Annotated in this window: 115 protein-coding genes and 1 pseudogene (1 of these 116 cut by a window edge); 61 read left to right on the top strand and 55 right to left on the bottom strand. The window is 68.1% G+C overall.

Features of this window, described 5'->3' with window-relative positions; translation table 11 throughout:
* The 3 genes from J2754_RS06835 to J2754_RS06825 all read left to right on the top strand — a co-directional run.
* Window positions 1-665, top strand: the 3' portion of a protein-coding gene (locus J2754_RS06835) for a sulfite exporter TauE/SafE family protein (protein WP_229772867.1). It extends 121 nt beyond the left edge of the window; the window shows 665 of its 786 coding nt (coding positions 122-786); the start codon falls outside the window, past its left edge; the stop codon is at window positions 663-665.
* A gap of 422 nt (window positions 666-1087) precedes the next feature.
* Complete coding sequence (locus J2754_RS06830) at window positions 1088-2494, top strand: APC family permease (protein ID WP_229772866.1); 1407 nt, start codon at window positions 1088-1090, stop codon at window positions 2492-2494.
* 442 nt (window positions 2495-2936) lie between these two features.
* Window positions 2937-4469, top strand: a complete 1533-nt coding sequence (locus J2754_RS06825; RefSeq protein ID WP_188879268.1) for a GMC family oxidoreductase — start codon at window positions 2937-2939, stop codon at window positions 4467-4469.
* A 162-nt stretch (window positions 4470-4631) separates the two neighbouring features.
* Here J2754_RS06825 and J2754_RS06820 read toward each other — a convergent pair whose 3' ends face one another.
* Window positions 4632-5456 carry a MoaF C-terminal domain-containing protein gene (locus tag J2754_RS06820; protein ID WP_229772865.1) on the bottom strand — a complete coding sequence of 275 codons (825 nt, stop codon included), beginning with the start codon at window positions 5454-5456 and terminating at the stop codon, window positions 4632-4634.
* Between the two features lie 337 nt (window positions 5457-5793).
* Between J2754_RS06820 and J2754_RS06815 the strand changes: the two genes are divergently transcribed.
* The 5 genes from J2754_RS06815 to J2754_RS06795 all read left to right on the top strand — a co-directional run bounded on the left by J2754_RS06815 (window position 5794) and on the right by J2754_RS06795 (window position 11463).
* The gene (locus tag J2754_RS06815; protein WP_211086997.1) at window positions 5794-7326 is read left to right on the top strand and encodes an aldehyde dehydrogenase family protein; all 1533 of its coding nucleotides are present in this window, start codon (window positions 5794-5796) and stop codon (window positions 7324-7326) included.
* 112 nt (window positions 7327-7438) lie between these two features.
* Window positions 7439-8929, top strand: a complete 1491-nt coding sequence (locus J2754_RS06810; RefSeq protein WP_211086996.1) for an aldehyde dehydrogenase family protein — start codon at window positions 7439-7441, stop codon at window positions 8927-8929.
* Between the two features lie 78 nt (window positions 8930-9007).
* Complete coding sequence (locus J2754_RS06805) at window positions 9008-9754, top strand: IclR family transcriptional regulator (protein WP_188879265.1); 747 nt, start codon at window positions 9008-9010, stop codon at window positions 9752-9754.
* A gap of 213 nt (window positions 9755-9967) precedes the next feature.
* Entirely contained in the window at window positions 9968-11086 is a 1119-nt protein-coding gene (locus J2754_RS06800) for an amidohydrolase family protein (protein WP_188879264.1), read from the top strand.
* A complete protein-coding gene (locus tag J2754_RS06795) occupies window positions 11083-11463 on the top strand; it encodes a Rieske (2Fe-2S) protein (RefSeq protein ID WP_188879263.1) in 381 nt (126 codons plus the stop codon). Before J2754_RS06800 ends, J2754_RS06795 begins: the two co-directional genes overlap by 4 nt.
* A gap of 408 nt (window positions 11464-11871) precedes the next feature.
* Here J2754_RS06795 and J2754_RS06790 read toward each other — a convergent pair whose 3' ends face one another.
* The 9 genes from J2754_RS06790 to J2754_RS06750 all read right to left on the bottom strand — a co-directional run bounded on the left by J2754_RS06790 (window position 11872) and on the right by J2754_RS06750 (window position 22505).
* On the bottom strand, window positions 11872-12507 hold the full coding sequence (locus J2754_RS06790) for an IS6 family transposase (protein WP_188879262.1): 636 nt from the start codon (window positions 12505-12507) through the stop codon (window positions 11872-11874).
* 860 nt (window positions 12508-13367) lie between these two features.
* Window positions 13368-14330: a homoserine dehydrogenase gene (locus J2754_RS06785; RefSeq protein ID WP_188879261.1), complete on the bottom strand. Its 963-nt coding sequence runs from the start codon at window positions 14328-14330 to the stop codon at window positions 13368-13370.
* Complete coding sequence (locus J2754_RS06780) at window positions 14327-14854, bottom strand: amino acid-binding protein (protein ID WP_188879260.1); 528 nt, start codon at window positions 14852-14854, stop codon at window positions 14327-14329. Before J2754_RS06780 ends, J2754_RS06785 begins: the two co-directional genes overlap by 4 nt.
* Before the next feature lie 154 nt (window positions 14855-15008).
* Window positions 15009-15743, bottom strand: coding sequence for a type I 3-dehydroquinate dehydratase (locus J2754_RS06775; RefSeq protein ID WP_188879259.1), 735 nt, complete (start codon window positions 15741-15743; stop codon window positions 15009-15011).
* 157 nt (window positions 15744-15900) lie between these two features.
* Window positions 15901-18354: a heavy metal translocating P-type ATPase gene (locus J2754_RS06770; protein ID WP_188879258.1), complete on the bottom strand. Its 2454-nt coding sequence runs from the start codon at window positions 18352-18354 to the stop codon at window positions 15901-15903.
* Window positions 18355-18360: 6 nt separating this feature from the next.
* Window positions 18361-18912: a hypothetical protein gene (locus J2754_RS06765; RefSeq protein ID WP_188879257.1), complete on the bottom strand. Its 552-nt coding sequence runs from the start codon at window positions 18910-18912 to the stop codon at window positions 18361-18363.
* A 3-nt stretch (window positions 18913-18915) separates the two neighbouring features.
* Complete coding sequence (locus tag J2754_RS06760) at window positions 18916-20595, bottom strand: b(o/a)3-type cytochrome-c oxidase subunit 1 (RefSeq protein WP_188879256.1); 1680 nt, start codon at window positions 20593-20595, stop codon at window positions 18916-18918.
* 52 nt (window positions 20596-20647) lie between these two features.
* Window positions 20648-21241: a cytochrome c oxidase subunit II gene (locus J2754_RS06755; protein ID WP_188879255.1), complete on the bottom strand. Its 594-nt coding sequence runs from the start codon at window positions 21239-21241 to the stop codon at window positions 20648-20650.
* A 4-nt stretch (window positions 21242-21245) separates the two neighbouring features.
* On the bottom strand, window positions 21246-22505 hold the full coding sequence (locus J2754_RS06750; RefSeq protein ID WP_188879254.1) for a halocyanin domain-containing protein: 1260 nt from the start codon (window positions 22503-22505) through the stop codon (window positions 21246-21248).
* 163 nt (window positions 22506-22668) lie between these two features.
* Here J2754_RS06750 and J2754_RS06745 point away from each other — a divergent pair, with 163 nt between their 5' ends.
* Window positions 22669-22854 carry a DUF8131 family protein gene (locus J2754_RS06745; RefSeq protein ID WP_188879253.1) on the top strand — a complete coding sequence of 62 codons (186 nt, stop codon included), beginning with the start codon at window positions 22669-22671 and terminating at the stop codon, window positions 22852-22854.
* Between the two features lie 21 nt (window positions 22855-22875).
* Here J2754_RS06745 and J2754_RS06740 read toward each other — a convergent pair whose 3' ends face one another.
* Window positions 22876-23283, bottom strand: a complete 408-nt coding sequence (locus J2754_RS06740; RefSeq protein WP_211086995.1) for a winged helix-turn-helix domain-containing protein — start codon at window positions 23281-23283, stop codon at window positions 22876-22878.
* A 152-nt stretch (window positions 23284-23435) separates the two neighbouring features.
* Between J2754_RS06740 and J2754_RS06735 the strand changes: the two genes are divergently transcribed.
* The 7 genes from J2754_RS06735 (at window position 23436) to J2754_RS06705 (ending at window position 29905) form a co-directional block, all read left to right on the top strand.
* Window positions 23436-23582: a DUF7560 family zinc ribbon protein gene (locus tag J2754_RS06735; protein ID WP_188879250.1), complete on the top strand. Its 147-nt coding sequence runs from the start codon at window positions 23436-23438 to the stop codon at window positions 23580-23582.
* 106 nt (window positions 23583-23688) lie between these two features.
* Window positions 23689-24141 carry a pyridoxamine 5'-phosphate oxidase family protein gene (locus J2754_RS06730; protein WP_188879249.1) on the top strand — a complete coding sequence of 151 codons (453 nt, stop codon included), beginning with the start codon at window positions 23689-23691 and terminating at the stop codon, window positions 24139-24141.
* Between the two features lie 76 nt (window positions 24142-24217).
* The gene (locus J2754_RS06725; protein ID WP_188879248.1) at window positions 24218-24892 is read left to right on the top strand and encodes a helix-turn-helix domain-containing protein; all 675 of its coding nucleotides are present in this window, start codon (window positions 24218-24220) and stop codon (window positions 24890-24892) included.
* A gap of 122 nt (window positions 24893-25014) precedes the next feature.
* A complete protein-coding gene (locus J2754_RS06720; protein WP_211086994.1) occupies window positions 25015-26223 on the top strand; it encodes an outer membrane protein assembly factor BamB family protein in 1209 nt (402 codons plus the stop codon).
* A 236-nt stretch (window positions 26224-26459) separates the two neighbouring features.
* Complete coding sequence (locus J2754_RS06715) at window positions 26460-27839, top strand: hypothetical protein (protein WP_211086993.1); 1380 nt, start codon at window positions 26460-26462, stop codon at window positions 27837-27839.
* A gap of 171 nt (window positions 27840-28010) precedes the next feature.
* Window positions 28011-28520, top strand: coding sequence for a metal-dependent hydrolase (locus J2754_RS06710; protein ID WP_188879245.1), 510 nt, complete (start codon window positions 28011-28013; stop codon window positions 28518-28520).
* Window positions 28521-28597: 77 nt separating this feature from the next.
* Window positions 28598-29905 carry an acetamidase/formamidase family protein gene (locus J2754_RS06705; RefSeq protein WP_188879244.1) on the top strand — a complete coding sequence of 436 codons (1308 nt, stop codon included), beginning with the start codon at window positions 28598-28600 and terminating at the stop codon, window positions 29903-29905.
* Window positions 29906-29947: 42 nt separating this feature from the next.
* Here J2754_RS06705 and queC read toward each other — a convergent pair whose 3' ends face one another.
* Genes queC through J2754_RS06685 form a run of 4 tightly spaced genes read right to left on the bottom strand, consistent with a single transcriptional unit; the run spans window position 29948 to window position 32481 of the window.
* Window positions 29948-30646 carry a 7-cyano-7-deazaguanine synthase QueC gene (gene queC, locus J2754_RS06700; RefSeq protein ID WP_211086992.1) on the bottom strand — a complete coding sequence of 233 codons (699 nt, stop codon included), beginning with the start codon at window positions 30644-30646 and terminating at the stop codon, window positions 29948-29950.
* Window positions 30643-31245: a GTP cyclohydrolase I gene (gene folE, locus J2754_RS06695; protein WP_211086991.1), complete on the bottom strand. Its 603-nt coding sequence runs from the start codon at window positions 31243-31245 to the stop codon at window positions 30643-30645. Before folE ends, queC begins: the two co-directional genes overlap by 4 nt.
* A 4-nt stretch (window positions 31246-31249) precedes the next feature.
* Entirely contained in the window at window positions 31250-32029 is a 780-nt protein-coding gene (locus J2754_RS06690; RefSeq protein WP_211086990.1) for a 7-carboxy-7-deazaguanine synthase QueE, read from the bottom strand.
* Complete coding sequence (locus J2754_RS06685) at window positions 32029-32481, bottom strand: 6-pyruvoyl trahydropterin synthase family protein (RefSeq protein WP_211086989.1); 453 nt, start codon at window positions 32479-32481, stop codon at window positions 32029-32031. Before J2754_RS06685 ends, J2754_RS06690 begins: the two co-directional genes overlap by 1 nt.
* Before the next feature lie 264 nt (window positions 32482-32745).
* Here J2754_RS06685 and J2754_RS06680 point away from each other — a divergent pair, with 264 nt between their 5' ends.
* On the top strand, window positions 32746-33111 hold the full coding sequence (locus J2754_RS06680; protein WP_211086988.1) for an HNH endonuclease: 366 nt from the start codon (window positions 32746-32748) through the stop codon (window positions 33109-33111).
* 88 nt (window positions 33112-33199) lie between these two features.
* On the opposite strand, the gene glgP is transcribed toward J2754_RS06680, so the two are convergent.
* Entirely contained in the window at window positions 33200-34906 is a 1707-nt protein-coding gene (glgP, locus tag J2754_RS06675; protein ID WP_211086987.1) for an alpha-glucan family phosphorylase, read from the bottom strand.
* A gap of 178 nt (window positions 34907-35084) precedes the next feature.
* Window positions 35085-36002, bottom strand: a complete 918-nt coding sequence (gene cysK, locus J2754_RS06670; RefSeq protein ID WP_211086986.1) for a cysteine synthase A — start codon at window positions 36000-36002, stop codon at window positions 35085-35087.
* A gap of 130 nt (window positions 36003-36132) precedes the next feature.
* Between cysK and J2754_RS06665 the strand changes: the two genes are divergently transcribed.
* The 12 genes from J2754_RS06665 to J2754_RS06610 all read left to right on the top strand — a co-directional run bounded on the left by J2754_RS06665 (window position 36133) and on the right by J2754_RS06610 (window position 48206).
* Window positions 36133-36297: a DUF7560 family zinc ribbon protein gene (locus J2754_RS06665; protein WP_188879237.1), complete on the top strand. Its 165-nt coding sequence runs from the start codon at window positions 36133-36135 to the stop codon at window positions 36295-36297.
* Between the two features lie 124 nt (window positions 36298-36421).
* Complete coding sequence (locus J2754_RS06660) at window positions 36422-37006, top strand: hypothetical protein (protein ID WP_188879236.1); 585 nt, start codon at window positions 36422-36424, stop codon at window positions 37004-37006.
* On the top strand, window positions 37003-37674 hold the full coding sequence (locus J2754_RS06655) for a QcrA and Rieske domain-containing protein (RefSeq protein WP_188879235.1): 672 nt from the start codon (window positions 37003-37005) through the stop codon (window positions 37672-37674). Before J2754_RS06660 ends, J2754_RS06655 begins: the two co-directional genes overlap by 4 nt.
* 2 nt (window positions 37675-37676) lie before the next feature.
* The gene (locus tag J2754_RS06650; RefSeq protein ID WP_211086985.1) at window positions 37677-39017 is read left to right on the top strand and encodes a cytochrome b; all 1341 of its coding nucleotides are present in this window, start codon (window positions 37677-37679) and stop codon (window positions 39015-39017) included.
* 7 nt (window positions 39018-39024) lie between these two features.
* Window positions 39025-41874, top strand: a complete 2850-nt coding sequence (narG, locus tag J2754_RS06645; protein ID WP_211086984.1) for a nitrate reductase subunit alpha — start codon at window positions 39025-39027, stop codon at window positions 41872-41874.
* Entirely contained in the window at window positions 41871-42953 is a 1083-nt protein-coding gene (narH, locus tag J2754_RS06640) for a nitrate reductase subunit beta (protein WP_188879231.1), read from the top strand. The genes narG and narH overlap by 4 nt, the downstream gene beginning before the upstream one ends.
* A 49-nt stretch (window positions 42954-43002) precedes the next feature.
* The gene (locus J2754_RS06635; protein ID WP_211087024.1) at window positions 43003-43776 is read left to right on the top strand and encodes an ethylbenzene dehydrogenase-related protein; all 774 of its coding nucleotides are present in this window, start codon (window positions 43003-43005) and stop codon (window positions 43774-43776) included.
* 5 nt (window positions 43777-43781) lie between these two features.
* Window positions 43782-44498, top strand: coding sequence for a molecular chaperone TorD family protein (locus J2754_RS06630; RefSeq protein ID WP_188879230.1), 717 nt, complete (start codon window positions 43782-43784; stop codon window positions 44496-44498).
* A complete protein-coding gene (locus J2754_RS06625; RefSeq protein ID WP_188879229.1) occupies window positions 44495-45364 on the top strand; it encodes a DUF8068 family protein in 870 nt (289 codons plus the stop codon). The genes J2754_RS06630 and J2754_RS06625 overlap by 4 nt, the downstream gene beginning before the upstream one ends.
* On the top strand, window positions 45361-46251 hold the full coding sequence (locus J2754_RS06620; protein WP_188879228.1) for a HEAT repeat domain-containing protein: 891 nt from the start codon (window positions 45361-45363) through the stop codon (window positions 46249-46251). Before J2754_RS06625 ends, J2754_RS06620 begins: the two co-directional genes overlap by 4 nt.
* Window positions 46248-47510 carry a P-loop NTPase gene (locus tag J2754_RS06615; protein WP_188879227.1) on the top strand — a complete coding sequence of 421 codons (1263 nt, stop codon included), beginning with the start codon at window positions 46248-46250 and terminating at the stop codon, window positions 47508-47510. Before J2754_RS06620 ends, J2754_RS06615 begins: the two co-directional genes overlap by 4 nt.
* 60 nt (window positions 47511-47570) lie before the next feature.
* Complete coding sequence (locus J2754_RS06610; protein WP_211086983.1) at window positions 47571-48206, top strand: helix-turn-helix domain-containing protein; 636 nt, start codon at window positions 47571-47573, stop codon at window positions 48204-48206.
* A gap of 55 nt (window positions 48207-48261) precedes the next feature.
* Here the strand turns inward: J2754_RS06610 and J2754_RS06605 are convergent, their stop codons facing one another.
* Window positions 48262-48495 carry a DUF2249 domain-containing protein gene (locus J2754_RS06605; RefSeq protein ID WP_188879225.1) on the bottom strand — a complete coding sequence of 78 codons (234 nt, stop codon included), beginning with the start codon at window positions 48493-48495 and terminating at the stop codon, window positions 48262-48264.
* A 54-nt stretch (window positions 48496-48549) separates the two neighbouring features.
* Window positions 48550-48774 carry a DUF2249 domain-containing protein gene (locus J2754_RS06600; RefSeq protein ID WP_188879224.1) on the bottom strand — a complete coding sequence of 75 codons (225 nt, stop codon included), beginning with the start codon at window positions 48772-48774 and terminating at the stop codon, window positions 48550-48552.
* A gap of 92 nt (window positions 48775-48866) precedes the next feature.
* On the opposite strand from J2754_RS06600, the gene J2754_RS06595 reads away from it, so the two are divergent.
* From J2754_RS06595 to J2754_RS06585, 3 genes are all read left to right on the top strand, one after another.
* Window positions 48867-51179: a nitric-oxide reductase large subunit gene (locus tag J2754_RS06595; protein WP_188879223.1), complete on the top strand. Its 2313-nt coding sequence runs from the start codon at window positions 48867-48869 to the stop codon at window positions 51177-51179.
* Between the two features lie 58 nt (window positions 51180-51237).
* Window positions 51238-51537, top strand: coding sequence for a CGCGG family putative rSAM-modified RiPP protein (locus J2754_RS06590; RefSeq protein WP_188879222.1), 300 nt, complete (start codon window positions 51238-51240; stop codon window positions 51535-51537).
* Between the two features lie 141 nt (window positions 51538-51678).
* The gene (locus J2754_RS06585) at window positions 51679-52344 is read left to right on the top strand and encodes an HD domain-containing protein (RefSeq protein ID WP_188879221.1); all 666 of its coding nucleotides are present in this window, start codon (window positions 51679-51681) and stop codon (window positions 52342-52344) included.
* Window positions 52345-52409: 65 nt separating this feature from the next.
* Here the strand turns inward: J2754_RS06585 and J2754_RS06580 are convergent, their stop codons facing one another.
* The 3 genes from J2754_RS06580 to J2754_RS06570 all read right to left on the bottom strand — a co-directional run bounded on the left by J2754_RS06580 (window position 52410) and on the right by J2754_RS06570 (window position 53630).
* Window positions 52410-52946, bottom strand: a complete 537-nt coding sequence (locus tag J2754_RS06580) for a DUF7998 family protein (RefSeq protein WP_188879220.1) — start codon at window positions 52944-52946, stop codon at window positions 52410-52412.
* Window positions 52939-53253: a cupin domain-containing protein gene (locus J2754_RS06575; protein ID WP_188879219.1), complete on the bottom strand. Its 315-nt coding sequence runs from the start codon at window positions 53251-53253 to the stop codon at window positions 52939-52941. Before J2754_RS06575 ends, J2754_RS06580 begins: the two co-directional genes overlap by 8 nt.
* Before the next feature lie 104 nt (window positions 53254-53357).
* Entirely contained in the window at window positions 53358-53630 is a 273-nt protein-coding gene (locus tag J2754_RS06570) for a DUF2249 domain-containing protein (protein WP_188879218.1), read from the bottom strand.
* An 88-nt stretch (window positions 53631-53718) separates the two neighbouring features.
* Between J2754_RS06570 and J2754_RS06565 the strand changes: the two genes are divergently transcribed.
* The gene (locus J2754_RS06565) at window positions 53719-54825 is read left to right on the top strand and encodes a TIGR04053 family radical SAM/SPASM domain-containing protein (protein WP_188879216.1); all 1107 of its coding nucleotides are present in this window, start codon (window positions 53719-53721) and stop codon (window positions 54823-54825) included.
* On the top strand, window positions 54822-55112 hold the full coding sequence (locus J2754_RS06560; RefSeq protein WP_188879214.1) for a hypothetical protein: 291 nt from the start codon (window positions 54822-54824) through the stop codon (window positions 55110-55112). The genes J2754_RS06565 and J2754_RS06560 overlap by 4 nt, the downstream gene beginning before the upstream one ends.
* 137 nt (window positions 55113-55249) lie before the next feature.
* Here the strand turns inward: J2754_RS06560 and J2754_RS06555 are convergent, their stop codons facing one another.
* The 3 genes from J2754_RS06555 to J2754_RS06545 all read right to left on the bottom strand — a co-directional run bounded on the left by J2754_RS06555 (window position 55250) and on the right by J2754_RS06545 (window position 58647).
* Complete coding sequence (locus J2754_RS06555; RefSeq protein WP_211086982.1) at window positions 55250-56581, bottom strand: APC family permease; 1332 nt, start codon at window positions 56579-56581, stop codon at window positions 55250-55252.
* A gap of 211 nt (window positions 56582-56792) precedes the next feature.
* Window positions 56793-57077 carry a hypothetical protein gene (locus J2754_RS06550; RefSeq protein ID WP_188879211.1) on the bottom strand — a complete coding sequence of 95 codons (285 nt, stop codon included), beginning with the start codon at window positions 57075-57077 and terminating at the stop codon, window positions 56793-56795.
* Between the two features lie 247 nt (window positions 57078-57324).
* Complete coding sequence (locus J2754_RS06545) at window positions 57325-58647, bottom strand: hypothetical protein (RefSeq protein ID WP_188879325.1); 1323 nt, start codon at window positions 58645-58647, stop codon at window positions 57325-57327.
* 89 nt (window positions 58648-58736) lie between these two features.
* On the opposite strand from J2754_RS06545, the gene J2754_RS06540 reads away from it, so the two are divergent.
* Window positions 58737-58919 (top strand): hypothetical protein, encoded by a 183-nt coding sequence (locus J2754_RS06540; RefSeq protein ID WP_188879210.1) that lies wholly within the window; start codon window positions 58737-58739, stop codon window positions 58917-58919.
* Window positions 58920-58980: 61 nt separating this feature from the next.
* Window positions 58981-59628 (top strand): helix-turn-helix domain-containing protein, encoded by a 648-nt coding sequence (locus J2754_RS06535; RefSeq protein ID WP_188879209.1) that lies wholly within the window; start codon window positions 58981-58983, stop codon window positions 59626-59628.
* Between the two features lie 50 nt (window positions 59629-59678).
* Here J2754_RS06535 and J2754_RS06530 read toward each other — a convergent pair whose 3' ends face one another.
* Window positions 59679-60086, bottom strand: a complete 408-nt coding sequence (locus J2754_RS06530; RefSeq protein ID WP_211086981.1) for an SRPBCC family protein — start codon at window positions 60084-60086, stop codon at window positions 59679-59681.
* A 254-nt stretch (window positions 60087-60340) separates the two neighbouring features.
* Here J2754_RS06530 and J2754_RS06525 point away from each other — a divergent pair, with 254 nt between their 5' ends.
* From J2754_RS06525 to J2754_RS06515, 3 genes are all read left to right on the top strand, one after another.
* Window positions 60341-62941 (top strand): heavy metal translocating P-type ATPase, encoded by a 2601-nt coding sequence (locus tag J2754_RS06525; protein WP_281063865.1) that lies wholly within the window; start codon window positions 60341-60343, stop codon window positions 62939-62941.
* A 153-nt stretch (window positions 62942-63094) separates the two neighbouring features.
* Window positions 63095-65665 carry a PAS domain S-box protein gene (locus J2754_RS06520; RefSeq protein ID WP_211086980.1) on the top strand — a complete coding sequence of 857 codons (2571 nt, stop codon included), beginning with the start codon at window positions 63095-63097 and terminating at the stop codon, window positions 65663-65665.
* A gap of 600 nt (window positions 65666-66265) precedes the next feature.
* Complete coding sequence (locus tag J2754_RS06515) at window positions 66266-67171, top strand: hypothetical protein (RefSeq protein WP_211086979.1); 906 nt, start codon at window positions 66266-66268, stop codon at window positions 67169-67171.
* Window positions 67172-67358: 187 nt separating this feature from the next.
* On the opposite strand, the gene J2754_RS06510 is transcribed toward J2754_RS06515, so the two are convergent.
* From J2754_RS06510 to J2754_RS06500, 3 genes are all read right to left on the bottom strand, one after another.
* Complete coding sequence (locus tag J2754_RS06510; RefSeq protein ID WP_188879204.1) at window positions 67359-67523, bottom strand: hypothetical protein; 165 nt, start codon at window positions 67521-67523, stop codon at window positions 67359-67361.
* 325 nt (window positions 67524-67848) lie between these two features.
* Window positions 67849-69141, bottom strand: coding sequence for a hypothetical protein (locus J2754_RS06505; protein WP_211086978.1), 1293 nt, complete (start codon window positions 69139-69141; stop codon window positions 67849-67851).
* A complete protein-coding gene (locus J2754_RS06500) occupies window positions 69138-69692 on the bottom strand; it encodes a hypothetical protein (protein WP_211086977.1) in 555 nt (184 codons plus the stop codon). Before J2754_RS06500 ends, J2754_RS06505 begins: the two co-directional genes overlap by 4 nt.
* 348 nt (window positions 69693-70040) lie before the next feature.
* Here J2754_RS06500 and J2754_RS06495 point away from each other — a divergent pair, with 348 nt between their 5' ends.
* Entirely contained in the window at window positions 70041-71024 is a 984-nt protein-coding gene (locus J2754_RS06495) for a CPBP family intramembrane glutamic endopeptidase (RefSeq protein WP_342590109.1), read from the top strand.
* 364 nt (window positions 71025-71388) lie between these two features.
* Here J2754_RS06495 and J2754_RS06490 read toward each other — a convergent pair whose 3' ends face one another.
* From J2754_RS06490 to J2754_RS06465, 6 genes are all read right to left on the bottom strand, one after another.
* Complete coding sequence (locus tag J2754_RS06490) at window positions 71389-71967, bottom strand: hypothetical protein (protein ID WP_211086976.1); 579 nt, start codon at window positions 71965-71967, stop codon at window positions 71389-71391.
* A 352-nt stretch (window positions 71968-72319) separates the two neighbouring features.
* Complete coding sequence (locus tag J2754_RS06485) at window positions 72320-72634, bottom strand: DUF7521 family protein (RefSeq protein ID WP_342590108.1); 315 nt, start codon at window positions 72632-72634, stop codon at window positions 72320-72322.
* Window positions 72631-72960: a hypothetical protein gene (locus J2754_RS06480; RefSeq protein ID WP_211086975.1), complete on the bottom strand. Its 330-nt coding sequence runs from the start codon at window positions 72958-72960 to the stop codon at window positions 72631-72633. Before J2754_RS06480 ends, J2754_RS06485 begins: the two co-directional genes overlap by 4 nt.
* Window position 72961: 1 nt before the next feature.
* Window positions 72962-73303: an ArsR/SmtB family transcription factor gene (locus J2754_RS06475; protein WP_211086974.1), complete on the bottom strand. Its 342-nt coding sequence runs from the start codon at window positions 73301-73303 to the stop codon at window positions 72962-72964.
* A gap of 598 nt (window positions 73304-73901) precedes the next feature.
* Complete coding sequence (locus tag J2754_RS06470) at window positions 73902-75098, bottom strand: iron-containing alcohol dehydrogenase (protein WP_211086973.1); 1197 nt, start codon at window positions 75096-75098, stop codon at window positions 73902-73904.
* 159 nt (window positions 75099-75257) lie between these two features.
* Complete coding sequence (locus J2754_RS06465; RefSeq protein WP_188879196.1) at window positions 75258-76265, bottom strand: phosphate uptake regulator PhoU; 1008 nt, start codon at window positions 76263-76265, stop codon at window positions 75258-75260.
* Between the two features lie 194 nt (window positions 76266-76459).
* Between J2754_RS06465 and J2754_RS06460 the strand changes: the two genes are divergently transcribed.
* Window positions 76460-77374 carry a MarR family transcriptional regulator gene (locus J2754_RS06460; protein ID WP_188879195.1) on the top strand — a complete coding sequence of 305 codons (915 nt, stop codon included), beginning with the start codon at window positions 76460-76462 and terminating at the stop codon, window positions 77372-77374.
* A 96-nt stretch (window positions 77375-77470) separates the two neighbouring features.
* Here the strand turns inward: J2754_RS06460 and J2754_RS06455 are convergent, their stop codons facing one another.
* The 4 genes from J2754_RS06455 to J2754_RS06440 are packed head-to-tail and all read right to left on the bottom strand — an operon-like array spanning window position 77471 to window position 80911.
* The gene (locus J2754_RS06455) at window positions 77471-78115 is read right to left on the bottom strand and encodes a DapH/DapD/GlmU-related protein (protein ID WP_188879193.1); all 645 of its coding nucleotides are present in this window, start codon (window positions 78113-78115) and stop codon (window positions 77471-77473) included.
* Window positions 78116-79108 (bottom strand): phosphonate ABC transporter, permease protein PhnE, encoded by a 993-nt coding sequence (gene phnE / locus J2754_RS06450; RefSeq protein ID WP_188879192.1) that lies wholly within the window; start codon window positions 79106-79108, stop codon window positions 78116-78118. It lies immediately after the preceding gene.
* A complete protein-coding gene (locus J2754_RS06445) occupies window positions 79105-79914 on the bottom strand; it encodes a phosphonate ABC transporter ATP-binding protein (RefSeq protein WP_188879191.1) in 810 nt (269 codons plus the stop codon). The genes phnE and J2754_RS06445 overlap by 4 nt, the downstream gene beginning before the upstream one ends.
* 22 nt (window positions 79915-79936) lie before the next feature.
* Window positions 79937-80911, bottom strand: a complete 975-nt coding sequence (locus J2754_RS06440; protein ID WP_229772860.1) for a PhnD/SsuA/transferrin family substrate-binding protein — start codon at window positions 80909-80911, stop codon at window positions 79937-79939.
* A 285-nt stretch (window positions 80912-81196) separates the two neighbouring features.
* Between J2754_RS06440 and phnG the strand changes: the two genes are divergently transcribed.
* From phnG to J2754_RS06390, 10 genes are all read left to right on the top strand, one after another.
* Window positions 81197-81640: a phosphonate C-P lyase system protein PhnG gene (phnG, locus tag J2754_RS06435; protein WP_188879189.1), complete on the top strand. Its 444-nt coding sequence runs from the start codon at window positions 81197-81199 to the stop codon at window positions 81638-81640.
* Complete coding sequence (phnH, locus tag J2754_RS06430; protein WP_326838240.1) at window positions 81583-82182, top strand: phosphonate C-P lyase system protein PhnH; 600 nt, start codon at window positions 81583-81585, stop codon at window positions 82180-82182. The genes phnG and phnH overlap by 58 nt, the downstream gene beginning before the upstream one ends.
* A gap of 1 nt (window position 82183) precedes the next feature.
* Window positions 82184-83314: a carbon-phosphorus lyase complex subunit PhnI gene (locus tag J2754_RS06425; protein WP_211086972.1), complete on the top strand. Its 1131-nt coding sequence runs from the start codon at window positions 82184-82186 to the stop codon at window positions 83312-83314.
* Window positions 83307-84311: an alpha-D-ribose 1-methylphosphonate 5-phosphate C-P-lyase PhnJ gene (locus J2754_RS06420; RefSeq protein ID WP_211086971.1), complete on the top strand. Its 1005-nt coding sequence runs from the start codon at window positions 83307-83309 to the stop codon at window positions 84309-84311. Before J2754_RS06425 ends, J2754_RS06420 begins: the two co-directional genes overlap by 8 nt.
* A complete protein-coding gene (locus J2754_RS06415; RefSeq protein ID WP_211086970.1) occupies window positions 84308-85138 on the top strand; it encodes an ATP-binding cassette domain-containing protein in 831 nt (276 codons plus the stop codon). The genes J2754_RS06420 and J2754_RS06415 overlap by 4 nt, the downstream gene beginning before the upstream one ends.
* Window positions 85135-85872 carry a phosphonate C-P lyase system protein PhnL gene (locus J2754_RS06410; RefSeq protein ID WP_188879183.1) on the top strand — a complete coding sequence of 246 codons (738 nt, stop codon included), beginning with the start codon at window positions 85135-85137 and terminating at the stop codon, window positions 85870-85872. The genes J2754_RS06415 and J2754_RS06410 overlap by 4 nt, the downstream gene beginning before the upstream one ends.
* Window positions 85869-87032, top strand: coding sequence for an alpha-D-ribose 1-methylphosphonate 5-triphosphate diphosphatase (locus J2754_RS06405; protein ID WP_188879182.1), 1164 nt, complete (start codon window positions 85869-85871; stop codon window positions 87030-87032). Before J2754_RS06410 ends, J2754_RS06405 begins: the two co-directional genes overlap by 4 nt.
* On the top strand, window positions 87029-87835 hold the full coding sequence (locus J2754_RS06400; RefSeq protein ID WP_211086969.1) for a sugar phosphate isomerase/epimerase family protein: 807 nt from the start codon (window positions 87029-87031) through the stop codon (window positions 87833-87835). The genes J2754_RS06405 and J2754_RS06400 overlap by 4 nt, the downstream gene beginning before the upstream one ends.
* Window positions 87828-88484: an HAD family hydrolase gene (locus J2754_RS06395; RefSeq protein WP_211086968.1), complete on the top strand. Its 657-nt coding sequence runs from the start codon at window positions 87828-87830 to the stop codon at window positions 88482-88484. The genes J2754_RS06400 and J2754_RS06395 overlap by 8 nt, the downstream gene beginning before the upstream one ends.
* A 309-nt stretch (window positions 88485-88793) precedes the next feature.
* Window positions 88794-89054: a hypothetical protein gene (locus J2754_RS06390; RefSeq protein ID WP_188879178.1), complete on the top strand. Its 261-nt coding sequence runs from the start codon at window positions 88794-88796 to the stop codon at window positions 89052-89054.
* A 137-nt stretch (window positions 89055-89191) separates the two neighbouring features.
* On the opposite strand, the gene J2754_RS06385 is transcribed toward J2754_RS06390, so the two are convergent.
* Genes J2754_RS06385 through J2754_RS06370 form a run of 4 tightly spaced genes read right to left on the bottom strand, consistent with a single transcriptional unit; the run spans window position 89192 to window position 92850 of the window.
* A complete protein-coding gene (locus J2754_RS06385; RefSeq protein ID WP_188879176.1) occupies window positions 89192-89932 on the bottom strand; it encodes an ABC transporter ATP-binding protein in 741 nt (246 codons plus the stop codon).
* Window positions 89933-89936: 4 nt separating this feature from the next.
* The gene (locus tag J2754_RS06380; RefSeq protein ID WP_188879175.1) at window positions 89937-90812 is read right to left on the bottom strand and encodes an ABC transporter permease; all 876 of its coding nucleotides are present in this window, start codon (window positions 90810-90812) and stop codon (window positions 89937-89939) included.
* Window positions 90812-91750, bottom strand: a complete 939-nt coding sequence (locus J2754_RS06375) for an ABC transporter permease (RefSeq protein ID WP_188879174.1) — start codon at window positions 91748-91750, stop codon at window positions 90812-90814. The genes J2754_RS06380 and J2754_RS06375 overlap by 1 nt, the downstream gene beginning before the upstream one ends.
* Window positions 91751-91752: 2 nt before the next feature.
* Complete coding sequence (locus J2754_RS06370) at window positions 91753-92850, bottom strand: extracellular solute-binding protein (protein WP_188879323.1); 1098 nt, start codon at window positions 92848-92850, stop codon at window positions 91753-91755.
* Window positions 92851-93222: 372 nt separating this feature from the next.
* Here J2754_RS06370 and J2754_RS06365 point away from each other — a divergent pair, with 372 nt between their 5' ends.
* The gene (locus tag J2754_RS06365) at window positions 93223-93429 is read left to right on the top strand and encodes a cold-shock protein (RefSeq protein WP_188879173.1); all 207 of its coding nucleotides are present in this window, start codon (window positions 93223-93225) and stop codon (window positions 93427-93429) included.
* 93 nt (window positions 93430-93522) lie between these two features.
* Here the strand turns inward: J2754_RS06365 and J2754_RS06360 are convergent, their stop codons facing one another.
* A complete protein-coding gene (locus J2754_RS06360) occupies window positions 93523-94497 on the bottom strand; it encodes an aldo/keto reductase (RefSeq protein WP_188879172.1) in 975 nt (324 codons plus the stop codon).
* 267 nt (window positions 94498-94764) lie between these two features.
* Here J2754_RS06360 and J2754_RS06355 point away from each other — a divergent pair, with 267 nt between their 5' ends.
* The gene (locus J2754_RS06355) at window positions 94765-96654 is read left to right on the top strand and encodes a sensor histidine kinase (protein WP_211086966.1); all 1890 of its coding nucleotides are present in this window, start codon (window positions 94765-94767) and stop codon (window positions 96652-96654) included.
* Between the two features lie 76 nt (window positions 96655-96730).
* Here the strand turns inward: J2754_RS06355 and J2754_RS06350 are convergent, their stop codons facing one another.
* The 5 genes from J2754_RS06350 to J2754_RS06330 all read right to left on the bottom strand — a co-directional run bounded on the left by J2754_RS06350 (window position 96731) and on the right by J2754_RS06330 (window position 100615).
* The gene (locus J2754_RS06350; protein ID WP_188879170.1) at window positions 96731-97114 is read right to left on the bottom strand and encodes a hypothetical protein; all 384 of its coding nucleotides are present in this window, start codon (window positions 97112-97114) and stop codon (window positions 96731-96733) included.
* A 111-nt stretch (window positions 97115-97225) separates the two neighbouring features.
* Window positions 97226-98206, bottom strand: coding sequence for a beta-ribofuranosylaminobenzene 5'-phosphate synthase family protein (locus J2754_RS06345; RefSeq protein WP_211086965.1), 981 nt, complete (start codon window positions 98204-98206; stop codon window positions 97226-97228).
* Window positions 98206-98772 (bottom strand): DUF447 domain-containing protein, encoded by a 567-nt coding sequence (locus J2754_RS06340; protein ID WP_211086964.1) that lies wholly within the window; start codon window positions 98770-98772, stop codon window positions 98206-98208. The genes J2754_RS06345 and J2754_RS06340 overlap by 1 nt, the downstream gene beginning before the upstream one ends.
* Window positions 98769-99611 (bottom strand): triphosphoribosyl-dephospho-CoA synthase, encoded by an 843-nt coding sequence (locus tag J2754_RS06335; protein WP_211086963.1) that lies wholly within the window; start codon window positions 99609-99611, stop codon window positions 98769-98771. The genes J2754_RS06340 and J2754_RS06335 overlap by 4 nt, the downstream gene beginning before the upstream one ends.
* A complete protein-coding gene (locus tag J2754_RS06330) occupies window positions 99608-100615 on the bottom strand; it encodes a 5,10-methylenetetrahydromethanopterin reductase (RefSeq protein WP_425350968.1) in 1008 nt (335 codons plus the stop codon). The genes J2754_RS06335 and J2754_RS06330 overlap by 4 nt, the downstream gene beginning before the upstream one ends.
* Before the next feature lie 162 nt (window positions 100616-100777).
* On the opposite strand from J2754_RS06330, the gene J2754_RS06325 reads away from it, so the two are divergent.
* Both J2754_RS06325 and J2754_RS06320 read left to right on the top strand, forming a co-directional pair.
* On the top strand, window positions 100778-101761 hold the full coding sequence (locus tag J2754_RS06325) for a 5-methyltetrahydropteroyltriglutamate--homocysteine methyltransferase (protein WP_211086961.1): 984 nt from the start codon (window positions 100778-100780) through the stop codon (window positions 101759-101761).
* On the top strand, window positions 101758-102813 hold the full coding sequence (locus J2754_RS06320; protein WP_211086960.1) for a methionine synthase: 1056 nt from the start codon (window positions 101758-101760) through the stop codon (window positions 102811-102813). Before J2754_RS06325 ends, J2754_RS06320 begins: the two co-directional genes overlap by 4 nt.
* Before the next feature lie 108 nt (window positions 102814-102921).
* Here J2754_RS06320 and J2754_RS06315 read toward each other — a convergent pair whose 3' ends face one another.
* Entirely contained in the window at window positions 102922-103119 is a 198-nt protein-coding gene (locus J2754_RS06315) for a hypothetical protein (RefSeq protein WP_188879162.1), read from the bottom strand.
* 565 nt (window positions 103120-103684) lie between these two features.
* On the opposite strand from J2754_RS06315, the gene J2754_RS06310 reads away from it, so the two are divergent.
* Window positions 103685-104104: a DUF2178 domain-containing protein gene (locus J2754_RS06310; protein ID WP_188879161.1), complete on the top strand. Its 420-nt coding sequence runs from the start codon at window positions 103685-103687 to the stop codon at window positions 104102-104104.
* 5 nt (window positions 104105-104109) lie between these two features.
* Window positions 104110-104313, top strand: coding sequence for a helix-turn-helix transcriptional regulator (locus J2754_RS06305; protein ID WP_188879160.1), 204 nt, complete (start codon window positions 104110-104112; stop codon window positions 104311-104313).
* On the opposite strand, the gene J2754_RS06300 is transcribed toward J2754_RS06305, so the two are convergent.
* Window positions 104259-106451, bottom strand: a complete 2193-nt coding sequence (locus J2754_RS06300) for an acetate--CoA ligase family protein (protein ID WP_188879321.1) — start codon at window positions 106449-106451, stop codon at window positions 104259-104261. The two genes, J2754_RS06305 and J2754_RS06300, sit on opposite strands and share 55 nt — an antisense overlap.
* 254 nt (window positions 106452-106705) lie before the next feature.
* Between J2754_RS06300 and J2754_RS16695 the strand changes: the two are divergent.
* A pseudogene (locus tag J2754_RS16695) lies at window positions 106706-107100 on the top strand (DUF302 domain-containing protein).
* 23 nt (window positions 107101-107123) lie between these two features.
* On the opposite strand, the gene J2754_RS06290 reads toward J2754_RS16695, so the two are convergent.
* The 4 genes from J2754_RS06290 to J2754_RS06275 form a co-directional block, all read right to left on the bottom strand.
* Window positions 107124-107525 (bottom strand): helix-turn-helix domain-containing protein, encoded by a 402-nt coding sequence (locus J2754_RS06290; RefSeq protein WP_188879159.1) that lies wholly within the window; start codon window positions 107523-107525, stop codon window positions 107124-107126.
* An 81-nt stretch (window positions 107526-107606) separates the two neighbouring features.
* Entirely contained in the window at window positions 107607-108068 is a 462-nt protein-coding gene (locus J2754_RS06285) for a DUF6691 family protein (RefSeq protein WP_211086959.1), read from the bottom strand.
* Window positions 108068-108559 (bottom strand): YeeE/YedE family protein, encoded by a 492-nt coding sequence (locus tag J2754_RS06280; RefSeq protein ID WP_211087020.1) that lies wholly within the window; start codon window positions 108557-108559, stop codon window positions 108068-108070. Before J2754_RS06280 ends, J2754_RS06285 begins: the two co-directional genes overlap by 1 nt.
* Window positions 108560-108626: 67 nt before the next feature.
* Window positions 108627-109898, bottom strand: coding sequence for an MBL fold metallo-hydrolase (locus tag J2754_RS06275; protein ID WP_188879157.1), 1272 nt, complete (start codon window positions 109896-109898; stop codon window positions 108627-108629).
* 203 nt (window positions 109899-110101) lie between these two features.
* Between J2754_RS06275 and J2754_RS06270 the strand changes: the two genes are divergently transcribed.
* From J2754_RS06270 to J2754_RS06260, 3 genes are read left to right on the top strand one after another with little or no spacing between them, the layout of a single operon-like run.
* Window positions 110102-110350, top strand: coding sequence for a sulfurtransferase TusA family protein (locus J2754_RS06270; RefSeq protein ID WP_188879156.1), 249 nt, complete (start codon window positions 110102-110104; stop codon window positions 110348-110350).
* On the top strand, window positions 110347-110931 hold the full coding sequence (locus tag J2754_RS06265) for a DsrE/DsrF/DrsH-like family protein (RefSeq protein ID WP_211086958.1): 585 nt from the start codon (window positions 110347-110349) through the stop codon (window positions 110929-110931). Before J2754_RS06270 ends, J2754_RS06265 begins: the two co-directional genes overlap by 4 nt.
* Window positions 110932-110944: 13 nt before the next feature.
* Window positions 110945-111643, top strand: coding sequence for a DUF2270 domain-containing protein (locus tag J2754_RS06260; RefSeq protein WP_188879153.1), 699 nt, complete (start codon window positions 110945-110947; stop codon window positions 111641-111643).
* Window positions 111644-111985: the final 342 nt, after the last annotated feature.

Genomic DNA, 111985 nt, shown 5'->3' with positions numbered 1-111985 from the left:
ACGACGACCGGCGGGGCGGCATCGAACGCTCGACACTCGTCCGCCAGCAGCTCACGTTCAATCTCGGACGAACGGCCGGATACATCGCGCTCGGCTTCACGTTCGGTCTGTTAGGGACGGTCCTCTACGGCGCAGCGGCCGTGAGTCGATATGGGACGCTCGTTCGGGCCCTATTCGGTGTCGTCGTCGGCACGTTCATCGTTAGCGTTGGTCTCTATCGGCTGTCCGGTCGGATGGGGAGCGTACTGGACCGCGTTCCCGGTGGACGGCTCGGCGGACGAGCGTTCGGTCGGCTCCATCGGTCGGTCTCGTCGGCGCTGGACGGTTGGGTCGTCCCGCCGCGCGTGCTCGTGCTCGGCGCGACGCACAGCGTGCTCCCGTGTCCGCTGCTCTTCCCCGCGTACCTCTACGCGTTCACGCAAGCAGATCCGGTGTCAGGAGCCGTCGCGCTCGGCGTGCTCGGGATCTCGACGACGCCGACGATGCTCGCGGTCGGCACGACGGCCGGGTCACTCAACGGTCGCCACGGCATGCTTTCGAGACGCGCGCTCGGGGCGGTGTTTCTCGTAATGGGCTACATCCCGCTCTCGCACGGCCTCTCGATGCTCGGTATCGCCGTTCCAACCGTCCATCTACCGTTCTACCATCCCCTTCTTTTGCCATGAGCGGCTGCACGCACTGCGGTGCGTCGCTATCGGGGTCGCCTGTGACGGCATCGGACGTCGAGGGAACGTTCTGCTGCCGGGGATGTCTGGAAGCGTACCGCCTCTTGGGGGGGAGCTAGCGGGCGGGCACCGGTATCGGTGGACGAGTTCCGTCGCCGGTGTCGCGATCGGTCCCCCACAACGCTGCTACCGGCCGATAGGTCGTGATCTCCTCCGACATCGGATAGCCGGTGTCGGCGATCCGCCCGTCGGAATCTGAGTAGTCCTCGGGTGCTGACGGAGGACGCACCTCGGGGGGGAGTCTCGACGGCACGGTGACCGGCGAGAGAAGTCACTGAGATAACAGTCCTCCGCCGGCGACCGGGTTCTCGAAATCACCGGGATGACGACGTCCATCGGTCGAACTGCCAACACGGGGTAACATGTTCGCCGAAAAGGTTGACTTCATCCAAAATTTTATGCTTGCCTGGTGGCTGGTGGCTATTGTCATACCTATGGGAGGCAAGAATACGGAGCTTAAAACCGGCCAGCTAGGGTATTGGACCGCGGTCGCGATCGGCTTCGGTCTCGTCACCTCTTCGACGACGCTGTACGTCGCAGGGAGCGCAGTCAGCCAGATCGGCTCTGGGTTGATTATCAGCATGGCCATCGCGTTCGTACTGATGATTCTCACGGCATTTGGACTCTCCGAGGTCGCCACGATGTTTCCCGTCGCGGGAAGCTTCACGACGTACGCGAAACGGAGTTTCGGATCGAGCGCGGGCGTCGTTATCGGGCTCGTCTACTGGCTGGTGTTCATTGCGCTGGCCTCGGAGGCGAACATCGTCGGCCACATTTTAAACTTCGTGTTCCCAAACGTACTCTCGTGGCAGATTTGGGGAACGATACTGGTGGTCGGGTTCGTCGGAATCAACATCCTCGGCATCGACTGGGTCGGCAAAACCGCCGCCGTTCTCTTGATCGCACTCGCGGGTGCCATCGTAGTCATGTCGCTGCTCCAGATCGGCGGGTTCGGTGTCTCGCCGTTTGAACCGTCGCAGCTCTCGTGGTCGCCCGGTGGGTGGACGCCCATCCTGGCGTACATTCCGTTCGCTATCTGGTTGCTCGTCGGCTGGGAGGTCCTCGGGCCGCTCGCCGAGGAGGTCGAAGACGCGAAGAACGTCCTCCCGAAGGCGATGTTCACCGTGCTCGCGCTCGTCTTCGTCGTTCGCATCCCGTTCATCATCGCAATGGACGGATCGGTCGCCTCGCAGGCGCTCGCCTCCTCGCCGTTCCCGCAGGTGACCGCGTTCGAGGTGTTCTTCGGCGCCACCGGCAAGTGGATCATGGCGATCATCAGCTTCGTTGCGACGGGCGCGACGTTCAACGCCGTACTCGCCGGGACATCCCGGCAGCTCTGGAACCTCGGCCGCGAGGGCTACCTACCGGCGGTCCTCGGCCACATCAACCCTCGCTTCCAGACGCCGGATGCTGCACTCGTACTCACGGGCGGTATTATTCTCGTCCTCCTGTGGGTCGTGTCCGTCCCGACTGTCCTTGTCAACGCCGCGGCCGACCTGTTCATCGTGGTCTACATCACGATTCTGGCGAGCGTCATCGCGCTCCGCTACAAGTATCCGGACGCCGAGCGCCCGTTCTACGCGGGCGGCCCCGACTCGACGCCGATCGTCGCGGTGGTCGGCATCGTCGGTCTCTTGATCGCGTTGTTCTACTCGGGGAACTCGGTCCTGGTGACGACGCTCGGAATCCTGGTCGCGCTCTCCGTGGTCGCCGTGGGCCTCACGCAACTCAAGGCGAGACGGGACGCGAAGGCCACGCCGAGCGACTGAACTCCGAGTCGACTCGCCGCCCGAAACAAGAATCAACGGAACAGACATTCTACCGGTTCCCGGGGCGTTTCGTCGCGGCGGGCCGCGGTTCAGCGTCGACGTCCGCCACGCCGTCCCGACTGGCGGAACAGACGTTCCGCGTGCCGACATGGCGCGCACCCGATTCCCCGGGGACAGCCGCGCCGTCACCTGGCCGCGAGTCGGAGTCCCGCGAGAGCGAACGAACTCCGGACGCGTCCCGGCCTCGCATCGAATCACCATGGCCGCCCCCCGCTGGAAAACGTCAAAAAACTATTCGGGTGGGGGTGGCGCGTCCAGCGCGTCGGCTATTCGATTCGAAACCGCTATTTGAGCCGGCGAAACCTCCTCTCACTCGGTTTTCGAGAGACGCCGCATATTGTCGGGAGATAGATTTATAATATTTTATCGTAATAATAGGGATATGGGTGACTCCACCTACGACTACGTCGTCGTCGGCGCTGGTTCGGCGGGCTGCGTGCTCGCGAACCGCCTGTCGAGCGGAGACGCTGACGTCCTCCTCTTGGAGGCCGGCGCGCCCGACGACGACGACGCGATTCACACGCCCGCGCGGTTCCCGGAGCTCTTCGAGACGGACGCCGACTGGAACTATCGGAGCGTCCCACAACCGGAGCTGAACGACCGACAGCTCTACCACCCGCGCGGCCGCACGCTCGGCGGGTCGAGTTCCATGAACGCCATGATCTACGTCCGCGGCCACCCGTACGACTACGACCGGTGGGCGGAGCGCGGCGGCGACGCCTGGAGCTACGACGCGATGCTCGAACAGTTCAAGTGCTCCGAGAACCACGAGCGCGGCGCGGACGACTACCACGCCACCGGCGGCCCGCTGAACGTCGCGGAACCGCTGGACCCGCACCCGGTCTCCGAGGCGTTCGTCGACGCGATGGACGCGGCCGGTGTCAAACACAACCCGGACTTCAACGGCCCGACGCAGGCTGGATCCGGATTCTACGACCTCACGCAGTCGGACGGCGAACGCTGTAGCTCCGCGGCGGCGTTCGTGAAGCCGGCGCTCGACCGGTCGACTCTCGCCGTCGAAACGAACGCGCAGGCGACCCGCGTCACCTTCGACGGCGACCGCGCGACCGGCGTCGCGTACGAGCGCGACGGGACCGCTCACGAGGCTCGCGCCGAGCGCGAGGTGCTGCTGTCGGCGGGCGCGATCAACTCGCCACAGCTCCTGATGCTCTCCGGCATCGGGCCGGCCGAGCACCTCTCCAAGCACGGAATCGATGTACGCGTCGACCTCCCGCAGGTCGGTCGGAACCTCCAGGACCACCTCAAACTCGGCGTCGTGTACGAGCGGACCGCCGGGCCGGCGAACCCCGCGCCCTCCTCGAACGTGATCGAGACCGGCGCGTTCGTTCGGACCGACCCCGACGCCCCGGCACCCGACTTGCAGTTGCACAACGCCCCGGTCTACCTCCTCGAGCACGGCCTCGATGCCCCGGACGACGGTCGGAAGTACTTCACGATGATGCCGACCCAGATCCGTCCGGAGAGCACTGGGACCGTGCGCCTCGCGTCAAACGACCCGCACGAGTCCCCCGTCATCGACCCGCAGTACCTCACCGAGGACGGCGACATCGAGCCCCTCGTCGAAGGGGTCAAACTGGTCCGAGAGATCGTCGAGACCTCGCCGCTCGACGACTATCGCGGCGCGGAGGTGCATCCGGGTGAGTCGGTCACGTCCGACGAGGAGATCGAGGCGTTCGTCCGGGAGCACGCGACGACCGTCTACCACCCAGTGGGAACGTGCCGGATGGGGGCCGAGGGCGACGGCGTCGTCGACGACCGACTTCGCGTCCACGGCGTCGAAGGGCTACGCGTCACTGATGCCTCGATCATGCCCGAGATCGTCGGCGGGAACACGAACGCCCCCACGATCGCGATAGCGGAGCGCGCCGCGTCCTTTATCGAGGATGCGCGATGACGCCGGAAGAGTGACACTGATCTGACCATCGGTCGTGCTACTCTGCGGGATCGCTGGACGGCAGTGCGTCGGCTGCGTCGTCCCGGTGGGGCGTGCGGACATCGTATGCCCGTTCATGGGCCAGTAGCGTGTCGGGCGGCTTCGACGGTTGTCGCGTGGTGGTCAGTCGAGGGTAGGGGTTACGTTGAGTTGCTCCGCGTGGGCGCCCATCGGGATGTTAACGACGCCCTCGAAGTCGTTCTTGTCGTCGCAAAGCATCTTCCCGGTGGTCTTCATCGCGTGGAAGTCGATCAGGACGACGCCGATGACGGGAAGGACGACCTCCTCCCAGACGATCATGTAGAGACCATCCGCGATTTCGTAGTAACTGCACGGAGACGCTTCCGCGAGGCCGCGTTCTTCGCCACGCAAGCAGTGCCAGACGTAGCGCTCTTCGTTCAGGTAGATGTGCTCGTAGACGCTGTTATCGCTGTAGGTGTACCGCATACGCTTTCCCGTAAGGTCGTCCGTGCGTTCGTGTACCGCCGACCCTTCGGTAAACGGCTGACCAATCGTCGCGCAGTCGAACGCCACGTCACCGGCGGACAGCGATTTGCCCTCGTTCGCGTTCTCGAGTAGCAACTGGGGCATCTCCGATTTGGACGCGGGAATGCTTGCGGTGACGGACGTGGCGATTCCCCGGTTGAGGTCGAGGACCAGCGACGTGGAGGTTCGAGGCGCGTCGTCTCGCATGTGATCCACGAAGTAGATGTCGTCGCGTGGCTTCGTCGCAGTGTAGGCCGCTTGACCGCCCACGCCCTCGTCCGATCCGGCCGTTACCGTCCACTCGAGCGTTTCGGGATCGCGGAGCTCGTACTCCACGACGCGCCCGTCCTTGAAGTTGAGCGTGTACGACGACCCGGACAGCGAGTCGGTCGCCGGCATCTGGTTCTTCTCGTACTCGTCGGCGATGTCGCCCATCGGCACCCACTCGGAGCTTCCAGTCATGCTAGCATAGGTCCATTGCGGAACATCGGATGATAAAGCTATCTCCTGGAGGAATGGGCGCGATAGTCGGACAGTCGTCCCAGACGGAGGAGTCCGAGTGTCCGCGGCGTGATCCGTGGGACCAGGGGCGGCTATTCCGCGTTGTTGGCGGTCACCCACGCGCGACTCCTCACCGTCTCGGTCCCCCTGTGGTGCACGAAACCACGCGAACCCCGCGGACGAGTCGGCCTGACCGTCGGCGACGCGTCAGCGGTCCACGACCGCACGCGCACCGATCCGGCAGAGCGCAATAATCAATAATTTTAAATCAGTAGGGTTCGATAGCTTCGTTCGAACTATGAGCGCAGGATCGGAACCGACCAGTGGAGAGAGTGACGAGATCAAGCGACGCCACCGCGACGTCGCCGCGGACGTCCTTCCCGAACACCATCGGCTCTACGTCGGCGGTGAGTGGGTGGAGAGCGCGTCGGGCGAGACGTTCGCGACGCGGGACCCGACCACGGGCGAGGTGCTAGCGGACGTCCCCGCCGGCACGGCCGCCGACATCGACCGCGCCGTCAAGGCCGCCCGGAACGCCTATGAGGAGGTGTGGTCGGGCTACTCGCCGGGTGATCGCCAGCGCGTACTCGCCGATATCGCGCGCCGGGTGGAGGAGAACCAGGAGACGCTCGCGAAACTGGAGACGCTCGACACCGGCAAGACCGTCACGGAGGCGATGGGCGACATGGGCCTCGTCGTCGACCACCTCACGTACAACGCAGCGTTGGCGCGGTCCGTGACCGGCGAGACAGTCCCGACCGACGACCTCTTCGACCGCGACAAGCAGGTGTTCACGCTCCGCGAACCGTACGGCGTCGTTGGCGGTATCGTCCCGTGGAACTTCCCCCTCCTCATCGCCATCTGGAAGCTCGGACCCGCGCTCGCCGCCGGCAACACCATCGTCCTCAAACCCTCCGAGGAGACCCCGCTCTCCATTCTGAAGCTCATGGAACTCGTGGACGACGTGGCGCCGGACGGCGTCGTCAACGTCGTCACGGGCTACGGCGAGGACGCGGGCGCACCGCTGTCCAGCCACGACGACGTGGACAAGATCTCGTTCACGGGCTCGACCGACGTCGGCAAGGAGATCATGCGGACGGCCGTCGAGGACGTGAAGAAGACGACGCTGGAGCTCGGCGGGAAGAGCCCGCTCATCGTCTATCCGGACGCGGACGTCGAGATGGCCGTCGAAACGGCGATGATGGCGATCTTCTTCAACAAGGGCGAGTGCTGTGCGGCCGGCTCGCGGCTCTTCGTCCACGAGGACATCGAGGAGGAGTTCCTCGGCGCGTTCGCGGAGGCCGCGAGCGGGATGCAGATCGGCGACCCGCTTCTGGAGGAGACGGATCTCGGGCCGAAGGTCTCGCAGGGGCAGGTAGAGCGGACGGCGTCGTACGTTGAAGCGGCGCGCGAGAGCGGCGCGACGGTCCTCGCTGGCGGGGAACGTCCCGACGAGGACGCACTTGCGGACGGCGCGTTCTACGAGCCGACGATCATCGACGGCCTCGACCACGATCACCGTTCGGTCCAGGAGGAGATCTTCGGCCCGGTTGAGGAGACGTTCTCGTGGAGCGACGAGGACAAGGTCGTCGCGCGGGCGAACGACGTCGAGTACGGGCTCGCGGCGGGCATCATCACGGACGACATCACGCGCGCGCTGCGCACGGCGCGCGACCTGGACGCGGGCGTCGTCTGGATCAACCACTACAACGACGTGTCGGCCGGCCAGCCGTTCGGCGGCTACAAGCAGTCCGGCCTCGGCCGAGAGAACGGCCGGGAGGCACTCGACGAGTACACGCAGATGAAAGCCATCAACGTCAACCTCGGCTGAACGGGCCAGGTCGGACAGCGGCGTTTGCTCGTGAACAGCGACGCGTCGAGATATGTCACCTTCATATTATCTCCTATCATTTTATATTTCACGAGCCGAGTGAGGATGGTGTATGACAGCAGACCTCTCACCAAGCGTGGACTGGAACGCGCTCTACGTGGACGGGGAGTGGCGGGAGAGCGAGAGCGGAGAGACGATCGACGTCGAGGACCCCTCGACGCGCGAGGTGATCACGCAGGTCCCCGCCGGGACCGAGGCCGACGTCAACGCCGCCTACGAGGCCGCCGCCGACGCCCGGCAGGCGTGGGCCGCCCACCCACCCGCCGCGCGCGAGCAGGTCGTCCAGCAGGTCCTCCGGACACTCCAGGACTATCGCGAGGATGTCATCGACCTGCTCGTCGCGGAGGCGGGCGGGACGCGCGTGATGGCGGAGACGTCCGTCCAACTCGCCTCGGATCAGGCGAGCGAGGCAGCGACGCTCCCCCGTCGCATGAAGGGCGAGCATGCCGAGTCGAACATCCCCGACAAGGAACACCTGGTCCGACGAACGCCCACGGGCGTGGTGACGGTGATTTCGCCGTGGAACTTCCCGCTGAACCTCTCAATGCGCGCCGTCGCCCCCGCCATCGCCGCCGGCAACAGCGTCGTCCTCAAACCCGCCACCAACACGCCGATCACGGGCGGACTGTTGTTCGCGAAGCTCTTCGAGGAAACCGACCTGCCGCCGGGCGTCCTCAACGTCGTCACCGGGCGCGGGTCCGAGATCGGTGACCGCGTCGCCGGCCATCCCGAGAGCGACGTCGTCGCGTTCACCGGCTCCACCGAGGTCGGTCGGCGGGTGGGTGCGGCCGCGGGTAAGAACCTCGCGGAGGCCGCCCTCGAACTCGGCGGGAACAACGCGCACGTCGTCACTGACGGCGCCGACCTCGACGCAGCGATCGACGCGGGCGTCTTCGGGTCGTTCGTCCATCAGGGACAGGTCTGTATCAGCATCAACCGCCACATCGTCCACGAGGCCGTCTACGACGAGTACGTCGAACGCCTTACCGAGCGCGCCGAGGACCTCCCGCGGGGGAGCGCGCACGACCCCTCGACGGTGGTCGGGCCGATCATCGACGAGCGCCAGCGCGGGAAGATGCTCTCCTACGTCGAGGACACGGTCGACGCTGGCGCGACCCTCGAAACCGGCGGCGGCATCCACGAACTCGACGGCGTCGAGGATTCGCTGGTCGTGGAGCCGACCATCCTCTCCGGGGTGACGAACGAGATGCCGACGGCGTGTAACGAGCACTTCGGCCCGATCGCGCCCGTCATCCCGTTCTCCGACGTCGACGAAGCGATCGAGATGGCGAACGACACCGAGTACGGGCTCTCCGGGAGCGTCCACGCCGGCGACGTGGGGGCCGGTGCGCGCATCGCGCGGCGGATGGAGACGGGGCACGTCCACGTGAACGACCAGCCGGTGAACGACGAGGCGCACGTCCCGTTCGGTGGCATCGGGGCGTCCGGCGTCGGGACGTACAACGGCGAGGCGTTCCTCCGTGAGATAACCGAGAAGCAGTGGCTCTCTCTCCAGCACGAGCCCCGCGACTTCCCGTTCTAACCGCGGGAGACGATTCGCATGGGCGCCGACGCGCCCGTGCGGCACGAATTTTTAACCCAGGAGTGCGAGGTGTGGCGTATGAGCGAACGGCGCGTGGGGTCGGACGAGACGCTCTTTCGAATCGTGGAGGGGCTGGACGCAGCCGGTGACGCGGGCGTGACCGAGTTGGCGGAGCAGCTATCCCTGAGCAAGAGCACGGTGCATCGGCACCTCCAGACGCTCGCCGCGTGCGGGTTCGCGGTGAACGAGGACGGCCGGTATCGCCTCTCGCACGCGTGGTTCCGACTCGGGACGCGCGTTCGCTTTCGGGGGGCGTTCTATCGGGCGGCGCGAGACGAGATCCGCACGCTCTCGGCGGAGACCGGCCACACCACGTGGAGCGCGATCGAGGAGGACGGGCGGCTGATGTTCGTAGACGGCGCGGGGTCGAATCCGACGCCGAGCCCGGAGTTGCTCGTGGGTGACTGGGCTGACCTCGACGAGACGGCAGCCGGGAAGGCGATACTCGCGCACCTCCCGGAGCCGCGAATCGAGCGATTCGTCGAGACGCGGGCAGCAGAGAGCGGCGACGCGGTTCGGAAGACGATACGCGCGAGCGTCACGACCACTCGCGACCGCGGGTACGCGGTCAATCGCGAGGGCCATATCTCGGGAATCTACGCGCTCGGGATGCCGGTTATCGTGGACAGGAGCGTTCGCGGGGGGCTGTCGCTCGCGAGCGCGTCCCCGTCTATTCTGAACGCGGAGCATGACGAACTCGTTGACGCGCTCGCGGCGGCGGTCAGGCGAGTCGAACGCGCGCTCACCGATCAAGACGACGGATAAGACGACTCCCGAACTTCGTTCCGCGTAGCGGGATGGACGGGTGGCAGCCGTCTCCGTATTTACGGACATATCGACGTAAAACGACAGCTGAGGTCCGAATCCGGCCCGCTATCGTCTATCCCGTGATGGCGAACGTCCCGGCTAATCGGCCGGTATATGCTCTTTCGGCCGGTAATACGAGGTTTTATTATCTACAATGATAGATGACTGGGTATGTCACAGGTAGACAGCGAGTCGAGGCGCCTGGACGAACTCGCGGAGTACCACGTGGTCGACTGCGACTGTCACTACATGGAGTCCTTCGAGAACGTCGCCGAGTACTTCGAAGAGCCGTGGAAGACGCGCTTCGAGGGCTCGAACTTCGACGAGAAGGGCGCGAAGCAGAACCTCAGCTCCTTCTTCCCGTTCTCCACGGGCGACCGGCAAGCCTACGGGAAGATCACGCGCGAACACTCCTCCTACCCCGACGACCCGGAGACGCCGGAGCGCATCCGCGAGGGGATGGCGTCCATCGGCGTCGACGACACCCTCCTCATCTCCCACCTCATCCTCGCCGGCGCCGGCACCACCGCCGACGACGAGCGACAGGCCGCCTTCGCGAAGGCGTACGTCGAGTACATGAGCGAGGAAGTCCTCGACCCTGACGACGGGATTCACGGCCTCGCCCCCATTCCGTACTACGACGTCGACGCCTCGCTCGAAATCTTCGACATGATCGAGGACCGCGAGGAGTACGTCGGCGCGTGCTTCGTCACCGCGGGCGCGACCCCGCCGCTCGGCAACCGCAAGTACGATCCGCTCTACGAGCGCTGCGAGGACATGGATCTCGCCGCCGTCTTCCACACGGGCGGCGCCGGCCTCGACGAGTACGTGCGTGGAGGCTACGAGGAGATGATCGAAACGCACACGCTCGGCTTCCTCGAATCGAATATGTCCCAGATCGTCAGCCTCGTCTGTCAGGGTGTTCCCGAAAAGTTTCCCGACCTCGATATCACGTTTATGGAATCCGGCGTCACCTACCTCCCGGGGCTCATCACTCGCCTCGACGAGGAGTACCTCAAGCGCCCGGAGGAGGCGCCACTCCTCGAGAAGAAGCCTGGCGAGTACATCACGGACTTCTACTACGGCACCCAGCCCCTCGAGGTCTCGGCTGATCCCGAATACCTCGGGAAGTGCGTGGAGATGGTGGGCGCGGACAGCCTGATGTTCGCCTCGGACTACCCGCACTGGGACTACGACCGACCGACCACCGTGCTCGACCTGCCGTTCCTGGACGAGGACGAGAAAAAGCAGATCCTCTCCGGGAACGCGGTGGAGGTGTTCGGCCTGTGAGCAGCGACTTGGTGGAAGTCGGCTCCGCAGACGAGTTCGAGGACGGAGACCGAGCGTTCGTCGATGTGGACGGTGTCGAGGTCGGTGTGCTCCACGTCGAGGGCGAGTACTACGCGCTCCGGAACTACTGCATGCACGACGGCGGACCGGTCTGCGAAGGCGAGACGCAACGTAAACTCGTCGGTGAGTTCGAGGAACCCGGCAAGCGCGTTGACAAATCCTATACCGATGAGGAGTGCATCGTCTCGTGCCCGTGGCACGGATGGTCGTACGACCTCGACAGCGGTGAGCACCTCGCGGATAGTGACATCATCCTCCCCACGTGGAACACCGTTGTTGAGGATGGGACGGTCTACGTCGGCGACCGAAAGACCTGATAGTGTGGTATAATAACGAAATCAAGAAAAAGTCATAAATGGGAGCTTTAATATATTTCTGGGGAATTATGGTACTATGTAGTCATATAGGGTTCGAGACAGACATAGTGTAGTTCTCAGTGTTGGTCCTAACTATCGACGGCGGCTGACCATAGACCGCTTAAGTGCTCTATCTTGGTGCGATACTACAAAGCCGTTCCGCCAGTGCAGATACCCTGTCTTCCGTGGCGTAGCCGCCTTATCGTCCGTATCACCATGACACATCGCTATGCTCGGAGCGTAGAACATAGCTATTCCGGGGACTACTCGTTTAGCGTCTCCTTGATGAGTGTGGTTTTATCAATCTATTGGTCAGATGTTCGGTTATTATAGTAATGTTAAAGCTATTCAATATTGTTGGCATCGTGTTTAGTTAAGCGAATTCCACCAGACGGCGAAGGCTTGCAACCACGTTTCGGCGGTCTCCGGATCGACGTGGCTGAAACTATTGCTAAACGATGAAGTACGTCGTTTTATTTCTCGAAATATACGTTCGATGGCGTTCCGATTTCCATGACGAACGGTTTGAAATCGGAGTTCAGCTCGATGCAGTGCAGCCGCTAGATGCTGGGCGTGATCGACGAGAAATACGGTGTCGGAGACGTCGTGTTTCTCACGAACCTCCCGAAGGAACTGCTGCGTTAATGCCGTCGTAGTCGTCGTAAACAGCCGTATATGCAGGAATCTGTTTGTTTCGGGATCGACAGCGGCGTACAGCCAGAACTGCTGGCCGTTGATTCGGATCACCGTCTCGTCGAGCGCGACGTGATCCGGACTCGCGTCGCTGGCGGGCTGTAGATCGGCCTTCTGCACCCAGTCGTGCACGGCCTTCCGTGACCGTTCGACACCGAACTTCTCAAGTTCTGAGACGGTATTCGAAAGTGAGAGTCCCGACAGATGGAGTCGAATACTGAGCTCCATCAGCTCACTCGGTGTCCGCTCTCGCTCCACAAAATCCAACTCGATCCAGTCGCTACGACCGCTGAGGCGGGTGATTTCTGCCATAGACCAGCACAAAATCACCACGCCTCACTTTTCAGCCTTAACTAAACACCGCCCCCCCAGTTGCCCCGTAATCGCGTTTATCGCCGTATCTCACGGAATCAAGCCGTCAGATCGGTGCCATCGTGTCTGGACAACACACCGATACGACTCAGCTACACACCAAAGTATATTGTTGTATTCTCACAATATTCATCACTGTTAAGATTCTGTCAACGGCGCCAAACGGCACTGTCTGGCTAAGCCAATTTGAGAAATGAGCAGGTCGTTAGTTTTGATGTCTAGGCGAAGCCGTCAAAGATCGCGGTTGACGAGACCGTTATCAAGATCAATGGCGGGTAGAGGGCAGCTCTGTCGAATGCCTATATGTATGCTCACTTAATCCGTTCCCAAGAGGGGTGTGTATCGAGGGTTCGAACGGCGGATTGGAGCTCCGACTGAAGTGCACCGTAAAATTGTTCGCGGCCGACCGGTGTCTGGACGCGGATCAGTGAGGTCTCGCTCGTAACCTCGAAGATCGACAACCGCCACTGCTCATCTTGAGAGCGCCATCTGCCGAGACGCGTCGCTTGCTCATCTCGAATGGAGGACGTGCCCAACTCCCAACTCTGTCGGGTCAGATGAGACAGTTCAAATGGGACGACATCGGGAAGCGTGGCGGAACATCCGCTCTTTCCTCGATTGTTATGAACTGCCATGTGTCTACGTGTGAATTAATCAGTAAAAAGTGTTTATTTCGATGACTAGTCCATGGTGCCGGTTGGCGCCCCGTCCGCAACGGACGTCTATCACGGCTCCCAGCTGAGTAGCGAAAACCCTCCGCTGCGGGCTCGACGTGGCGTCGACGCCCCTCGCGTGGAGCGTCAGTCGCGGGCGGTCGACTCGAGTCGGCGAACGTCGGCGAGCACTGCGGACGCGGTCTCCGGGCCGCCGGTGCCGCGACCCGAGACGTTCAGTCGGCCGGCGTCCGTCGTCCCGATCTGGACGACGTTCTCGGTGCCCGAGACGGCGAGCGGGGAGTTCGTCGGGACGGTCCGCGGGGCGACGCGGACCGACCCGTCCACGACCTCGCCGATGAGGCGCACCGTCCGACCGTCTCCGCTCGCCAGCCGAAGCGCGTTACTCGATACGTCGACGATTCCCTCCACGTCCGCGTCCGCGAGCGTGTACTCGCGTTCGCCCCGCGCGAGTACGTTCGCGACGATGACGCACTTCAGCGCCGCGTCGGTCCCCTCCACGTCGAAGGACGGGTCTGCCTCCGCGACGCCGAGGTCCTGCGCCTCCGCGAGGACGTGCTCGTAGTCGAGGCCCTCGACGGCCATCCGCGAGAGCACGAAGTTCGCCGTCCCGTTCAGCACGCCCCGGATGCCGGTCACGTGCGCCGGGCCGCAGTCCTCGATCGTCGAGAGGACCGGCATCGCACCGCCGACCGTGGCCTCGAAGCGGAGGCGCCCCTCGCTCTCGCGCTCCAGCGCCCGGACGTCCGCGTAGCGTTCCGCGACCGGTCCCTTGTTCGCGAGGACGACGTCCCGGTCGCGCTCGAAGGCGGCGCGAACGTGGTCGTACGCGGGTCGCGCGTCGCCGAGCGTCGTCGGCGTCGCCTCCACGAGACAGTCGTACGCTCCGTTCAGGGCGTCCTCCGGATCGCCGCTCCCGACGCGTCCCTCGTCGCGCTTGCGGGCGAGGGCGGACTCGACGTCGATACCGGCGGCGTCCGTGACCGCGCTGCGCGAATCCGCCAGCGCGGTGACGGTGTGGCCGTACTCGGCGGCCAGCTCCGCGACCGACGCACCGACCGCGCCGGTGCCGACGATCGCGAGCCTCATACGCCGCCCTCGTAGAGCGGCTCGACGACTTGCAGGTCCTTCTCGTCCGCGATCTCCCGGATCACCGAGAGCGTGTGCCCCGTCTCGCCCTCCTCGATCCCGAGGCGGAGGCGGCCGCTGGAGATGTCGCTCGATCCCTGCGGGGCGGAGAGTTCGAAGTCGGAGATGGTGCTGTTCGTGTTCTCGCGGATCCGCGTGAGCGTCTCCGAGAGACCGGTGTCGACCAAGTCGCCGGAGAGGAGAACGGTGAGGGACTCGCTGTAGCGTTCCGTCCCGGCCTGGATGACGTTGATGCCCTCGGTTCGGAGTTCGTCGACGATCGCCTCGTAGCGCTCGGGCGTGGCTTCGAGGTCGACCTCGACGGGGATGTGCCCGCGCGGGGTCTTGTCGCCGCGCTCGTGGAAGATCGAGAGGAGGTTCCCACCCTTCTCGCCGATGGGCCGGAGCGCCCGGAGGAGCTCGCCGGGTTCGTCGACCAGTTCGAGCCGGATCGTGTACGTGGTCGGCTCGCGGGTCTCACTCATCGGCGCTCACCGTCTGGCAGAGGCGATCAGGCATTGTGGGCTGATACGGAGGGACTGGCTTAAGCGCCCCGGTGTCCGATGCGGATCTATCGGCGTCGACAGGCCGGCTCGCGGCGTTTCCTGACGCCGAGCGGTTACCGCTTCGGGAGAGCGGTCACGCGGGCGTCTCCCGTTCGGCGAGCTTCTCGGTGAGCGAGTCCAGTTCCGTGACGTCCTCGCGTGCGATCTGGAGCGCCTCGATGAGGGCCGCGAGTTTCCGAACGGGGATCTGTCCCGGTGCGTACTCGCTCGTGTCCTCCGCGAGCGGCGCGTAGCCGAGTTTCGAGCCGTAGAGCGGGGCGACGACGCGACTGTGACTGCCCAGTCCGCCCATCGAGATGCCAGCGACGTCTCGCCCGTCGTTCGACGCGTCGTTGATCGCCTTCAGGAGACGCAGGACGTCGTCGTTACGCTGCGGGTACGTCGCGACCTTGGCGATGTCCCCGTACTGCGCGCACTGTTCGATGATCGCGTCGAGGACGTCCTGCTCCGGCGTCGCATCGAAGTCGTGGTGTGAGACGACGAGGTCGACGTCGTTCTCCCTGAACTCGTCGAGGACCCAGCCCGTTCCGCGCGCGGTCTCCAACTCGATGTCGACGAGCTCGACGGACTCGAATCGGGACGCCGCCGACAGCCGATCGAGTCGGCCCGTGTCGGTCGCTTCGCCGCCGAACCACTTCGCCCGGTTCGTCGCGAGGATCGGGAGGTCGCCGTCGTAATCGGACAGTTGGCCGATCGGGTCCTCGGCGCTGTCCATTCGGAACTCGAGTACGTCCGCTACCGCCCGCGCGTCGGCCTCCCGACTGAGGTCGTTCGTTGTTGCAGCGAGAGCGAACCCATCCAGATTCATGACACACTGTACCACTCCCTGCCGTATAAACCTTCTCAGGATGACTCGGGCGTGTTTCCGACGCTCCAGACGGCACAGTTCGATTCGCCACGATGCGGGTGACGGGAGCAGCGGGCGAGGCGAGTGTACCGTCCGTAGCCGCGAGCGAGACGAAGCGTCAGGACGGGGGCGTCGTCGCCCCGCCGACGCGGGCGAGTGCCGCCTTCACGCGGCCGCGCAGCGTGTCGCCCACGCTCCTGGACTCCGTGGAGAGGGCGCGCGCGCTGTTTGCGACGACGAGGAGGCTGCTCGTTCCCATCGCGGCCGCGGCGACGAGCGGATTGAGCAGTCCGACGAGCGCGAGCGGCACCGCGAGCGCGTTGTAGCAGAACGCCCACGCGAGGTTTTCGCGGGTCCGCCGGCGCGTCGCGCGCGCCACGCCGAAGAGGGCGGGGAGGGCGTCGAGGCTGTCGCTCGTGATGACGGCGTCCGCGGCGTCGACGGCCATCGCGGTGCCGTCCCCGATCGCCACGCCGAGGTCGGCGGCGGCGAGCGCGGGCGCGTCGTTCGTCCCGTCGCCGACCATCGCCACCGTCCCGTCCGTTCGCAGGCGATCGACGACCGAGGTCTTCCCCTCCGGGGGGACGCCAGCGAACACCTCGTCGACTCCCGGATGGTCGCGGAACCGATCCGCGGCGGCGCTCTCGTCGCCCGTGAGGACGATGACGCGGTGCGTCGCCGCGAGGTCGTCGACGACCGCCGTCCACTCCGTTCGGGGCTCGTCGCCCGCGACGGCGATGGCGCGTGCGACGCCCCCCGTCCCGACGACGATCGGCACGAGTCCGTTCGCGTCACCGCGGGTCGCGCGGGCGGCGAGGGCGTTCGGAAGCGTCCACCCCTCGGACTCGAAGAGCGCCGGTCGGCCGACGAGGACGCGCTCGCCGTCGACCGTCCCGCTGACCCCCGTTGCGTGGCGTTCGACGTCCGCGACGGTGTGGTCGTCCGCCGTGTCCGCGTACGCGCAGACGGCGCCGGCGACCGGGTGGTCGGCGTACCGTTCGAGCGCCGCCGCCGCGTCGAGGGCCTCCTCGTCACCGACGACGTCGCGAACGCGCATGTCCCCGGTAGTGAGCGTCCCCGTCTTGTCGAAGGCGACGACGTCGACGTCGCCGCCCCGCTCGAACACCGTGGGGCCCGTGACGACCACGCCGCGCGCGAGGGCGCTTCGGATCCCGTTGGAGACGGCGAGCGGCGTCGCGAGCCCGAGCGCGCACGGACAGGAGACGACGAGGACGGTGAGCGCGGTGAGGACGGCGGTGTCGACGGCGGAGCCGAGGACGAGGTACGCGACGAACGCGAGGCCGGCGAGCGCGAGGACCGCGGGCACGAAGACGCCCGCGATTCGGTCGGCGAGGTGTTGAACGCCGCCGTGCGTGCTCTGTGCCTCCCAGAGGGTCGCGACGATGCGGTCCATCGTGCTCTCCGTCTCCGTGACCGCGACGGTCACCCCACCGGCGACGAGGACGCTCCCGCCGACGACGTCGTCACCGGGGTCGACCTCGCGGGGGTTCGACTCCCCGGTGAGGAGCGACTCGTCGACCGCGCCGTCGCCGTCCGCGATCGTCCCGTCGAGCGGCACTCGCTCGCCCGTCGACACGACGACGCGGTCGCCGACTTCGACGTCGTCGAGCGCGCGCTCCTCGGTCCCGTCCGCGGTGACGACCGTGGCGGTGTCGACGCTGTCGGCCGTCAGCTCGGCGAGGCCCGCGCTCGCCCGCGATTTCACCTTCGTCTCCCAGTGTTCGCCCGCGGTGACGGCGAGGGTGATGACCACCGGGATGTCGAAGTACACCTCGACGCCGCCGAGGACGAGCACCGCGAGGCTGTAGACGAAGGCGGCGCCCGCGGCGAGGGCGACGAGGAGGTCCATGTTCGGACGGCGTGCGCGCAGGCTGACGAGCGCCCCGCGGAAGATGGGATAGCCCGCGAACGCCGTCGCGGCACCCGAGAGGACGGCGACGTTCCAGAAGAGGTACTGGCCGCCGACGCCGCGCGGGTCGAAGAACGGAACGAGCGGGTCGCCGCCGAGGTAGAGCGGGTAGAGGAAGACGACGTACCAGAGCATCACCATCATGCCGAAGAAGCCGCCGGCGAGCAGGCGCACGCCCGTGGTGAGCGTCTCCGTCCGCTCGGCGTCGGCGTCGGGATCGGCGACCCGGTACCCGTAACCCGAGAACGCGTCCGCGATCTCCTCGCGCTCGCTCGCCTCGGGGTCGTAGACGACCTTCAGCGCGTCGTTCGCGTAGCTCGCGGCGGCCTCGTGGACGCCGTCGGCGTCGGCCGCGCGGCTTTCGAGGAACGCCTCGCACGTCGCGCAGTGCATGCCCTCAACCGAGAAATAGGCCGTCTCGGCGCCGTCGGGGACCTCGCTCGCCGCGTCGTCGTCGTTCGCGCTCTCGCGGACCGCCGCGCGGACGTCCTCGGGATCCGCGTCCGCGACGGCCGCGTCGTCGAGAGTGCGCGCGACTTCGAGGCAGCCCCGACAACAGAACGCACCCTCGACGCCGTCGGCGGTGACGGGGGGGTCGGGCGTCGGGAGGTCGCAGAGCGTGCAGTGCGTCTGGTCGGACATCGGGGATTACTGGGTCGGGACGGGCGCGAGCTGGACGGTCTTCCGCGAGGGCTGGTTGCCGATCGTGACGGTGGTCTCGACGCTCGCGGGCGACGCGTCCGCCGGGAGGGCGTACTCTGCGGTGAAGGTCGCCGTCTCGTCCGGTGCGACGGGGTCGGTGGTGTAGCCGCCCTCGACGGTGTCGCCGCCCTCGGTGGTGACGGCGCCGAGTTCGAGGCGGTAGGGCGCGTCGGCGGTGTTGCGGACGGCGACCACGAGCCGGAGGCGGCGGCCGTCTTCGACCGATTCGAGCACCGCGTTCTGCAGCTTCTGCCGCGTGTCGAGGTCGGGGCGGAGGTCGCCGCCGATACCCACCGAGACGCCGGTCGGTTGCGTCCACGAGCTGTCCTCGCCGAAGTCGTTCTGCAGGAGACCGACGAGGGTCTCCGTCTCGACGACGATCGGGATGGCGATGCTGATCGGTGCGAAGTAGCGGACGAACGAGCGGCGACTCCAGACGTCGCTCTCCGTCTCGGCGTCGTCCGCGTCGTCGCTCGGGGTGGATGCGTGTTCCGTCATGGGTTAGGCTGGGATGGGGGCGCTTCCGGGTGCGAACAGGCCGTTCTGTACCATCGCCGCGAGCGGCGGGCCGTACGCGATGAGCAACAGCAGGAACGTGAGGACGACCCAGACGCGGAAGTTATCGAGGATGCTCGGGCCGTGCTCCGGGCCGGAGAGGGCCTCGGGAATGTGCCCGTTGACGGCGAGGGGTTCGGCGCCGCGGTCGCCGAGCCACGTCGAGACGACGACCGCGAGGAAACACAGCAGCGAGGCGAACAGGAGGAAGGCCCCGCCGACGGTCTGCAAGTGGAGCTCGCCGATGGTCGCGATCGGCGTGTTGAAGATCACCTGCTCGTACTGTGGTTCGGAGGTGCGCCGCGGGACGCCCGCGAGGCCGACGCGGTGCATCGCGTTCGACATGAACACCATGCCGACGAACCAGAGGTAGGGCTGGACGGCGGCGAGCGTCCGCAGCCGCAGACGCTTGCCGCTGAGCTGCGGGAGCAGCCAGTAGGTGATCGCCATGAACGTCAGCGCGACGGCGGTCCCGACGGTGAGGTGGAAGTGGCCGGGCACCCACATCGTGTTGTGGACGAGGGCGTTCACGTTCAGCCCGGCGTTCACCATCCCCCCGAACCCGCTCGCGGCGAACGCGAGGCCGGCGAGCGCGATGCCCGAGAAGGACGGCTTCTCCCACGGGAGCGCGCGCAGCCACTTGACGAGGCCTTTGCCGCCGCGCTGGCGGGCGCCGTGCTCCATGCTCGCGACGACCGTGAACGCGGTGAGGAGGCTCGGCAGGAGGATGAAGTACGTGCTCGTCATCTGCACGAACTTCAGGCCCTGCGAGAGGCCGGGGTCACCGTACTGGTGGTGGACGCCGACCGGCGTGCTCAACACGAGGAAGAGCACGAAGACGACGCGCGCGAGCGGGTCACTGAAGAGCCGGCCGCCCGAGAGCTTCGGGAAGATGGTGTACCAGACGAAGTACGCGGGCAGCAGCCAGAAGTAGACGACGGCGTGCCCGAAGTACCAGAAGAGCGTCCGCGTCAGGAGCGGGTCGACGCGGGGGATGAGCCCGAGCGACCACGGCAGGAGGAAGACGACGACCTCGACGGCGACGCCGAGCGTGCAGACGAACCAGAGCAGCATCGTCGCCACCGCCATGAACGTCTGTAAGGGGATGCGCTCGTCGGGGTTGTCCGCGCGCCACTCGCGGAGTGCGAGGACGTAGTCGACGCCCGCGCCCCACGAGCCGACGATGAGGAGCGCGAGGCCGAGGTAGAACGTCGGGCTCGCCTCCAGGGGCGCGTAGAACGTGTAGAGGACGGCGGCGTGCGTCGGGATCCAGCCGACGATCCCGCCGAGGACCGAGACGAACGCCAGCACGGTGCCGAGCGTCATGAGGCCGAGCCAGCCCCACGTGAAGCGCAGATCGCGAAAGCCCGTATCGAGGCTGCGCGTGACGCCCCACGTGAAGAGTCCGACGATGAAGAACGTCGTGAAGACGAGAGCCATCAACACCCCGTGTGCGGTGAGGATGGAGTAGTAGTCGACCGCCGAGAAGAGCGAGCGACTGTAGCCCGTGCGGAAGAGCGCCTGCAGGACGCCGAGCGCCCCGCCGAGCCCGATGGAGGCGAAGGCGATGGCGAACGCCGCGCGGACGACGCGCGCCTCACCGGGGAAGTCGTCGATGTACGTCACGCGCGCTCACCCCCCGAGCGCACGCGACTCTGCCGGGCGGCGCGGACGGCGTTCATGCCGACACCTCCGGTGCCGCGACGGCCGCGCTCGCGTTCGCCGCGTCGGCGGTCGCGTTGGTCGCCGTGGCGTTCCCCGACGCGGCGCTCCCGTTCTTCGGGAGCTCGTCGGCCGGGACGACGATGAGCTGGCCGGCCATGCTCTGGTGGCCGGCGCCGCAGTACTCGTGACAGACGATCCCGTACGACTTCGGCTCGTCGAACTCGGTGGTGAGTTTGGTTTCCTGTCCGGGGATGACCATGGCGTTCAGATGCGTGCCGACGACGTCGAACCCGTGGACGACGTCGGGGCTCGTGACGTAGAACGTCACGGTGGTGTTCGCGGGCACCATGATCGGCTCCTGGGTGCCCGGCTGGAAGAGGAACTGGCGGGCGACGACGTTCACGACGTAGTGATCGTCGTCCACCCAGTGGCCGCCGGGGTCGGCGAACCGCGTCTGATCGAGCCCGTTCGGGTCGAGTTGCTGTCCGGTGTCGCCGACGGTGCCGACGCCCATGCCGGCGACGCCGTAGACGATAGAGGCGACGAGCGCGACGATGAACACGAGCGATACGGCGAGCCAGATCTTTTCGAGGCGGTGTATCTCCATTGTGTTAGCCGAAGATGTGTGGGCCGTTTCCGAGGAATTCGACGAAGTACATCAGCGCCCACGCGACCGAGATGATGACGAAGTAGACGCCGAGCAACGTCGCCGTCCCCCACGGATCGTACTCGTCGTGATCGAGCTCGCGCTCGGGCGACGCCGGCGGTGCCTCCGTGGTCTCCGGGGGCGCTTCCGACGGTCCGCGATCGAGGACGCCGTCGAACGCGCCGGCGCGGTGGTAGTCCCAGAGGAGGTACGCGACGATGGACGGGATCGCGACGGCCGAGGGACCGGCGATCCACGCGATGTTCCACCAGTTGAGGTCCGGGATGACGCCGCCGCCACCACCGCCACCGCCGCCACCGCTGTTGCCGGTGACGAAGATCCCACCCTTCATCCCCATCGAGAGGTGGGGCGTACAGTAGTACGTGTACGTCCCGCTCGTCTCGAAGGTGTGCGAGTGAGTGTACCCCTCGTTCTTGATGGAGTCGACGCCCTCCCAGCTCGCCCCCGAGGGGGCCGACTCGATCTGGATGTCGTGGGTGTTCGACACCCACTCGAAGGTTACCTCGGTGCCCGGCGATATCTTCAGCGCCGGCGGGGCGTAAGCGTAGGAGCCCCCGTTGCCCTGTGCGCCGACTTCGACCGTAACCGAATCCTGACCGGTCTTGTCGACCGTCGTCCCGTCGTAGTTCCCGACGGCGCCGCCCCTCGCGGAGTCGGTGAACCAGTCGCCCCAATCCGCGCTCGCGTTGCGACCGCCGCTACTGCCACCGCCGCCGCTCCCACCGACGACGATGGCACCCTTCATCCCGAGCGAGAGGTGAGGCGTGCAGTAGTACTTGTAGACGCCGGCGGTCTCGAAGGTGTGCGAGTGGGTGTACCCCTCGTTCTCGATGGAGTCGACGCCCTCCCAGCTCGCCCCCGAGGGGGCCGACTCGATCTGGATGTCGTGGGTGTTCGACACCCACTCGAAGGTCACTTCAGTGCCCGGCGAGATCCGGACGGCGGGCGGAGCGTAGGCGTAGGAGCCGCCGTTGCCCTGTGCGCCGACCTCGATCGTGACCGAATCCTGACCGGTCTTGTCGACCGTCGTTCCGTCGTAGTTTTTCGTTTCGGCGCCTCTCGCGTCGCCCGTGAACCATCCGTCGTAGCTCGGGCTGGACGCGGCCGCCGAAACCCCGGTGCTCGCGCTCAGGGCCGCGGCGACGGCGGTCGTGTCGCGGAGGAACCGCCGCCGGCTGTACCGTCGGTCAGACACCGTGCTCACGGGTCGGTGGCGACCCCTGTCTCGGTGACGTCGCCGTCGCGGCGAGCGGTCGTGACGCTCCCATGTGTGCGAGTCAGATGACCGCCCACTTATCCCATCGGGAGTTTCTATCCTGATTGGAACACCCGACAGCCCTTACCCGATCGGCGAGGGACTGACGTCTATGGCCGACGTTCCGCTCCACTGGCTGACCGCACTGGTGCTGTTGGCGTTCGTCCCCACCGCGGTCTATCTCGCGAAAAACCCTGATCCGGTCGTCGTGCTCACGTTCCTCAACGTCGCCCTCATCGCGGGGCTCCTCTACCGGTGTTTCATCCCCGAGAAGCGCGCTTCGACCGGCCACGCCTGAGCCCGCCGTATCCGACGCGCGTCAGCGCGGCACCGGTTCGACGGGTGCCCCGCCCTCCGAGCGCTCACGGTGTGAGACGCGAACCCGGATCTCCCCGTCCGCTCCGATGTCGAGTTCGATGTCGTCCACTAACCGCCGGTATTCGTTGACCGGCTTGCGTCCGCATCGCGCCCGAGTCCGCTCCTCCAGCAGTCCGGCCTCCGTGAAGAGACTGAGCTTCCGATAGGTCGTCGAGAGCGGGATGTCGCACGCCTCCGAGATCTCGCTCGCCGAGCGAGCGCGCTCGTCGGTCGCGTCGAGGATCGCGTGCCCGTCGTCGGCGTTGAGCGCCGCGAGGAGTGATTGCACCGTCTCCGGGCAGTCGACGACCGTCGCGCCGTCGTCGGATTCCCCACCCGCGCGCGACACCGTCTCCGAGAGCTGAATCATACTCAGACGTATCGACGGGAGGAGAAACAATTGACAGTCCCAATAGTGGGGTGGTTTATATACGGCGCCGGACCCGCCCCGTCGCGCGCCGTTCTCGCGCTGTCGAAATAAGAGGGGGATATTTATTGTGATACGACGATCCACTCTCTACGATGGGTAGCGAAGAGGAAGCCGAATACACCTTCGTCTGTCCCGAGTGCGGCGAGTCGCTCGACGTGAACGCCTCGATGAAGGACGCGCTCCTCGACAGAGGGTGTGTTATCTGCGGTGCGTCCGTCTCTCGCTCGGCGTTCGCATAGTCTCCCCTGTACCGTCGGGACGCGCCCTGTCACCGTTCGGCGCGTGCCGAGACGGATGGACAGAGTAATATTCATTGCACCTCGTGCTTTGACCGGATACGAGCCGATGGCCCTGAACACGCAGACCGAACTATCACCCGACGAGACGGACGCGATATTGGGGCGTCACGAGACCGGCGTGATCTCCCTCGCCCGCGACGACGATCCCTACGCGATCCCGATCTCGTACGGCTACGACCCGGACGAGCGAACCTTCTACCTCCGCTTGGTCTCCTCTCCGGAGAGCGAGAAGCGTCAGTTCCTCGCGTCCGCCCCGGCGGCACGCCTCGTCGTCTACGAGGAGGAGGCGGATACGTACCGGAGCGTCGTCGCACAGGGCCAGCTTCAGGAGATCGATCGAGACGACCTCTCCGTCGAGCACATCGAACAGTACGGCGAGGCCAAACGCCCGCTCTTCGAGATCTGGGGCGAGGAGAAGCGCGATCTCGACATCAACCTCTACCGACTCGTCGCGGAGACCCTCTCCGGCCGCGAGATCATCGTCGAGCGCGATCACTGAGCGCCGTCGACCCCGCCCGCGCCGGGTCGGGTGCTTCACGTTCAAGTACCCCCGCGTCGAAGGGTCGCCCACGGCTATGCCGTCCGGGATCCGGACTACCGTCTCGTTCCTCGACGCGGACGTCTGTCCGCTCGGCACGCTCTCGAATCGAGCCGCGGCGACCCTCTCCTCGATCGCGGTGGCCGAGCGGCGAGCCGACACCGATCCCCCGTCTCGCGTACGCGTGCTCGAGTTCTCTACGGGAACGGCGCCGGACTCGCTCGCTGACGCCCCAAACGCGGACCCGGACCCGGTGCCGGTGCCGATCTTCGAACACGGTGAGACGATTCGCTACCGGCTCGACGTCGACGCCGACGTGGACTGTCCCCGGCGGCGGCTCTGCGAACTCGGCTGCCCGGTCGTCCGCCACGAGGTCCGCGCGGGCGTGCCGAGACTCACGTTCTACGCCGAGGATTACGACCGGCTCCGGGACGTCGTCGCCGACCTCCGCGAGCGGTTCCCCAGCATGGACATCGAGCGGTTCGTCCGCTCGCCCGCCGAGAGCACGTCCGGCGACGACGTCTTCGTCGACGCGGGTCGGCTGACCGACCGGCAACTCGAAGTCCTCGAAACCGCCTACGAGATGGGGTATTTCGAGCGGCCGCGGCGCGCGAACGCGACCGAGGTCGCGGCGGCGCTCGGAATCGGACCGACGACGTTCAGCGAGCATCTCGTCGCGGCGCAGTCGAAGATACTCGACGACCTCCTCTAAGTCGAACCGCGCGCTCGATCGCCCCGTGCGGCGGTCGTCGGGGCGGACACGTGACGTGGTCCGCGGATCGAACGCGCCGCGCTCCCGACAGCGTTTAACGGTGTTCGATCGAAGTGCCAGTGATGCGAACTCGGACGGCCGTCGCCGCCGTCGTGGTGTTACTCGCCCTCGGTGGCGTCGTCGGCGTCGGCCTCTTCACGGGCTCTTCCGGCGGGCTGTCCGTCGACTGGGTCTCGGATACGCCGCGGTCGAATCAGGTGAACCACCATCCGGTCACCGCCGCCGCGGCCGACGACCGCGTCGACGTCGTCGCACCGGTGAGTTCCGTCGCGGGGGAGGACGCGCGCTGTGCGGTGACGATGCTGAACGCGAGCGGCGGGATCCGCTGGCAGCGCGCGATCGATCCGGATCGGTGCGCGATCCACGGGATCGGCGATCCGGTGGTCGCCGACGCGACCGGCGACGGGCGCGCGGACGTGCTCGTGCCGACGACCGAGGAACGCCTGTACGTCTACGACGCCGACACCGGGGAGACCCAGTGGACGCAGAACCTCACGTCGTTCGGGTACGCCGGCCCCGTCGTCCTCACCGAACCGCGGCGTCTCGTCGTCCAGCCCGACTTCCGGGGGTCGGTGTTCGCGACCACCGCGAACGGGAGCGTCGCGTGGCGATACGACATCGACGAGACCGTTCTCGCCACGCCGAAGCGGATCGACGTCCCGAGCGTCTCCGGGCCGACTATCGCCGTCGGATCGAACGAGAACCTCACCGTCTTCGACGCGACCGGTCGCGTCGTCTGGCAGCGACCGACCCGCGGGACGTGGCTCGCCGCCGGCCGCCTCGACGGACAGAGCGTCGTCGTCGCGTCCGGCGGGTCGACGATCACCGCGTTCGACGCGGACGGCGCTCGACGCTGGCAGCGCACGAACTGGACGCGGCCGTCACTCGGTCACGTCGAGGACGGGGACGGCGACGGAACGCCCGAAGTCTACGTCGGCGGCGGCGGCGACGTCGTCGCCGCGTTGAACGTCAGCACGGGTGCGACCGAGTGGCGAACGACGCTCTCGACGGACGCGGACGTGCTGCCGCCGCCCGTCGCGGGCGACGTGGACGGCGACGGCGCATCGGAGATCGTCGCCGTCACCAACGACGGCACCGTCTACGTGCTGTCCCCGCGAACGGGGGACGTACAAGCGTCGTACAGCCGGGACGTCGCCGTCTGGGCGGAGCCGACGCTCTTCGACATCGACGGCGACGGCCGCGACGAGATCCTCGTGATGTACGGTGACGGTCGCGTCGTCGCGCTCTCCGACGACACCGACACCTCGTAGCTCGCCCGCACGACGAGCGCCGCGAGCACGCCGCCGTCGACGGCACACGGACGGTCGGGCGGACCACGGTCGATGATGAGACCACATTAGTAGACGATCCCCGAACGGGGGAGTGAGATGACGGTGCACACTCTGGGGGGATCCGCGATGACTGACCAACGCGCCCGGATCACGTCGCGCGTCGCCGACCGACGCGGCGGCCGCTTCGCCCGACTCGCCGAGGACGCCTTCGACGTATGAGGGGACGCGCACTCCGCCGGGCCGTCTGGGCGGTCGTGTCCCTCCTCGTGACTGCCGGGACGGTGAGCGCGCACCAGATCCAGGCGTCGCGGTTCGCAGCGCCGATCCCGCTCGGCTATCTCTACGCGGGTGCGGGCGTGACGGTCCTCGTGACCGCCGCGGCGTCCGCGCGCCTCGTCTCGGATCCGACCGCGGACGAGCGGACGCACGCCGTGCTCGGGCGGCGGGCGACGCGTGCGCTCGTCGCGGGCGTCCAACTGCTCGCGGTCGCGGGGTTCGCGGTCGTGCTCTATCGGGGGTTCGTCGGCCGCCAGATCCGCGCCGCGAACGTCGCCACGCTCATGACGTGGGTGCTCGCCGTCCACGGGCTCGCGCTCGTCGCGGCGCTCGTCGGCTCGCCGTGGCGCGTCCTCGCGCCGTGGAACGCCCTCTACGACTGGCTCTGCCGGCTCGAAGGGCGAGCGGTGGCGCTCCGTGAGCGGGACGTCGCGTGGCTCGGCGGCTGGCCCGCGCTCGCCGGATTCCTCCTGCTCGTCGGCGTGCTGGAGAACCTCACCGTGGTCCCGGAGTCGCCGTCGAAGACGGCGGCGCTCCTCGCGGCCTACACCCTCTGGATGCTCGCCGGCCTCCTCGTCGTCGGTCCGACGTGGCGCGAGCACGCCGACCCGGTCGGGGTCTTCCTCGCCCTCCTCGGTCGCGTCGCACCGATCGCCGTGCACCGACGCGACTCCCGACTCGGGGCGACGCTCCGCGCGCCGTGGGCGGCCTGCGCGCGGCCGGTGGCATCGGTCGGCCGCGTCGCGTTCGTCGTCGCCACCGTCTACACGATCAGCTTCGACGGCTTCACCAGCACCCCGCAGTTCCAAGCGCTGCTCGTCGGAGCGCACGGACTGCTCGGCATCTCGTACACGGCCACCGAGATCGCACTCTACCTCGCCGGCTTCACTGGCTTCCTCGCGGCGTTCGCGCTCACCGCCGTCCTCGTCGACCGACTCGGCGGCGGTCACGACGTCGTCGCGACCGCGCGACACATCGCGCCGAGCGTCCTCCCGATCGCCGTCGTCTACGAGGTCGCACACTACAGCACGGCCGTCGTCACGTCGGCGGCGCGCGTCGCCGAGTTGGCGCTCGCCGGGATCGGCCTCGATGTCGCCTTCGCGCCGCTCGCGTGGCTCTCCGTCCCGACCTACTGGGGGTTCGAGGTCGTCGTCATCGTCGCCGGCCACGTCGTCGCGGTCGTCGCCGCCCACTACGCGACGCTGCGCCGCTACGACGACCGAACGCGAGCGTGGCGGGCACACGGCCCGCTCGTCGCGCTGATGGTCGCCTACACCGTCCTCTCGCTCTGGATCGTCTCCCGCCCCGTCGTGTCGTGACAGGGGCGCTGGCGGCCGGATCGGGGTGCTTCGAGCACCGGCGGGTCGAATCGACGCCGAGAGCACCGGGTGCGTCGGATGCGGAGTCATCGATCGCACACCGCCGTCGCGTCCTCGGCGAGCGGCCCGGCCCGGACCGTTATCCGGCGGTAGCGCGTTGATCGAACCACCGTGTACCGGTACGGTCACTACGGCGCCGCGCTCCTCGCGTACGCGCCGATCGCGTTCGCCGTGGCGGCGCTCGGGTTCGAGACGCTCGTGTTCGTCGGCGCGCTCGCCACGCTCGCCCTGACGACGGTCCCGGATTACGATCAGCGGATCCCCACCGTCACGCATCGTGGGCCGACGCACACCGTCTGGTTTGCCGCCGTCGTCGGGAGCGTCGGCCTCCTCGTCGGGGTCGTCGTCGGAGCCCGGTGGAGTGTGCCGGCCGCGGTCGGCCTCGGGAGCTTCGGGTTCGTCGTCGCCGCGAGTTCGATCTTCGCACACATCGCCGCCGACGCGCTCACGCCCGCCGGCGTTCGCCCCTTCGCCCCGTGGAACGGTCGGCGCTACACGTACGATATCGTGACGGCCGCGAACCCGATCGCGAACTACGCGCTCCTCAGCCTCGGCCTCCTCGCCGTCCTCTCGGCGTTCGGTGCCGGTACGGCGCTCGCCGACGCCGCTACGGGCGTGTGACGGACGTCGCGGAGAGCGAGTTCTCGCTCACGGCGGGCGGCGTCTTTATGCGAAACTGCGACAAAGGTTGGTATGAGATGTCTCAGCACGAGCCGCGCGAAGAGCTCTACGTCGATCAGTACACGCTGGGTCTCGTCGGACCGGATCAGGAGTGGGCGGGGACGGTCACCGACGGCGGGACGATCACCACGTACACGCCGCCGGGCTGTTGGGGCCCGATGATCACGCCCTCCTTTCGCGGCGGCCACGAGGTGACGCGTCCGATCCGCGTCGAGGGTGCCGAAGTCGGCGACGCCGTCGCGGTCCACGTCCGCGACGTCGAGGTGACGAGCATGGCGACGAGCACGGGTTCGATGGCCGAGCGCGCGGGCGCGTTCCAGGACGACCCGTTCGTCGACCACCGCTGTCCGGAGTGTGGCACCGCGTGGCCCGACTCGATCGTCGAGGGGACGGGTGAGGACGCGATCCGGTGTGCGGAGTGCGGCGCCAACGCCTCCTCGTTCGGCTTCGAGTACGGCTACACCGTCGCGTTCGACCACGAGAACGCCGTCGGCATCACGCTCGACGCGGACGGGGCTCACGAGCTCGCGTTGAACGCCGCGGAGGTGATGGACATCCCCGAGAACGCCCGACAGCATCCGATCCTGTTGTACGAACCGGACGGGATGCCGGGGACGCTAGGGCGCCTCCGACCGTTTATCGGCAACATCGGTACGACGCCGTCGGTCACGATGCCCGACTCGCACAACGCTGGCGACTTCGGACAGAACCTCATCGGGGCGGAGCACGACTACGGCGTGAACACCGAGGCGGATCTCGAGGAGCGCACCGATGGTCACATGGACATCCCGGAAGTCCGTGCGGGAGCGACGCTCATCTGCCCGGTGGACGTCGACGGTGCGGGGCTCTACGTCGGCGACCTGCACGCGAACCAGGGTGACGGCGAGCTCTCGTTGCACACGACCGACGTCAGCGGGACCGTCACGATGGACGTGGAGGTAATCGAGGGGCTCGAACTCGACGGGCCGATCGTCCTCCCCAACGAGGCGGACCTCCCCTTCATCAGTAAGCCGTACGGCGACGCGGAGCGCGAGGCGGGACTCGATCTCGGCGCCGAGCACGATGTCGACGTGACGACCGAGATGGGGCCGCTTCAGGTGGTCGGCTCCGGCGCGACGGTGAACGCCGCCACGCAGAACGCCTTCGACCGCGCGTCCACGCTGCTCGACATGAGAGAGGGCGAGATCCGCGCCCGATGTACGTTCACCGGCGGCGTTCAGATCGGCCGCCTCCCCGGCGTCGTCCAACTCGACATGCTCGTCCCGATGGAACTCCTCGCCGACCGCGGGATCGATGGGCTCGTGCGCGAGCAGTACGGCCTGTAAGTACTCCCTCGCCGGTCACACCGGCCGTCAAGGGCGTTACCGTTACCCCTCTGTGTAATCCGGTCGCTCGGCGTACTCGATTGGGTCACGGACGCCGATGTGCTGGAAGGCCTGGAGGCGGAAGGCGCAGGCATCGCAGGTGCCACACGCGGGTTCGTCGTCGCGGTAGCAACTCCACGTGAGTTCGTAGGGGACGTCGAGTTCGGTTCCCTTCCGGGCGATATCGGTCTTCGACCACTCGGTAAAGGGAGCCTCGACGTTGATCCGGGTGTCGTCCTTGGTGCCGACATCGACGACCTGCTGGAAGGCGTCGAAGAATTCGGGCCGGCAGTCCGGATACCCCGAGAAGTCCTCGGAGTGCGCGCCCATGAAGACGGCGTCGCAGTCGTTCGCTTCGGCGTAGGAAGTCGCCATCGCGAGGAGGTTCGCGTTCCGGAAGGGGACGTACGAGGTCGGAACTTCGTCGCTCTCCAAGTCCGCTTCCTCGACGTCCATCTCGGCGTCCGTGAGCGAGGAGCCGCCGATCTTCGAGAGATGGTCGGTGGTGAGGTGAAGGAAGTCCGCCGCGTCGAAGTGTTCCGCCTGCGCTGTCGCACACTCGTACTCCGTGTCCTCCGTTCGCTGCCCGTAGCTCGTGTGGAGCATGTAGAGCTCGTAGCCTCGTTCTCGGGCGACGGCAGCGGCGGTCGCCGAGTCCATGCCTCCAGAGGCGAGGACGACGGCGCGCTTCGCGTCGCTCATTGCTGGCCCTCCGCGCGAGCGACCGCCGCGTAGAACTGTTCGCGCTCGACGTCGGTCGGGTCGCCGACCGTCGTCCGGGTCGTGGTCGTGCTCTCGGTCTCGATACCGCGCATCGCTTCACAGAGGTGGGTTGCGTTCATCTCGACAAGTACCGTGGGCGCATCCAGTTCGCCTGCGAGGCCGGACGCGATGTCGTTGGTGAGGCGTTCCTGCATGGTGAGTTGGCGGGACTGCCAGCGGACGTACCGCGCGAGCTTCGAGAGGCCAACGATCTCCTCGCCGGGCCGGTAGGCGATGTGGGCCGTCCCGTGGAAGGGGAGGAGATGGTGTTCGCAGAGCGAGTAGAACGGAATGCCGGTCTTCACGACGAGGTCCTCGGAGTCGGCGTCGAAGGTGCGCATCGTCGGTTTCGCCTCGGCGCGATTGCCGTCGGTGAGCGTCGCAAAGGCGTCGGGAACGCGACGCTCCCAGGTGTCTTCGAGGCCGGGCCGGTCGGGGTCCTCGCCGAGCGCTTCGAGGAGGAGGCGCGTCGCGCGCCGGGCCTTCTCCCGGTCGATACTCTCGCGTTCGGACTGCGTGAGCTGTGAGTGGTCGGTCATCGTCTCAGGTACCGGGGGCGTCGTTCCAGAGGTCGACGTGGAGGCGGGGCGTGTAGCGGTAGCCGTACTCCATCGCGAGCTCGGCGACCGCGTTCCGCGAGACGTCTAACTGCTCGCGCGTCACTCCCTCGGGCATCAGGAGGACGTCCGAGTCGCGAACCGTCGTCGAAGTGGCGTTCCGGACGCGATCGAGCAGATTCTCGATCTCCGGGAGGTCGTCTTCGCCGGTGACGACGAACTTCAATTGCGAGTCGTAGGCGTCGACGAGATCCGCGAGCGTATCGATATCGATCCGACGTTCGTCGTGGCGCTCGGCCCACTCGCCGTCGCCCTTCGGGTCTTTCTCCTCGGTGGGTGTGCTGGAGGCGAGTTTCGGGCTGATGCTCGCGAGGTCGATGGGTGCATCGCGATAGATGGTTCCGTTCGTCTCGACGGTCGTGTGGTAGCCCAACTCGTCGAGGCGTTCGAGGAGGTCGACCGACTGCTCGTGGATAAGCGGTTCACCACCGGTGAGAACGACGTGGTCGGCCTCCTCGTGAGACTCGACTTCCGCGACGATGTCGTCAATGCTCAGCTGGCCGTGCGTGGGCTCCCACGAGGTGTGGTAGGAGTCGCAGAACCAACACCGGAGGTTGCACCCGCTCGTGCGCACGAAGACGCTCGGAACGCCCGCGAGTGTGCCTTCCCCCTGGAGCGAGTAGAAGCACTCGTTGATCGGGAGCGTCGCGCCGTCAGACGTCTCCGCGCTCGACGGTTCGGAGTCGGCGGTCGAGTTGACCGGCATCAGTACCCCCCGGCGCAGAGCTCAGCCGTTTCCCGGACGGAAACAGAAATATCGGAGACGCGATCCGGGAGGGCGTCGTAGAGCTTCTCCTCCAACAGAATGCCCATCACTTCGGCCGTCGGCGGGTGTTCGAGGACGACGAGACCATCGGCGTCGTCGCTGGCCTCGAAGGCCTCGACGAGCGGGTCGCCGGCCTCGACGAGGAAGCGATGATCCCACTCGTCGATGACGTCCGTGACGTCGCCCTTGTCGACGACCCAGCCGTCCGAGGAGAGCGTACCGGTCACCTCAATGGAGATCTCGTAGTTGTGGCCGTGGGGCCGACTGCACTTCCCGTCGTGATGGAGGAGTCGATGGCCGGTGCTGATCCGGATGGGCCGCTCGCCGCCGATGTGGAGGGTTCGTTCCCCGGCGTCGGCGAGTGATGACGCGGGTTGCTGTTCGAGAGACACGATGTCGTGTTCTCTGAGGGCACCCAAAGTAATATCGATAGAATATCTATCCGGTGGCCGACTACGTGACCGTCGTCCGCGACGACCACACCGGCATCCGTCCCGGTCACGTGGCTGCACGAGCGCGCCCGGCAGAACGACGACAGCCGCGCACCGGACGTCTGGCGACGCTGGGTCCAGACCGGCGAACTCGCACAGTGGCCGACCGGCGACCCCCTCGACGCGCAGGGGCGGGTCCGTCGCTACGAGACGAGGGACACCGTGGTGAGCGACGCGTTCCGCGACGCGACGTTCGAACGGTACGGTGGCGCGTGTGCGATCACCGGGATCCGCGAGGCGTCGCTCCTCGATCTCGCACACGTCCTCCCGCGGGGCCAACGCCCCGCCCTCGCCGAACACCCCGAGAACGTCCGCGTGTTGAACGCGCTCCACCACCGCGCGTTCGACGCCGCGCTCTTCACCATCGACAGCGACTATCGGATCCGGACGAGTCCCTCGTTCGACCCCGCACACCCCTTCCTCGTGGAGACCATCGGCGAACGAGCGGGCGAACGCGTCGCACTCCCCGCGGATGCGCGCGTCCGAGACGCGTTCCTCGACCAACTCAACGCCGGTCTCTCGTGGCTGTGATCGGAGGCGGCGAGCGCTCCGCTCGACGGCTCCTCCCCCCGATAGCACCCCGTCGCTCTCCGAGCGCTTCGTCGGACGACATTGCGGGTCACGCCGATGACGAACTCGCGTAGGCGCTCGCGCAGTACTCACCGACCATGCGCCGCGCGTGGTAGTGAGCGCCGTTGAGCGCGATGCAGTTCCGCATGATGTCGAGCCAGCGGTCGCGGTCCGCGTAGTAGGCCGGAAGGACGTCGTCGGCGAGGCGATCGTAGAGCGCGGTCGCGTCGACGGCGTCCTCCTCGTCGTCGGAGAGCGCCTGCGTCTCCGGGTCGAAGGGCGGGGGACCGATGCGCCAGCCGGTGGCGTCCGCGACGTGTCCCTCGACCCACCAGCCGTCGAGCGTGCTGAGGTGGGGGACACCGTTGAGCGCGGCCTTCATCCCGGACGTCCCGCAGGCCTCGCGGGGGCGGCGCGGCGTGTTGAGCCAGACGTCCGCGCCGGCCGTCATTCGCCGGCCGATCTCGAGGTCGTAGTCGGGGAGGTACGCCATCGGCACGTCGCCGGCGAGGGCGTCGATGTGATCATGGATCTCACTGACGAGCGCGTCGCCCGCGTCGTCGCCGGGGAAGCCCTTCCCGGCGAAGACGATTTGGAGGCCGTTGACGTGCGCGGCGATCCGGCGGAGTCGGTCGGTGTCCTCGAAGAGGAGCGTCGGGCGCTTGTAGGGGACGGCGCGGCGCGCGAACCCGAGCGTGAGGACGTCCGGGTCGAGGTCGACGCCGGTGCGCTCGGCGACGAGTTCGAGGAGATCGCGCTTTTGCGCCTGGTGGGCCGCCCAGAGGTCGTCGTCGCCGACGAGCGTGGCGTGTCGGAGCCGCGAGGGCGCCCGTCGGTAGCCGTCGATGTAGGCGTCGAGGCAGTCCGCGACGTGTTCCCCGAGCCACGTCGGGACGTGGACGCCGTTCGTGACGGCGTCGATGTGCTCGCGGTAGTCGGGGAAGAGGTCATGCGTCACCCACTGGTGGCGTTTCGAGACCGCGTTCGCGTACCGGGAGAAGGCGAGCGCGACGCGCGTGGTGTGGTAGGCCTCCGCGCTCGTCCGCTCGCGGACGCATGCGAGCGCCTCGGAGAGATCGAGGAGCGCGTCGAGGCGGTCGTAGTCGTACGCCTCGTGGGCGGCCGCGACCGGCGTGTGCGTGGTGAAGACGCAGCGCTCGCGCACGGCGTCGGGATCGATCCCGGTTCGTCGCAGGAGTTCGAGGACGAGCGGACTGGCGTGGCCCTCGTTGAGGTGATAGGTGTGGACGTCGTAGTCGAGGGCGTCGAGGACGCGCACGGCGCCGATACCGAGGACGGCCTCCTGTGCGAGCGCGTCGTCGCGGTCGAGGTCGACGCCGTAGACGGATCGGGTGAGCGAGCGCGCCCACCCGGGGTTCTCGGGGCGGTCGGTGTCGAGCGCGACGAGCGGCACCGATCCGTCCGCCGTCTCGACCTCGTACCGCCACGCGCCGACGGTCACGGTATCGTCGCCGAGGCGGACGGTCGCGCTCACGTCGAGGGGGTCGAAGAACGCGGAGGGGTCCCAGTCGGCGGCCTCGTAGGTCTGCGTACCGTCTTCGAGGTGTTGTTCGCCAAGGCCGGCGTCGTTCAGCGGCGTGACGCCCACCGCGGGGACGTCGGCGTCGGCGAACGCGCGGAGCGTGTCGCCCGCGAGCACCCCGAGACCGCCCGCGTACGTGTTCGCGTCGTTCTCGATCGCGACCTCCATACTCACGTAGGCGACGTGCCCGTCCGCGTCCTGCCACGCGTTCATCGTCTCCCGATTCGACGCATCGCCGCATGGGTCTTTGGGACGCCGGTCGCGTCGTGTGTCAGCTCCGCCGCCGAACGGCCGAGGCCGTGGCGCTACTCGTCGAGGGCCGCGGCCATCGCCTCGCGTTCGGTCGTCCGGACCGCTCGATCGACGCCATCCGTCCCGTCGTCACGCTCGGTCACTCGCGGACGAAGAGGTCCGTCGAGAGGTAGCGCTCGCCGGTGTCCGGGAGCACGACGACGACGAGGTCGTCCTCGTGCTCGGGGCGCGCGGCGACGCGTGCGGCCGCGTCGAGCGCGGCGCCCGAGGAGACGCCGGCGAGGATGCCCTCCTCGGTCGCGAGCTGGCGGGTTCGCTCCTCGGCCGCCGCCCCCTCGACGGTGACGACGTCGTCGAGGAGGTCCGTGCGGAGGACGTCCGGGACGAAGCCCGCGCCGATCCCCTGGACGCCGTGCGACCCGGGGTCGCCGCCGGAGAGGACCGGCGAGCCGGCGGGCTCGACGCCGACGACCGTGACGTCCGCCCCGCGCTCCTCGACGAAGTGCTCGGCGACGCCGGTGATCGTGCCGCCGGTCCCGACGCCCGCGACGACGACGTCGACGTCGCCGTCGGTCGCCTCCCAGATCTCGGGGCCGGTCGTCTCGCGGTGGACGCGCGGGTTCGCGGGGTTCTCGAACTGCTGGGGGACGAAGGCGTCCTCGGTGTCGGCCGCGAGCTCGTGCGCGCGCTCGACGGCGCCGTCCATGCCGCCCGCGCTCGGCGTGAGCACGAGGTCCGCGCCGAACGCGGCGAGGAGGCGGCGTCGCTCCTCGCTCATCGACTCGGGCATCGTGAGCACGAGGTCGTACCCCTTCGCCGCGGCGGCGGCCGCGAGCCCGACGCCGGTGTTACCGCTCGTCGGCTCGATGATCGTCGTCCCGTCGTCGAGGTGCCCGCGCTCCTCGGCGGCCTCGAGCATCGCGACGGCGATGCGGTCCTTCACGGAGTGCGTCGGGTTCGTCGACTCGAGCTTCCCGACGACCGTCCCGGGGACGGAGTCGAGGCGGACGAGCGGCGTCTCTCCGACGAGGTCGGTGACGCTGTCTGCGATGGACATCACGCGTATCGACGCGTCGTCCGCCCTTCACGACCCGACCACGGTATCGGGGGCTTTCACGGCCCGTAAAGTGGCCCGCCATATCGGGGGCGAGCGACTATGCGTCGGACGCCGGTACCCGCCTGCACCGATGGCCGAGGCCGAATACCGGGTCCGCTGTCCGTCGTGCGCGGAGTCGTTCGCGGTCGACGCGGCCATGCGCGACGACCTCCTCGCCGCCGGGTGCGTCCTCTGCGGGGCGTCGCTCTCGGAGGCGGATTTCGCCCGGCTGTCTGGGTCCTCATCGACATCGTGACCCCCGGATCACCCCACCCCGGTACTTAAAACACCATCGCATACGGGGACCCTCTCTATCCTCGTTTCGCGTCGACTTCCTCCTGTGTCGAGACGCGACTGCGGCAGATGAACGAGAGCAATACATGAGACGAAAGACACGGCTCGGGATCGTATCGGGGTTCGTCGCCTCGGTCCTCGTCCCGATGTGGGTGGTCGCGCTCAACGACTACGGCCACGTCGAGGAGATCGCCATCGACCAGTCCGTCTCCCGCATCCGCCCCCTCTCGGGGTTCGTCGCGACGCCGAACGAGCTCATGCCGAGCGAGGTCGGCGTCGTCGTCTGGATCGCGCTGTTCGGATTGGTCGTCGCGCTCGTCGCCACCCACCGGTTCATGGACCGGCTCGTCCGGCCGGCCGACGGCGAGTCGTCGACGCCGCCGGACGAGGGGACGACGTTCCCCTGGATCGAGACGGAGAACCGATGGATCGCGGCGTACCACGCGCCGAGCGAGGACGTCACCGGACTCGTCGCGATGGGCGGGCTGACCGTCCTCGCGATCGTCTTCGCGGCGCTGTTCACGAGCGAGTACCTCACGATCGCGCGAACGCAGTTCTTCGGCGTCTACCTCGCGGGGATGTTCCTCTCGCTCGCGGGGTCGACGATCGCCTACTACGCGTGGTTCATGCCGCACGTCGAGGTCGCGGAGGAACGGAGCCATCGCGCATGACCCGATCAGATCACGACCATGACCACGACGACCACGACGAATCGGACGCCTGCGAGTCGTGCCCGCACGACGACGGGGGCGAGAGCGTGTCGCCGAGCATCTTCACGGCGGCGTGGCGATCGCTCCCGCGGCGGCGCTACGCGCAGGCGCTCGCGACCGTCGGCGGCCTCACGGCCGTCGGGAGCCTCGCGGCGCCGGTCGCGAGCCTCACGGAGGTCTTCGAGCAGGAGTACACGGGGCCGATCTACTCGGAGGGCGTCCACCTCGTCGACGGCGACGGGAACCGCGTGACGACCGAGGCGCTCGACTACGGCGAGGGGATGACGGTCTACCCCGCGACGCACCCCGGGATCGCGAAGGCACCGACGGTGCTCGTGCGCTACGAGGAGAGCGAGTACGGCGGCGAGACGCGGATGGACTCCGTCGTCGAGGGCTACGCCGCCTACTCGAAGGTCTGCACGCACGCCGGCTGTATGGTCGGGGGCGAGGACGAGAACCCGCTCGTCTGTCCCTGCCACTTCGGGAAGTACGACCCGACGCAGGGGGCGGCTGTCGTCGGCGGGCCGCCGCCGCGTCCGCTCCCCCAGCTCCCCATCACGCAGACGGAGAACGGCGAACTCATCGCGATCGGCGACTTCGAGGCGCCGGTCGGCGCCGGGGGTGAGTGACGATGGACCGCCTCACCGCGTGGGTCGGCGAGCGCTTCGAGACGGAGGTGTTCGAGCCCTACCTCGGGAAGTCGTTCCCGGCGGAGGACTCCTTCCTCCTCGGCGAGGTCGCGCTCTTCAGCTTCGTCGTCCTCGTCATCACGGGGACGTATCTCGGGCTCTTCTACATCCCGTCCATCGAGTCCGTCACCTACCACGGGAGCGTCGTCCGGTACCAGGGACAGGAGCTCCCCGGGGCGTTCGCCTCCGTCCTACAGCTCACCTACGACGTGCCGTTCGGGATGTTCGTGCGGCGCTTCCACCACTGGGCCGCCCACGTCTTCGTCGCCTCGATCGCGCTCCACATGCTCCGCGTCTTCTTCACGGGCGCGTACCGGAAGCCCCGGGAGGCGAACTGGGCGGTCGGCGTCGTGCTCGCGGCGCTCGCGATGCTCGCCGCCTACACGGGCTACTCGCTCCCCTTCGACGAGTTCGCGACCACCGCGACGTCCATCGGGTTCAACCTCGCGAGCTCCATCCCGCTCATCGGGGACTTCCTCGCGCAGCTCGTCTTCGGCGGGGACTACCCGACCAACACCTCGATTCCGCGACTCTACTTCCTGCACGTCTTCCTCGTCCCGCTGCTCATCGCGGGCTTCATCGCGCTCCACATGGCGATCCTCGTCCACCAGAAGCACACCGAGGCGGCGCGCGAGGACGACGTCGAGACGAGTCGCGGGACGGTCGAGCGCGACGACGGCGACGTCGTCATCGGCCTCCCGGCCGTTCCGAACCAGACGGCGGTGAGCGCGGTCGTCTTCTTCCTCACCGTCGCGACGACGTCGCTCCTCGCCGGCTTCCTCCCCGTGCACAACGTCGCCGAGTACGGCCCGTACGACCCGGCGAGCACCCCGGCGGTCATCATGCCGGACTGGTTCCTCATGTGGGTCTACGGCTTCCTGAAGCTCTGGCCGACGTGGCTGAACTTCAGCGTCGCCGGCCTCCACTTCTCCCCGGAGTTCCTCGCCGGCGTCGGCCTCTCGGGGCTGGTGTTCCTCGCGGTGTTCGCGTGGCCGTTCGTCCGGCCACAGGAGCGGAGCGTCCACTTCACTGCGGACCCGCTCGCGCGCCCGATTGCGACGGCGGTCGGCGTCGCGGGCGTCCTCATGGTCATGATCGCCTCCATCGCGGGGATGAACAACCTGCTCGCGAACCTGCTCGGGGTTGGCACCGGCCCCGTCAACACCGCGCTGACCATCGCCATCTTCGTCTGGCCGACCGCGGGCGCGTTCGCGACCTACTACGCGCTCCGCGGCGACGACCCCGCCGACCGAACCGTCGACCAGCGACCTGCCGACGACTGATACGACAATGAGTGAGACCAACGACGCACCACGGACGGATCGTGACACGACCGACGACGGCGGCGGGGGCCTCTCGCGCCGGGGCTTCCTCACGGGCGCGGGGACGGCCGCCGCGCTCGGCATTAGCGGCCTCTCCGCCGCTCGCGAGGAGGGACTGACCGGCCTCGAAGTCGTCTCCGACCCCATCGGGGACTACCCCTATCGGGACTGGGAGGACTTCTACCGGGAGAAGTGGGACTGGGACTCGATCTCGCGTTCGACGCACAGCGTCAACTGCACGGGCAGTTGCTCGTGGGACGTCTACGTGAAGAACGGACAGGTCTGGCGCGAGGAGCAGGCCGCCGACTACCCGACGTTCGACGAGGACCTCCCGGACCCGAACCCGCGCGGGTGCAACAAGGGCGCGTGCTACTCGGACTACGTGAACGCCGAGCAGCGTATCAAGTACCCCCTGAAGCGCACCGGCGCGCGCGGCGAGGGGAAGTGGAAGCGCATCACGTGGAACGAGGCGCTCACGGAGATCGCCGAGCACGTCGTCGACGAGGTCGAGGCCGGGCGCTACGACTGCATCAGCGGCTTCACGCCCATCCCGGCGATGAGCCCGGTCTCCTTCGCCTCGGGGAGTCGCCTCGTCAACCTCCTCGGCGGCGTCAGTCACTCCTTCTACGACTGGTACTCGGACCTGCCGCCGGGAGAGCCGCTCACGTACGGCCACCAGACGGACAACGCGGAGGCCGCCGACTGGTACAACGCCGACTACCTCATCGCGTGGGGGTCGAACGTGAACGTCACGCGCATCCCGGACGCGAAGTACTTCCTCGACGCCGGCTACGACGGCACGAAGCGCGTCGGGATCTTCACGGACTACTCCCAGACCGCCATCCACACCGACGAGTGGCTCAGCCCGAAGGCGGGGACGGACGCCGCGCTCGCGCTCGGGATGGCGCACACCATCGTCTCCGAGGGCCGCTACGACGAGGCGCACCTGAAGGAGCAGTCCGACATGCCGCTGCTCGTCCGCGAGGACACCGGGAAGTACCTCCGCGCGAGCGACGTCGGGATGGGGAACGACAAGACGCTCCTCATGTGCGATCAGGGGGGCGACGTCCGGGTCGCGCCCGGGTCGCTCGGCGACCGCGACGGCAAGTACGACGCCGACTCGAGCATCACGCTCGACTTCGACCCCCGCCTCGACGCCGAGTTCAGCGTCGACGGCATCCCCGTGACGACGGTGTGGAACAAGCTCACCGACCGCCTCGCCGAGTACACTCCCGAGGCCGTCCACGAGGAGACGCGCGTGGGCGCGGAGACGCTCCAGCGCATCGCCCGCGAGTTCGCGGACGCCGAGAAGGCGAAGATCATCCACGGCAAGGGCGTCAACGACTGGTACCACAACGACCTCGGGAACCGCGCCATCCAGCTCCTCTGCACGCTCACCGGGAACATCGGCGAGAACGGCACCGGCTTCGACCACTACGTCGGCCAGGAGAAGATCTGGACGACGCACGGCTGGAAGAGCCTCTCCTTCCCCACCGGCGACGTTCGCGGCGTCCCGACGACGCTCTGGACGTACTACCACGCTGGCGTCCTCGACAACACCGACCCGGAGACGGTCGCGCGCGTCGAGGAGGCCCTCGAGAAGGACTGGATGCCGATGTACCCCGCCGAGCGCCCGGACGGCACGCGCCCCGACCCCTCGACGATGTTCGTCTGGCGGGGGAACTACTTCAACCAGTCCAAGGGGAACGTCGCCGTCGAGGAGACGCTCTGGCCGAAGCTCGACCTCGTCGTCGACATCAACTTCCGCATGGACTCGACGGCGCTCTACTCGGACATCGTCCTCCCGGCGGCGAGCCACTACGAGAAGTACGACCTCTCGATGACGGACATGCACTCCTACGTGCACCCGTTCACGCCCGCCATCGAGCCGCTCGGCGAGGCGAAGACGGACTGGCAGATCTTCCGCGAGCTCGCCGCGAAGATACAGGAGGTCGCCACCGAGCGCGGTGTCGAGCCCATCGACGACCGCGAGTTCGACCGCGAGATCGACCTCCAGTCCGTCCACGACGACTACGTCCGCGACTGGATCAGCGGCGAGCCCGGCGCGCTCGCCGAGGACCGCGCGGCCGTGGACTTCGTCCTTGAGCACTCCGAGGAGACGAACCCCGAGGAGAGCGAGAACCACGTCACGGTGGACGACATCGTCGAGCAGCCCCAGCGCTTCGAGGCGGCCGGCGGCCACTGGACGTCGGACCTCGACGAGGGCGAGGCGTACGCGCCGTGGCAGGACTTCGTGCAGGACAAGGAGCCGTGGCCGACCTTCTCCGGGCGCCAGCAGTACTACATCGACCACGACTGGTTCCTCGACCTCGGCGAGGAGCTCCCGACGCACAAGTCCCCGGAGACGATGCAGGACGACTACCCGCTCCAGTACAACACGCCCCACGGCCGGTGGTCGATCCACTCGACGTGGCGCGACCACCCGCAGATGCTCCGGCTCAACCGGGGCGAACCCGTCGTCTACCTCAACCCGAGCGACGCCGAGGAGCGCGGCATCGAGGACGGCGACGACGTCGTCCTCTTCAACGACCTCGCGGAGGTCGAGGCCGTCGCGAAGATCTACCCGGCGAGCCCGGAGGGGTCGGCGACGATGTACCACGCGTGGGAGATGTACCAGTTCCCCGACCACCAGAACTTCAACGCGCTCGTTCCGATGTACATGAAGCCCACCCAACTCGTCCAGTATCCGGCGGACTCGGGCGAACACCTCTCCTTCTCCCCGAACTACTGGGGACCGACGGGCGTGAACAGCGACGTCCGCATCGACGTCCGCAAGAAGGGAGGTGAGGGCCAGTGAGCGCCGAGGAGGCTTCGGAGACGCCCGACGGCGTCGACATCGCGGACGGCATCGACCACCAGGTCGCGATGGTGATGGACCTGAACAAGTGCGTCGGCTGTCAGACCTGCACCATCGCCTGCAAGAACCTCTGGACGGACTCCGGCGGCCGCGAGTACATGTACTGGAACAACGTCGAGACGAAGCCCGGCGAGGGCTACCCGCGCGGCTGGGAGGAGCTCGGCGGCGGCTGGCAGTCCGACGACCACACCGACCGGCAGGTCGGCGAGATTCCCGGCGGCGAGGACTACGGCGAGCCGTGGGAGTTCGACTACGAGAGCACGCTCTTCACCGGCGAGAGCGAGCACGTCGAACCAGAGCAGGACCCGCAGTGGGGGCCGAACTGGGAGGAGGACCAGGGCGCCGGCGAGTACCCGAACTCCTATCACTTCTACCTCCCGCGCATCTGCAACCACTGCACGCACCCCTCCTGCGTCGAGGCGTGCCCGCGCAGCGCGGTGTACAAGCGCGCCGAGGACGGCATCGTCCTCGTCGACCAGGACCGCTGTCGGGGCTATCGCTACTGCGTCGAGGGCTGTCCGTACAAGAAGATCTACTACAACGCCCAGCGCAAGAAGTCGGAGAAGTGCCTCTTCTGCTACCCGCGCGTCGAGGGCGAGGGTCCGGACGGCGAGACGCACGCGCCGGCGTGTGCGGAGCAGTGTCCGACCCAGCTCCGCCTCGTCGGCTTCCTCGACGACCCGAAGGGGCCCATCTACAAGCTCGTCGAGGAGTACGGCGTCGCGCTCCGCCTCCACCCGGAGTTCCGGACGCAGCCGAACGTCTACTACATCCCGCCGTTCGCGCCGCCCCAGCACTCCGAGGACGGCGAGACGATAGACGTCGAGCGCATCCCGCGCAACTACCTCGAGGACCTCTTCGGCGAGCAGGTCCACGACGCCCTCGACACCATCGAGCGCCACCGCACGCGCGTCGAGAACGGTGGAGAGAGCGAGCTCATGGAGATACTCCAGGACCAGAACCCGGCGCGACAGTACCGCCTCGACGTCTTCGAGGGGGGGGAGGGCCGTGCCGACTGAGCGCCGCCGTCAGGCGGTCGCGGTGGTCGTCGCCGCCCTGCTCGTCGCGATGGCGGTCGGGCCGGCCGTGGTCGCGAGCCGCCCGGCCTACGAGATCCCGGTGCGCGAGGCCGACGACGGCGCGCGCTTCGCCGACCCCGGGGCGGACGCGTGGCTGAACACCTCCAGCGTCGAGGTGCCGCTGGCGAGCGCGCCGAGCGGCGCGCCGAACGCCTCGGACGTCACCGCCGAGCGCGCGAACGTCCGCGTCGTCCGCACCGAGAGCGAACTCTACGTCCGCCTCGAGTGGGCGGACCCGACGGCGAACCGCTCGGCCGCCGGCCCGCGGCAGTTCCCCGACAAGGCCGCGATCGAGCTCCCGGTGAACGCGAGCGCTCGCCCGCCCATCTCGATGGGGTCGACGGGCACGCCCGTGAACGTCTGGGTGTGGAGCGCGACCGGGGGGACGGAAGAACTGCTCGCGGGCGGCCCCGGAACAACGACGGGCTTCGCGAACGCGACGGTCGCGGCGAACGCGACCCACGAGGACGGCCACTGGGCCGTCGTCTTCCACCGCGACCTGCACGCGAGTAACGAGAACCGGACCGACGTCGCGCTCGAGAACGACCTGAACGTCGCGTTCGCCGCCTGGGACGGCGCGAACATGGAGCGCGGCGGCCACAAGGCCGTCAGCGAGTGGTACTACCTGCCGTTCGCGCCCGACGACGGCGGTCCGCCCTACGAGGCCATCCTGTGGGGAATCGCGGGTCTCGCCGTCGTCCTCGTCGTCGCGACGACGATCGAGGGCGTCCGGCGAGCCAGAGACGACGACGGAGGAAACTGAGACCGATGACATCCACCGACGCCACCACCACGACGGACGCAGCCGACCGTATCGACCCCGCCGACCTCGACGCGGACGCCGCCGCGCGCGGCGAGCTCTACCGCCTGCTCGCGCGGGCGTTCGAGCACCCGGACGAACCCCTCCACCGCGACCTCCGCGACGGGACGTTCGAGGTGACGTGTCGTCGCCTCCTCGACCGGACGGCGCTCGACGTCGACGTCCCCGAGCTCACGACGAACGAGGACTACGAGGCGCTCGCCGCGCGCTACAACGACCTCTTCGCCGTCGGGTTCGCCGAGTACGAGGACCGCACGGACGGCTCGCTCGCCACGAGCGGCCCGCCCGTCCCCCTCTACGAGGTCGAGTACCGCTCGGACGTCTCGTGGGGCGACGTGAACGTCGACCTCGCGCGCGCCTACGACTACTACGGGCTCTCCGTCGACGAGGACGCGCGCGACAACCACGACAACCTCCGCCTCGAACTCGCGTTCGCGGGCTACCTCGCGCGACGCGCGGCGCTCGACCCCGACGAGGGCGCGGCGGGCGCCCGCCTCGACTTCCTCGACCGCCACCTCGGCGTCCTCGCCGAAGGGGTCGCGGACGCGCTCGACGCGGAGTACGACACCGGCGTCTACGGGACGCTCGGGCGCTTCCTCGACGCGCTCGTCGCCGCCGACGCCGCCGAACTGGGCGAGCGCCGCGAGCGGGGTGAGGTCCCGTGAGTCGCGCCGCCGTGCCCACGCGGTTCGCCGCCGCGCTGGAGCGGACGGACGGCACGCACGAGGCGTGGCGGCCCGCGCTCGCGGTCGTCGCGCTCCTCGCGGCCGCCGTCCCGTTCGCTCTCCGCGTCGCGCGCAACATCCCCGGGTCGCCGCTCGCGTCGCTCGCCGGCGGCCACGAGGCGGCCGTCGTCGTCGGCACGCTCGGCCCCGCGCTCGCCGCGCTCGGGTTCGCGCTCGCGGCGACGGACCGCGTCGAGCGCGTCGCCTTCCTCGGTCTCGCGGTGTTCGCGCCGCTCGCGCTCGTCGCGGACGCCACGTACGCTCCGGCGGCCGCCGGCGTCGTGCTCTCCGGTGCCATCGTCGCGTGGCGCCGCCTCGCTCGCGCTCGCCCGACGCGCGTCGTCCCGCTCCTCGGCCGCCCGCTCCTCGCGGCCCTCGCCGTCGCCGCGCTCATCGTCGCGCTCGCCGCGAGCGTCGGCGTCGCGTCGCCCGCCGGCCGACAGGTCGGGACGCTCCTCACGCTCGCGGCGGCGGTCGCGGCCGGCCTCGCAGCGGACGCCCGCGCGCTCGACTGGGCGCTCGGCATCGCGCTCGCGGGCGTCGTTCACGCCGCCGGCGCGAGCATGCCCTACGTCGCCGGCGCAATCGCGCTCGTCGGCGGCGGCGCGGTCGGTGCCTCCCTCGGCACGCTCTCGGCGGGGCTCGGCGGCCTCGCGGCGGCGACCGTCGCCACCGCCCGCCATCGCGCGCTCGTCCCCGCGTGCGGCGCGCTCCTGCTCTGCGTCGCCGCCGTCCCCGTGACGGTGTCGCGCGCGCTCGCCGCCGCGCTCGGGGTCGCCCTCCTCCTCGGAGGTGAGGCGACATGAGCGACGACTGCGGCGGGGACTGTGGCTGCGGCGGCCACGACCACGAGCACGACGCCGGGCTCGCCGACCCGAACCCGGACGGCCCCGCCGACCCGCAGCTCGACCCCGAGCGGAGCCCCGGCCTCGACACCGAGATCGAGGCGCTCGAGGACATCGAGGTCAGCCGCGACGACGTCACCATCGGCACGGCCGACCCCGGGGAGCTCACGGCCGCCGACACCGACCCGGTCGCCGACGCCGGCCACGACGGACTCGTCGCGGACCTCCGCGAGGGCACGAAGACGGAGCGGCGTCGCGCCGCGCTCGCGCTCGCCGACCGGTCGTTCGATGCCGCTGCGGTCGCGGCGCTGGCCGACGCCGCCCGCGACGACTCGGACGCCGACGTCCGGCAGTTCGCCGTCGAAGCGCTCGGCGAACTCGGCGGCGAGACGGCGCACGCCGTCGCGCGGGACGCGGCCGACGACGACGACCCGTGGGTCCGCGCCGAGGCGCTCGTCGCGCTCGACCACGTGGACCGCGCGGCGAACGCGGAGCGCCTCGAGGCCGCGCTCGACGACCCCCACCACGCCGTCCGGCGCAACGCGCTCGTCTCGCTGTTCAAGCTCCGCGGCGAGGCCGCGCTCCCCGCGCTCCTCGACGCCGCCGCCGACGACAGCGAGCGCGTCCGCGAGTGGGTCGCCCACCTCCTCGGCGGCATCGACGACGAGCGCGCCACCGACGCGCTCGAGGACCTCGCCCGCGACGACGTCGGCGTCGTCGCGAAGACCGCCGCGAACGCGCTCGACGTCGACGCCGGCCGGTTCCGCCGGCAGTTCGTCCAGTCGAGCGAGCGCGACACCGACGATACGACCAGCGACGACCGACTCAACCGACGCCCGAACCTATGACCCCAGACGACACCACGCGCGACGACGCGACCGCCGTCGACGACCGCCTCGAACCCGCACTCCGGCAGGTGCGCGAACCGAACGCCGACGTGGACGTCATCGACGCCGGCCTCGTCCAGCGCGCCACGCTCGACGGCGGCGTCGCGTGCGTCGGCCTTGACGCCGCGACGCTCGACGCGGGAACCATCAGGGAGGTCACGACCGCCGTCGATAGCGCCGTCCGCGACGTCCCCGCTGTCGACTCGGTCACCGTCCGCCGGGCGGCGCCGACGAGCGACCCGGGGGCGACGGGGACCGACGCGTTCGAGCGCGTCATCGCCGTCGCGAGCGCGAAGGGCGGCGTCGGGAAGTCGACCGTCGCGACGCAGCTCGCCTGCGCGCTCGCCGCCAACGGCGATGACGTCGCGCTCTTCGACGCGGACATCCACGGGCCGAACGTCCCCGCGCTGCTCGACGTCTCCGGGCCGGTCCACGCCACCGAGGACGGCGCCCCGCGCCCCGTCCGCTCCGAGGGCCTGGAGGTGATGAGTGTCGGCCTGCTCTCAGACGGGGCGCCGCTCGCGTGGCGCGGCGCGATGGCGCACGACGCGGTCAGCGACCTCTTCGCGGACACCGCGTGGACGAACACCGACACGCTCGTCGTCGATCTCCCGCCGGGGACGGGCGACGTGGTGCTCACGACGCTACAGGAGGTGTCGCTCGACGGCGCCGTCGTCGTCACGACGCCGTTCCACTCCGCGCTCTCGGACACCGAGAAGACGGTCGAGCTCCTCCGCGAGAACGACGTTCCGGTGCTCGGGACGGCCGTCAACATGGCGGGGTTCACCTGCGAGCGCTGCGACCACGACCACGACCTCTTCGCGGGCGACACCCCGCCCGCCGAGCGCCTCGACACGACGGCGCTCGCGCGCCTCCCGTTCACGCCCGCGCTCCAGGAGACGCCGACGCCGACCGCGATACCGGACCCCGTCGCCGACCTCGCGGCCGCCGTCGAGGAGCGCTACGACGCGGTCTGGTCGGTCGACCTCCCCGAGAGCGGCGTCGACCTTCGCGGCGTTCCGGCCGACGAGCGCCGCGACGCGGTCGCGGACGCGTTCGGGGCCCTCGAGGCCGGCGAGGAGTTCGTCGTCGCGAGCGACCGCGACCCGACGCCCGTCCGGGCGTTCCTCGGCGACCTCGCGGACGGCGACGCGCCCGAGCGCTTCGAGGTGCGCCGGCAGAACCCCGAGACGTGGCTCGCGCGCACCGTCCACCCGTAGCGCCCGGAGGCGAACACGTTCGGGACTGGGCCCATCCCGGGCGACGCAGAAGGCCCACGTATGAGCGCGGAACTCTGGGTCGAACTCGACGTCGCCGATCCGGGCGCGTGCCCGGTCGCGGACGCCTCCACGGACGCCACCGCCATCTCGTCCGTGACGCGCGCGTCCGTGACGGACGACGAGGGCCGCATCGCCGAGGAGTTCACCGCCGAGCACGCCCTCCCCGAACCGGGGGACGCGACCGAGGTCGCCGAACACGACACCGGCCACGTCTATCGCATCCGCCGTGCGCGCGACCGGGGCTGTGTCTGCGACCGCGTCGAGTCGTTCGGCACCCCGGTCGTGGACGTGCGCGCGGCGGCGGGGACGCTCTCGCTCTCCTTTCACACGGCGTCGCTCGACACCGTCCAGAACGTCGTCGCGGAGTTGCGTGACGAGTTCGGCGGCGTGCGCCTCCGCAAGCTCGTGCGCTCGGAGGGCGGCGAGTCGAGCGATCCCGTCTTCGTCGACCGGAGCCGGCTGACCGAGCGCCAGCGCGAGGTCCTGCGGACGGCGCACGAGCTGGGGTACTTCGAGCACCCGAAGGGCGCGAACGCGAACGACGTCGCGGACGCGCTCGACATCAGCCCCTCGACGTTCACCGAGCACCTCGCGGCGGCACAGCGCAAGGTCCTCGACGCGGTGCTGGAGCACTGACGCGGCGCTCCACGTCGCTATCGGGGACGAAAAGAACGGGTGGGGTGTGTGGCGGCTACTCCTTCGGGAAGTGCGCGGCGAACTCGCCCGGCCCGCGCTCCTCGACGGCGTAGCCGTCGGCGTCGAAGGACTCGACTTCCGCCTGGAACTCGTAGAAAAGCGGTTTCGGCTCGTGGTCGTTGACGATAGTCAGGACGTCGCCGGCGTCCAGCTCCTCGAAGGCGTCGTGGATCTTCGGGTGGCGCTCGGACGGCGGAACGTCCCGGACGTCGAGTGTCGTCTCGCTCATGCGTGTCGTACTCGGCCCGGCACCGAGGTTGCCCTTCTCCCGAACGTGTTCGCCTCACACCTCGTGCTCGATACGCACGTGCCACTCGTCCTCGCCCACTTGCTCCGTCTCGTGCGTGAACCCGCGCGACTCGAGGACGCCGTAGAGCGGCACCGGCTCGAAGCTGTTGACGAGGCGGAGCGAGTCCTCGTCGGAGAGGTCGTCGAGCGCCGCGGTGATCGTGTCGAACGGTTCGCCGTCGTGCTCGCGGACGTCGAGGACGCGTTCCGTCGGGGGCATCGTCGTGTGCTACGGACACGTGGGGCGTGTCGCTTCTCCCGAACGTGTTCGTCACCACGAAGTAATGCGGGGGCGACGAACCGCCGAACGAGATGCGCATACGCAGAGAGACGTTGGCGAAGGCCCTCGTGGTGGCGTTCGTCTTCAACTTGGTCGTGATGGGCGCGGGGGCGTACCTCGCGTACGAACAGTCGCCACAGCGGCCCGCGGAAGTCGTCGGCCCCGACGGTGACGTCCTCGCGACGAACGACGACATCGCCGCCGGGAAGGCGGTCTTCCAGCAGAACAGCCTCATGAATCACGGCTCGATCCTCGGGAACGGGGCGTACTTCGGCTCGGACTACACCGCCGACGCGCTCGACAGGCTCACCACGAACATGCGTGAGTACGTCGCGCGCGAACGCTACGGCGCGTCGTCGTACGACGCGCTCGACGAGTCCGAGCAGGCGGCCGTGAACGACGTCGTCGAGCGCCAGCTCTCGGCGGGCGAGTTCGGCAAGACGCTCGAACTCACTCCCGCCGAGGCGTACGCCTACGGTGAGGTCCGCGAGGCGTACGTCGAGCGCTACAACGGCGGCGATCGCGAGGCCGGCATCCCCGCCAACTTCGTCTCGACGCCCGAGGACGCCCGGCGCTTCGCGGACTTCGCGCTCTGGACGGCGATGTTCTCCTCGATCGACCGCCCCGGGACCGCGCACTCCTACACGAACGACTGGCCGTACGCCCCCGGCGCGGGTAACGACGCGCCCGTGAGCGCGCTGACGTGGAGCGTCGTCGCGATGGTGCTCCTCGTCGGCGGGGGCGGCCTCGGCATCTGGCTCTACAGCGCCGTCGAGCTCCCCGAGCCGGACGCGGCGGGCGTCGACGTCCCCGACCCCGCCGACGTCACGCTCACGCCGAGTCAGTTCGCGGCCGCGCGCTTCGTCCCGGTCGCCGCCGTCCTCTTCCTCGCGCAGACGCTCCTCGGAGGGTTGATGGCGCACTACTACATCGAGCGCGGCGGCTTCTACGGGCTCGCGAACGCGCTCGGGATCGACGCGCTCTCGGCGCTCCCGTTCGCCCTCACGAAGGCGTGGCACATCGACCTCGCGATCCTCTGGATCGCGACGCTCTGGCTCGGCATCGGGCTCTTCCTCCCGCCGCTGCTCACCGGCCGCGAACCCGCGAACCAGAAGCGCTACGTCCACGTCCTGCTGGGCGCGCTCTTCGTCGTCGTGGTCGGCGGCCTCCTCGGCATCTGGCTCGGCGCGCAGGGCTACATCGAGGGCGCGCTCTGGTGGATCCTCGGGAACGAGGGCCTCGAGTACCTGGAGGTCGGGCGCCTCTGGCAGGTCGGCCTCCTCGTCGGCTTCGCGCTCTGGACGGCGCTCGTCGCGCGCGGCTTCAAGCCCCTCCTGAAGCGGGAATCGCGCTTCGGCCTCGCGCACATGATCATCTACGCCGGCGGCTCCATCGGCCTGCTGTTCGCGGCGAGCATGTTCTACACGCCGCAGACGACGATGGTCGTGACGGAGTTCTGGCGCTGGTGGGTCGTCCACATGTGGGTCGAGGGCGCCTTCGAGTTCTTCGTCGTCGCCGTCGTCGCCGTCGCGCTCGTCGCGATGAACCTCCTCTCGCGCCGGAGCGCCGAGAAGGCCGTCATGCTCGAAGCCCTCCTCGTGATGGGCGCGGGCGTCATCGGCGTCTCCCACCACTACTGGTGGATCGGCCTCCCCGACTACTGGGTGCCCATCGGGAGCGTCTTCTCCACGCTCGAATTCGTCCCGCTCGTCTTCATCCTCTTCGAGGCCATCGGCGAGTACCGCGCGATGCGCGACGCCGGCGAGTCCTTCCCCTACACGCTCCCGTTCATGTTCATCGTCGCCTCGGGCGTCTGGAACTTCGTCGGCGCGGGCGTCCTCGGCTTCTTCATCAACCTCCCGCTCGTCAACTACTACGAGCACGGCACCTTCCTCACGGTCGGGCACGCCCACGCGTCGATGTTCGGCGCGTTCGGCTTCCTCGCGCTCGGCCTCGCCGTCTACGTCCTGCAGTTCACCACGAAGCGCGGCAAGTGGGACGGCACGAACCTCCGGCGCGCGTTCTGGCTGTGGAACATCGGCCTCGCGTGGATGGTGTTCGTCGGCGACGTCCCCGTCGGCTTCCTCCAGCTCGAGACCGTCTTCACGGGGAACTACGACGCCGCGCGCTCGCTCGCCTTCTACAGCCGCGACTTCGTCCAGACGCTCTTCTGGGCGCGCCTCCCCGGTGACGTCCTCCTCATCCTCGGGACCGCGCTCTTCTCCTACGACGTCCTGAAGAAGCGCTTCGTCCGCCGCGACCCGACGGCCGCCTCGTCCGACGGCACGGTCATCTCGCGGCGCATCTTCGACGAGAGCGCCGGCGCCGAATCCGACGACGACTAACCGTCCCGAACCCGTTCGGGACGCCGCTCTTCTCTCCTGCGTGCCTCCCACGACACGCATGAGCCACTCGCACGACGCCGAGGCCGTCACCGACGAGACGCATCGGAACTCGTGGTCGGCGAACCTCGAACACCCCGAGTACGAGTCGGACCGCGAGCATCTCCTCGCCGACGCCCGCGACGCCGTCCGGCAGACCGCCTTGGGCTACCACGTGAACCTCGTGACGCACGCCGAACAGGGCCACCCGGAGACGTACCTCTACGACGCGCTCGAGGAGGCGTTCGGCGACGCCGTCGACTACGAGTACGTCGAGCAGTGCGGCTGCGGCGGGCACGTCGTCCGCGTGCGCGTCGAGTGAGCGGAGTGCGACGCGCGTCCCGCTCAGAAGGCTCTGTTGAAAACCCCGATTTGTTCGATACCCCCGCCGCTGGAACAGCCGTCAGGTAGCGCGTGCTCGTCTCACGATAGATAAAAGTCTCTCGACGACGTTCCCGCAGTGATGCCCTCCAACGTAGACTCTCTGTCCCGCGATCTGTCTCGTCCGTACTACGAGGACGCCTTCCCTGCACACGATATCTTCCACGCGAAACGCGTGCATGACGTCGCGCTCCAGCTCGCAACCCAACATCCAGACAGCGTCGACCGAGACGTTCTAGCCGCGGCGGCCTGGTTTCACGATATCGGGCGGCCACTTGAACGCGTCGGGGACATCGACGACCACGGCGACTGGGCAGCCGACGAAGCCACGAGCCTCCTCGCAGCAGAAGGCGTAGCGTCGGACCGGATCGCGGCGGTCGAACACTGCCTGCGTACGCACAGCATCCGGGCAAATTCGCCCGAGCCCGAAACGACCGAGGCACAGTTGCTCTTCGATGCCGACAAACTCGACGCAGCCGGCGCGGTCGGGTTTGTTCGCCTCGCTTGTATCGTCGGTGAACGCTCCGGACGTATCGGCGAACAGTACGCCGTCATCGATGACGCAGCGACACTTACTGATGACGCCTCCGAGTTGCCGGATATCGATCTCCTGCGCGAGTGGGCGCGTGAACGCCTCAATGCGTTGTATACAGACCCAGGTCGACATCTCGGAGAGTCGCGCTGGGACGTGATGGAAGCGTTCTTCGACCGATTCGTCCGCGAGATTGACCCGGACATCGTGCAGTGAATTGACCGTATCGACCGCAACCGGGAACAGACCCGATCTCCTGACGAAGCTCTCAGCAGCGCGGCTCAGAACGGGAGCGCGTCGTCGCCCGCGCCCCCGTTCGGGTCCGGGGTCTCGGCGTCGGGGAGTTCGCCCGTCTCGACGTACGCCTCTTCGAGGGCGGCGAGGCGGTCGTTGACGGCGTCGGCGCGCTGGTGGCTGGGCGCGACGCGGACGCGAACGAGCTCGTAGTCGTGGCGCTCTTCGAGGCCGTTCCACGCGCGGAACGCGCCGACGGTGAGGGTGTCGCTCTGCGGGCAGAACTCGGTCGTCGGCGTGAACTCCGCGCGCAGGTCGTCGCCGTCCACGCCGTACCGGAACCCCGCGTTCGGGTGGCGCTGATCGAGGTTGAGGCGCGCGAGGTTGTAGCCGAACGTCACGTCGTAGACGCCGCGCTCCTCGAAGCACTCGCGCGCGGTCTCGTGGACGGCGGCGTGATCGTCGCCCGTCAGCACCTCGGCGTCGGCGAGGAACGGTCCGGGCTCGGGGAGGTGCGCGGGGACGAACGACCCGCGGTCGTCGAAGGCCTCGTCCGCGCCCCCGCTACCGAAGAAACTACGCATCGTCGCCCTCCCGCGGCGCGAGGACCACGAGCGCGGTGCTGTCTTCGCGGGCGCGCGGTTCGATCCGGTGCTCGCCCGCGACGCGGAGGACGTCGCCGTCCCGGAGGTCGTGGGGCTCCCCGTCAAGTTCGACGGTGAGGTGGCCGCCGAGGCCGACGAGCAGGACGTCCACGCCCGGGTGGTCGTGCTCGGGGAGCGACTCGCCGGCGGCGAGCGAGAGCCGAACGGTCCGGGGGCCGTCCGCGAAGACGGTGGCGTGCGGTTCCCCGCTCAGATCTGCGAGCGTTTCGGTTTGGACGTCGGACATACGTCGGCGAACGCGCCCCAACCCGTTCACCGTCTCCCCGAATGTGTTCGCGTACGGGGGACGGTCCCGAGTGGCGCAGGGTGGGGACGCTCCACCGATCGGCGTCAGGACCGCCAGACGACCGTCACGACGGCGTCGTCGGTCTCGACGGTCTCGTACGCCCACCCGCGGTCGTCGAGTTTCGGGTAGAGGTGTTGGGGCGCGCGGTCGTTCACCTGCACGAGGACGCGCTCGTCGTCGAAGTCGGCGAGTCGTTCGAGCGTCTCCGTGAGCGGCTCGGGCGGCGGGAGCTCGCGGGCGTCGAGGCGTTCACGCGGCCGGTCCGCGGGCGCGTCGGTCTCGCTGACGGCGTCGTCGACTGCGGTCGCGTCGACCATATCTACGATAACCGACTCCGGAGGGCAAACCGTATCCCCGAACGCGTTCGGGACGGGCTACTCGGGGACGGACGCCCATCCCACGAGTATGCGACCGAGCGACGTCGACACGAGCCAGCGGCCGTTCGTCTGCATCTGGGAGGTCACGCAGGCGTGCGAGCTCGCCTGCGAGCACTGTCGGGCGGACGCCCAACCGGCGCGTCACCCGGACGAGCTCACCACCGCCGAGGGGAAGGCGCTCCTCGACGACGCCCGCGCGTTCGGCGACGGCCAACTCGTCGTGCTCTCCGGGGGCGACCCGCTCGCGCGCGACGACACCGTCGACCTCGTCGAGTACGGCGTCGAGAACGGCCTGCAGATGACGATGACGCCGAGCGGTACCGGGTCGCTCACCCGCGAGCGGATCGACGACCTCGCGGACGCCGGCCTCCGGCGGATGGCGCTCAGCCTCGACGGCGCGAGCGCGGCGACTCACGACGCGTTTCGGGGCGAAGCGGGGAGCTTCGACTCCACCGTCGAGGCCGCGCGCGCCGCCCGCGACGCCAGCCTCCCGCTTCAGATCAACACGACCGTCTGCGCGCAGACGATCGGGGACCTCCCCGCCATCCGCGACCTCGTCGCCGACCTCGGCGCGGTGCTCTGGTCGGTCTTCTTCCTCGTTCCCGTGGGCCGGGGGCACGTCCTCGACCCCATCGACCCCGAGCGCGCCGAGGGCGTCATGGAGTGGCTCGTCGAGGTGGCCGACGACGCGCCGTTCGGCGTGAAGACGACCGAAGCGCCGCACTATCGGCGCGTCGCCCTCCAGCAGAAACGCGCCGAGGGCGGCACCGCGTCGCCCGCCCGCGACGGTATCGGCCGGCGGAGCGGCGTCACGGCGGGCGACGGCTTCGCGTTCGTCAGCCACGTCGGCGACGTCTACCCCTCGGGCTTCCTCCCCGAATCGGCGGGGAACGTCCGCGAGGAGTCGCTCGTCGACGTCTACCGGGACTCGGATCTCTTCGAGTCGCTGCGCGACCCCGACGCGCTCACGGGGAAGTGCGGGGCCTGCGAGTTCCGCCACGTCTGCGGCGGCAGTCGCTCTCGCGCTTACGCGACGGCGGGCGACCCGCTCGCGAGCGATCCGCTCTGCGCGTACGAGCCCGAGGGGTACGACGGCCCGATGCCGGATCAGTCGCCGGCGGAGGTGGAGCTATGAGCGAGGCGGCGTCGAGCGACGTCGGTGACGCGGGGACGACCGACGCCCGCGAGGCGACGCGGCGCGCCCTCGAAGCGCGCGCCGAGGCGGTGCGGAGCGAACAACTCGAGCGCGCCTACTCGCGACTGGAGGCCCGGGACGCCCTCACGCCCGAGCGGGCGCGCGTCCTCGACGACCTCGCCGACCGCCTCGTCGAGGGCTTGCTCGAAGCGCCCGAGCGCGCCGTCGAGGAGGCCGACGACGCCGACATCGAGCGGATGCGCGCCTTCCTCGAAGCCGAAGAGTAGGCGCCGACGCGGGATTCGGGTGTCTTCGAGCAGCGACGCGCCCGCTCGCGAGAGGGGGCGGACAGGATGATCCGTCACGTTGGTACGCGGAGTTAACGCGTTCTCTTCGACGCTACTCGGAGACGCACAGCCCGCCGTCAGAGGCGTTTCTCCACCGATCTGAACCCCGATTCGATCTCCGTCCGCTCGAAGTACACTCCCTCGACGAGGAGCAGCGCGGCGGCGATCACGACGACGAGCACGAACACGTGGAACTCCACCGTGTAGAGGTGCCACGCGAAGAGCGGGAGAAACAGGAGCGTTCCGACGAATCCGACGAGCGAGATCCACCGGTTCGGGACGGAGTCTTGCACGAGCGCGACTGCGTTGACCGTTCCGAACACGACGATGAACGACATCGAGGCGAACTCCGTGATCGCTTCCAGATCGCCGTAGACGGTGAACACGACGGTGAAGCCACCGATCAGGAGCAGGGCGTTCGTGGGCACGCCCCGTTCGCGGGCTGAGGCGATCTGGTCGGGGATCAACGCATCGGAGCGCAACCCCTTCGCGAACAGGGCCGCGCTGAACAGCGTCGCGTTGATCGCGCTCGCGGTCGACGCGACGGCCGCCACGCCGATAGCGACGTACCCGACCGTACCGGCGAACTGATCGGCCGCGATGGCGAGCGCGAGGTCGGGGTGAGCGGCGACCTCCTGCTGGCTGACCAGACTGAGCGTGACGAACGCGACCAGCACGTAGGCGAGCGTCGACACCGGAATCGATACGGAGACCGCCTTTCGAAGCGTTCGCTCAGGGTTCGTGATGCTTTCCTGGTCGTAGAAGAGGAGCTGCCAGCCCTCGAAGGAGACGAACGCCACCCCCGCCGCGATGAACGGCCCGACGGGACGTGCGAGCGACTGTGCGATGCCGAAGGAGAGCATGCCGTGCGCGTGTCCGTACCAGATGCCGATCGCGGTGAACAGGACGATGACGAGGAGCTTGAGGCCCACCAGCGCGTCCTCGACGAGGCCGGATTCGCGGACACCGACGAGATTGAGCGCGATGAACCCGACGACGACGAGCGCCGAAATCACGGGGCGCGCCGGCAGCCCGACGACGGGCAGTTCGGAGACCCCGAAGATGGCGCCGAAGTAGGTGCCAAAGGCGTAGGCGTACATCGCGAGCGTGCCGACGTATCCGACGAGCAACGTCCAGCCGACCATTCCCGCGATCTTCGGCCGGTCGAGAAATTCGTCGATGAAGGTGACCGCTCCGCCCGATCCGTCGGTTCGCGAGCTGAGAGCGTTGAGTTCGACGTAGGAATAGCCGGTCGCCATCACGACGATTCCGGCGAGCAGATAGGCGATCCACGCTGTCGTCCCGGCGACGGCGGCGACGACGCCGAGAACGGCGAAGATACCCCCGCCGATGATGCCCCCGAGCGCGAACGAGACCGCCTCCCGAACGCCGAGTTTGGATTCGGTCATGCTGTCGCTGTCGAACGCGTTCCGGCACCGCTCGTCAGTGTGGTCCCGTGGGCCGTCGACGGTTCACTCGTCATGCGCGTGATGGCCACTGGCGGGGGGATCCGTCGGGGTTTCGACGGCACCCGCGGTGGCGAACCCGGGGTCAAGTGCCCGCCGCGTCTCCCACGCCGTCCCACCGGCGAGTCGGGGGCACTCGGTGGTGTTCCGGCTGTCAACTCTCCGCCCCGTCGGGGGGTGTGCTGTCGGGGGTGAGGGCGTCGTAGGCGCTCGCGACTGTCCAGCCCGCGAGGAACCCGTCGATCGCGGCCCACCCGATCCCGACCGCGATACCGCTGGTCGTCTCGTCGAATCCGACGTAGACGTCCGAGAGGAGCGAGCGCCATCGTTCCCCCCATCCGAGACGGGCCAACACCCCCACGAGGCCGACGTAGCCGGCCCAGACGAGCGCGATTGCGCCGCCGAGTGCGACGCGATCGATCGGTGAGTCGTCCGTCATAGGGAGTTGTTTTTGTTCAGTTAACAAATTATTTCCCCCGGTTCCAACCTGCTGAGAACCCGTTCCCCTCCCCTTCCAGTCAGTGACAGAGTCGCACTGCCGGCGTCGGGAGCGGCGGACGGACGGTGAGCACGACGTCGGCACCGCGGGCGGACAGCGTGTACGCGCGACGACGGCCGCTGGTACGATAGGTGCGAGAGCACTGAATGAGACGAGAGCGAGCGGTCGTTTCGATGGAGTGCGGCCATTACTCGCTCGCGAGCGACCCGAATCGAGCGCTCACGGCGGGCGCGACGGCGTGTCGGCAGACGACGAGCAAGAGGTTCGCGGCGGCGAGTGCGACGCCGCCCGCGACGAGCGCGTCGCCCGCACGGCTGAGGGGTGCGGGGAGCGCGACGCCGCCCGTGACGAGGACGAGGAGCGCCGTGCCGGCGAGGAGGAGCGCGAAGTCGACGTGGGCGACGCGCGCGACGTAGAGGTCGTCGATGGTCGGCACGGCCTCGAAGCCGAGGCGGTCGCTGTAGCGGTGCACCCAGACGATGAACGGGACGACGTGGTAGAGCGTGCCGAGGACGACGAAGCCGACGACGCCGAGGACGAGCAGGGAGAACGACCCCGGCGCGCCGACGGCGGCGTCGTAGGCGAGCGGGCGGGCGAGCCAGACGGGGAGCGTCCACGCCGCCCACGCGCCCATCGCGACCGGGAGGACGGCGTATCGGCGGAGCATCGGCCCCCACGAGACGGTGGCGTCCGCGAGGCGACGCGCGAGCACGACGGCGACGGCGAGCACGCCACCGACGACGAGCAGGCCGCCGAGGCGGGCGAGCGGTGCGATCCCGACGAGGCGCCCCATCGCGAGCAGGGCGACGCCGAGCGGGTAGACGGTCTCTTCGAGGCGCTGGAGGCGCCGGTCGAACGCGTCGAGGTCCGACTGGGCGAACATCGGGACGAGCTGGTAGAGCGCGCCGAACACGGTGCAGAGGACGGCGCCGAAGAGCGCGAGCGCGACGTGCGAACCCCGGAGCGCCACGCGGCTCACGGGGAGGAAATCGGGACGAGTGAAGCCGGCGGCGAGCGAGACGCCGAGCGCGGAGACGGCGAGGAAGGACGCGAGCGCGTACGCGAAGTGGCGTTCGGTGACGTCGAACGGGCGGGCGCGGGCGAGCGTCCGTGCGATGTTGTAGACGAAGATCCAGAACCCGAGGAGCATCGCCGCCGCGAACGCCGGGAGGGGCGCGAACGCGCCGGCGAGGAGCGCGGCCGCGAAGCCCGCGAGACCGCCCGCGAGCAGGGCGAGCTGGACGCCGGCGAGACGCGTCGAGTGGAGGCGGACGCCCGACCAGACCGGGACGAACTGCGTCATCGCGCCGGCGATGGTGAGGCAGACCCAGCCGACGAGCACGAGGTGGACGTGCGCGAGGCCGGCGGCGGGCGCGAACAGCGTATCACCGCGCAGCAGGCCGACGAGTACCGCGACGCAGAGCGCGCCGAGCGCGACGACGAAGTGGCCGAGCGGCAGCCGCATCGGCGGTTGGACGTCGGTGTCGACGTCGGGGTTCCCGGGGAGCATGCGCACGTCTTCGAGCGCCCGGCACCTACGCGCCGTCCCGAACGTGTTCGGGAAAACGCCTCTCGGCGCGGCGCGCCGAATAAGAACCGATGACCGCTACTGCCGCTCGGGTCCGCCGCGTCGCTCGCAACCGCCTCCCCGTCGCCGTCGGCGTCGTCGCGTTCGCGGCCGCCTGCGTGTTCGCGGACCTCGACGCCGGTGTCGTCGGGGGGACGATCGTGTTCTTCACCGCGAAGACCGTGGAGAGCCTCACGATGGCTCGCGGACCGTGAGCGCTCCCGGCACGCTGGAACGAGCGCTAGCCACTTAGGGCCCGCACGCAAACCGAGCGATATGCCGCGCGCCGAACTCACCGTCACCGTTCCCGAGGGCATCTGGATCGGCGACGTCTCGCGTCGATTCGCCGCGGACACGTTCCGCGTGCTCACCGCGTTCGCGGACGAGGAGACGGGCGTCGGCCTCCTCGAACTCGACGAGGGCGGCGACCCGGACGCGATCCGCGACGCGATGACCGCCCACGAGACGATCCGAGGCGTGACGACGCTCTACGACGGCGACGAGGACGTGTTGTTGCAGTTCGAGACCGCGGATCCGGTGCTCTTGCTCCCGCTCCGGGAGTCCGGCGTCCCCCTCGAATTCCCCTTCGAGATACGGGACGGCGCGGCGACGTGGACGCTACGTGCACCGAGCGAGCGCCTCGGCGCGCTCCGCGATCAGTTCAGCGCGTTCGGCATCGACTTCACGCTCGAACGCATCGGCGACGAGCGATACGAGCGCGACGCCCCGCTCACCGAGCGCCAGCGCGACGTCCTCGCGACCGCGGTCGCCGTCGGCTACTACGAGACGCCGCGCGACGCGACGCTCACCGACGTCGCCGACGAGCTGGGGATCGCGAAATCGACGTGCAGCGAGACGCTCCACCGCGCGGAAGCGGCGGTGATCACCGAGTTCGCGGAGCGCGCCGACCTGCTCGCGGACTGAGCGCGCCGTCGAGAGCGGGGCGCGTCGCCCCGAGACGGGCCGGCTCTCCGTCAGAGCGCATCGAGGAAGTCGAACTGGGCGTTCAGCTCCTTGCGACGCTGGCGTTTCACCACGGTGCCGTCGAAGACCGGACCGACGATCTTCGCGGCGAGCGCGTACTCGGTCGTCGCCTCGACGTGGGTGCCGTCCGCCGTTTCCTCGACCGTGTAGACGGTCTCCATCTCGCGGAAGATGCCGTCGCGCTGGTGGTACGCGAGCGCGGCGTCCGCGCGATCCTCGACGACGAGGTCGAGTTCGATTTCGAACAGGCCGACGTGGTTGGCGATCCGGAGGGCGTCCCCCTCGACGTCCACCTCGTCGAACCCGGCGGCCAACATGAACGACTCGACGTCGGAGATGGCGTCGCGGACTCGCTCGGGCGACGCCGAGACGTCATGGGCGACGGTCACAGTCTCCATATGCGATCGTTTCGGTGGCTCGATAAAGAGCCCGTCGGCCCCCGCCCCACCGCACGCCCGGCGAGCGGCGGGGCGAAGACTCCCGCTCTGACGCACGCCGACGGGGATACCGGCCACGACGCGAGTCACGGACCGGCCCGCCCGCGCCAGACGCTCGTTTTAATAACTACATACCAATATTTGGCAATAGACGGCATTTCGACGGCGTGTCGTAACAGTCGAATTAATAACTCTGCGGATCCTTCGATGAGCTAATGACGAATCGGTCGCACCCCCCGGACGGCGACCACGGTCACGCCCACAGCGACGACCACGGTCACGATCACGACCACGATCGGTCGGGCGCACCCGCGACCGATCTCGGTTCGGAGACGACGCTCCAACTGTCGGTGCCGGAGATGGACTGCGCGTCGTGTGCAAGAACGGTCCGAAACAGCGTGCAGTCGCTCGGCGCCGTGGAGACGGTGGACCCGCAGGTGACGACGGGGACGCTCACGGTCACCTACGACCCGGACGGTGCGACCCCGGCGGACGTCGCCGAACGCGTCGAGAGCGCCGGCTATACCGTCGCGTCCGGCGTCGAGGAGACGACGGAGACGTTCGGCGTGCCGGAGATGGACTGCGCGTCGTGTGCGGGAAAGGTCGAGAACGCCCTCGACGCCGTCGACGGCGTCGTCACGTACCAGACGCGGCCGACGACGGGAACGGTGACCGTCACCTACGACCAATCCCGCGTCACGACCGACGAGGTCACGCGGGCCGTCGAGAACGCCGGCTACGAGGTCGCCGACGCCACGGCGTCGGGCGACTCGGGCGGGCCCGACGTCGCGGAAGCGCAGAGCGTCTGGCGGAGCGCGCGCGCGAAGAAGACGCTACTCAGCGGCGGGATCGCCGCGCTCGGCCTCCTCGTCGAGTTCCCCCTCAATGGCCTGAACGCGCGCGTCCTCACGGGGCCGATCACGATCACGCTCGCGGACGCGCTCTTCTTGCTCGCGGTCGCGGTCGGCGGTCAGGAGATCGTCCGGAACGGCTACTACTCGCTGCGGAACCGGAACCTCGACATCGATCTCCTGATGACCATCGCCATCTCGGGGGCGATCGTCGTGAGCCTCGTCTTCGGCGAAGGCCTCTACATGGAGGCCGCGACGCTCGCCGTCCTCTTCAGCGTCGCCGAGCTCTTAGAGCGCTACTCGATGGACAAGGCCCGGAACTCCCTCCGAGAGCTGATGGACCTCTCGCCGGACGAGGCGACCGTCAAACGCGACGGCGAGGCGATCACCGTACCCGTCGAGGACGTGCGCGTCGGTGACGTCGTCGTCGTCACGCCCGGCGAGAAGATCCCGATGGACGGCGCGGTCACGGCCGGCGAGAGCGCGGTCAATCAGGCGCCCATCACGGGCGAATCCGTCCCCGTCGACAAGACGACGGGCGACGAGGTGTACGCCGGGACGATCAACGAGGAGGGATACCTCGAAGTGCGGGTCACCTCGGCGGCGGGCGACGACACGCTCTCGCGGATCGTCGAGATGGTCGAGGACGCCCAGGCGAACAAGACCGAGCGCGAGCAGTTCGTCGAGCGCTTCGCCGGCTACTACACGCCCGTCGTCGTCGCGTTCGCCGTGCTCGTCACGCTCGGAACCCCGTTCGCGCTCGGCGTCGCGTGGGAGCAGTCCATCGTCTACGGCCTGACGCTCCTCGTGCTCGCCTGCCCCTGTGCGTTCGTCATCTCCACGCCCGTCTCCGTGGTGTCGGGCATCACGAGCGCCGCGAAGAACGGCGTCCTGATCAAGGGCGGGAACCACCTCGAAGCGATGGGCGCGGTCGACGCCATCGCCGTCGATAAGACCGGGACGCTCACGAAGGGCGAACTCACCGTCACCGACGTGATCGCGCTCAACGGGAACACCGAGGCGGACGTCCTGCGGTGCGCGCGCGGCCTCGAATCCCGCTCGGAACACCCGATCGGCGAGGCCATCGTCGAGCACGCCGCCGACCGGGACGTCGGGACGCGATCGGTCGCCGACTTCGAGAGCATCACCGGGAAGGGCGTGCGCGCGGACCTCGGCGGCGAGGCGCATTACGCCGGGAAGCCCGCGTTCTTCCAAGACCTCGGTTTCGACCTCTCGCACGTCCACGCCGTCACCGATGGGGGCGTCGTGACGCGGACGTCCCGGCGGCTCTGTGAGCGAAACGACTGTCTCGACCTCCTCGACGACACCATTCCCGCCCTCCAATCGGAGGGGAAGACGGTCGTCCTCGTCGGGACCGAGGACGAGCTCGAGGGTCTCATCGCCGTCGCGGACGACGTGCGCCCCGAGGCGGCGCGCGCCGTGGCGCGCCTCCACGACCTCGGCGTCGAGCACGTCGCGATGCTCACCGGGGACAACGAACGCACCGCGCGCGCCATCGCCGAGACGGTCGGCGTGGACGACTTCCGCGCCGAGCTCCTCCCCGACGAGAAGGTCGCGGCCATCCGCGAACTCGACGAGGCCTACGGGAGCGTGGCGATGGTCGGCGACGGGGTGAACGACGCCCCCGCGCTCGCCACCGCCACGGTCGGCGTCGCGATGGGCGCCGCGGGTACCGACACCGCCCTCGAAACCGCGGACATCGCGCTGATGAGCGACGACCTCTCGCGGCTCCCCTACCTCTACGAGCTCTCGCACGGCGCGAACGGCGTCATCCGGCAGAACATCTGGGTGAGCCTCGGCGCGAAGGCCGCCCTCGCGCTCGCCGTCCCGTTCGGCCTCGTCCCGATCTGGGCGGCCGTCCTCGTCGGCGACGCCGGCATGACGCTCGGCGTCACCGGGAACGCGATGCGTCTCTCCCGTCTCACCCCCACGAGCGAGGACTGAGCATCGAGCGCCCACCGGGCGCAAACGCGAAGTCCGCCGGCGCCCCGAGAGTGGGCTCGACTGACACTACAAGCGGCCGGCGCACGCGGACCGTTCAACCCCATGCTGGCACTTATTCGGCTCGGCGTCCGTAGTAGCTGGTAAGACCCAGTAATGAGTGAGCAACCGTCCCCGATCCGCATCCTCCACGTGGATGACGAACCGGGGTTTGCGGATTTAGTTGCGACCTATCTCCAGCGAGAGGACGACCGGTTCGAAGTCGAGTTAGCGGCGAACGCCGGCGACGGCCTCGATCGACTCGCGGACGCCGAGTTCGACTGTATCGTCTCCGACCACGACATGCCGGGACAGAACGGGATCGAGTTCCTCGAAGCCGTCCGCGACGACCATCCCGACCTGCCGTTCATCCTGTTCACCGGGAAGGGAAGCGAGGAGGTGGCCAGCGAGGCGATTTCCGCCGGCGTCACGGACTACCTCCAGAAGGGGGGTGGCACCCACCAGTACACCGTCCTGGCGAACCGGATTCGAAACGTCGTCGAGAAGTGGCACACGGAACGGGAGGCCGAGCGAATCAGGACTCGCCTCGAGGCGATCACCGCGAACTCGAACGACGCCATCCTCACCATCGACGCCGAGGGCACCATCCAGTTCGTGAATCGAGCCGCGGAGGAGATGTTCGGCTACGAGCGGGACTCCCTCGTCGGTGAGCCGCTGACCACGCTCGTCCCACCGCGTCACCGTGAGGCCCACCTCGACGCCATGGAGCGGTATCTGGAAACCGGTGAGCGGACGATCGATTGGAAAGCGGTCGAGTTCCCCGGTCGGCATCGAGACGGGCACGAGATCCCGCTCTCGGTCTCGTTCAACGAGTTCGAGGAGGACGACGAGCGCCGGTTCGTCGGCGTGCTTCGGGACATCTCGGATCGGGTTCGCATGGAGGAGGACCTCCGCGAGCGCGAACGGCGCTTCCGACAGATGGCCGAGAACCTCCAGGAGATCGTCTGGATGACCGACCCCGAGAAAGAAGAACTGATCTACGTGAATCGCGCCTACGAGGAGATCTGGGGGCGATCGGCCGAAGGGCTGTACGAGAGCCCGCGGTCGTTTCTCGACGCCGTCCACCCCGACGACCGCGACCGTATCGAGGACGCACTCGATGCGCAAGCGACCGGCACCTACGAGGAGGAGTATCGGGTCAGGCGCCCGGACGGGGAGGTCCGCTGGGTCAACGATCGAGCCGTCCCGATCGAGAACGACGCGGGGGAGGTCTATCGGATCGTCGGTATCACGTCGGACATCACCGACCGGAAGGAACGCGAACAGGAGTACGACCGCCTCCTCGACCTGCTCGACCACACCGAGCAGATCGCCGACGTCGGCGGCTGGGAAATCGACCCCGAAACGGAAGACGTGTTCTGGTCCGACCACCTCTTCGAGATGCTGGGATGGGACGACGACGAGGAGCCCCCGCTGGGGGAAGCCCTCGACGTCTACGTCGAGGACGATCGAGCGCGCGTCGAGAACGCCGTCCGGGACGCCATCGAGGCGGGGGATTCGGTCGACGTCGAGGCGCGGTTTCAGCGACGTGACGGGGGCGTCCGTCGGTTCAGGATTCGCGGCGAACCGACGCTGGACGGCGGCGAGGTCGTGGCGCTTCGGGGTGCCGTCCAAGACATCACCGAGCAAAAGCACCGCGAACAGGAGCTTCGTGACGAACAGCAGTTCGTTCAGAGCATCTATAACGCGCTCCCCGACCCCCTCTACGCGTTCGACACGAACGGCGATCCGATTCGGTGGAACGTGCGACTGGAGGAGATCACCGGCTACACCGGCGACGACATCCGCGGGATGTCCGTGACCGACTTCGTACCCGCGGACGAAGCGGAGACGGTGGCGGAGAAGTTCCAGCGGGTGCTCGAAGACGAGGCGTCGGTCACGTTCGAATCCGCGATCCGGACGAGGGACGGTGAGCGACTCCCCTACGAGTTCACCGGCGGGCCGCTGAAGGACGCGAACGGCGAGCTCGTCGGCGTGACCGGAATCGGCCGGGACATCCAAGCGCGAAAAGAGCGCGAGCGGGAGCTCCAAGAGCGAAACGAGCGGCTCAACGAGTTCGCCAGCATCGTCAGCCACGACCTCCAAACGCCGCTGAACGTCGTCGAGGGGCGCGTGGAACTGGCCCGCGAGGAGTGCGATAGCGAGCACCTCGACCAGATCGATACCGCGCTCGACCGGATGACCCGCATCCTCGAGGACGTGCTCTGGTTGGCGCGCGAGGGCCGCGACATCGGTTCGACGGAGCCCGTGGCGCTTCGGAGCGCCGTCGAGTCGGCGTGGAACCTCGTCTCGGAGTCCGCGGACGGCGCCGAGCTACGATACGCGGACGACGAGGGCGGACTGCGGACGATCCGAGCCGATTCCGATCGGCTGTCCCAGCTCCTCGAGAACCTGCTCGGCAACGCGGTCGAACACGGCGGCGACGACGTGACCATTACCGTCGGCGGACTCGACGACGGTTTCTACGTCGAAGACGACGGCCCGGGCATTCCGACGGAGAAGCGCGAGCGGTTGTTCGAGATGGGGTACTCGACGAGCGAAGGGGGGACCGGCTTCGGGATGAGCATCGTCAAACAGGTGGCCGACGCCCACGGCTGGGACGTTCGCGTGACCGATGGCTCCGAGAGCGGAGCGCGATTCGAGATTACCGGCGTCGAGTTCAGCTAAGTGGGAGGGCGGAGCCGTCGACGGAATCGGTGCGAGTCGGGTATCGGACGGCTATGCCGTCCACGTCGTCACCAGCCAGTCGGAACGCCCGTGCGTAACCGCTCGGGTCCCGGAGTTTCTCCGCGCGAGCGGAGGGGAGTCTGTAACGATCAGGGTCGAGACTTCGCCGTTGGTGTCGGGCCTTCGAGTGAGTCGATCTCTCACCACAGACCGGCCACATGTGAATGCATATACTTAGTTAAATATGGCGTTGGAAAGTACAAACCGATACCAGATTAAACATCATACTGAAGCGACTCTATGGCCTTTCAATACCCCTCGTCAAAATCACTGAATATCGATAGTCGATAATTTATACTTCGATGGGAACATTCAGATGCGACGCCAATTTCCGGGGCGACCGGTCCGCAGTCGGAACGCGCCCGTTCCCGTGATGACGGGACACCGCGTGCGTCGACTAGCGACCGCCGCGCTCTCGGGGGCCCTTAGCTCGGCGTCTCGGCAGTCCCGCCAGACGACGCGTCCCGATCGCGCAGGGGGCGATCCGTTCGACTCGCGTTTCCAGCACGCCCAAGTGCCGCGAGGAGAGTGATCACCACGATGCCCTCCAGACGCCGCCTGCTGCACGCGGCGGGCGCGGCGACGGCCGCCGCGTTCGCCGGGTGCGCGAGCACGCCCGCCGAGCGGACCTACGCGCTCTCGATCCAGCGGATCGATCAGTCCCCCGTCGAGCACGCGCTCTACGAACCCGACGCGGACTCGCTCTTCGGCGACCCGGAGCGAACCGCGCTCGCCGACGTCCTGCCGGACGGGAGACACACGACGTACGGCTATCGCCCGCTCCCGCGCGATGCGTACGTCGAACGCGACGGCACCTACTATCAGACGAAGTACGTCGTCACCGGTCGCGAACGGGTGGATCGACCGCTCGTCCGCGCCACGCCCGTCCCGAGAGAGGACGTGCCGGACGATGCCGTGGTCGTCGATGCGCTCGATCGACCGAGTGCGCGCGTCGTCAAGATCCTCCACACGCACGAACAGAGCGGCAGTACCTCGGACCTCCTCCGCGGCGATGCGTACGTCCCGCGACGGCCCGCGGAACTGGAGAGCCGCCTCGTCGACGGTGACCTCGACGGGCGCGTCGTGACGATGACCCCGGACGGATCCTGGGCGTATCGACTCGACGTCACGCGGACGCGGATCCTCGAAACGCGCTATACGGCCTTCGCCGTCGAGGTCGCGGACTCGCGCGCGAGCTTTCGGGACGTCGTCTTCGGCGCCCGCATCGACGCCGAGCTCTCCCCGAGCGACCTCTCGTCGGACGCACGTCAGCTCCTCGAACGAACCATCAGGACGGAGACCAGCGATGCCACCGAACCGCTCCCGGACGCGTTCGAGGCGCTGTTGACGGCGCTCGGTCTCGAACGCGAGTCCGAAAACGGCCGACTGCTCTGGTACGACGGCGGGCTCTTCCGCTACGGCCTCTACGTCGATCGACCGTCGTGAGCGCCGTCGCTCGCCCCGTCCGTCGGTTTCGATCACGCGCGACACCCTCGACGCTGGACGCACAGCGCGAGGCCGGAGAGCCTGCGGATCGACGGCGCACAGCATCCGGGGACTGAGCGCGGCCGACGGTTCCCCGCTCGTCCGTGTCTACCGGTGTGCGGGCCACGCGGCGAGCGCGTGCACTGCGCTACGAGCGCCCCGACCGAGAGTCTTCCTCACCGAAGGAGAGCGTTCGGTCGCTGGCGAACAGTCCGAAGAGGGCGAACAGCGCGTAGAGTGCGGGCTCGTTCGTCCACACGCCGAGCACGCCGAGCACGCCGAGCGCGCCGAGACGGTTCACCGGGATCTCCATGTGCGAGGCTCGTCGGTCTCGTCTGAAAAGCCCACTGCTCGTTCCGAGCCGTCGGGAACGACCGGTCTCACGCTCGGCAGTCGGGTGCCCCGCTCGACGACGATGCGGACGGCCGCGAGCGTGCGGTCGTCGTACCCCCGAGGGCGGACCACGGTCGAGGGCGCGACCGCCGCCGTCCGCACCGCTGATCGCGCCGCATCACGCTAGCGGCGAACGGGGTCGTCGAGGCGCGACGCGCGCACTTCCGGAACTGATCGGCGTGAGCCCGTGCCGAGTCCGATGTCGAACGGGCGACGGAGCGGGGGCGGGCCGAGCGAGTCGCGGGTCACGCCCCTACCGCCTCGATGACCGCTCGACACGCGGCCGGAGCGTTCCGGGCTCGTGCGGCCGCGGCGACGTAGCGGCGAACGGGGTCGTCGAGGCGCGACGCGCGCACGTCGCCGCTGTGTCGGGCGAGCGATTCGTCGGCGAGCGAGACGGCCATCGCGGCGTCCGCGAGCGCCGGCCGGACGAGCGCCGGACGCGGGCTCTCGTCGAGGGCGCGTCGAATCGCGCGCAGTGCGCGGGCACGCCGTTCGCGGACCTCGGACGCGTCGGCGATTCGATAGGCGTCCGCGCCGTCCTCCGCCAGTCGGGTGCGGACCTGGTCGTACGCTTCGAAGTTCGAGATGGCGGCGACGGCGGCGACGACGGCCCGAGCTGGACCGTCCGGCTCGCTGACTCGTTGCACGCTCGACTCCGCGTCGTCCCGGAGCCGATAGCGCAATCGCCCCCCGAGTCCGTCGCCGGACTCGGTCGGTTCGGGCGGGAGTTCCGCACGCCGGTCTCGGAGTCGCGTCGCCAGCGTTTCGGCCGCCGCGGCGAGCGTGTCCTCGACGTCGGGCGCGTCGCCCGAGAGGGAGTCCGTGTACTGGTCGTGCAGATAGCGGGTGTCGTCGGCGAGCGCACGCGCTGTTTCGGCGTGTTCGCCCCACGCGGCGACGGTCAACAGCGGACTCGATTCGTTGACGTGGAGTGTCGAGTCGTCGAGCGCGACGTCGAGGTTCCGTTCGAGACGGGCGTAGACGAGCGCCGCACGGATCGGGTCGTCGCCGCGGTACGCGAGCGTCGACCGGAGCGCGCGAGCGTCGTCGACCGCGCGGCGACGTGCCGACCGCAGTGCCGAGACGCGTCGGTTCTCTGCGACGTACGCCCAGCCGGCGGCGGCGTATCGGGCCCGCTCCCGGGCCCGCGAGAGCGCTTGGAGGGCCGAGAGCCGCGTCCGTGCCGAACGCGCGCGTTGGCTGGACGTCGACGCGTCGTCGGCGGCGCGAAGGAGGCGCTCGCGGATCACGCCGTTCGGGATTCGCTCCCGGTCGAGGGGCGTGGGAACGCGCTGGAGGAGGGCGCTCACACGGCGCAGTCGTTCGTCGAGCAGGGACTGCTCGATCGGGACGGGGACGGACTCGACGACGATCGGGTCGGACTCGCCGTCCTCGGTCACGTCGCGGAGGTGGTACATCGAGACGGTCGTCTCGGAGCCGTCGCGTGAGCCGTCGAGACCGCTACAGCCGGCGAGCGCGCTCGCACCGACCGCCGCGAGGAACCCCCGTCGCGTCGGGGTGGACTGCTCGGTCATTCTCGGGCCCCTCCCTCCCCGTCGCTCGTCGCGTTCGTCGACGTATCGCCCTTACTGGTCGCTTCGGCGCGAGCCACGCGCGAGTCGCACGTCCCGCTCCCGATGCTCGATCCGAAGGCGTTGACCGCATCGGCGTCGAGCGAGACCGGGAGTCGGATCAGCCGGGACTCGAACACCGAGCGATCGGCCTCGCACCGTTCGTCGTACGGCCGCAGCAGGCGGGCGTACTCCGTCTCGATCTCCTCGGGCCCCCAGGAGACCGAGCAGAGCCGAAGGCGGTAGCACTCCCCGACCAGCGCCGTCTCCAAGAAGAGCGTCTCCCGATCGAAGTCCGTCCCCGAGACGAACGCGGAGACCGCCGCCCCGTCGTCGGCGGTGAGCCCCGTCGCCTCCGACGCCGAGTTGAGGACGGCGTGTTCCGCCCTGAACGAGAGCGAGTCGCGGTCGAGCGAAGCCGACTGCTCCCGCTCGAAACCGGGCGGGCGGATCGGTGGGACCGCCGACTCGGTCCGGCGCAACACCATCGGCGGATCCGTCGCGGTGTCGGCCATATCGCCGCTCGATCGCTCCCCCTCGGAGGCCGAGCCCGAGGTCCGTGCGGATCCCGCAGTCAATTCGTTGCAGCCGGCCAATCCGCCGAGAGCGGCGGCGGCTACGTGGAGGACGCGTCGCCGTGTACGAGGTACCATCGGGGACTACTCGATGGTGTGCAAACCGACGACTAAAGCGTTTGTGTCTGTGGCGAACGAGCCCACGGTGGGGGCCGCCCCTCGGTGTCAGCACGCCCGTCGTTCTGTGTGGACGGAACCGCGACATCGAGGAAGTCGGACGGGTGGGTCACGCTTCCGGTCGAGAAGCCCGTCTTCGGCGGTTACGGTCGTACGGCCTCACCGTCCACCGTGGACACCGAATCCCGACCGATCCGAGACGGTTTCGAGTCACTCCGACGCATCGCACGCATCGTCGCCTGGCCGGTCTGGAACCTCGACACCGGACGCGTCCGCGCGCCGATCCGGGCCCTGCTCCCGCTCGTCGTGACGTTCCTCGGGTTCGCGCTCGTCCAGTCGCTCGCGCAACGCCGGTTCGACGGCCCGACCGGGATCGTCGCCACCGCGCTCGGCTTCGCGCTCGTCCTCGCGGTCGTCGTCCCCGCCAGTGCGCGACTGCTCGACCGGCGGCCCGTGCGCGATTACGGCCTGTCGTTCGATCGCGAGTGGTGGCGGTCGTTCGCGGCCGGCGCGCTCGCTGCCACCGTCGTCAACGCGGGGACGCTGCTCGTCTCCCTCGCCGCCGGCTGGGTGCGCGTCAGCGGGTTCGCCGTGAACTCCGGCGACGCGCTTTCCTTCCCGACCGCCGCACTCGTCGTGTTCACCTATATCGTGATCGTCAACGGAGCCTTCGAGGAGTTCGCCTTCCGCGGTGCGATGTTGACGAACCTCGCGGAGGGCGCGGGCGGCTACCTCCCGCGGCGAGCCGCGGTCGGCGTCGCGGTCGTCTGTAGCTCGCTCGTCTTCGCGTACATGCACAGCGGGAAGGTCGCGCACGTCGGCCAGTACGGCTACTATCTCGTCGCCGGCCTCGTCCTCGGCGGCGCGTACGTCGTGACCGGCGAGCTGGCGCTCTCCATCGGCTTTCACGCGTTCTACGACTTCACGATGAGCGTGGTGTTCGGCCTCGGGGTCTCCCAGCAGACGCCCGAGCTCGTCCACCTCGCCCGCTCCGGGCGCTCGTTCTGGATCGGAGAGACCGGAGTCCTACAGGTCGTCTTCGCCGTCGTGGGCGGGCTGTTACTGGTGGGGTACGCACGCGTGCGTGACGGCCGACTGCGCGTCGACGAACGACTCGCTCGGTGGCGGTCAAGTGACGCGACGACGGGAGAGTGAGCCGCGAGCGGGTGGCGGAGGACGGCCGCTGACGCGCCAGCGCGTAGTCGTCGATCGGCCGCACCGGACGAGAGCGCCGACAGCTCGGCCGACCCGGGGAGGGTTACAACAGTATCCGTGTAAACCACTGTCGCGTACCCGCGGCTCCGCGTGACACTGACGGGAGACGGACGTGTAGTAATAGGCCTCGCTCAAACGCCGGTTGTACCGTCGGTCGGCGAGACGGCGCTCGGGACGCACCGCGTGATCAGAGACCGGGACGGTCGCACGCCGCTCGACGGTCTCTCTCCGAACGGACAGCGGAGTGTTGCCCCGTCAGCCGGGGTCGTCGCGTCCCGGTCCGTCCCGACCGTCACGTCTCGCCTCACTCGGGGGCGGTCGAGCGTCCAGTCGAGGTCGGTTCGGCCCGTGGTTCCGCGAGGTCGAGCGTGTACGTCACGTCGACGGGACCGGTCCCGGTGGGCGTCGTCTGGTCGGTGTAATCCACGGCGAAGACGTACGCTCCCCGGTCGAGTCGTGCCGTGAGGGACGTCTCCGTGACCGCAGCGCGGCTATACGACTCGGCGATCGGGACGTCGCGATCCCCGCGTTCGTAGCGGTCGTAGGCGTCGCGCTCGAAGACGAGGCAGTCGATCGGCGTGTCGCCGGCGACGGACGCCTCGTAGTGGAGGACGTCGCCGCTCGCCTCCGGCGAGTTCGTGAGCGCGAACGCCTGGAAGTCACCCGGTTCGAGCGTCGTCGCTCCGCCGCTGTCGGCGTGGAACGACCGAAACGCCCGGTCCGGGTCGTCGGGGTAGTCGTCGCCGCGATCCGGCACGCCGTCGCCGTCCCGATCGGACGCTGTCGTCGTCGTCGTGGTCGATCGGCTGGTCACGTCGTCGAGACAGCCGCCGAGCGTGACCGCGGCGAGACTCCCGAGGAGGGCGCGGCGCGAGCGATTCACGCCCGGATCTGGGCCGCAGGGCGTGATAAGTATTGTTCGACGCGCACAGCGTCCCGAACTGACCTGCGATCGGTCGGCTTCGAGCACCGGGGAACGGCGGAACGAGCGCGAACGCGAACGACCCGCTCTCTTTCCCGCGTTCGCGCCGGCCCACCCGCGCCCGCTGCGCTCGCCACTGCCTGCGAAGACGGGAACCGGTGGCGTCCTCGCGCGGTGAGCGACGGGACCTCCGCTTCTGTGGGGACGATGAGGGCGGGGCGGATCGGATGGGATCGAATCGGGTCGGTCCCGTCGAAGGTCCGACGAGCGAGCCGAACGCGGCGTCGCGGGCGACGAGCGACGGGCGGGAGCGTCACTGATCGGAGACGAGCGCGTAGAGGACGGCGCAGAGGCCGAGGACCGTGACGACGCCGCGCGCGAGCAACACGACGCCGGCACCGACCCCGAGGGAGGCGAGGACGGCGACCGCGACGAAGACGCCGGTCGTCAGGAGGGCGATGCCGACGGCGAGGGACCGCATCCGCGGCTGGTCGTTACGCCGGTAGCCCCGGTCGGCGAGGAGCGCGACGAAGAGGCCGACCACCGCGGTCACGGCGAGCGCGAGCCACGCGACGGCGTCCGGCGTCAGCAGTCCCGTAGCGACGGCGAGCGCGACGCGTTCGGTCACCGCCGTATACCCCCGTAGATCGCCCAGAGAATCGCGGCGAGCCCGAGGAGCTGGCAGCCGCTCGTGAGGATCACGCGCCGGCTCGTCTCGACCGCCGCGAGCGTCGGCAGTCCGATCCGGAGGAGCTCCGGGACGGCCGTCAGGAGGAGGAGGCCGACGGCGAGTGCAAGCAGTTCGACGTGCCGCGACCCGCGCCGATATCCGCGGATCAGCCTCGCGGCGATGGCGAGCGCGAGGACGATCGAGAGCAGCGAGAGGGCGAGCACGGCGAGCGCGATCGCGGGCTCGGCACCGGTGGCGCGAAGCTGGAGGAGCGCGACGGACATCTCAGGACAACCCCTCGAAGAGATCCGTGAACCGATCCGAGGGATCCGTCCCGGTTCGAGTGATCGACACGACGTACTCGCCGTCCTCGAAGCGGACCGACACCTCTTCGACGGTGGTCCGATAGCGCTTGTAGTGGTGGCCGTCGGGGTCGAGGACCTGCTCTTCGGTGACGAGATCGACCGCGGCCAGTCGGTTGAGACGCCGATAGGCGGTCGGATCGGACATTTCGCAGGCCGTACAGAGCTCGGAGACGGACATCGGTTCGGTGGTGAGTTCGGCGAGGATGGCCCGCGCGTACTCGTCGTCGAGCAGCGCGAGGAGTTCGTCGGCATCCTCGTCCATACGTCGCGTGTGCGGGGTGGGAAGTATAAGGCTCACCGTACGCTTCTCGCTCAGAAGACGAGGACACGGAGGTGAGACCCACACACCGGTCCGTTCGCGGCGATCGACCGACCGGACGAGGAGGGCGGTGAAAACGCGGTCGCGACGGCTTCAGCGATCGGGTCGGTGTCCGCGTTCGGAAACCGGGGGCCGTGGGGCGGCCCGGGCTAGCCGATCGTGGCGAGCGACTCGTGCGAGCGGTCGCGTTTCGGCGATCGTCTGATCGACGGGGAGAACGACGATCGATCTGTCTTTCTCGGTGTGTTATAGCGTTAGAGATAGGTTTGGCGCACTCCGGTTTCGACGCGTGACGCGTCGGGGTCCGAGACCGCGCCCGTGGGGTGCCAATAGCGCGTTTCGCGCGTTGTGATCGCGGGTTTGTCGGCGGCGACGGGGTCCGAGGAGTCGTCGTCGATCCCCCGTAGATCGGCCTCGGTAATGGCGGCGATCCGCCTACGTACGTCGATCTATTCGGTTTCACGGACTGTGTTTACAATCTATACGTGAATAGTTGGCGTCGCTGAGCCCCCGTCACACCGACCGCGCGTCGCGTCCACCCTCACCACGCAGCCCGGAGCACCGCCGTCAGCGCGTCGTCAGAGACGTCGATCCCCGCGGGGACGTTCTCGGTCAGATCGTCCGCCGCGGTCGTCGCCGCGATCGCCGGGAGGTCCGCCTCCGCGACGTCATCGAGGTCGCGGAGTCGCGTCGGGAGGTCGAGGCCATCGCGGACGGCAGTCACGGCCTCGACGACGCCCGCGGCGGGGTCCGCGTCCGACGGGACGGCGAGCGCGTCCGCGAGCAGGTCCCGCCGGCAGTCGCCGCGCTCGAAGAGGGAGTCGAGGACGTGCGGGGCGACGATCGCGTGCGCCGCGCCCTGCTGGACCGCCGAGTGCGTGGTCAGGCCGTGGCCGAACGCGTGGATCAGCGCGAGCGTCGTCGCGTCCGGGCGCGCGATCCCGTACTGGACGAGGATCGTCCCCCGCACCGCCGCGCCGTACGCCGGGTCGTCGCCGCCGAGGGTGGGGAGCGACTCGCGCAGGACGCGGAGGCCGCGCGCCGCCGTCCCGTCCGTCACGGGCGTCGCCGTCCGCGCGTACAGCGACTCGACGCCCTTATCGAAGCCGTTCATCGCGGACGCGCGGAGGACGTCGCTCGGCGTCGTCGCCACGAGGTCGGGGTCGTAGACCGCCGCGTCGGGCATGAGCGCCGGTGCAGAGACCCCGCCCGCGACGGCCTCGTCGACGTGCCCGTTCGCCGGCGTCGCCATCAGACCGCCGACGAGCGAGAGATCCGCGCCCGCGAGCGTCGTCGGCACCACGACGAACGGCGGGAGGTCGTCCGGAACCGGGAGCGCGCCCGTCTCCGCGAACGACGCGACCGCGGCGTCGCGTTCGTCGTGAGCGACGAGCGCCCGGATCGCCCTCGCCACGTCGAGGCTCGATCCCCCGCCGAGCGCGACGACGCCGTCCGCGTCGAGCGCCTCGTACCGCTCGGCGCCGGCGAGTGCCGTGTCGAGTCGCTTCTCCGACGTCGTCTCCGCGAACACGTCCGCCGAGCGCCCGCCCGCCCCGTCCGTCACCGGGTCGATCACGGCCGGCGTCGTCCCGGTCGTCGTTCCCGCGACGACGAGCGCGCGCTCGACGCCGCACGCGGCGAGCTCCGCGCCCAAGTGGGCTATCTCGCCCGCGCCGTATCGGATCGCCGCCGGTCGATAGTCGAATCGGAACGCCGCGCTCTCCGCGCTCGTGTTCATACACGCCCATCGACCGCCGGGGATTAAACGCCGACGCGTCGGTCGCCGTCGCGAGCGTCGTCCACGCAGCACACGAGACGCCACTGGAAAACGGGTGAACGGAGAGCATCGATAGCCGTTGTGGCCGCGGTGACGAGAGCTACGGGGCAGAAACGACCGTTACTCGACCGCGGTTCGGATCCGCTGTTGGAGGGCGATATCGGCGATGTTCCCACCGTACTCGACGGTTCGTCGAAGACTGTCGAGTAACAATCCGAGCATATAGGCTTCGCCCGGGTTGTCGGTGTCGTATAGTTCGCGGTCAAATGCGTCCACGTCGTCAAGGACGCGATCGGCATCGTGAGTGACCGCGAGGATCTCGTCGAGGTCGGTGCTTTCGAGGAGGAGTGTCGCCGTATCGTCGACGACATCGCGCACGGCGTCACCGACTGTGGAGAGGCGATCGATGTATGCCGCAGAGAGTGAAAGGTCGGGTTCGAGAGAGAGAGTTGCGATCTTCTCCGCGTGGTCCCCGATCCGCTCGAACTGCCGGGCAGCGTAGTAATACTCGAAGAGTTCGTCTCGGCTGTATCCGAGCTTCCGGACTTCGCGAAGGTTCGTGAGCGAGCGCCGGAAGTGGCGCGTGATCATCGAGAACAGCTTATCCGCCTCGTCGTCGCGGTGGATCACTTGGCGGGCGAGTGCCTCGTCGCCCTTACAGACCGCGGTCAATGCGTCCCGATGCATCGCGAGGACGACGAGACGGAGGCGAAGGGTGCTCTTTCGGACGTCGACGTTCTCGGCGTCGATGAGGTTTGTGAGGCGAATTCGGCTCTCGGTCGTTTCGAGGACTTCGAACCCGGAGAGCCCCCGGACAGAATCTTCGACGACCGGACGGCGTTCGCTCGGGTTCCGTGACTGATCGATAAGTGTGACGGCGTCGACCCCGACGCTATATGCGGCCGGGAGTTGTCGTCGGATCGTATCGTCGTCGTTCGACACGGTGAGTTCGACGGCGCGTTCCGACTGGCCCGCGTTACCGGAAGCCTCAACGAGCAATGACCCATCGTCGCCAGTATGCATCCGGAGCACCGACCCCGCCTCGATACCGTGCTCTTCCGCCCACGTTTTGGGTAACGAGACGGTGTACGTAGTCCCTCCGGACAACTGGACTTTCCGTGTCTCCATATACGCGACGGTGGGGACGCACTCCACCTGATTATTGGTATGTGGATACTAACCTAGTATTGAGAGCTATACAGGTATATGGATCGACGGCGACTTCGCTCTCTCGCCCACCATCCACCTCGAGTCCGGACTCTCCGTACCCGTCCGGATAGTAAGGACGGTACGGTTATTTTCTCATCACGGCATCCACAAGTATGTCCAAGCGCCGCTGGTACCGGCCTCACGACTTCACACCACAGGGCCGAAACGCGACGCTCGTACAACTAATCGAGGTGATCGACCACAGCGCGCCGGAGACGAAAGCCGACCTCGCCGATGAGATCGGTATCTCAGAGCAGTATCTTTCCGAGCTTCTCCAACACCTCAAGCGAAGTGGCGTGGTGAAAAAAGCGTACGTGGTCGATGAAGACACGGCGTACGCCCAGGCGACCAAGATCTCTCCTGTCGTCGGTCAGGTCGACGGTCCGAATGCTCTCGCTGCATCCCCGGGCGACGAGACGGATCGGGACGCCTCGATCCGCGAGCCGTTACAGCGATTGAGCGACGTCACGACGGAGCAGTACGCGGCAGCACAAAGTGTGTTTCTCGGTAACACCCCGGAGCGCCCCGCGAGCGCCTTCGAATCGCTTGCGAACGAGCGGTACTCCCACGTCCTCAACGAACTCAAATCATACACGCTCACGACCGGATGGCCAGGGAATCGAATCGCATCCGATCTGGCAACCATCGCGACGAACCTCGAGATCATCGGCGATCGGGCGTGCTTCGTCGCCGACGTCGTCGAGAGCAACGACGTCACGACGACCGGCATCGTCGAAGACCGCGTCGCGGACATCTTCACTACCGGTGCGGAGATCGACGACCTCTTCGAGCGTATCGTGTTCGAGGGCGATGCCGATGCGTACGAGACCCTGTTGACGCAGGAAGAACGCGTCCACCGCGACCTCAACGAGTTGTTCGAACTCATCAGCGCCTACGATCACAGCACGTACGGCTATCTCGTCTCCGTCACACGAGCGCTCGAGCGAGCTATCTACTACTGGGTGCACTCAGCGGAAATCGCTGTTCGCCTTCACACGGGACTGCAGCCTGACCACGTGATTGTCTAGTTGGAAGCAGACTCCTCCCGCATTTGGGATGGGAGCGACGCGGGGGACGGCCGTCGGTCGCTCGGTGGCGCGGAGAAAATCGAGCGGTAACCAGTCTTAGGCTCGTTCGGGCGCGTGCTCAGCGAGGAATGTGTCGGTGTCCCGTAGCGTAGGCAGACGTTCGCGGAGCGTCTCGTGGCTCCAGTCCCACCACTCGGTCGCTTCGATGCGCGCCGCGGTCTCCGTATCGAAACGCCGGCGAATCGGTGTCGCAGGTGTGCCGCCGACAACGGTGTAGGGGTCGACATCATGGGTGACGACGGCGCCCGCGCCAACGACGGCTCCGTTCCCGATGGTGACTCCGGGGAGAACAGTCGCCCCGTGCCCGATCCAGACGTCGTGGCCGACAGTAACTGGTTGGCCGGCGCGCCACTCAAATACCCGTTCGTCGTCGTCACCGAGCCCATACTGCGCCGCACGGTACGTCACGTGATGGGCGGTCGGACGCTCAATCGTGTGATTGGGCGGGCCGAGTCGTACGTCGGACGCGATACTTGAAAACTTCCCGACACCGGCGTGATCGAGCTGGACGCGCCGCATTAGATAGGAGTACGCGCCGACCTCGGAGTCGTTGAGCCGACACTGCGAACCGACCTCCGTCCACGGGCCGAGTTCACTCTCCGTGATAACGACCGGATCATGGATCGTTGGTTCTTCGTCCAGAGTGACGTCGTTGTCATCGCCGTAGGACTCGTAGTACATCTAGCGTCGCCCCGCGGTCGACTCGATGATTTTCCTCGGAGCAGTGAGGAACGCCTCGATAAAGCCGGTTTGTTCGACCTCGTCCTCGTCGCGGAGGTAGGCCCGGACGCGTTGGCTCAGGAGTTCGACCGACCCGGCCATGAGGATGACGAGGATGATGCAGGCCATCATCTCCGTGTAGTGGAACGTCTTGCGTTGGATGTTCAACTCGAGGCCGAGTCCGCCGGCACCGATGAGGCCGAGTCCGATGGCGGATCGGACGTTGTGTTCGAGGTCGAACGCGATCCACGCGATGAACTGGCGGAAGACCTGGCTCAACATCCCAAAGGAGATGGTCTGTGTCTTGTTCGCGCCAGTGCTCTCGATTCCCTCGATGGGCCCGTCGCCGATCTCCTCGAGTTCGTCGGTGAAGAGACGACCGAGGTAGCCCGTGGTGTCGATCATGATCGCGAGCGCAGCGGTGAACGGTCCGACGCCGCCGAGCGGGATCAGGATGAGCACCCATACGAGCGCGGGGATCGCGCGGATGAAGCTCATCGTCCCCCGGAAGGCGAAATTGAACGGGTACGGGACGACACGCTCGCTCGCCATCACACCGAAGAAGAGTGCGGCGGGGAGGCCGAGGACGGTCCCGGCGAACGCGATGGCCATCGTCGTCGCCGACGCCGCGAAGAGGTTCTCTGCGACCATGAACTCCCAGTACTGCATCACGTCGATGAACGGGATGCCGTAGTAGGTAGTCGGCGGGAAGTACTCCGTGAGTGCCTCGAGGAACTGCGGAATCTGGTTGATCAGTTCGGTGATCGAGAACCCGATGACGACGAGGCTCGCGTAGAAGAGAGCACCCGCGACGACGACCCCGACGAGCGTGTAGATGCGTCGGATCGTCTTCCGGCGCTTGATGTCGGTCAGCTTCTGATCGACCGGCGTATCCCCGAGCTCAGTGAGCCCGAAGTACTCGCGAACGCCCTTGCGTGTGGAGTCCGAACTCATACCGACACCTGTTCGTTCGCCGCGAGAGGGGGGACCGTTTCGTCGTTCGATTCGTCGGGTTGCTCGTCGGTTCGTTCCGCGAGCCCGACCGTCTCGACGTTCCCGTAGAGGCCGTCAATGAGATCGGGCGTCAGTTCGCCGTTCTCGACGTCGAAGTACAGTTCGCCGTCGCGCAGGCCGATAAATCGGTCGCCGAAGTGCGCGGCGATGTTGACCTGGTGGAGGCTGACGAGCCCGGTGATGTCGTGCGTCTGCGCGGCCTTCTTCAGATACGCCATCACCGTCTCGGCGCTCGACGGATCGAGGCTCGCGACCGGTTCATCGGCAAGTAGCAGCGACGGATCTTGGACGAGCGCCCGAGCGATGCCGACGCGCTGTTGCTGGCCGCCGCTCATCTGCGAGGCGCGCTGGTGGGCCTCGTCGAGCAATCCGACCGTCTCGAGGGACTCGAGAGCGCGGCGCTTCTCGCTGCGATCCTGCCACTGCAGCAGACTCCGAAGGGTTGAGGTCCGGTTGAGCGAGCCGTTGAGCGCGTTTAGGTACGCCGAGACGCCCTCCACGAGGTTGTGCTGCTGGAAGATCATCCCCACCTCTGAGCGCGTCCCGGCGAGCGGCTCGCCGTTGAGCGTGACGGATCCGCTCGTCGGCTCTGTGAGGCCGTTAATACAGCGCAGCATCGTCGACTTCCCGGCGCCGGACTCGCCGAGTAACACGACGAACTCGTCCTCGATCTCGAACGAGACGTCCCGGAGCGCGACGACATCGCCGTACGTCTTCGACAGACCGTCTACTTTGAGTGTGCTCATAGTGAGAAGAGACGATGGTGGCTTACGCGCCGGGATCGATACCGACCGCGTTCATGCGCTTGATCACCGGCTGATAGTCCTCGACGGAGGTGTCGACCAGCGTCGTGAACGGGAGCTCGTCCTCGTTGTAGTCGTCCGGATAGTACTGCTGGATCGTCTCCTCGTCGGAGTTCAGGAGCGCGTCGCCGATCTCCGACTTCTTCTCGGAGTCCCAGCTCTTCCGGGCGTACATCGGCTGCTTCGGGATGGGGAACGACCACCAGATCGGCTTGAAGTGGGGCTCCTCGGTCCCGAGCGTGTCGAGGAAGGAGCTCTTGTTCTGCACGCGGTCCGGGAAGTCGGACTCGTACTTCTCCGGGATGTGCGGGATACCGTTCCCGCCCCACGTCGTCGCGCCATCCGCCTCGCCGTTCCCGAGTTTCTCCAGCGCGACGTCGTGGTTCGTCCAGCTCCCGTCGAAGTCCACGGGGTCGCCCTTCGGCGCGTCCCCGATGTCGAGACCGGCCTGCTGGAGCGTGTAGAGCGCGAAGATCGACCCGCTCGTCGAGAGCCGGTCCGCGAACGCCCACGTCTTCCCCTTCACGTCCGTGCGCTCGTCGATGTCCGAGTCGAGCGGGACGAGCATCACGGAGAAGTAGAACGCGGACCCGCCGGTCACGGTCGTCCCGTAGACGTCCATGAGGCTCGGGTCGGAGAGCAGGGTGACGTCGTCCATCCCGATCTCCGCCTGCTCGCTCTTGAGCGCGGGGCGGATCGCCGAGTAGTCCTGCGGGACCTTCATCTTCACGTCCACGCCGTCGACCTCGCCGTTGAGGAGGTTCTGCACCGGTTTGTACCGGCGTCGGGCGTCGGCGGGCGTCCCGGGTGTGAGGAGCATCGTGATCTCCTCAGCACCGCCACTACTCGAACCGAGGACGCCCGAACAGCCGGCGAGCCCGGTGAGGGTCGCCGCGCCCCCAGCAGCGAGGAAGCCGCGGCGACTCGTCGTGGAAAGCATACGAGTCGACGTTTCGATGGCGGCAGTTCGACCGTCGACAGGTGCGTCTGACATCGTTACAGATGTTCCCGGATGAGAGAATAATCCTTCTCTCCGTAGAGTACAGTAGGTCAACAACCGAAATCTCGGGCCCGGGGGAAGTGGTGCCCGATCGAGCAGCGTCCGGACGGGTATAGACTAGTCCGGACGGGAACGCGCGGGCGCGGTGTCGGGCCGCACACTCGAACGTGGCATAGAGAGTACCCAGCTCAGCCTTATGCGCGTGTTCTCGCATTTGAAGAGCGTATGGACACGGCTGACGACCGGACGGAACGCTTCGAGCGAATCGCCTCGACGGAGGCGGACGTGCTCGGCGATCTCGCCGACGACGTGCTCGCGAGCGACCCGTCGTTCACGGTACTCCAAGAACCGAACCCACAGCTACTCATGCAGCGCGTCCGCGAACCGGTCGAGCACCGACCGTTCAACCTCGGCGAAGTCGTCGTCACACCCGCCGAAGTCGAAGTCAACGGTGGTCGCGGATTTGCGATGTATCCCGGAAAGGCCGAACGGGCGGCGCTCTCCGGCGCCATCGTGGACGCAGCCGTCGACGCCGGGCATCCAGTCACGGGCCGTATCCGCGAGGAACTCGCGGCCGCCGCCGAACGCCGCCGGTCGGATCGAAACCACGAGTGGGCGGAAAGCCAGTACACAGCGGTCGACTTCGAGACCATGGAGGACGACCTGTGAGGGCCCTCAGTGTCGATCCGATTCACGACACGAGAGAAACGTTTCGCGCGCTCGTAGACGCGATGAGTCGCCCCGGGACCGTCCAGCAAACTCCGGCCGAACGAAGTGATCACGCCGTCGTCACGACTCTCGTCGATCACGAGGTCACGACGCATACGTTCGACGAGGCGGTGCGGCGCGCACTGGAGTCCCACGGCCGCTTCGATTCGGCGACCCCGGAGACGGCGGATATCGTCCACACAAACGGGAGCCCCACGTGGGACGTTCGTGACGTCCGCAGCGGGACGCTCGTCGAACCGAGCGCCGGCGCGACCGTCATCTACCGCGTCGACGCACTCGGACCGGACGCCACCGCGACGACCCTCCGACTCACGGGTCCCGGCGTCCCGGACGAACGCACGCTTCGGGTCTCCCTTCCGCCAACTGAGGTCGATGCGATCGCCGACGCACAGTCGGTGTACCCGCGTGGGGTCGACGTCGTGTTCGCCGCCGCGGACCGGATCAGTGCACTCCCGCGGTCGGTCACCGTGGAGGTGGTGTGACGTGGGGTACGTCGCCGTCAAAGCCGGCGAAGAACTGATCGAGCGCGCCGAGGAGCTCTTCGAGAAGCAGCGCCTTGAGGGAGAGACCGACCCGGTGAGCGTCGATCAGCTCGACGAGCAGCTCGGCCGATTGAGCGCACAGGCGATGAGCGAAGGGGGCCTGTACGCCCCGCGACTCGCCGCGCTTGCGGTTAAACAAGCCCAGGGCGACACCGTCGAGGCGTCCTTCCTGCTCCGAGCGTACCGGTCGACGCTCGAACGGTGGGACGAAACCACCGTCGTCGATCCCGCGGAGATGGTCACGACACGCCGCGTCTCGCCCGCGTACAAGGACATCCCGGGCGGGCAGATCCTCGGGCCGACGAAGGACTACACCCAGCGACTCCTCGATTTCGACTTGGACGGCGAGGACGGCCCCGAAGACCCGACGCAGGAGTGGGACATCGGGGGAGAAGAACCGCCCGACACGCTCGACAACGTGATAGACGTCCTGCGTGATCAGGGTCTCGTTCACGAGCCCGACGGACCGACTGAGGACGACCCAGCCGACATCACGCGCGATCCCGTGACGCATCCGGCCGGCAGGGATGCCGTTCTACAGGCGCTCGCGCGCGGTGAGACCGGCGCAGTGACCGCGCTCGGCTACTCGGCGCTCCGCGGGTACGGGCAGGTACACCCGACGCTCGCCGAAGTCCGAGTAGGCCGACTCCCGGTGAAGATCGAACACCCGTACACGGGTGTGGAGGCGACCGTCACGTCGGTCGAGGTCAGCGAGAGCGAGGCGGTCGTCCCCGTGTACGCGAAACGCGACGACCCCCAGTTCGCCTTCGGATACGGGTTGACGTTCGGTCGGAACGAGCGGAAAGTGATCGCCATGACGATCCTCGACGCCTCGATCCAACTCGACACCGAAGACGAACCCGCAGAGAACCCCGAGTTCGTCCTCGACACGGTCGACGGGCTGGACTCGTTCGGGTTCATCGAACACCTCAAACTCCCGCATTACGTCACGTTCCAGTCGATTCTGGACCGCATTCGTGCGATCCGCGAGAACGAGAGTGTCGGGGCGGGGACGGCTGACGAATCGAGTCGCGACGCGGACGAGCAACTCGCGGAGGCCTCTGATGACTGATACGGAAACACCACGAGCGGAGACGTCGTACGAGTCGGTCGACGCGGTCCTCGACTCGCTCGACGACGAGGGACTCGACGGGTACAGCTACGCCTACTTGGACGAACACACGAAACGCGAGGTCCGCCGCTCTATCTTGAAGGCGGTCGCGATTCCCGGCCACCAGGTGCCGTACGCGTCCCGACCCATGCCGCTCGCGCGGGGGTGGGGAACCGGCGGCATCCAGGCGTCGCTCTCCATCCTCGGGCCCACGGACACGTTCAAGGTCATCGACCAGGGGTCGGACGAGTCGGTGAACGCGGCGAACATCCGACGGCTCGCTCGGGACACGGCGGCCGTCGAGACGACGACGGACACGACGGACGCGGACGTCATCCAGACCCGCCATCGGATTCCCGAAGAGGCACTCAGCGAGGACCAGATTCTCGTCTTGCAGGTCCCCGTGACTGACGCGCTCCGGAAGGTCGACCCGAGTGACGCGGCCAACCGGCGTCGGCACGCACACAAGAACTACGGGAAGATGTGGGTGCACCTCTACGAGAACGTCGTCGAGTGGGGGGAGATCAACATCGCGTCGCGGTATCCGACGATGGTGGCGGGCCGCTACCTGATGGATCCCTCGCCGATTCCGCGGTGGGACGTCCCGAAACTCGACGACGCCGACAACCTGTTCGTGTTCGCCGCTGGTCGAGAAGCTCGTCTCTACGCCGTCCCGCCAAATACGGACGTCGAGCCGCTCGCGTTCGAGGATCGCGAGTTCCAAGTCGAGCGCTTCGGCGACGCCACCTGTCAGTTCTGTGGCTCAGACGACACGTACCTCGTGGAGATCGAGGGCGACGACGGCGAGACCCGGTACGTGTGTAACGACACCTCGTTCTGCGAGAAACGCCAAGACGACCCGGAACTCGCGAAAGACCATCACCGCGAGCGCGACGTCTCGTGGGGCCCGGGGACACCGTCCGAGGGCGCCGACGCGACGGGAGGTGACGGCACGTGAGCCTTCTCAGCGCGGACGGTGTGACCCGCATCTACGGATCGGGCTGTGAGGCGTGCCGTGACCGAACGGGCGATGCGGCCGGCACGAACCAGTGTCCGGCCTGCGGAAGCGTTGTCGCGTGCGCGGACGTCGATCTCGACCTCCAACCGGGGGAAGTCCTCGGAATCGTGGGGGAGTCCGGCAGCGGGAAGTCGAGCCTCGCCGAACTGCTCGCCCTCGAACCGAATCAGGACGGCCACGTCCACGGGAGCGTCGAGTACGCCAACCACCCTGGCAATCTCCTCGACGTCGACTACGAAACCAGACACGCGCTTCGGAACGGCCACATCAGCCTCGTTCACCAGCACATCCGGGACGGCCTCGATCTCGACTTCAGCGGCGGCGGGAACGTCGCGGAGAAACTCCTCGCGTCCGGCTGGCGGAACTACGAGGACGTCCGCGAGCGCGTCGCTAGTCTCTTCGAGGAAACCGAGATCCCGGTCGAGCGCATGGACGACCCCACCCACACGTACTCGGGCGGGATGCAGCGCCGCGTCCAGATCGCTCGCGCGCTCGCGATCAACCCCGAGATCGTCGTGCTCGACGAACCGACGACAGGTCTCGACGTGAGCGTGCAAGCCCGCGTGCTCGATATGTTCCGACGGATCCAACGAGAGGAGGACGTGGCGGCAATCGTCGTGTCCCACGACCTCGGCGTCGTCCGCTTACTCGCCGACCGGACGCTCGTGATGCGTCACGGCCGCGTTATCGAGTCCGGCCTCACCGACCGCGTTCTCGAGGACCCGCACCACGAATACACGCAGACCCTCATCAACTCAGCCATATGACGATCCTGTCGATCGACGGTCTCTCGAAGACGTTCGACATGCACGTGCTCGGCGACACCCAGGTCGTCGGGCTCGACGACGTATCGTTCGACGTCCAGACGGGCGAGTTCCTCGCCATCGTCGGTGAATCCGGGAGCGGGAAATCCTCGCTGTTGAAATGCCTCTACCGGACGTACGAGCCGAATTCGGGCCGCGTCGTCTACCACGGGCCGACGCGGGACGTGGACCTGGCGTCGTGTCCCGCCCGAACGGTCATCGGCTTGCGGCGGGACGTGATCGGCTACACGTCCCAGTTCCTCGACGAGATCCCGCGCGTCCCGGCGGTCGACGTCGTCGCCCGCCCCCTCGTCGAGCAGGGCCACAGTCGCGACGATGCCCGTGAAACGGCCCGTGACCTCCTCACTGCGCTCTCCGTTCCCCGAGAACTCTGGGAGGCGTATCCCGCGACGTTCTCGGGCGGGGAGCGCCAGCGCGTCAACCTCGCGCAAGCGATCGCACCGCGACCGGCGGTACTCCTCCTGGACGAACCGACGAGCGCACTCGACCCCGAAACCCGCCGCGCAGCGATCGACTTGCTCTCGACGTACCTCGACGGCGAGACCACCGTGATCGGCGTCTTCCATGATACGAACGTCGTCGAGGCCGTCGCGGATCGTGTCGTCGTGCTGGACGACGGCCGCCTCGACCGGGTCGTGCCCGTCGACGAGTACGATGGCGAGGTGGTCGTCGAATGAGTTCGACGGCCCAGACGGCCGACGAATCCGTCGCCATCGTCGGCGGGCGCGTCGTCACTCCCGACTCGGTCGTCGACGGCGGCGTCCGTATCGAGGAGGATCGAATCGTCGAAATCGGGACCGTCGACACCGACGCCGAGGTCGTCATCGACGCCGACGGCCGCCTCGTGCTGCCGGGCCTGATCGACCTCCACGGCGACGACATCGAACACCACCTCCATCCGCGTTCGGGGGCGCAGATGGCGTTGCCGATGGCGCTCGCGTCCGCCGACCGCGCGAACGTCGCAGCGGGGGTCACGACGAAGTTCCACGCCATCTCTTTCGAGATCGACGAGGAGGCAAACCGGTCGCCGGAACTCGCCGCCGATCTCACCGACGCGATCACGGGAACCCGCGAGTTACTCGCTGACCACCGTCTGCACGCGCGCTGTGAGGTCACCCAAGAGCGCTGTGTCGAGGCCGTCCTAGATGTCGTCGAACGCGGGGACGCTGACCTCGTCTCGGTGATGAGTCACGTTCCCGGGAAGGGCCAGTTCCGGGACGTTGAGGCGTTCAAAGAGTACTACGAGAACGCCTCCGACCACACCGCCGACGAGGCCGAGGAGATGATCGAACACCGGACCGACATCTCGATGGCGACGCTCCGCGAGCGTATCGACCGTGTCGTCGAGGCCGCTCACACCGCCGACGCGGTGACTGCCTCCCACGACGACGAGGATCCCACGGAGGTCGAACGCCTCGCCGCGACCGGTGTGGACATCTCAGAGTACCCGATCACGCTGGAGACAGCGGCGCGTGCCGCGGAAGTCGAGATGACGACGGTGATGGGCGCGCCGAATCTGGTCCGGGGTGAGAGCCAGTGGGGGAACCTCGCGACGGCGCAGGCAATCGACGCGGGTGTCGTCGACGCGCTCGTCGCCGACTACCATCCGCCCTCCCTGCTGGCGGGTGCCTTCGTCGATACCGGCGAACCCCTCCCGACGCGTGTGAACCGTGTCACCGCGAATCCCGCTAACGCCGTCGGTCTCAAGGACCGGGGGCGCATCGAACCGGGGGTGCGCGCGGACCTCATCGTCGTCGACCGGGAGCCGACACCGACGGTCGCTCGCGCGATCATCGCGGGCCAGCCCGTCTACCGTGCCGAACGGGGGGAGCGATGAGTCCACGGCTCGGAGCGGCGATGGACGTCCGGTTCGGGGTGACCGTCGAGGAGTTCATGCGGTACGTCACCGACGTCGGGCTGGACCACGTGGAGTTCAAACGCGAGTATCTCGCCGGCCATCCGAACACGCCGGATCCGGACGCAGTCCGCGAGCTAGCCGAGCGATTCGACGTGAGCGTCACCTATCACGCGCCGTTCCGTGACTGGAACGTCGGGAGCTACGACGAGACGGTTCGACGGGACTCCGTCGAACGCGTGAAACGAACACTTGACGACGCCGCTACTGCTGGCGCGGAAGCCGTCGTCGTCCACGGGGGGTCGGTTCCCGAACGCTACCCCGAGTGGGTCCGCGAACGCGCCCGCGAGAACGCCGTGGTGTCGCTCGCCGAATGCGCGGAGTACGCCCAACTCGTCGACGTGCCGCTCTGCTTGGAGAACCAGCCGCTCGATACGGAGAAACGGCGACATACGACGACGCCGACGGCGCTCGCGGAGATGCTCGACGCCGTCGACGTTCCCGAGAAGTATCTCGGCGTCACGCTGGACGTGGGGCACGCGAAGGTCAACGGGGAGGACTGGCGGACGTTCGTCGACCGGTTCGGCGACCGCATCCGCGTCTGTCACCTCCACGACAACGACGGGACGGCCGACCAGCACGGGCCCCTCTCAGAGTATCGCTCGCTGGTCGAAGCAATCCCCGCGGAGTGTTTCGTCTTCGAGATGAAGGCCGTCGCGGACGTTGCGACCTGTGTCGGCGTCGAAGCAACGTCACCCCAACCGGACGTGGGAGGCGATGACTGAGTACGACGCCGTCGTCTTCGACAACGACGGCGTGATCGTCGAACCCAGCGACTCCGACGTGCTCCTCGACGCCGTCGTAGACGCGTTTGCGGCGTTCGGCGTGAAAGTTGATCCGAACGAGGTCGAGGCCTCGATCGGTGACGACCCGGTTCCACGTGAGCTCCTGCAGAAACATGACCTAGATCCGGAGGCGTTCTGGCATCAACGCGAGCTCACTGCGAGCCTGTTCCAGCAGGCACATACCCGAGATGGCGGAAAAGCCGTCTACGAGGACGTTGTCGCGCTCGCTGCGCTGGACGTTCCGCTGGGATTAGTGAGCAACAATCAGCACGCGACCGTCGAGTTCCTGCTCGCCCATCACGGTCTTGATTACTTCGAAACCGTGTACGGTCGACAGCCGACGCTCGCCGGGGCTGCTCGTCGCAAGCCGGAAGCGCACTACCTCAAGAACGCGCTTGCGGACCTCGGCGCCGCTACCGCGCTGTACGTCGGTGATTCGGAAACGGACGTCATCGCGGCCCATCGTGCCGGTCTTGACTCGGCGTTCCTCCGCCGTGAGCACGTGCGGGATGCCGCTCTTGACGTCGAACCGACCTACGAGTTCTCGGACTTGCGGGAACTCGTCGAGACAGTGACCAACTCGCAGTAGTTCCCTCGCGGGCTACTGTATCCGTCATCCCCAACAGACTCCGGTGTACGGGCGGAGCACAGCCCACGGATCGCCGCCGGTCGATAGTCGAATCGGAACGCCGCGCTCTCCGCGCTCGTGTTCATACACGCCCATCGGCCGCCGGGGATTAAACGCCGACGCGTCGGTCGCCGTCGCGAGCGTCGTCCCCCGTCGCGCGACGCACCGGTTCGGGGGAGAACGAAGGGGGAGGCGACGACCGCGGTCCGTGTCGGTGGGAAGGTTCACAAGCGCACAGGCCGTACACCCGTACACGACCTTCGAGTCCCAATGTCGCCATTCTCTGATCCAACTGATCCACGACCGCCACTCCCGGAGTGGGTGCAGGAGGCCTACCGGATCCTCGTCGACGCCGCCGACGGGCCACGGGCGGAGTTCACCTACGGGGAGGCGTACGCGCTCCTCGATGCGGCCGAGACGTTCTCGCCGGAGCACAGCGACAGCGAGTACGCCGTCGAGCGGCTGCTGAGCCGCGGGTACCTCTACGAAGCGAACGGCACGCTCCGCGTGACCGAGACGACGTTCGAGTGAGCGGACGCGGTGCGTGCCGTGCGAAGCCGGGGCGAACGGTCGCGTCCGACGTGTTCGCGCACTGCTCGACGACCCGGGTTCGCGTGCGGAGACGCGCGCAGTGTGGACGCGTCGCCGTCGCCGCCGGCGTCCGGAGATCACCACTCGACGAACGGGAGAGCCGGGGGATCGAGGGAGACGAACTCGGCGACGAAGTCGCTCACGGGGTTCTCGTAGATCTCGCGCGGGGTGCCGATCTGTTCGACGCGGCCGTCGTTCATGACCGCGACCCGATCGCACATCACCATCGCCTCCTCTTGATCGTGCGTCACGTAGAGGCCGGTGACGTCCAACTCGGCGAGGAGGTCCCCGACTTCGGTCTGGAGGCGCGTCTTCAGCTTCGCGTCCAATCCGGTCATCGGCTCGTCCAAGAGCAGAATGCTCGGCTCGATGGCGAGCGCGCGCGCGAGGCCGACGCGCTGTTGTTGACCGCCGGAGAGCGTCGTCGGGTCCCGGTCCTCGAACCCGCCGATGCCGAGCATCTCGAGGAGGTCGGCCGCGCGCTCGCGCCGGGTCGCCTTCTCGACGCCCCGCATCTTCAGGCCGAACGCGACGTTCTCCGCGACCGTCATGTTGTCGAAGAGGGCGTACTCCTGAAAGACGAGGCCGACGTTCCGGTTCTCCGGGGGGACGTTCGTGACGTCGGCGTCGTCGAAACGCACCGCGCCCGCGGTCGGCGTCTCGAACCCCGCGATGCTTCGCAGCGTCGTCGTCTTCCCGCACCCGGACGGGCCGAGCACGCCCACCACTTCGCCGTCGTCGACGGTGAACGAGACGCCGTCCATCGCGGTCGTGTCGCCGTACTCCTTGCGTACCGAGTCAAGTGTGACGCGTGCCATGATGTCAGTGTCCTCTCGTCTCGAAGCCCCGCCGCCCCAGCTGCTGGAGGAGGAGCGTCACTGCGGCGATGATGCAGAAGAACATCGAGACCGCTGCGGCGGCCTTCGTGAACGAGCTGTTCGAGATGTGGCGCTGGAGGAAGAGCGCGAGCGGCTGTGTGCCCTTCGCCCAGACGATGTAGGAGAAGTTGAACTCCGCCGCGGCGAGCGCCCAGCAGATGATCAAGCCCGAGATGATCCCGGAGCTCGCGTTCGGGACGATCACCGTCAGGAACGTGCGCGGCCACGACGCGCCCAGCGAGCGCGCGGACTCCTCGAGTCGGCGCAGCGGCATCGACTCGAACTCGCTCTGCACGGCCATCACCATGAACGGCGCTTTCAGCAGCGAATAGCCGACGATGAGGCCGACGCTCGTCCCTGACAGCTCGGGATACGCGCGGAGGAACGCGACGCCGAGGATCACGCCCGGGACGAGGGGGAGGATCGACACCGCGTTCACCCACTCCCGCCCGCGGAAGTCATATCGCGAGACCGCGTATGCGATGGGCACCCCGACGACGAGATTGATCAGCACGCCACCGAGCGCGAGGCCGACGCTGAACGCCAGCTCGGCGGGGACCATCACCGTCGTTCCACCGCCGATCGGGAGGGTGACGAGCGGGTCCCAGCCCATGCTCCGCTGCGAGCCGAAGGTCTCCGCGAGCCCGAGCACCTCCCGCCAGTTCTGGAGCGTGACGAACCCCGAGGGGAGGACGCCCGTCCAACTGCTGGCGAACGACGCGATGACCGTGAGGACGATGGGGCCGATGAGGAACGCGACCGTCGCGAGGAGGAGCGCCGTCACGACCGGCCGGCCGACGCGCCGGGAGACCGCGACCATCAGAGACCGACCTCCGCGCTCGTGTACCGCAGTCCCAGTACCGTGAACAGGAACGTGAAGAGGAAGTAGACGGTCGCCATCGCGCCCGCGACCTGGATGTTCCAGCCGTTCCCGAGTTCGCGCGAGATCTGGAGCGTCCAGACGACGAGCGTCTGGATGACGATAAGCGTCCCGAATATCGCGAGCGCGGTCCGGAACGTGAGGATGATCGCGCCGGTGATCCCCGGGCGGATCTGCGGGAGGGTCACGTGGCGGAAGGTCTCGAACGGCGTCGCGCCCAGCGACTGGGCGGCCTCCTCGGCGGCCTCGTCGACTTCCGCGTACGTCCCGCGCAGGATGAGCGTCGCGCGCGGCACCATCGAGTAGACGAACGCGACGAACAGCCCGGGCACGCTCACGGCGAACGCGACGTCGAGCGGCCGGCCACCCGTGATCGCGGCGACGACGGCCGTGACGAGGCCGTTGTTCCCGAAGAGCACGAGGATCATGAACGCGGCGACGATGCCGGGGAGGCTGATGGGGAAGGAGACGAGCGTCACGAGCAGGTCCTCGCCCGGGAGGTCGTACTTCTCCAGCGCGTGCGCGATGGGAACCGCGAGCGCGACCGAGACGGCGGTCGTCCCGGCGGCGAGCCAGAGGGAGTTGAACGCGACCGACCGATAGTAGGGGTCGCCGAACAGCGTCGCGTACGCCTCGAACGAGACGCCGAGCGACCGATACTGGGCGGTGGAGACGCTGATCCGCACGACCTCCGCGAGCGGGTAGAGTCCGGCGAGGAGCACCAGAACGGCGAACGGCGCGCAGAGCGCCGCGATACGTCGATACTCCCGGTCGCGCTCGGTGACGGGGTCGTAGAGCGCGCCGAGGACGTCGGCGACGCCGGCACCCAGCCTGCGTCCCGCCGAGGGGGCGTCTGTGCTGGCGTGTCCGTCCGTCATCCTCAGATGTTCGCGCCGCGCGTGATCTCCTGGATGATCGACTCCTGTCGCTCGACGAGCTGGCCGTAGTCCACTTGGAACTCGGTGCGCTCGTACTCCTCGGGGGCGATGAACTCGTCGGGGAGCTCGAGCTCCGAGGAGCGAATCGGCCGGACGTACGCGTCGAGGAACTGCCGCTGGCCCTCGAGGGAGAGCACGTAGTCCATGAAGAGCTTCGCCGCACCCGGGTTCGGGGCGTTCTTCAGGAGCGCGTAGCCGTAGGGCATGTTGAGCGCGCCCTTGTTCCCGTTTTCGCCGCCGAGGAGGGCGACGCCGACGTCCTCCTCCGGCACTTCCGAGTTGTTGTACTTCAGGTCGAGGCCGGAGTAGTCGTAGCGGATGAACGTCGCGTACTCGCCGCGGGAGAACTGCGCGAGGAAGTTGTCGGTGAACTCCGCGCCGCCCTCCTGTATCCGGTTGTAGTAGTCGATGACCGGCTGGAAGTCGTCCATCGTCCCGCCGCGGGCGTTGTTGATAGAGAGCGCCGCCGCGAGCCCGACGGCGGCCTGCGGTGTCTGGAGCGCGAGGTCCTGCGTGATCTCGGGCTGCAGCAGGTCCGCCCACGTCGTCGGCTTCTCGAGGCCGCGCTCCTCGTAGAGGTCCTTCCGATACGTGACGGCCGTCGTCACCCGCCGCGTCGCGGTCACGTGCCCGTCGCTCGTCTTCAGCGACTCCGGCACTTTGTCCCAGCCCGTCGGCTTGTACGCCTGCGTGAAGCCGTCGTTGTGGGCGACGATGCCGTACGTGTAGCCGCCGTTGTAGCCCGAGTGCGTCGTGTTGTTCGCGTGCGAACGCATGTGCTGGAGGGCTTCGCCCGACGAGCGGTCGTCGTCGTGGACCGCGACGCCGTAGGAGTCCTCGAAGGACTGCATCAGCGACGGCCAGTTCATCCACCCCGACTGCACGCAGTAGAAGTACAGCGTGTCGGGGAACGCCGAGGCCTCGACCGTCGTCCGTGAGTCCCCGTAGCCGACGTCGTACGTCTCCGATCCGCCGCTCCCGGTTCCAGCGGCGGACTGGTCAGTGGAGGCGGTCGTGTTACAACCGGCGAGGCTCGCCAGGGCGGCGGCGGAAGCGGTCCCGATGAACTTCCGTCGTGTCGACACCATCACGTGGAGGGGACGCGTCTCCGAAGAAAGCGGTTGCTATGAGTGCATTATAGCCGCCCGAATCGCTATGGAGAGATCCAGAGACGCTAGCACGACTCCCTGCGAACCGCCGTCCGACGAGTCAGACCCGCGTTCCCGACCAGCACGTCGCGTCGGCGCGCGCCGGAACGGTCGAGGGTCGCACAGGGTCGCCGTCGCCTACTCCTGAGACGGCAGGTCGGGGAGGGGGCGTCACGGTGGTTCCTCGGCGGGCGTAGCGTAGAGGGGCGTGGTACCTCGCCCCTCGGAAGTGTTATCCCTTACGTGGCCCTTCGTTTGGTCGTAATGGCACACGGTAAGGTTGATTTCTTCAACGACACTGGCGGTTACGGTTTCATCTCGACTGACGACGGCGACCTCGACGACGACGAAGACGTCTTCTTCCACATGGAGGACGTCGGCGGCGAAGACCTCACCGAGGGTACCGAGGTCGAGTTCGACATCGAGTCCTCCCCCAAGGGGCCTCGCGCGTCGAACGTCGTCCGACAGTAAGACGACGCACCCGTCGCACGCAGCGACGATCGATATTCTTCCGTTTTCGAGGCGACGACACGTCGGAGCGGCGCGATCTGCACGCGCTGTCGGTCACTCGTGGCCGGCGATCGGGAGCGGCTCGTAGGGCTCCTCGATGTACTCGACGTCGGAGTCGGAGAGGTCGATTTCGGTGGCCTCGACGGCGTCTTCGAGGTGTTCGACGCTCGTCGTGCCGACGATCGGCGCGTCGACGGCGTCCTGGTGGAGGAGCCAGGCGAGGCTGATCTGGGCCATCTTCACGCCCTTCTCGTCGGCGAGCTCCTCGATGCGTTCGTTGACCTCCTCGCCGCCGCCCCGGAGGTAGGGCATGTCGTGGAGGTACGAGTCCGTCTCCCCGCGCGTCGTCGCACCGAACTCCTCGTGGGGACGCGCGGCGACGCCGCGGGCGAGGGGCGACCACGGTATCACGCCGACCCCCTCTCGTTCGCAGAGGGGGAGCATCTCGCGTTCTTCCTCCCGGTAGAGCGGGTTGTAGTGGTTCTGCATCGTCGCGAAGCGCTCCAGTCCGAGGCGATCGCTGGTGTGGAGGGCGTCCGCGAACTGATGAGCCCACATCGAGGAGGCGCCCAAGTGGCGGACCTGCCCGCGGCGAACGGCGTCGTCGAGCGCCCGGAGCGTCTGCTCGATGGGCGTCTCGGGGTCCCAGCGGTGGATCTGGTAGAGATCGATCGTCTCCATCCCGAGTCGATCGAGGGAGTTCTCCAGTTCCTGCTCGATCGTCTTCCGGGAGAGACCCGTGGCGTTCGGATGCGGGTCGTCCTCGGGCGGGAAGAACACCTTCGTCGCGACGACCTGCTCGTCGCGGTCGTACTCCGCGAGGACGTCGCCGAGGATCTCCTCGCTCTCCCCGTTCGAGTACGTGTTCGCCGTATCGAAGAAGTTCACGCCGAGCTCGATAGCGCGTTCGATGAGGTCCTCACCGGCGTCGCGGTCGATCATCCACTCGCGGCCCGACCCGAAGCTCATACAGCCCAGACAGATCTGACTGACTTCCGTCCCGGTCGACCCGAGCGTCGTGTACTCCATACGCCACGTTTCGATACCGCCCGAGTTGTAGCTCCGGGCGTCGGCACGCGTCTCGGAGACCGATAGGACTTACACGAGAGCCATCGAGTTACGGACCGCAGATCCGCTTCCGGCCGTCTCCATTCCGGTGCACGCGCCGTGCGTTCGTCCGCCGAGCCGAACGATCGCCTTCGAGGAACACCGGGACCGCGAGACACCCGAGGCGTCTGAGCACGACGTCGGCGGCCGATCGAAACTTTTTGAGTCAGGTAGGCGCATCTATGCTTCGTGTATCGGAGTCGCTGGAAACGTCTCTCCTGTGGCGGGTCGGTCTTGCTGTTGGGTCTCACTTTTCTCGCGCTCGCGATCTACGACATCCCCGCCGACGTGATCGACGAGGGCGTCCCGCTGTATCTGACCCTCCTCGAGAACTCGCTTCCGATCGTCTTGAACCTCGCGCTCGTCGGCGCGGGCGTCGTGCTCATCACGTGCCGTCGACTCTCGGCACAATCCACGTACGTGATCGCCCGCTGGAGCGTTCTCAGCGCGGTCTCCGTCTCTGTTCTCCTCGGCTGGGTGTACACGCTACAACTCCTCGAAGGCGTCTTCAAGCCGTCGCTCCTCTTCGCACACACGGTCACGGTGGCCACTCTGGTCGGCCTCGGCGTCGGCGTCTACGATAGCCGGCGTCGCCATCACCGCCGACAGGTGCAAGTCGAGAACACCAAGATATCCGCCCTGTTCACGAACACCTCCGACTGCATCGCCGAGATCGAGTTCGTCGATCGGAGCCCGATCATCAAGTCGGTCAATCCGGCGTTCGAGCGGACGTTCGGGTACGACGAGGAGGCGGTGACGGGCGAGTCGATCGACGAGCTGATCGCGCCGCCCGCCGCTCGGGCGCGTGCGGCCGAGATCAGCCAGCGGGCCCGCGCCGCCGAACAGTTCGAGGAGTCGGAGGTGTTTCGCCGGACGGCGACCGGCGAGCTGCGGGTGTTCCGCGTGCAGTCGATCCCGTTGACGGCGGAGACGACGGTGACCGACGGCTACGCCGTCTACACCGATATCTCCGAGGAACACCGGTATAGTGAGCAGCTTACCTTGCTACACGAGACGACACGCGACCTCATGGGTGCCGATTCGACGAGCGAGGTTGTCGAGATGGCCGTCGACGCGACGACGGAGATCTTCCGCTTCGATTTCGTCGGTGTCTACCGGTACGACGAGGCGGCCGATCGCCTCGTCCCCGAATCGTACGCGACGGACGAGGAGGCGTTGTCCGACCCGCGACCGATCCCGCGCGGGGAGGCGGTCGCGTGGACCGTCTTCGAGACGGGAAAGTCCGAGCTCGTTCGGGACCTCGAAATCCGCTCGACGGCGTCCGATCCGACGTCGCCGATCGGGAGCGAGTTGCTCTTAGCGATCGACGAGTGGGGCGTGTTGGTGATCGGATCGACGGCGACCGACGCGTTCGACGACGCGGACTACTCGCTGGCGAAGATCTTGGCGGCGAACGTCGAAGCGGCGCTGGAGCGCGCGGAGCGCGAGGCGCAACTCGAGGAGAAGAACGAACGTCTAGAGCGGTTCGCCAGCGTCATCTCCCACGACCTCCGCAACCCGCTCGCGGTCGCACAGGGCTATCTCGACCTCGGCCGCGGCGGCGACGCGGACGCGTTCGAGCGCGTCGAGAGCGCGCTCGACCGAATGGAGCAGCTGTTGGACGAGCTGTCGACGCTCGCGCGACAGGGCGAGGAGATCGGCGCGCTCACGACGGTCGACCTCGGGGAGACCGCGAGAGCGGCCTGGGAACAGGTCGCCACGGGCGACGCCGACCTGCGCGTGGACGGGTCGCGCGAGCTCCAGGCGGACCGAAACCGGCTCCAGCAGCTCCTCGAAAACCTCTTCACGAACGCGATCACGCACGGCGGAGCGGACCTCACCGTCATCGTCACGCCGACCGACGAGGGGTTCGCGGTCGAGGACACCGGAGACGGGATCGAGCCGGCGGAGCGAGATCGGATCTTCGACTCCGGGTACACGACGGACGCGTCCGGCTCCGGCCTCGGACTCACGATCGTGAAGGAGATCGCGGACGCGCACGACTGGGCGGTCTCCGTGGCGGACGGGGACGACGGTGGCGCGCGGTTCGCCTTCGACGTGGACGGGCGGCGGGACTGACGTCCGCGCGGTTCTCCGGTGATCGCCCGAATGGCGCGAGGAGAGTGGCGCCCTCAACGGCGTGCGACGGGCAGGTCTAGAGCCCGAGCGTGTCCCGCACGCGATCGGTGAGCGAGGCGGGGCTCGCGGGGGCCGCGTCGGAGTCGTCCGCGAGACCGAGTTCGACGGCGATCGCGTCGAGTTCGTCGTCGCCGAAGCGCTCGTCGTCGCGCGCGTCGGCGAGCCACGCACGCCACTCGTCGTCGGAGAGGACGCCGCGGGAGCCCTCCCACCGCGCTTCGAGTGCCGCTTCGTCCGGGAACGGCACGTCCATATCGCTCTCCCCCCAGTAGAGCGGGGAGAGCGCGAAGGCGTACTCGTCGCCGGGGAGCGGCCGGAACCGATAGGGATAGCCGCCGTAGCAGAAGACGTCCTCGGGCGTCACCGTTTCGCCCGTCGGGAGCGCGAGTCGTGCAGTCACGGCTGATCGTACGGCCTCCACGCATTTGAGTCGTACGCGACCCGACGAGACACTGAGAGAATCGGGGCGAGGACGCCTGTACCCCGGTCAGGATCGGGCGGTGGACTCCCGTCACCGGAGAGCGCCGCAGTTCTGTGGCGCGACGAGTCGGACGTCGCCGGTGACGCCGGCACGATCGAGCGCGCGCTCGCCGGCCGCCCGGGCCGCATCGCGCTCGGCAGTGGTCGTCACGCCGTACGCGACCGGTCCCCAGGAGGACTGTCCGGCCCCGGTGATCGCGTCGTCGGCGAGGAGGGTGTCGACGAGCGCGTCGACCGGCGGGCGATAGACGCCGTCCTGCTCGTCGGCGTACCACGTTCCGTTGAGCCGACCGATCTCGGTCACGGCGGCGCCGAACGCGGCGGCGTCGCCCGCGACGATCGCCGGGAGGACGCGACTGGTGACGAGCCCGGCGATCCGCTCACCCGTCTCCGGGTCAGCATCGGCGATCGCCGTCTGCATGCTCGTCGCCTCCGCGTCGCCGCAGCGGCCGGGGTCGGCGTCCGGGACGACGAGCACGAACCGCCACGCCGGCGGGACGGGGTAGCGGGCGACGACCGGCGGGACCGTCCACGACCCGTCCGACGGTGGCGTCCGGGAGGGGGTCCCACAGGTATCGGTCGACCGGCCGGCGTCGAGGACGAAGCCGCCGCCCTCGAAGGCCGCGACGCCGATACCGCTTCGGCGGCCGCGGTCGAGGACCGGGGCGCGCTCGCGGACGCGCGGACGCCGGTCGTACGCGCGAGCGATGGCCGCCGTCGTCGCGAGGGCGGTCGCGGTGCCGCTCCCGAGCCCGACGTGTCGGGGGAGGGTCTCGGTCAGTTCGACGCGTGCGCCAGACACGCCGAGGGCGTCGACGGTGCGGCGAACGGAGTCGGCGACGACGTCGGGGCAGACGACCGCGTCGGCGGGCGTCGCCGTCACCGTCACGCGGGGATCGGCGAGTGCGACGCCGAGACTGCCGTATAGGCGGTCGTGTTCGGTCGAGAGGGTCGTGAACCCGAAGTGGAGGCGCGCCCCGGCGGAGACGGACGCGCGCTCGGTGTCGGCCATCACGGGCCCTCCACGAGGTCGTGCACGCGGTCGATCGCGTCGCGTTCCGCCGGCCCCCCACACCGGCGAGCGACCGCGGTCGCGTGTTCCAGCCGGCGGCGGAGGACGGCGTCGTCGTAGGCGTCGACGCCGAGGCGCGAGGCGGCGACCGTCGCCTCGATCACGGCCGCGAACCCGCGGTTCGTGAGCGGGACGCGCTCCTCGCTGACCGTGACGGCGGTCGGTTCGAGCGCCCACGACGCCCACGGCGTCCCGTCGCGCTCGGCGGCCTCGCGGCGCGTCACGTCGACGCGGACCCGGGCATCGGCTTCCGGGAACGTCGGTTCGTCGGTCTCGCAGACGGCGATTGCGGCCTCGACGAAGAAGCGGGGGTCCCGGGTGAAACACACGTTGCCGACGCCGGTCCGCTCGAAGTTGCGACGCGTGCGCGTGCGTCCCCACGTCTCCGCGGTGACGACGTCGCCCGCGTGGAGTCCGAGCGCGGCGACGTTCCACCGATCGTTCGGGCCCTCCGTGGCGACGACGCTCTCCGTCACGCCGCGGAGGGAAACGGGCCACTCGGTCATCGACGGAGCCCCCGAGAGAGCGCGACGAACAGCGCCGCGGCGACGACGTCGGCGGTCGTGCCCGGATTGATCCCCGCCTCGACGAGGCGGTCGGCCCACGCCTCGACGTCCGCGCGATCAGCGTCCACGAGCTCCGCGGCGCGGTCGCTGACGCGTTCCGCGACGGCGCGTCCGTGTCGCGCGGCGACGAGCGCGTCGGGGGCGTCCGCGAGCAGGCGGAGGAAGGTCCCCGAGACGCGTTCGGGAAGCGGTGCCGTCCCCGTCCGCAGCGAGTCGGCGGCGTCGAACGTCCGCTCGAAATCGGTGGCCCACTCGCGGGCGACGCCGTCGGCGGGTGCGCTTGCCGCCACGACCTCCGAGAGGGTGAGCCCCCGCGATCGGAGGGTCGGGATCGCGTCGGCCCCCCGTCTGACGTCGAGTCCGGCGAAGTCGTCGGGGGGATCGGCGACGCGAACGTCGGTGTGTTCGAACGCGCGGTAGAACCGAGCGGCGTCGTCGACGGTCGTCGCCTCGAGTACGTCCGCGGCGGCCGCACGCGTCGCCTCGCCGGCGACCGCGGCCGCGCTGACGAGCGGCGTGAGCAGGAGGAGCGCGCCGAACTGCGTGTTGTCCCGCGCCCGCGCCGCCATGCCGGCGACGGCGGTCTCGAACGCGGTACCGACCGGGGCGCCAGCGGCCGCGGCGTCGAGACCGGGGCGAGCGCCGACGGCGCCGGCGAGGAACTGCTCGAAGCGGAGATCGGGATGGTCGCGCTCGCGGTCGACGTTGCCCGGTTTCGGTGTGGCGGCCAGTTCGAGGAGGAGGGCGAGTTGGGCGTCGTCTGCGATCCCGTGCGTCACGGCGCACGCACCCGCTCGAAGACGGTTCCCAGGAGATCGATCGCCGTCGAGCGGTCCGGGCCGAGGGGGGCGGCGGCGACGACGCTATCGACGTGCTCGAACGCCGAGCGGAGGCGGGCCTCGACGTCCGCGGGGTCGCCGGCGATGCAGAACGCGTCGATCATCGCGGGCGACACGGCCGCGAAGGCGTCGTCGTACGCCCCGGCGCTGAGCGCGTCGCCGATGGCCGCCGCCCGCTCGGGGTCGAGGCCGTGTCGATCGAGGATGTCTCGGGGCGCACCCGCGGTGACGAACGCGACGGGTGGCCGGGCGGCGCGGCGCGCGGCGTCGGCATCGCGGGCGACGCTGACGCCGGCGAACGCGACGGTATCGAGGGGACCGCGCGCCGACGCGCGATCGGTGCGTCCCTCGTCGATCCGCGCTGCCGCGGCGGCGAGGTCGTCGGGGTGGGCGGCGTTTACCAACACCCCGTCGGCGTGCGCGGCGCTCATCCGGAGCATGTCCGGACCCTGCGCCCCGACGTAGACCGGCGGCGGGCTGACGTCGTAGTCGAGCGCCGCGTCGACGGCGCGAAACGTTCCGTCGTGATCGACGCGCTCGCCGTTCCAGAGCGCGCGTGCGACACGCGTGGTTTCGAGAACGCGTCGGAGGGGGCGCTCGCGTTCGATACCGAGGGCCGAGAGCGTGGACGCGTCACCGGCACCGAGTCCGAAGAGCGCACGTCCGTCGCTTCGCTCCGCGAGCGTCGCCATCCGCGACGCCAGCGTCACGGGGTGCGTTTCGTACGGGTTGACGATCCCCGGCCCGAGGCGAATCGTCTCCGTCGCGGCCGCGGCGCGCGAGAGCGCGAGGAAGGGGTCGCGGTTGTTGTAGTGCGCGGAGACGAAGACGCGGTCGAAGCCGGCGCGTTCGGTGTCGGCCGCGAGCGAGCCGACGGCGTCGGCCGGGACGTCTGGCGTCAGTTCCACGCCGATCGATCCGGCAGCGTCGCTCACCCGCGCCACCTCCGGACGGCTCGCGGGCCGGTCGTGTCGACGACCGGTATCGCGCCGCTCCGTTGTCTGCGTCGGTTCACGTCCTCGGCTAGCTGGCTCGAGATATAAATAACTGATAGGCATAGGCAACGGAGAAATTATTATCAAATGGCGTCCCATCGGTGGATGTACATGGACAGACTTGCGACGACGGTCGGCCTCTTTCCGCTTCCCGACGGGCAGCGCGAGCGGCTCGCCGAGCTGAAGGGCCACCAGAAATCAGATCTCATCGATGGCAACGAGGCACGGGCGACGCGCGACGCGTACGCAGCGACTCGTCGTCACTACATCGACCGACAGCGCGAGGCAGGCCTCGATCGGCTCGTCGAAGGACAGGGACGGTGGGACGACCTCCTCGCTCATCCGCTCTGCGTCCACGAGAACGTCCGAACCGGCGGAATCGTCCGCTACTACGACAACAATAACTTCTATCGCGAGCCAATCGTGACCGACGATCTGACGCCGAGCGGGGACGTCCCGTCGGAGTTGTCGGCCGCGGCGGAGCGCTGTGACGACCTCGGGGCGGTGCTCCCGGGACCGTACTCGCTCGCCGGCCTCGCACGCGACGAACACTACGGCTCGTCCGCGGCGTTCCTCGACGGGGTCGCGGAGTTTCTCGCGGGCGAAGTCGCCGCCTTCCCGGACGCCGTCGAGACGCTCACGCTCCTCGAACCGGGATTTGCAACGGAGCCGCCGGACGCAGAGGCGTCCGAACGGATCGGTGACGCGATCGACACCGTCGCGGCCGCGACCGACGCGGACGTGCTCGTCCACACGTACTGGGGCGCGCCCGACGACGGCCTCTACCGTCGCCTCCTCGACACCGACACGGACGGACTCGGCTACGACCTCGTCACCGACCCGGAGGCCGCGACGACCCTCGCCGCAGAGTACGGCACGCCACCGCGAGTACTCCTCGGCGTCGTCGACGGGCAGAACACGCGCGTCGAGTCGCGGCAGACGATCAACGATCGAGCCGACCGCTTCGCGAAGTGCGCGACGACGGACGTCGACGCCGCGTACCTAACTCCGAACACGGGGCTGTTCCATTTACCCGTCGGCAAGTTCGAGGCGAAGCTCGACGCGCTCGCCGCGGCCACGGAGGGTGCGCGATGACGGGCGACCGCGAGCGGTTCCGGCCCGCCGACCACCCGAACGATCACTTCCTCCTCACCACGGTCGTCGGCTCCTACCCGAAGCCCACGTGGCTGAATCGCGCGCGCGACCTGCGCGACGACGACTCGTCCGCGTTCGACGACGAGGCGTGGGACGAAGCCGTCGACGACGCGAGCCGGCTCATCACGGGCGAACACGAGCGCGCCGGCCTCGACGTCGTCTGCGACGGCGAGATGCGCCGCGAGGAGATGGTCGAGTTCTTCGCTCGACGCATCGGCGGCTACGAGTTCAACGGTCCCGTGAAGGTATGGGGGCACAACTACTTCGACAAGCCCAGCGTCGTCTCCGAGGTCACGTACGACGAACCGTGGCTCCGCGAGGAGTACGAGTTCACCGCCGACGTCGCCGAGCGCCCGGTCAAAGTCCCGATCACCGGCCCCTACACCCTCGCGTCGTGGAGCTTCGACGAGGCGTACGGGAGCGATGAGACGCTCGCCTACGAGCTCGCCGACCTCGTCAACGAGGAGATCGCCGGCCTCGTCGCGGCCGGTGCGCGCTACATCCAGATCGACGAGCCCGCCCTCGCCACGACCCCCGACGACCACGCCGTCGTCGGCGAGTGTCTCGAACGGATCGTCACCGGACTCCCCGACGGCGTCCGGATCGGCCTCCACGTCTGCTACGGCGACTACTCGCGGATCTACCCCGAGCTCAACGACTACCCCATCGACGAGTTCGACGTCGAACTCGCCAACGGCGACTACGACCAACTCGACGTCTTCACCGGCGACGACTTCGAACCCGACCTCGGTCTCGGCGTCGTCGACGTCCACACGACCGACGTCGAGTCCGTCACCGAGATCGAGGCGAACATCCGCGAGGGCCTGCGAGTCGTCCCCCCCGAGAATCTCACCGTCAGTCCCGACTGCGGCGTCAAGCTCCTCCCACGCGAGGTCGCCCGAAGCAAGATAGAGAACATGGTTCGTGCGGCACGGAACGTCGAGAACGACCTCGACAGCGGCGCAATCGACGCCGGCGGGCGGACGACGTAGTCGAGCGGAGGCCGTCCGCACGCTCGGCCGGAAGCGGACGTCACCCGGATCGAACCATCGCAGACTCCCCGGCCCGTGACCCGTCGGAACACGACGACGCGCGACGATTCATTCGGCGGCCGCTCGATTGCGGCGGCGAGCGAGCAGCCACGCGAGGATGACGACCTCCTCGATGCGAGCGGCCGTGTACACCCGGTCGGCGAGCTCGACGTCGCCGTCCTCGCTCTCCGCCGTGGCGAGCGCGAACCAGAAGTCGACCACGCGTCGCGGCACGAGCACTTCGAGCGCCCCGAAGACGCCGAACACGGCGTCGTGAACAGACGTTACGGTTCGGTCCGCCGACGCAAAGGCGTAGCGGCGACGGGACCGCACCGTCCGCTGAGCGTAACCAACCGATCCGCGAGACGTACGACGGCTTCGCTACCCACATCGGATACGGTAGCTGAGGTAGCTGAGGTAGCTGAGGTAGATACGGTGGTTTGTTGCGCCGACACCGGAGACGAGGACCGAGATCGGCACCGAAGACGTCTCAGTCGATCAGACGGGGGTGATCGGCTCTCGCCGCCGCTCTCGACGAGCGCCGCGGCGTCGTACCACCCGGACGGATAGTCGCTCGCGTGGACCCGTCCGGCGGCGCCGGTGACCGACGGGAGCGCGTAGGCGATCGGGAGAAGGAAGGAGAGACGGAGGGCGAGGGTGACCGACGCGAGCCGGCCGACCGTGAGAGCGATTTGATCAGGATCTCCCGAGAGAGGGGATCGAGAGTGAAAGGACGTCACCATCGGAAGGGGGTGCGACAAGTATCAGATGTATTTGACAAGATTTAATATGTGGTGTAAAGATAACTTTACTGTAAAGTGAGCTTTCCACCATGGGATCGAAACGAAGCGGACCGGCCCTCACGCGGCGAACGTACAGACGGCTCGTCTACGGAATCATCGCCGTCGGTGTCATCGGATTGCTCGCCGGAATCGTACTCGACGAACGACTCCTCGGAACGGTCGTCTACCTGTGTGGTGCCTGGCTCGGGGCCGGTATCGCCTTCCTCGCACCGTGGTGGAGCGACACGACACTACAAGACGAACGCGACTACGACCTCCATAACCGCGCGAGCGGTCTAACGATGGGCATCGCGACGATTCTGGGCATCAGCATCATTCCGGCTCTGTACGTTCTCGACGCCGGCGGCTACGTCGAGATATCGGGGGCGATCGGTGGGGCGATCGCGGTCCTCTCGGCGCTCTTCCTCCTGTACGGCGTCTGCTTCGCGATCGTCCAGCGGAGCGCGTAACGAGAATGCAGAACGACCTCCCGAAACGACGACGAGCGGCGGAGTTGAGTCAGGGAGATCTCGCCGAAGCCGTCGGCGTTACCCGCCAGACCATCAACGCTATCGAACGAGAGCGCTACGACCCCTCACTGGAACTCGCGTTCAAACTCACGGCCTATTTCGATTGCGCGATCGAGGACATGTTCGACCCGGAGGAGCTGTCCGAGTAGTACTCGGGCGGGTCGGAGTTCGGGCAGTCGTCCCCCGGACGGGCCGCGGCGTCGAGGCGCGCGCGGAAGTCGAGCGCGCAGACCCCCTCGGGTGAGACCACGAGCGGGTTGATGTCGAGCTCGGTGATCGCGGGGAGGTCCGAGACCAGCTGTGAGACGCGCCGGATCGTCTCGACCACGGCGTCGACGTCGGCCGGCTCTCGGCCGCGCGCGCCGCGGAGCATCGGGGCCGCCTGGATCTCGCGCGTCATCTCGCGCGCGTCGCGCTCGCTCACGGGCGCGACGCGGAAGGCGGCGTCCTCGAAGACCTGCACGAAGATCCCGCCGAGGCCGAACATCACGAGGTGACCGAACTGCGGATCACGTTTCGCTCCGACGATCGTCTCGACGCCCGCTGCGGGCGTGACCGTCGCCTCGACGCGAACGCCGAGGACGGTCGCGTCCGGGTCGTGATCGCGCGCACGCTCGACGATCGCGCGGTACGTCTCGCGGACGTCCTCGGTCGGAACTCCGACTTCGACCCCGCCGACATCGGATTTGTGAACGACGTCGGGACTGGCGAGTTTCAGCACGACCGGCCCCTCGATCGACGCCGCGATCCGAGCGGCGCCCTCCTCGCTCTCCGCGAGACCGCCCGCTGGCGTCGGAATCCCGTACGCGTCGAGGAGCTCCATCGCCTCGACGCCGAGGTGATCGACGCCGCGATCGAGCGCGCGTATGACGATCCGCTCGGCGCGCTCGGTATCGACGTCGAACGCGGTCGTCGCCGCGTGCTCGCGGACTGCACCGTCCCGGTAGTCGGCGAGCACCGCGAGGCTCTCGACCGCACGCGCCGGGTCGAAGTAGTTCGGGACGCCGTGGGATCCGAGGACGGACTCGGCGGCCGCGACCTCCGCGCCGCCCATGAGCGCGGTGACGACGGGTTTGTCGACGCGCGAGCGCACACCGCCGATGACCGCACCGAGATCGTCGAACGCGAGCGGGCCCGTCGGAACGCAGAGGACGATCACCCCACCGACCTCGTCGGCGGCCGCGACGACGTCGAGCGCCTCGCGGAACCGATCGACGTCGGCGTCGCCACGGACGTCGAGCGGGTTCGCCGCCGCGATCGGCGTAGGGAGGACGTCCGCCAGCGCCTCGCGGGTCGACGCGTCGAAGTCGGCGAGTGAGAGCCGAGAGTCGCCCACGGCATCGGTCGCTAAGACGCCCGGCCCACCGCCGTTCGTGACGATGGCGACATCGTCGTGGTCGGGGACCGGGAGCCCCGTGAGCGCGCGGGCGAAATCGAAGGCGGACTCGACGTCCATCGCGCGGACGACGCCCGACTGCGCGAAGGCCGCCTGATACGCCTCGTCGCTCCCGGCCATCGCCCCCGTGTGCGAGGCCGCGGCGGCACCGCCCGCGTCCGTTCGACCGGCCTTGAGCGCGACGATGGGCGTCTCTGCCGAGACCGAGCGCGCCGTCTCGATGAAGCGTCGGCCGTCGTCGACGTCCTCGAGGTACGCGAGGACGACGTCCGTCTCCGGGTCCGCGGCCCACTCCGCGATAAAATCGGTCTCGTCGAGCACCGCCTCGTTCCCGAGCGAGACGACGTCCTTCAGCCCGACGTCGTTACGCGCGGCCCAACCGATGGCGGCGGCGATGAACGCGCCGGACTGACTGAGCAGCGAGATCGATCCCGCCGGCGGCGTACCCCTGAGGAACGTCGCGTTCAGTCCCGCGGGCGTGCTGATGATTCCGACGCAGTTCGGGCCGACGAGGTTGATGTCGTGGGTCAGCGCCGTCTCGCGGAGGTCGCGCTCCAAGCGGCCGCCGCGTTCGCCCGCCTCGCGGAACCCGGCGGTGACGACGACGACGTTTTCGACGCCCGCCTCGCCGAGCTGTCCGACGGCGTCGACCACGGTCGCGGCCGGGACCGCGACGACCGCGAGATCGACCGTCGCCGGACGTGGGACGTCACCGATCGACGCGTAACACGCGTGGCCGAACACCGAGTCACGGCTCGGGTTGACGGGCACGACGTCGCCGTCGAAATCCGCGAGGTTCTCGAAGAGCGCTCGACCGACCGACCCCGGCCGCTCGGTCGCACCGACGACGGCGACGCGATCCGGTTCGAACAGCCCCGAGAGGTCACGCACCGTTGCTTTCCCCACTGTACGTCGATTCAGTACCGATGTCGTCGAGGAACGCGTCGCGCTCGCCTTCGTCCGACGCTACCGAGACGCCTGAGTGCACGTCACCTCGTTCGCGGTCCACCGATAAAACGACACAGGGCTGTTCATGGCGGCCGTCGGATCGGGAACGGTCACTACCGACGGCTCGAAGTGGGCGCGACGCCGCTCTACAGCGGCGCGACACGAAGATTAAGTCGAGCAGAGTAGTATTGTGAGTTGTGTCCTATACTCTGGACGCGGAGGTCGACGGATCGTTCGAGGACGTCGTCGCGCGGACCGAAGACGCGCTCGCCGAGGGGGGTGGTGTCCTCTGCGATACCGACGTGGAAGCGACGTTCGCAGCGAATCTCGACGTCGATTTCCGGAAGTACCGTATCCTCGGCGCCTGCGACCCGCCGCTCGCATACGAGGGCCGACGGCAGAGCCCGGCTTCGGTTCGCTCCTCCCGTGAAACATCGTCTACGAGGCCGACGACGGGAGCGTCGCCGTGCGCGCCGCCGATCCCGAGGCACTCCTCGAACCCGTCAACGATCCGGCACTCGGCGGGATCGCCACCGAGGTTCGCGAGCGCTTCGAGCGCGTCCTCAGCTCGCTCTCCGCGGCGACGGCGTGAGTGGGCGCTAGCCGACCGGGCCGTCAGCTCTCGGCGGCCGCGGGCTCCGGTTCGTCGCCGTACTTTCGCTCGAACTCGCCGATGAGCTGGCCCATCTTCGCGTACCAGTCGTTGAGCGTCCGCTGGAGCTCCTGGGCGATTGCCTCGCCGTCACGCGGCCGATAGACGTGGTAGTAGCCGCCCTGCTCGTAATTCACCTGCTCCTTCTGAATGAACCCCGCTTGGAGGAGGCGCTGCACCGACCGGTAGGCGGTCGAGCGCTCCCGGTCGACCGCGTCGGCGATCTCGTCGACCGTGAGCGGTTCCTCGCGCTCACACAGCACGCGGAAGATGTCCTCGTCGAGCGCTTTCAGCCCGTGGAAACACTCCAAGAGGCCCTCGCACTCCATGTCCTGTTGGAGCATCTCGCTCATCGAATCAGGCATCGTGTCCGATACGCGCCGTACGCTCAAAAGTATTTGCGTGGAGGATGCAATATTGAACCGCCGGGATCGCGGCGTCGAGGGTCACTCCACCGCGTCCGGCGCGCCGGCGGCGTCGTCCGCGGTGCGCGCGCGCCAGTACCCCTGGGCGTACGCGCCGAGGAACATCGCGGCGATGGCGACGAGGATCGGATAGTTCCCGATGCCGACGCTCGCGTAGCCCGCGCCGGGACAGATGCCGGAGACCCCCCAGCCGACGCCGAAGATCGCGCCGCCGACGAGGACGTTCCGATCCATGGACGTCAGGCGACGACGGTAGGGCGTCCCCGTGAGGGGCGCCTCGCCGAGGAATGCGACGCCCGCGAAGATCGCGGCGCCGATGACGACGGCGGCGGCGACCATCACGAGCAGGAGACCGAAGTCGTCGAGTTGGAGGAAGCCGAGGACGACCTCGGGCTTCGCCATCTGGCTGTACGCGAGGCCGAACCCCTCGACGAGGCCACCGAGGACGATCACGGGGTAGAAGAGGGGGTGGCGATCCGCCATCACGGACTCACCCCCGCGGCGGCGACGGCGAGCGCGGTGACGATGGCGACGCCGACGAAGACGGCGACGTTCACCATCGAGACGCGCGAGCCGGAGCCGAGCCCACAGACGCCGTGGCCCATCGTACAGCCCTTGCCGACGCGCGTACCGACGCCGACGAGGAAGCCGCCGATAGCGAGACGCCACCACTGGACGTCGGTCGTCCACGCGCTCCCAAGGAGGAACGTGTAGAGCCCCGCCCCCGCGACCGTGCTGAGCGCGAGGACGACGCGCCAGTCACGCGACGCGACGTACTTCGCCTGGTTGAACCGCGGGAGGTCGGAGACGTAGGAGAGCGTCGTCTCCAAGAACGTCGAGTTCCCGGCGGTGATGGCGGTGGCGAGATAGACGATCGCCACGCCCAAGCCGACGAGCGTGCCGCCGACGGCGTAGTGCGTGACGCCGTCGGGGAACGGCGTCGACTCGAAAGCACCGAGGACCGACGGGAACACGGGCGACGCCGCTACGAGTCGAGAGATCGGCTCGAAGACGCCGAGGGGCGATGCGAGCGCCGACACGTCACTCACCCGTCATCGCGTCCTCGCTCGCGGCGCAGTTGTTCGGCCCGAGTTCGAGTTCGAACGCCGACTCGTCGTCGTGGGACTCGCGGCCGAGGTTCGTCGCGATGATCGACTCGTGGTTCGCCGGACGAGGCGGCATGTCGCGCACGACGTAGTCGACGAACGCGTCCTCGTCCATGGAGAGCGCGTCCATCGACGCGACGAGATCGCCGAGGGCGGCGGTGTAGGTGCCGTCGGCGTTCGGCGTCGCGGCGTCCGAGTAGTGCGCGGGCGCGACGATCACGTTCACGTCGTCGCCGAAGCGCTCGATCAGGGCGCGGAGGCTCGCGTGGAGGGTGCGCGCGGCGTTCCGGGCGGCCTCGGGGTCTTCGAGGTCCGGACGCGCGACGCTCTCCGTGAAGAGGCCGTCGCCGGTGAAGAGCACACGCCCGACGCGATAGGTCGTCATGCCGGTCGTGTGGCCGGGCGTGTGGATCGCCTCGATCTCGACGTCACCGACCGTCAGGGTGTCGCCGTCCGCGACCGTCTCGTAGTCGACATCGTAGTCGACGCCGCGCGCGGCGGCGGCCGCGGGGAGGACGGGCGTCGCGCCGTTCCGGGTCCCGTCGGCACCGCCCGCGGTTCCGCGGTTGGCGAGCGTGCGGATCCCGGAGACGTGGTCGGCGTGGACGTGCGTGTCTATCGCGTAGACGAGGTCGGCACCGAGCGCGCGGGCGTCTTGGACGTACGCCTCGGCGAACGCGCGCAGCGGGTCGATCACAGCGGCTTCGCCGTCCGAGACGACGAGGTACGCGAGACAGCCCGAGGAGGGGCGCCGGTACTGCGCGATCGTGACGTCGCTCGCGGCTCCGCGGTGGCCGCTCGCCGTTCCGCGACTCTCGGGGATCGTCGCGCGGACGTCGAGCTCGTCGTACTCGTAGAGGCGCGCCCACCCCTTCATCCCGCGTTCGAGGTGGTCGACGTCGTACCCCTCGTTGGCGAGCGTCTCGGCGACCATCTCGCTGGAGCCGCCCTTCGCGCAGACGACCGTGACTCGCCGACCGTCCGGGAGGGCGTCGCGGAGGTCGTCGGGAACGCCGTCGAGGAGCTCGAAGTACGGGTAGTTGACGCTCTCGACGGTCGCGCCGTCGATGTGCCACTCCGCGTAGTCGTCCTCACTCCGGACGTCGAGGAGGAAGACCGCCTCCCCGGCGTCTACGCGTTCTTTCAGCCGCTCGGCCGTGACCGTCCCGACCGTGTCGTCCGTCGCCGCGGTCGCGTCGTCGCTCATCACACCCCGCACTACCGTCCAGTCGAAAATAAGGCTTTGCATAGAAATACACTATATACACAATACTGAATCTCACTTTCCCCTATTGAGGTTCGAACGCGGTAGTAAGTGTGGATATACCGCCATCGGTATTGCCCCGTTCGTCCACGCCTACCGATACGCTTTTCATATCTGATACGGTATTGGGTTGTGAGGTCAATACCATGGAAGACTACGAGATCACCGAGACGCTCGACGTGACGGGACAGAACTGCCCGATGCCGGTCGTGAAGACGAAGCAGGCCGTCGACGAGCTGGATGCGGGCGCGGTCCTCGAAGTGCTCGCGACGGACCCGGGGAGCGTGAGCGACCTCGGCGGTTGGGCCGAGACCACCGACGGCGTCGAGCTCCTCGATCAGGATGCAGACGAGGCCGACGGGCGCTACACGCACTACGTCCGTAAGACCGAATGAGCACCGATACCCCATCCGCGGACGACGGCGCGGCGCCGAGTCGCGCGGAACTGGAGGCACGGGTCGCGGAGCTCGAAGCCCACGTCGCGGAGCTCGACGCCGCGACGGACGAGGACGACGGGCCGCCGAAGATGTCGATCATCGCCACGAAGGGCACGCTCGACATGGCCTACCCGCCGCTCATCCTCGCCTCGACGGCCGCGGCGTTCGGCTACGAGGTGACCGTCTTTCACACCTTCTGGGGGCTCGACATCCTCCACGAGGAGCGCTCGAAGGACCTGAAGCTGAGCGCCGTCGGTAACCCGAACATGCCCCTCCCGAACCTGCTCGGCGCGCTCCCCGGAATGGACCGCCTCACGACGCGCATGATGGAGAAACGCATCGCGGACAACGACACCGCGACTGTCGAGGAACTCCTCGGCACCGGCCTCGACATGGGCGTCGAGTTCCAGGCCTGTCAGATGGCGATCGACCTCATGGGGTACGACGAGGCCGACTTCTACGACGGTGTCACGACCGGCGTCGGCGCCGCCACCGCCATCCAGGACATGGCCGAGGCCGACATCCAACTCCTCGTGTGAACCGGAGCCACCGATGACCGACGAGCACCCGGACGATCCGACGGACGAGGCGTTCCGCGACGTCGGGAAGGGCCTCCTCGACGAAGACATGGGGCCGAGCGGCGCGCTCGCGCACCTCTACCGCGGCGAAGTCCACCGGATGACGTACTGGCGCGAACGCCTCGATAAGACCACGGATTGGGCGGTCGTCGTCATGGCCGCCATCCTCACGTGGGCGTTCTCCAGTCCGAGCAACCCCCACTACATCGTCCTCGTCGGTATCGCGACGCTCGGCGTCTTCCTCGGTATCGAGGCGCGACGCTATCGCGGCTACGACATCTGGCGCTCGCGCGTCCGCGTCCTCCAAGAGAACGTCTGGTCCGTCGGCCTCGACCCCACGCGGGACGTCAGCGACCCCGCGTGGCGCGAGAAGCTCGGTACCGACTACCGAAAGCCCGTGCTCAAGATCACCACCGAAGAGGCCCTCGCACATCGACTCCGGCGCATCTACCTCCCGCTCCTCGCGGTCCTACACGTCGCGTGGTTCGTCCGGATCACCGCCTTTTCACCCGAGTACTGGCTCCGGACGGCGGCCGTCGGGATGGTCCCCGGCCCCGTCGTCGTCGGCCTCGTCGCGGCGTTCTTCGCCGCCGCGCTCGTCGTCGCCTACCGTCCCCGGACGTGGCACGCACGCGGCGAGCTCTTAGACGAACGCCTCCGAAAAGGGGAGTAGCGACCATTCGGCGACCGCCCGACGACGACGTCGATCACGTGTCCACACAACATCCCGGACAAAGAAAGGCATCAGCGTCTCGTACGTCGACTCACTAACCGAGTCGATACCACCGTCCGTCCGAAAGTTCCGACGGGGGTGTGGATGCCACAGTACGATCATCCACACGTTTTGGACAAACGCTAATACGGTTCAATCGTGTTGCTAGTAAATCACTGATAGCTATACATATTCGTGTAGTTTGGAGGTTCACAGTTTCGGAGGATAGCCCAGTTTCAGATCGAATTAACATCACTTCGTGGTTCTTCTCACCGACCAGTCCTGATTTGGATCCTTACCGAT

Source organism: Halarchaeum nitratireducens (assembly GCF_017874695.1).
Taxonomy (GTDB): Archaea; Halobacteriota; Halobacteria; order Halobacteriales; family Halobacteriaceae; genus Halarchaeum; species Halarchaeum nitratireducens.
The sequence above is the reverse complement of the archived record's forward strand: the minus strand, read 5'-3'. Positions and strand labels throughout refer to the sequence as shown.

Excerpts from the sequence above, each read along its gene's own strand:
- J2754_RS06830 (WP_229772866.1), top strand. The coding sequence starts at position 1,088 with ATGTTCGCCGAAAAGGTTGACTTCATCCAAAATTTTATGCTTGCCTGG.
- J2754_RS06825 (WP_188879268.1), top strand. The coding sequence starts at position 2,937 with ATGGGTGACTCCACCTACGACTACGTCGTCGTCGGCGCTGGTTCGGCG.
- J2754_RS06820 (WP_229772865.1), bottom strand. The coding sequence starts at position 5,456 with ATGACTGGAAGCTCCGAGTGGGTGCCGATGGGCGACATCGCCGACGAG.
- J2754_RS06815 (WP_211086997.1), top strand. The coding sequence starts at position 5,794 with ATGAGCGCAGGATCGGAACCGACCAGTGGAGAGAGTGACGAGATCAAG.
- J2754_RS06810 (WP_211086996.1), top strand. The coding sequence starts at position 7,439 with ATGACAGCAGACCTCTCACCAAGCGTGGACTGGAACGCGCTCTACGTG.
- J2754_RS06805 (WP_188879265.1), top strand. The coding sequence starts at position 9,008 with ATGAGCGAACGGCGCGTGGGGTCGGACGAGACGCTCTTTCGAATCGTG.
- J2754_RS06800 (WP_188879264.1), top strand. The coding sequence starts at position 9,968 with ATGTCACAGGTAGACAGCGAGTCGAGGCGCCTGGACGAACTCGCGGAG.
- J2754_RS06790 (WP_188879262.1), bottom strand. The coding sequence starts at position 12,507 with ATGGCAGAAATCACCCGCCTCAGCGGTCGTAGCGACTGGATCGAGTTG.
- J2754_RS06785 (WP_188879261.1), bottom strand. The coding sequence starts at position 14,330 with ATGAGGCTCGCGATCGTCGGCACCGGCGCGGTCGGTGCGTCGGTCGCG.
- J2754_RS06780 (WP_188879260.1), bottom strand. The coding sequence starts at position 14,854 with ATGAGTGAGACCCGCGAGCCGACCACGTACACGATCCGGCTCGAACTG.
- J2754_RS06775 (WP_188879259.1), bottom strand. The coding sequence starts at position 15,743 with ATGAATCTGGATGGGTTCGCTCTCGCTGCAACAACGAACGACCTCAGT.
- J2754_RS06770 (WP_188879258.1), bottom strand. The coding sequence starts at position 18,354 with ATGTCCGACCAGACGCACTGCACGCTCTGCGACCTCCCGACGCCCGAC.
- J2754_RS06765 (WP_188879257.1), bottom strand. The coding sequence starts at position 18,912 with ATGACGGAACACGCATCCACCCCGAGCGACGACGCGGACGACGCCGAG.
- J2754_RS06755 (WP_188879255.1), bottom strand. The coding sequence starts at position 21,241 with ATGGAGATACACCGCCTCGAAAAGATCTGGCTCGCCGTATCGCTCGTG.
- J2754_RS06745 (WP_188879253.1), top strand. The coding sequence starts at position 22,669 with ATGGCCGACGTTCCGCTCCACTGGCTGACCGCACTGGTGCTGTTGGCG.
- J2754_RS06740 (WP_211086995.1), bottom strand. The coding sequence starts at position 23,283 with ATGATTCAGCTCTCGGAGACGGTGTCGCGCGCGGGTGGGGAATCCGAC.
- J2754_RS06735 (WP_188879250.1), top strand. The coding sequence starts at position 23,436 with ATGGGTAGCGAAGAGGAAGCCGAATACACCTTCGTCTGTCCCGAGTGC.
- J2754_RS06730 (WP_188879249.1), top strand. The coding sequence starts at position 23,689 with ATGGCCCTGAACACGCAGACCGAACTATCACCCGACGAGACGGACGCG.
- J2754_RS06725 (WP_188879248.1), top strand. The coding sequence starts at position 24,218 with ATGCCGTCCGGGATCCGGACTACCGTCTCGTTCCTCGACGCGGACGTC.
- J2754_RS06720 (WP_211086994.1), top strand. The coding sequence starts at position 25,015 with ATGCGAACTCGGACGGCCGTCGCCGCCGTCGTGGTGTTACTCGCCCTC.
- J2754_RS06715 (WP_211086993.1), top strand. The coding sequence starts at position 26,460 with ATGAGGGGACGCGCACTCCGCCGGGCCGTCTGGGCGGTCGTGTCCCTC.
- J2754_RS06705 (WP_188879244.1), top strand. The coding sequence starts at position 28,598 with ATGTCTCAGCACGAGCCGCGCGAAGAGCTCTACGTCGATCAGTACACG.
- queC (WP_211086992.1), bottom strand. The coding sequence starts at position 30,646 with ATGAGCGACGCGAAGCGCGCCGTCGTCCTCGCCTCTGGAGGCATGGAC.
- folE (WP_211086991.1), bottom strand. The coding sequence starts at position 31,245 with ATGACCGACCACTCACAGCTCACGCAGTCCGAACGCGAGAGTATCGAC.
- J2754_RS06690 (WP_211086990.1), bottom strand. The coding sequence starts at position 32,029 with ATGCCGGTCAACTCGACCGCCGACTCCGAACCGTCGAGCGCGGAGACG.
- glgP (WP_211086987.1), bottom strand. The coding sequence starts at position 34,906 with ATGAACGCGTGGCAGGACGCGGACGGGCACGTCGCCTACGTGAGTATG.
- cysK (WP_211086986.1), bottom strand. The coding sequence starts at position 36,002 with ATGTCCATCGCAGACAGCGTCACCGACCTCGTCGGAGAGACGCCGCTC.
- J2754_RS06665 (WP_188879237.1), top strand. The coding sequence starts at position 36,133 with ATGGCCGAGGCCGAATACCGGGTCCGCTGTCCGTCGTGCGCGGAGTCG.
- J2754_RS06660 (WP_188879236.1), top strand. The coding sequence starts at position 36,422 with ATGAGACGAAAGACACGGCTCGGGATCGTATCGGGGTTCGTCGCCTCG.
- J2754_RS06655 (WP_188879235.1), top strand. The coding sequence starts at position 37,003 with ATGACCCGATCAGATCACGACCATGACCACGACGACCACGACGAATCG.
- J2754_RS06650 (WP_211086985.1), top strand. The coding sequence starts at position 37,677 with ATGGACCGCCTCACCGCGTGGGTCGGCGAGCGCTTCGAGACGGAGGTG.
- narG (WP_211086984.1), top strand. The coding sequence starts at position 39,025 with ATGAGTGAGACCAACGACGCACCACGGACGGATCGTGACACGACCGAC.
- J2754_RS06635 (WP_211087024.1), top strand. The coding sequence starts at position 43,003 with ATGGCGGTCGGGCCGGCCGTGGTCGCGAGCCGCCCGGCCTACGAGATC.
- J2754_RS06630 (WP_188879230.1), top strand. The coding sequence starts at position 43,782 with ATGACATCCACCGACGCCACCACCACGACGGACGCAGCCGACCGTATC.
- J2754_RS06620 (WP_188879228.1), top strand. The coding sequence starts at position 45,361 with ATGAGCGACGACTGCGGCGGGGACTGTGGCTGCGGCGGCCACGACCAC.
- J2754_RS06615 (WP_188879227.1), top strand. The coding sequence starts at position 46,248 with ATGACCCCAGACGACACCACGCGCGACGACGCGACCGCCGTCGACGAC.
- J2754_RS06610 (WP_211086983.1), top strand. The coding sequence starts at position 47,571 with ATGAGCGCGGAACTCTGGGTCGAACTCGACGTCGCCGATCCGGGCGCG.
- J2754_RS06605 (WP_188879225.1), bottom strand. The coding sequence starts at position 48,495 with ATGAGCGAGACGACACTCGACGTCCGGGACGTTCCGCCGTCCGAGCGC.
- J2754_RS06600 (WP_188879224.1), bottom strand. The coding sequence starts at position 48,774 with ATGCCCCCGACGGAACGCGTCCTCGACGTCCGCGAGCACGACGGCGAA.
- J2754_RS06595 (WP_188879223.1), top strand. The coding sequence starts at position 48,867 with ATGCGCATACGCAGAGAGACGTTGGCGAAGGCCCTCGTGGTGGCGTTC.
- J2754_RS06590 (WP_188879222.1), top strand. The coding sequence starts at position 51,238 with ATGAGCCACTCGCACGACGCCGAGGCCGTCACCGACGAGACGCATCGG.
- J2754_RS06585 (WP_188879221.1), top strand. The coding sequence starts at position 51,679 with ATGCCCTCCAACGTAGACTCTCTGTCCCGCGATCTGTCTCGTCCGTAC.
- J2754_RS06580 (WP_188879220.1), bottom strand. The coding sequence starts at position 52,946 with ATGCGTAGTTTCTTCGGTAGCGGGGGCGCGGACGAGGCCTTCGACGAC.
- J2754_RS06575 (WP_188879219.1), bottom strand. The coding sequence starts at position 53,253 with ATGTCCGACGTCCAAACCGAAACGCTCGCAGATCTGAGCGGGGAACCG.
- J2754_RS06570 (WP_188879218.1), bottom strand. The coding sequence starts at position 53,630 with ATGGTCGACGCGACCGCAGTCGACGACGCCGTCAGCGAGACCGACGCG.
- J2754_RS06565 (WP_188879216.1), top strand. The coding sequence starts at position 53,719 with ATGCGACCGAGCGACGTCGACACGAGCCAGCGGCCGTTCGTCTGCATC.
- J2754_RS06560 (WP_188879214.1), top strand. The coding sequence starts at position 54,822 with ATGAGCGAGGCGGCGTCGAGCGACGTCGGTGACGCGGGGACGACCGAC.
- J2754_RS06555 (WP_211086982.1), bottom strand. The coding sequence starts at position 56,581 with ATGACCGAATCCAAACTCGGCGTTCGGGAGGCGGTCTCGTTCGCGCTC.
- J2754_RS06550 (WP_188879211.1), bottom strand. The coding sequence starts at position 57,077 with ATGACGGACGACTCACCGATCGATCGCGTCGCACTCGGCGGCGCAATC.
- J2754_RS06545 (WP_188879325.1), bottom strand. The coding sequence starts at position 58,647 with ATGCTCCCCGGGAACCCCGACGTCGACACCGACGTCCAACCGCCGATG.
- J2754_RS06540 (WP_188879210.1), top strand. The coding sequence starts at position 58,737 with ATGACCGCTACTGCCGCTCGGGTCCGCCGCGTCGCTCGCAACCGCCTC.
- J2754_RS06535 (WP_188879209.1), top strand. The coding sequence starts at position 58,981 with ATGCCGCGCGCCGAACTCACCGTCACCGTTCCCGAGGGCATCTGGATC.
- J2754_RS06530 (WP_211086981.1), bottom strand. The coding sequence starts at position 60,086 with ATGGAGACTGTGACCGTCGCCCATGACGTCTCGGCGTCGCCCGAGCGA.
- J2754_RS06525 (WP_281063865.1), top strand. The coding sequence starts at position 60,341 with ATGACGAATCGGTCGCACCCCCCGGACGGCGACCACGGTCACGCCCAC.
- J2754_RS06520 (WP_211086980.1), top strand. The coding sequence starts at position 63,095 with ATGAGTGAGCAACCGTCCCCGATCCGCATCCTCCACGTGGATGACGAA.
- J2754_RS06515 (WP_211086979.1), top strand. The coding sequence starts at position 66,266 with ATGCCCTCCAGACGCCGCCTGCTGCACGCGGCGGGCGCGGCGACGGCC.
- J2754_RS06510 (WP_188879204.1), bottom strand. The coding sequence starts at position 67,523 with ATGGAGATCCCGGTGAACCGTCTCGGCGCGCTCGGCGTGCTCGGCGTG.
- J2754_RS06505 (WP_211086978.1), bottom strand. The coding sequence starts at position 69,141 with ATGACCGAGCAGTCCACCCCGACGCGACGGGGGTTCCTCGCGGCGGTC.
- J2754_RS06500 (WP_211086977.1), bottom strand. The coding sequence starts at position 69,692 with ATGGCCGACACCGCGACGGATCCGCCGATGGTGTTGCGCCGGACCGAG.
- J2754_RS06480 (WP_211086975.1), bottom strand. The coding sequence starts at position 72,960 with ATGTCCGTCGCGCTCCTCCAGCTTCGCGCCACCGGTGCCGAGCCCGCG.
- J2754_RS06475 (WP_211086974.1), bottom strand. The coding sequence starts at position 73,303 with ATGGACGAGGATGCCGACGAACTCCTCGCGCTGCTCGACGACGAGTAC.
- J2754_RS06470 (WP_211086973.1), bottom strand. The coding sequence starts at position 75,098 with ATGAACACGAGCGCGGAGAGCGCGGCGTTCCGATTCGACTATCGACCG.
- J2754_RS06465 (WP_188879196.1), bottom strand. The coding sequence starts at position 76,265 with ATGGAGACACGGAAAGTCCAGTTGTCCGGAGGGACTACGTACACCGTC.
- J2754_RS06460 (WP_188879195.1), top strand. The coding sequence starts at position 76,460 with ATGTCCAAGCGCCGCTGGTACCGGCCTCACGACTTCACACCACAGGGC.
- J2754_RS06455 (WP_188879193.1), bottom strand. The coding sequence starts at position 78,115 with ATGTACTACGAGTCCTACGGCGATGACAACGACGTCACTCTGGACGAA.
- phnE (WP_188879192.1), bottom strand. The coding sequence starts at position 79,108 with ATGAGTTCGGACTCCACACGCAAGGGCGTTCGCGAGTACTTCGGGCTC.
- J2754_RS06445 (WP_188879191.1), bottom strand. The coding sequence starts at position 79,914 with ATGAGCACACTCAAAGTAGACGGTCTGTCGAAGACGTACGGCGATGTC.
- J2754_RS06440 (WP_229772860.1), bottom strand. The coding sequence starts at position 80,911 with ATGCTTTCCACGACGAGTCGCCGCGGCTTCCTCGCTGCTGGGGGCGCG.
- phnG (WP_188879189.1), top strand. The coding sequence starts at position 81,197 with ATGGACACGGCTGACGACCGGACGGAACGCTTCGAGCGAATCGCCTCG.
- J2754_RS06420 (WP_211086971.1), top strand. The coding sequence starts at position 83,307 with ATGACTGATACGGAAACACCACGAGCGGAGACGTCGTACGAGTCGGTC.
- J2754_RS06410 (WP_188879183.1), top strand. The coding sequence starts at position 85,135 with ATGACGATCCTGTCGATCGACGGTCTCTCGAAGACGTTCGACATGCAC.
- J2754_RS06405 (WP_188879182.1), top strand. The coding sequence starts at position 85,869 with ATGAGTTCGACGGCCCAGACGGCCGACGAATCCGTCGCCATCGTCGGC.
- J2754_RS06400 (WP_211086969.1), top strand. The coding sequence starts at position 87,029 with ATGAGTCCACGGCTCGGAGCGGCGATGGACGTCCGGTTCGGGGTGACC.
- J2754_RS06395 (WP_211086968.1), top strand. The coding sequence starts at position 87,828 with ATGACTGAGTACGACGCCGTCGTCTTCGACAACGACGGCGTGATCGTC.
- J2754_RS06390 (WP_188879178.1), top strand. The coding sequence starts at position 88,794 with ATGTCGCCATTCTCTGATCCAACTGATCCACGACCGCCACTCCCGGAG.
- J2754_RS06385 (WP_188879176.1), bottom strand. The coding sequence starts at position 89,932 with ATGGCACGCGTCACACTTGACTCGGTACGCAAGGAGTACGGCGACACG.
- J2754_RS06380 (WP_188879175.1), bottom strand. The coding sequence starts at position 90,812 with ATGGTCGCGGTCTCCCGGCGCGTCGGCCGGCCGGTCGTGACGGCGCTC.
- J2754_RS06375 (WP_188879174.1), bottom strand. The coding sequence starts at position 91,750 with ATGACGGACGGACACGCCAGCACAGACGCCCCCTCGGCGGGACGCAGG.
- J2754_RS06365 (WP_188879173.1), top strand. The coding sequence starts at position 93,223 with ATGGCACACGGTAAGGTTGATTTCTTCAACGACACTGGCGGTTACGGT.
- J2754_RS06360 (WP_188879172.1), bottom strand. The coding sequence starts at position 94,497 with ATGGAGTACACGACGCTCGGGTCGACCGGGACGGAAGTCAGTCAGATC.
- J2754_RS06345 (WP_211086965.1), bottom strand. The coding sequence starts at position 98,206 with ATGGCCGACACCGAGCGCGCGTCCGTCTCCGCCGGGGCGCGCCTCCAC.
- J2754_RS06340 (WP_211086964.1), bottom strand. The coding sequence starts at position 98,772 with ATGACCGAGTGGCCCGTTTCCCTCCGCGGCGTGACGGAGAGCGTCGTC.
- J2754_RS06325 (WP_211086961.1), top strand. The coding sequence starts at position 100,778 with ATGGACAGACTTGCGACGACGGTCGGCCTCTTTCCGCTTCCCGACGGG.
- J2754_RS06320 (WP_211086960.1), top strand. The coding sequence starts at position 101,758 with ATGACGGGCGACCGCGAGCGGTTCCGGCCCGCCGACCACCCGAACGAT.
- J2754_RS06310 (WP_188879161.1), top strand. The coding sequence starts at position 103,685 with ATGGGATCGAAACGAAGCGGACCGGCCCTCACGCGGCGAACGTACAGA.
- J2754_RS06305 (WP_188879160.1), top strand. The coding sequence starts at position 104,110 with ATGCAGAACGACCTCCCGAAACGACGACGAGCGGCGGAGTTGAGTCAG.
- J2754_RS06290 (WP_188879159.1), bottom strand. The coding sequence starts at position 107,525 with ATGCCTGATTCGATGAGCGAGATGCTCCAACAGGACATGGAGTGCGAG.
- J2754_RS06285 (WP_211086959.1), bottom strand. The coding sequence starts at position 108,068 with ATGGCGGATCGCCACCCCCTCTTCTACCCCGTGATCGTCCTCGGTGGC.
- J2754_RS06275 (WP_188879157.1), bottom strand. The coding sequence starts at position 109,898 with ATGAGCGACGACGCGACCGCGGCGACGGACGACACGGTCGGGACGGTC.
- J2754_RS06270 (WP_188879156.1), top strand. The coding sequence starts at position 110,102 with ATGGAAGACTACGAGATCACCGAGACGCTCGACGTGACGGGACAGAAC.
- J2754_RS06265 (WP_211086958.1), top strand. The coding sequence starts at position 110,347 with ATGAGCACCGATACCCCATCCGCGGACGACGGCGCGGCGCCGAGTCGC.
- J2754_RS06260 (WP_188879153.1), top strand. The coding sequence starts at position 110,945 with ATGACCGACGAGCACCCGGACGATCCGACGGACGAGGCGTTCCGCGAC.